Origin of the sequence: Brevibacillus gelatini (genome assembly GCF_050920745.1) — a bacterium.
Taxonomy (GTDB): domain Bacteria; phylum Bacillota; class Bacilli; order Brevibacillales; family Brevibacillaceae; genus Brevibacillus; species Brevibacillus gelatini.
In genome coordinates this window covers 2,284,018-2,399,360 of sequence record NZ_CP154342.1, presented here as the reverse complement: position 1 = coordinate 2,399,360, position 115,343 = coordinate 2,284,018, and the positions used below count along the sequence as shown (strand labels likewise).

The window sequence follows — 115,343 nt, the reverse complement described above, 5'->3', positions numbered from 1 at the left end:
AAGAAGACGTCTTTTTGCAAGCATCGACCGTATCGTTTGACGCGGCTACTTTTGAAATCTGGGGAGCGCTGCTGAACGGAGCGAAGCTTGTGCTGATGCCGCCGCATCTGCCTTCGCTCGATGAGCTGGGCGAAGCGATTCAAAAACACAACGTGACGACACTGTGGCTGACAGCCGGGCTGTTTTCCATCCTGGTCGACCACAAAGCCGAATATTTGCGCGGCGTGCGGCAGTTGCTCGTCGGCGGTGACGTCGTCTCCGTCCCGCATGTGCGCAAGGTGCTGGCCATGGGCGGCATCACCGTCATCAACGGCTATGGCCCGACGGAAAACACGACGTTTACGTGCTGCCATCCGGTCACGGAGCTTGCAGACGAGATCACCTCGTTCTCGATTGGCCGTCCGATCAGCAATACGACGGTGTACGTTCTGGACAAAAACAGACAGCCTGTTCCGATTGGTGTTGCAGGCGAACTATACATAGGGGGAGACGGCCTCGCTCTGGGCTATTTGAACAATCCAGAGCTGACCGCAGAGCGGTTCGTGGACAATCCGTTCGACCCGCAAAAAGGTTCACGCCTGTACCGGACAGGCGATCTGGTCCGCTATTTGCCGGACGGCACGCTTGACTTTATCGGGCGGATCGACAACCAGGTCAAGATTCGCGGTTTCCGCATCGAATTGGGCGAGGTGGAAGCAGCGCTCTCGTTGCATCCGGCTGTGAGCGAAATCGTGGTGCTGGCCCGCGAAAACAAGCAGGGCGAGAAGCACTTGACAGCGTATGTGACCACATCAGAAGAGGGATCGCTCCATGTGTCCGACTTGCAGGCATGGGCAAAAGCAAAGCTGCCTGAGTTCATGGTGCCGACTTTTTACGTATTCCTCGATGCCATGCCGTTAACGGCGAACGGCAAGATCGACCGCAGACGACTGCCGGAGCCGGAATGGGACACTTCCGCTCTTTCTAGGGAATACATAGGACCGCGCAATCAGGCAGAAGAGCTCATTGCCAACATCTGGTCGCAGGTGCTTGGAGTCGAACAAGTAGGGATTTACGACAACTTTTTCGAGCTTGGCGGACATTCGTTGCTGGCAACACGGGTCGTTTCCAGGATGCGCGAAGCGTTTGGCGCAGAGCTGTCTGTGCGTTCCATTTTTGAGCATCCGACGATTGCCGCATGGAGTGAGCAAGCCGCTGCCCTCCTGGTGGGCGAAAAAGAGGCGGACGGTACCACGATTCAGCCTGTGCCGCGAGAGGGCAAGCTGCCGTTGTCTTTTGCCCAGCAGCGGCTGTGGTTCCTCGATCAGCTCATGCCGGACAATCCGATGTACAACATTCCGTTTGCGCTTCGCATGCAGGGAGAGCTGGACGTAGCGGCCTGGGAAAAAAGTTTGCAGACGATCATTTCGCGCCATGAAAGCTTGCGTACAACGTTCACGGACGAAGATGGACAAGCCGTGCAGGTAATCCATCCGCAGCTGGACTGGCAGCTTGCTGTGCTGGACTTGCGCGAGCTTGACGCGGATGCGCGGGAACGGGAAGTAGGCCGACTGGCTGTTGCCGAAGCGGCCCATCCGTTCAACCTGAGACAAGGGCCGCTGCTGCGCGCGTCGATGATCCGAATGGACAACCAAGAGTATGTCTTTTTCCTCAACATGCACCACATTATCTCTGACGGCTGGTCGATGGGCGTCTTCCTGCGCGAATTATTGGCCTATTACGAAGCTTTCCGCAAAGGCGAGGTGCCAACGCTAGAAGAGATGCCGATTCAGTACGCGGACTTTGCCGCCTGGCAGCGTAAATGGCTGGCTGGCGAGGTATTGGAGCAGCAGGTTGCCTACTGGAAAGAGAAACTGAGCGGAGCGGAACCGCTTTTGGCTCTGCCGACAGACCGTCCGCGCCCTGCTGTCCAAAGCTACGCGGGGGCAGTCTATACCACCACTTTCTCGCGGGATTTGCTCGGCAAGCTGAAAGCCCTTAGCAAGGAAGCGAATGCTACCTTGTTTATGACGCTGCTCGCGGCTTTCCAAACCCTTCTGTACCGCTACAGCGGTCAGGAAGACATCGTGGTGGGCAGCCCGGTTGCTGGCCGCAATCGCCAGGAAACGGAGAAACTGATCGGGTTTTTCGTCAACACGCTGGCGCTGCGAACACAGCTATCCGGCGAGCTTACCTTTACCGAATTGCTGGCACGGGTTCGGGAAACAGCCCTGGCAGCCTACGCGCATCAGGATGTGCCTTTTGAAAAACTGGTCGATGAGCTGCAACTGGAGCGCAGCCTGAGCTACTCGCCGCTGTTCCAGGTCATGTTCGTCCTGCAAAACTTCCCACTCGAGGAAGCGGAATCGTCGAAGATCCAGCTGACGCTGCTCGATACGGAGCGCCACTTGACGACCTCCAAGTTCGACCTGACGCTGACGATGAGAGAGCAGGCGGACAGGCTCATTGCCTCGTTTGAGTACAGCACGGATTTGTTCGACCGCGCGACCATCGAGCGTATGGCGGAACATTTGCAAAATCTGCTGGAGGCTGTCGTCGCCGAACCGGAAGTGCCGATTGGCCAGCTTGCGTACTTGAGCGAGAGCGAACGGCACAAGCTGATCGTCGAGTGGAACGATACAGCCACCGACTATCCGCGTGAGAAAACTGTGGCGCAACTGTTTGCAGAAACAGCAGCCAAGCACCCGGAACGCATCGCCGTCGTCGCGGACGACCAGCAGTTGACCTATGCCGAGCTGGAGGCGAAAGCGAACCAGCTTGCTCACTACTTGCAAAAGCAAGGAGTGGAGACAGGTACTTTTGTCGGGATATGCGTGGAGCGCTCGCTGGACATGCTCATCGGTCTGCTTGCGATTCTCAAGGCAGGCGGGGCGTACGTGCCGCTCGACCCGGCGTATCCAAAAGAGCGTCTCGACTTCATGCTGGCGGATGCCAACGTGTCCGTCTTGCTGACCCAAAAGCATCTGGCGAAGATGTGGAAAAGCGGAAAGCACCGCGTTGTCTGCCTCGACCGCGACAGCAAGAACTGGGCGGAGGAAAGTACGCTTGCGCCAGTCGTGGATACGACCAAAGACAGTCTCGCCTACGTCATCTACACGTCAGGCTCTACGGGTACACCAAAAGGAGTTCTCGTCCCGCATCGCGGAATTGTCCGTCTGGTCAAGGAAACGAATTACGTCACGATCAGCGAAGAAGACGTCTTTTTGCAAGCATCGACCGTATCGTTTGACGCGGCTACTTTTGAAATCTGGGGAGCGCTGCTGAATGGAGCAAAGCTTGTGCTGATGCCGCCGCATCTGCCTTCGCTGGATGAGCTGGGCGAAGCGATCCAAAAGCACAAGGTGACGACGCTGTGGCTGACAGCCGGGCTGTTTTCCATCCTGGTCGATCACAAAGCCGAATATTTGCGCGGCGTGCGGCAGTTGCTCGTCGGCGGTGACGTCGTCTCCGTCCCGCATGTGCGCAAGGTGCTGGCCATGGGCGGAATCACCGTCATCAACGGCTATGGCCCGACGGAAAACACGACGTTTACGTGCTGCCATCCGGTCACGGAGCTTGCAGACGAGATCACCTCGTTCTCGATTGGCCGTCCAATCAGCAACACGACGGTGTACGTTCTGGACAAAAACAGACAGCCTGTTCCGCTGGGAGTAGCAGGTGAATTGTATATCAGCGGAGATGGTCTGGCTCTTGGCTATTTGAACAATCCGGAGCTGACCGTAGAGCGGTTCGTGGACAACCCGTTTGACCCGCAAAAAGGTTCACGCCTGTACCGGACAGGCGATCTGGTTCGCTATTTGCCGGACGGCACGCTTGACTTTATCGGGCGGATCGACAACCAGGTCAAAATACGCGGCTTCCGCATCGAATTGGGCGAGATCGAGACAGCGCTCGCGAGCCACCCGGCTGTGCAAGACGCGTTCCTCCTGGTGCGAGAGGATACGCCTGGCGACAAGCGGCTTTGCGCCTACCTTGTTTTTGCAGAAGGCGAAGCGGTTGAACCTGTCGAGATGCGCTCGTATCTCAAAACCAAGCTGCCGGAGTACATGATTCCGTCCGCTTTCGTGAAAATGGACAGCCTCCCGCTGACGCCGAACGGAAAAGTGGACCGCCGGGCACTGCCAACACCGGAATATGTGGGCGGCGAGGCAACTGACCGTTATGTGGCGCCTGTGACAGAACTGGAAGTAACGCTTGCTAACATTTGGAAAAGTGTGCTCGGTGTAGCGAGTGTCGGCATCCACGACAACTTTTTTGAACTGGGCGGGGACTCCATTCTCAGCATCCAGATCGTGGCCCGCGCGAACCAGGCAGGCATTCGGTTCACACCGAAGCAGTTGTTCGAAAATCAGACAATCGCCGAATTGCTGCGCGTCGTGACAGACGCGAGCCAGACGACAGGCGCGAAATGGGAAAACGAGCAGGGAATCGTCACCGGGAACGTGCCGCTTACCCCGATCCAGAAATGGTTTTTTGAAGCTGAGCAACCTCCCCTGCATCACTGGAACCAGTCGTTGCTGCTTACTGTACAGCAGCCGGTTGACACTGCCGTTCTGGAACGGGCGATCGCAAGCTTGCTCTCTCACCACGATGCGCTGCGCATGCGTTTTACGCGACAGGACGGCACGTGGAAGCAACAGATGGATGGGCTCGGCGATCATGTCCCATTCCGCAGCCTAGACTTGTCGAATCTCCCGCGGGAAGAACAGGCAGCCCGGCTGGAGGAAATCGCCTGCGAGGTACAAGCGAGCCTGAACATTACGGAAGGCCCGGTCGTACAGGCCGTGTACGTGAACCTGGGGGAAAACGAAGCGGGCAGACTGCTGCTCGTCATTCACCACCTGGTCGTCGACGGTGTATCGTGGCGGATTTTGCTGGAAGATTTGCAGCATGCCTATGAGCAACTGGCAGACGGTCAAGACGTGCAATTCCCGGCGAAGACCACTTCGTTCAAGATGTGGGCAGAGCAATTGGCCAACTATGCCAACTCGGATGAGTTGAACCAGGAAAAAGCGTACTGGCTCCGCCAAGGCAGCGGGGTGAGTCCGCTCCCGGTCGACCATCCGTTTGAGCCTGGCCAAAACACGGAAGCGTCAGCGCGACAAGTGACGTTTTCGCTGAGCAAAGCGGAAACGCGCGCCTTGCTGCAGGAAACACTATCCGCCTACCGCCTGCAAATCAACGATGTGCTGCTCGCCGCCCTGGCCAAAGCGCTGAACCGCTGGACAGGAAAAGAGACGCTGTACGTCCATCTGGAAGGACACGGCCGCGAGGAGATTATGGAAGGCGCCGATCTGTCCCGTACCGTTGGATGGTTCACAAGCATGTATCCGGTGCAGCTTGCGATTGACCAGACGATGCCGTGGGGCAGCCTGCTGAAAACGGTCAAGGAGCAGCTTCGCCACATTCCGCGAAAAGGAATGGGCTACGGCATCCTGTACTACCTGAGCGATGACGACGCGTGGAGAGAGCAGGTGAAGGTGCAGGCAAAGCCGGAAATCAGCTTCAACTACCTTGGGCAGTTCGACCAGGTGGTGTCGACCGATTCGAAGTTCGGCATCGCGGATGAAGCGAGAGGCGCAAATATCTCCCCTGATTCCATTCGTGCGCATTTGCTGGATGTGAACAGCGTCATTTCAGGTGAACAACTGCACATCACCTGGATGTACAGCAAAAACATCCACAACGAAAGCACGATTGAAGCAGTGGCCCGTGATTACATGGCGGCCTTGCGCGAGATCATGGCCCATTGCCGCTCCGAAGAGGCAGGAGGCTACACCCCTTCCGACTTCCCGCTGTCCCGTCTGGATCAGCGTGCGCTCGACCAATACGTGGGCAAGGAGCGTTCCGTTGAAAACGTCTATCCGCTGACTCCGCTGCAGGAAGGAATGCTTTTCCATTCCTTGTATGAGCAGACGGGCGGAGACTATGTGGTGCAATTTTCCATGACGATGCACCATTTGCAGGTTGACGTTTTCCAGCAGGCGTGGCAAAAGGTCGTGGACCGTCACCCGATTTTGCGCAGCTCCTTTATTTGGGACGGGGTGGTAAAACCGCATCAGATTGTCCGCAAGCATGTTCCGGTAACAATTGTGGAAAAAGATGTGCGCCATCTGCCCGCCGATCAGCAAAAAGCGGAGTGGGACGCGTTTTTGGAGGCGGATCGCAGACGCAGCTTCGCGATTACCGAACCGCCGCTGATGCGCTGGACGCTGTTTCGGATCAGCGACGAAGCGTACCGCTTCATCTGGAGCTTCCACCACGTCTTGCTTGACGGCTGGAGCGTACCGCTCGTCATGAAAGACTGGTTTGCCGCTTATCTGGCTCTGGCCGACGGAAAAGACATTCAGCTTGGCGCTGTGCAGCCGTTTTCCCACTATGTCGCGTGGCTGCAACGCCAGGATTTGCAAGCGGCCGAGCGCTTCTGGCGCAGCCATTTGAAAGGCATTTACGCTCCGACCCAGCTGAAGATGGGAAAAGCAGCGCAACCTGGCGCGGTTCGGAAAGCGTACGACGAGCGCTCCATTCGCTTCTCGGCGCAGTGGACACAGCAATTGCAAGCTTTTGCCCGTCAGCATCAGGTGACGATGAATACATTGGTGCAGAGCGCATGGGCATTAATCCTTGGCGCTTACAGCAACGAAGCGGATGTTGTTTTCGGGGTAACGGGTTCCGGACGTCCGGCCGATTTGCCTGGCGTGGAAAACATGGTCGGTCTGTTCATCAACACACTGCCGATTCGCGTGGCGCTGGACCCGCGCAAAACGATTCGGGAATGGCTGCGCGAATTGCAGGAGCTGCAGGTGGAGATTCGCCAGTACGAGTACACGTCACTGGTTGACATCCAGAGCTGGAGCGAAATCGAGCGTAACGCTTCCTTGTTCGAGAGCATTTTTATCTTTGAAAACTACCCGATTGACGAGTCTGTCAAAGAAGTGGATCACAGCTTCCGAATCGCAGATGTGGACTCGGTGGAGCAAACGAACTATCCGCTGACGGTCGTTTGCGGCCCTGGCGAAGAGTTTCTCGTCAAAATCAAGTTCGATCAGAGTCGCTTCGACGGTGGAGGAATCGAGCGCGTCCTGGAGCAGATGACGCTTCTGCTGCAGTCCATGACAGCCAACCCGGACCAACTGCTTGCTGACGTCAGCATGATGAGTGAACGCGAGCAGCAGCAGGTGCTTGTCGAGTGGAACGAGACGAAGGTGGAGTATCCGACAGGGCTGTGCGTTCATCAAGCGTTTGAAGAGCAGGCGGCAAAGACACCGGATCACGTCGCACTCGTGTACAAAGAGCAGGAGCTGACGTATGCCGAGCTGAATCAACGGGCGAACCAACTGGCACATCAACTGCTTGCGCAAGGAGTGAAGCCGGATACGCTTGTCGGGATTTGCGTCGAGCGCTCGCCGGAAATGATAATCGGCATTCTCGGTGTGCTGAAAGCGGGAGCCGCCTACGTGCCGATCGATCCGGCACTGCCGCAAGAGCGGATTGCCTACATGCTCGAAGATTCACAGGCTGGCGTCTTGCTGACGCAGCAATCACTCGTCGATATGTTGCCAGTGACGAACGCTCGCGTGATTTGCCTCGATGGCAATACACGGGCAAATGAGCCTGTGACCAATCCAGAAAGCGGGGCTACGGAGCAAAATCTTGCCTACGTCATGTACACGTCAGGCTCTACCGGGTTGCCAAAAGGGGTGATGGTCGAGCACCACAGCGTGATGAATATGGCCTATGCCTTGATCGAAGCGTTCCGGATTCAGCCATCCAGCCGCGTCCTGCAGTTTACATCGTTCAGCTTTGACGTGTCTGTCTCCGAGATCGTCATGGCTTTGCTCGCCGGAGCGACACTGGTGATCGAGGATCGGGAATCGCTTTTGCCGGGTCCTGAACTCATCACGGTACTGCGAGAAAAACGCATCACGACCGTCTCGATGGTGTCTTCCGTACTCGCGGCATTGCCAAGTGCTGATTTGCCTGACTTGCAAACGTTGATTGTCGGCGGAGAGGCACCAAGCGATGAGCTTGTCGCCCGCTATGCGGCAGGTCGCCAGTTTTTCAACTGCTACGGACCGACCGAGGCAACGGTATGCTCCACCATGATGCTGTGCCAGCCGGACATGAAACATGCGCCAATCGGCCGTCCGATCGCCAATGCGACCTTGTACGTGCTGGATGCGCACATGAAGCCGGTTCCGGCAGGAGTACCCGGTGAACTGTACATCGGGGGGAAAGGCTTGGCCCGTGGATACTGGAATCGTCCAGAACTGACGTCCGAGCGCTTTATTGCGCATCCGTTCGGAGCAGAGGGAGAGCGGCTTTATCGCACAGGCGACCTCGTCCGCTATTTGCCAGACGGCAACCTTGAATTCCTTGGACGAATCGATACGCAGGTGAAAATACGCGGTTATCGCATCGAGCTGGGAGAAATCGAGAATGCGCTAAGCCGACATGCTGCGGTACAGGAAGCCGTAGTCGTTGCGTTCGATCAGCGTTTGGTGGCGTATCTGGTGGCTGCAGGCGAAGACAAGCCGGCAGCAGAGGAGCTTAGCCGCTATCTGAAAGAAACATTGCCCGACTATATGATTCCATCCGGTTTTGTCTGGATGGAGGCGATTCCGCTCACGGTCAACGGAAAAGTAGATCGCCGCGCACTGCCTGCACCGGACTGGGGACAACGGACCAGCCAGCGGGAGTATGTCGCGCCGCGTACGCCGACGGAAGAAATGGTAGCCAACATCTGGGCACAGGTGCTGTCCGTCGAGCAGATCGGAATCCATGACGATTTCTTCGAACGGGGCGGTCATTCGCTTTTGGCTACCCAGGCCGTTTCCCGCATGCGTCAGGCTTTTGGCGTGGAGCTGCCGCTTCGCACGCTGTTTGACTATCCGACAACCGCTGCGATCAGCGAGCAAATCACCGCCCTTTTGCAGGGAGAAAACCGTATGGACAGCACGCCGATCACACCCGTGTCGCGTGACAAACAACTGCCGCTTTCGTTTGCGCAGCAACGACTGTGGTATTTGGACAGGCTGATGCCGGACAGTTCCGTGTACAACATCCCGTCGGCTGCCCGTCTGTACGGGGAGCTGGACGTCGAAGCGTGGGAGCGCAGTCTCCAGCTGATGATTCAGCGCCATGAGAGTTTGCGGACGACTTTCTCCGACATCGACGGGGAAGCCGTGCAAATCATTCATCCTGACATCGCGTGGAAGCTGGAACGAATCGATTTGCGGGACGCAGACAATCGCGAAACAGAGGCATTGCGTCTCGCGGCAGAAGATGCCAAACAGCCGTTTGACTTGCAGCGAGGCCCGCTGCTTCGCGCAAGCCTGATTATCCTGGGAGAGCAAGAGTACGTCTTTTTGCTGAACATCCACCATATCGTCGCGGACGGTTGGTCGATGAGCGTATTCATGGACGAGCTGGCAGCGATCTACGAAGCGCTTCGCAAGGGAGAAACGCCGCAGCTTGCCGCAATGCCGCTGCAATATGCCGACTATGCCGCATGGCAGCGCCAGTGGCTGCAAGGAAGCGTATTGGAGCAACAGGTAACATACTGGAAACAGAAACTGGGCGGTGCCGAACCACTTCTGGCCCTGCCGACAGATCGTCCGCGTTCTGCCGTGCAAAGCCACAATGGGGCGATGCATACCATTACACTTTCGGCAGAGTTGCTCACCGCGTTGAAGGCGCTCAGCCGTGAAGAAGGCTCGACGTTGTTCATGACGTTGCTCGCTGCCTTCCAGACCTTGCTCTACCGCTACAGCGGTCAGCACGACATCATCGTCGGCAGCCCTGTTGCCGGACGTAACAGACAGGAAACGGAGTCGCTCATCGGCTTCTTCGTCAATACACTGGCGATGCGCACCGACATGTCCGGGGACCCGACGTTCCGCGACTTGCTCGGAAAGGTGCGGGAGACCGCGCTGGAAGCGTATGCACACCAGGACCTGCCGTTTGAAAAGCTGGTGGATGAGCTTGCACTTGAACGCAGTCTCAGCTACTCGCCGCTGTTCCAGGTGATGTTCGTCCTGCAAAATATTCCGCTGGGCGTCCAGACGCTGTCTGACATCCGTATCGAGCCGTTTGACAGAGGGCATGAAGGGGTAAGCGCCAAGTTTGACATCACCCTGACTGCTGTAGAGCTGCCGGACGGACTGATGGCAACCTTCGAGTACAATACCGATCTGTTCGATCCGGCAACGATCGAGCGGATGGCGGGTCATTTTGCCAACCTGCTGGAAGCGATCTCGGCAAATCCGTTGCAAAAGATTACGGCGATTCCGCTCATCAGCGATCAGGAACGGGAGCAGGTTCTCGTGCACTGGAATGACACGCGTGTACCGTTTGAACGGGAAATGTGCGTGCACGAATTGGTTGCCCGGATCGCCCGGGAGATGCCGAATCAGCTTGCGGTCGTCTCCGCAGACGGACAGATCACCTATGCCGAACTGGATGCCAGAGCGAATCAGGTGGCGAACTGGCTGCGAAATCAGGGAATCACTTCCGAGACACTCGTCGGCATTTGCGTACAGCGTTCCATCGACATGCTCGTCGGTCAACTGGCGATCTGGAAGGCGGGCGGTGCGTACGTCCCGATGGACCCTGATTACCCGCAAGAGCGTCTCGCGTTCATGATGGCAGATGCCGCCATGCCCGTTGTCCTCACTCAGGAGCACTTGCTTGCGCGACTGCCGCAAGAGACGGCTGCGTTGCTCTTCTGCCTGGACCACGACTGGAATGTTTTGGAAAAGGAGAGCGGCGAAGCTCCGGTGACAGAGACGACGACAGCAAGTCTCGCCTATGTGATCTACACGTCTGGTTCTACCGGAACGCCAAAAGGGGTAGAGATCGAGCATGCTGCCTTGCTGAACCTCGTCTCCTGGCACCAACGGGCATACAACGTGCAGGCAGAAGACCGAGCGACACAAATCGCGGGTACAGCCTTTGACGCTTCGGTCTGGGAAATCTGGCCATACCTGACGAAAGGCGCGACGCTGTACCTTCCATCCGAAGAAATCCGTCTTGTGCCAGAAAAATTGCGGGATTGGCTTGTTGCGTCGGAGATTACCATCAGCTTTTTGCCAACGCCGCTTGCCGAGAGGATGCTTGCGCTGGAATGGCCTGCACACACCAGCTTGCGCTACATGCTGACAGGGGGAGACAAGCTGCACGACTACCCGCCGGCAACCTTGCCGTTTACCCTGGTGAATCAGTACGGACCAACGGAAAACGCGGTTGTGGCTACAGCAGGCATCGTTCCGCCAGAGGCGGGGCAAGGGTCCGCGCCATCCATCGGACGTCCGATTGACAACGTGCAGTTGTACATCCTCGATGAAAAGCTGCAGCCTGTGCCGATTGGCGTAGCGGGCGAGCTGTACATTGCCGGAGACAGCCTGGCCCGCGGCTATCTGAACCGCCCCGAACTGACCAAGGAACGGTTCGTGGCCAATCCTTTCTCTGAAAAACCGGGCACGCGCATGTACCGGACGGGGGACCTGGTGCGCTACTTGCCGGATGGCAACATCGAGTTCATCGGGCGGGCTGACGATCAGGTGAGCATCCGCGGCTTCCGTATCGAGCTGGGCGAGATCGAAACGGCACTGTACAGCCACGCGGCGGTAAAAGAAACGGTCGTCGTCGTTCGGGAGGATACGCCGGGAGTGAAGCGACTCATTGCCTATGTCGTGCCAAAAGAAGGACTAGAGGTGCGGACAGGCGATTTGCGCAGCTCTCTCAAGGAAACGCTGCCTGAGTACATGGTGCCAGCCGCCTTTGTTCTCATGAATGCCTTGCCGCTGACGCCAAACGGCAAGGTAGATCGCAGAGCGCTCCCCGCCCCTGACTTGTCCCGCAGCGAGGCAGCAGGCACTTTTGCCGCTCCGACAACCGAACTGGAAGCCAAGCTGGCAGACATCTGGAAAAGTGTGCTGGGCGTTGCCGAAGTCGGCATCCACGACAACTTTTTTGAGCTCGGCGGCGACTCCATCCTGAGTATCCAGGTTGTCTCCCGAGCCAATCAGGCCGGAATTCGCCTGACGCCGAAGCAGCTTCTGGGCAATCAGACAATTGCGGAACTGGCGGGCGTCGCAATCGTAACGGACGACACCCCAGCAGCGAAACTGTCCGCCGAGCAAGGCATCGTGACAGGGGACGTGCCGCTCACGCCGATTCAGTCGTGGTTTTTTGCCTCCGGGCAGCCGTCAGTCCATCATTGGAACCAATCCTTGCTGCTCACGGTTCAACAGCCTGTTGATCTGAGCGTCCTGGAGCGGACCATTGAGGTGTTGCTCGCTCATCACGACGCCTTGCGCATGCGTTATGCCAAGACGGAGCAAGGCTGGACACAGCGGATCGAAGGGGGAGCGGAGTCGGCGCCATTTTACAGTGTTAACCTTGCTGAGTTGCCTGCCGAACAGCAAGTGGCTCGGCTGGAGGAAATCGCAAACGAAGTGCAAGCAAGCCTGCATCTGATGGAGGGGCCTGTTGTTCAAGCGGTTTACTTCCATCTCGGGGCCGATCAGCCTGGCCGTCTGTTGCTCGTCGCCCATCACCTTGTGGTAGACGGCGTGTCGTGGCGTATTTTGCTGGAGGACCTGCAAACCGCCTACGGACAACTGGCATCCGGTCAATCCGTGCAACTCCCGGCCAAGACAACCTCCTTTAAAACGTGGGCCGAACAGCTGCAAAAATATGCCGCTTCCGAAGCCATCGAGCAGGAAAAAGCATATTGGCTGAGCCAAAGCAGCGAGGTGAGCCGACTGCCGATTGACCACGCGTTCGATCCAGGTCAAAACACGGAAGTGACCGTCAAGCAAGTCACCCTTTCCCTGACAGCGGAAGAAACCCGCGCGTTGCTGCAGGATGCACTGGCGCCATACCGCCTGCAAATCAACGACGTGCTGCTAGCCGCTCTCGCCAAAGCCTTGCATGGCTGGACGGGCGAAAAGACAATGGCTGTCCATCTCGAAGGGCACGGACGCGAAGAACTGATCGAGGGTGCAGACTTGTCCCGCACTGTTGGCTGGTTCACGAGCATGTACCCGGTACAGCTTGCCATTGAGCCGACGAAGCCGTGGGGCGAGTTGCTGAAGGCAGTCAAGGAACAGCTTCGCCGCATTCCGAACAAAGGGGTCGGCTACGGCATCCTGCGTTATTTGAGTCCGGATGAGGAACTGCGGACAAGACTCGGCGAGAAGGCGCAGGCCGAGATCAGTTTCAACTACCTTGGCCAGTTCGATCAGGCAGTTTCGCCCGCGTCGAAATTTGGCATGGCCCAGGAATCGAGAGGAGCCCATCTCGGGGAAAATGCGCTACGTCAGCATTTGCTGGATGTCAACAGCGTCATTACGGGAGAGCAGCTCCATGTCACGTGGATGTACAACGAAAACATTCACGAGGAAAGCACGATTCAAGCGCTCGCGGCAAGCTACATGGAAGCGTTGCGCGAGATTATCGCACACAGCCAGTCGGCAGAGGCAGGAGGCTATACGCCGTCCGACTTCCCGTTAGCACGCATGGATCAACGCGCTCTTGACAAGCATCTGGGACAAGATCGCCTGGTCGAAAACGTCTATCCGCTCAGCCCGCTGCAAGGCGGCATGCTGTTCCACTCCCTGTACGAACAGGAGGGGGGAGACTACGTCGTCCAATTGGCGATGACCATGGAAGGGCTGCATGTGGAAGCTTTTGAACAGGCGTGGCAAAAGGTCGTCGACCGCCATTCGATTTTGCGCACCGCGTTTATTTGGGAAGGTCTGGAGGAACCGCATCAGGTTGTCCGCAGACAAGTACAGGCGCGCGTGGAAAAAATCGATCTGCGCCATCTCTCTCCGGCAGAGCAAAAAGCGGAGCTGGCCCGCTATCTGGAGGCGGATCGCAGACGCAGTTTCGAAATCACGGTACCGCCGCTGATGCGCTGGACGCTGTTCCGCTTGAGCGAGGGAGCCTATCGCTTCGCGTGGAGCTTCCATCACGTCCTGCTGGATGGGTGGAGCATCCCGATTGTGCTGAAAGACTGGTTCACTGCGTACTTGTCCCTGGCAAATGGTACAGAAGCTACTTACAACCCGATCCAACCGTTCTCACACTATATCGAATGGGTTTTGCGCCAAGATTTGCAGGCAGCCCAGCAATTCTGGCGCGAGCAGCTAAAAGGCTTTTACGAGCCTACGCCATTGGCGATGGGCGATAGCGCGAGTGGTCTTGCTGAGACTGCAAAAGGATACGCGGAGCAAGAAATTCGTTTGCCGGAAGACGTGACAGCCCATTTGCAAGCTTTTGTCCGCTCGCATCAGTTGACGTTGAACACGCTGGTGCAAGGGGCGTGGGCGCTTGTCCTGAGCCGCTACAGCGGAGCAGATGACATCGTCTTCGGTGCGACAGGCTCCGGCCGTCCGGCTGAATTGCCCGGCGTAGAGGACATGGTTGGTCTGTTCATCAACACGCTGCCGATTCGCGTTTCAGTGGATGCAAGCAAAACGGTCCGGGAATGGCTGCATACCATGCAGAAGCAGCAAGTGGAGCTGCGCCAGTACGAATACACGCCGCTCGTCGACATTCAGGGCTGGAGTGACATGCCGCGCAACACGGCGCTGTTCGAAAGCATTTTCATCTTTGAAAACTACCCGCTTGGCGAGTCTGTGCAGGCAGAAGACCACCAGTTGCAATTGTCCGACGTGGAAACGATTGAGCAGACAAACTATCCGCTTACGGTCGTCTGCGGCCCAGGTCGGGAACTGATCCTGAAAATCAAGTACGACCAAAGCCGGTTCACTTCCGAGCGAATCGGGCGCGTGTTGCAGCAGATGTCCCGTTTGCTCCAGTCCATGGCAGCAAAACCGGAGCAGCGTCTCGCAGAAGTGTCGATGATGAGTGACCGCGAGCGCCAGCAGGTACTGGTTGAATGGAACGATACGAGCGTGGCATATCCAGAGCAGCTTTGCGTTCATCAGGCGTTTGAAAAACAGGCAGAAAAGTCACCAGATGCCGTGGCCCTCGTCTACAAGAATGTGGAGTGGACCTATGCCGAACTGAACCAGCGGGCTAACCAGTTGGCGCACAGACTGCTTGCATTGGGAGTACAACCGGATACGCTGGTGGGCATTTGCGTCGAACGATCACCGGAGATGATCGTCGCTTTTCTCGGCGTGCTGAAAGCCGGAGCTGCCTACGTGCCGATTGATCCGGCGCATCCGCAAGAACGGATCGCCTACATGATCGAGGATTCGCAGGCGAGCGTTTTGCTGACACAGCAATCGTTGCAGGACAGGCTGCCTGCCGTTTCCCGTCAGGTGATTTGCCTCGACAGCGGCGAACTGGCGAATGAGCCGACCACCAATGTGACAACAAGCGTCAGCGAACACAATCTGGCCTATGTCATCTACACGTCCGGCTCGACCGGATTGCCAAAAGGCGTCATGATCGAGCATCACAACGTCATGAACCTGGCGCATGAGTTGATTCAAACATTTGGGATCGACGCGACCAGCCGCGTTCTGCAATTCATCTCGTTCAGCTTCGACGTATCGGTGTCCGAGATCGTCATGACCTTGCTCGCCGGAGCGACCTTGGTTATCGAGGATCGCGAGTCGCTGCTGCCAGGGTCTGAGCTGATCCGGGTATTCCAGGAGCAGCGCATCACGGTGGTATCGATGGCTTCGTCTGCACTGGCCGCCTTGCCGGAAGCTGATTTGCCTGACCTGCAAACGATTATCGTCGGCGGAGAACCGGTCAGCCGTGAGCTTGTCGTCCGCTTTGCAAAAGGCCGCCGGTTGTTCAACTGCTACGGGCCGACCGAAACAACCGTCACGGCGACGCTCAAGCGTTGTCAGGATGATGGCAAAAATCCGCCAATCGGCCGACCGCTTGCCAATGTCACAACCTATGTGCTGGATGCACACGGGCAGCCTGTGCCAGTCGGCGTACCAGGCGAACTGTACATCGGCGGCAAAGGGGTGGCAAGAGGCTACTGGAACCGTCCCGAGCTTACGGCAGAGCGCTTTATCGCGCATCCGTTCGGCCGGGAAGGAGAACGGCTCTACCGGACGGGCGACCTCGTTCGCTATCTGGACAACGGCGAGCTCGAATTCCTGGGCAGGATCGACGACCAGGTCAAAATTCGCGGCTACCGCATCGAACTGGGCGAAATCGAAAATGCACTCAGACAACATCCCGCTGTGCAAAACGTCGTGGTTATCGCACGCCAGGATCGGTCCGAAGACAAGCGTCTGGCCGCTTATCTGGTCGCAGCCGATAGCCAGCAGCCGAGTGACGAAGAGCTTGTTCGCTATCTGAAAACGACCTTGCCGACATACATGATCCCCGCAGGCTACGTCTGGATGGAGAAAATTCCGCTTACGGTCAACGGAAAAGTAGACCGCCGCGCCCTTCCAGCACCGGATTATGAACGCGACATGCCGGCAGCGCAGTATGTGGCTCCGCGCAGTCCTGTCGAAGAAATCGTGGCGAACATCTGGGCGCAGGTACTGGCGGTGGAGCGAATCGGAATCCATGACGACTTTTTTGAGCGGGGAGGCCATTCCCTCTTGGCTACCCAGGCAGTTTCCCGCCTGAAAGAAGCATTCGCGGTCGATGTGCCGCTGCGCATGCTGTTCGAGCATCCTTCTGTAGCCGCGATCAGCGAAAAGCTTGCCGAACGGCTGGAGGTCAAATCGGGAGTCGCCAACGTTCCGATGCTCCCTGTGCCGCGCGAGCAGCATCTGCCACTCTCGTTTGCCCAGCAACGGCTGTGGTTCCTGGACCGCTTGCTTCCGGACAGCGCCTTGTACAACATTCCGTCCGCGATGCGCATAACAGGGCAGCTTAACATCCCGGCATGGGAACGCAGCTTGCAAATGATAATCGAGCGGCACGAGAGCTTGCGCACGACGTTCACAGACATCGACGGGGAAGCGGTGCAGGTCATTCATCCCGCGATCGAATGGCACCTCGCTCACATCGACTTGCGCGACTTGCCGCAAGAAGAGCGGGATGCTCGGGTACAGCACTTGGAAAAAGCAGAGGCTACCCAGCCATTCAATCTGCACACCGGACCGTTGATGCGGGCTACGCTCATCCAGACAGGCGACGAGCAGTTCGTCTTTTTGCTCAACATGCACCATATCGTTTCGGACGGCTGGTCCATGAGCATTTTTATGGGAGAGCTGGCTGCCATTTACGAAGCGCTGTGCAAGGGCGATGCTCCGCAGCTTGCCGAACTGCCGCTGCAATATGCAGACTTTGCCGCCTGGCAGCGTGAGTGGCTGCAAGGAGAGGTGCTTACGCAACAGCTCGCCTACTGGAAAGAAAAGCTGGATGGCGCCGAGCCGTTGCTGGCCTTGCCGACAGACCGTCCGCGTCCGGCTGTACAGACGCATCACGGTGCTTTGTACACGACGACATTTTCGCTGGAGCTTGCAGAAAAGCTGCATGCACTCAGCCGTCAGGAAGGCGCAACGCTGTTCATGACCTTGCTCGCAGCATTCCAAACGTTGCTCTATCGCTACAGCGGTCAGGACGACATCATCGTGGGAAGTCCGGTGGCTGGACGCAACCGACAGGAGACGGAGGGGTTGATCGGTTTCTTCATCAACACCCTGGCGATGAGGACAGATATGTCCGGCGCGCCGACGTTCCGCGAACTGCTGGCGCGAGTGCGCGAGACTGCGCTTGCGGCGTACACGCATCAAGACCTGCCCTTTGAAAAGTTGATAGACGAACTGGAGCTGGAGCGTAGTCTCAGCTACTCGCCGCTCTTCCAGGTCATGTTCGCGCTGCAAAACTTCCAGATGCAGACGCATGAATTTGAGGGCATCGAGATCGCGCCGTTTGAAAGCAAAAACGAAGCCGTCATGTCCAAATACGATATCAGCCTGACGATGGCAGAGACGCCAAACGGCCTGCTCGCTACGTTTGACTACAATACCGATTTGTTTGACCACAGCACAATCGTGCGCATGGTCAATCATTTCCAGCGTGTGCTGGAAGGCGTCGTCGCCCAGCCGGATCGGTCGATTACGACTTTGCCGCTCTTGGATGCAAAAGAGCGCAAGCAGCTTGTGATCGAGTGGAACGACACGGCGGTCGCCTATAGGTATGAAGAAACCGTGCACGAGCTGGTGGCGAAAATAGCCCGGAAGCTGCCGGAGCAACTGGCGGTCGTCTCCGCAGAAGGCTCGCTCACCTATGCTGAATTGGACAGAAGAGCGAATCAGCTCGCGAACTACTTGCAACAGCAAGGGGTTACAGCGGAAACGCCTGTCGGAATCTGCGTCGAACGCTCCCTAGAGATGATTGTCGGCCAGCTGGGGATTCTCAAAACAGGCGGAGCATTTGTTCCGATGGACCCATCCTATCCGCAAGAGCGCCTGGCATTCATGATGGAAGACACAAACATGCCAATCGTACTGACTCAGGAACGATTGCTTGCGACATTGCCAACAGGGGATGCAGCGTTCATTTGCCTTGATCTCGACTGGGAGCTGATTGCCGAAGAAAGCACAGAAGCGCCGGAAATCACCACAACCACGGACGAGCTTGCCTACGTCATCTACACGTCAGGCTCCACCGGAAAGCCAAAAGGCGTGGAAATCGAGCACCGCGCGCTGTTGAATCTCATTTTCTGGCACCAGCACGCCTACAAGGTCACGCCTGCTGATCGGGCATCGCAAATCGCGGGAACAGCCTTCGACGCTGCTGTCTGGGAAATCTGGCCGTATTTGACGGCAGGTGCGACGCTTTGCCTGCCGCAAGAAGAGATTCGTCTCGTTCCGGAAAAATTGCGCGATTGGCTCGTAGAGGAAGGGATCACGGTCAGCTTCCTGCCGACGCCGCTTGCCGAGAGCCTGCTGTCTGTGGAATGGCCGGCACACGTCAGCCTGCGCTACATGCTGACTGGCGGGGACAAGCTGCATCAGTACCCTGCGGAACATGTGCCATTCACGCTGGTAAACCAGTACGGACCCACGGAAAATGCGGTCGTAGCGACAGCAGGTATCGTTCCCGTACAAGCGGGTCAGGTAACGCCGCCTTCCATCGGCCGCCCGATTGACAACGTGCAAGTTTACATCCTGGACGATAACAGACAGCCAGTGCCGATTGGCGTTGCAGGCGAGCTGTACATTGCGGGCAGCAGCCTGGCCCGTGGCTACCACAAGCGTCCGGATTTGACCCAGGAACGTTTTGTCGAGAACCCGTTCAGCCCTGTGCGCGGCGAAAAAATGTACCGCACGGGCGATCTCGTCCGCTACCTGCCAGACGGCAACATCGAGTTTATCGGCCGTTCCGACGATCAGGTAAGCATCCGCGGCTTCCGCGTTGAGTTGGGCGAAATCGAGACGGCCCTGTACACGCATCCCGCCGTCAAGGAAGCGATTGTCCTCGCCCGCGAAGATATGCCGGGGGTCAAAAGACTGGCGGCGTACATCGTGCCAGCAGACGGAGCCGCTTACGAAGCGGGCGAGTTGCGCAGCTACCTGAAAGAAAAGCTGCCGGAATACATGGTGCCAGCCGCATTCGTCATGCTGGAAGCCCTGCCGCTGACGCCAAACGGCAAGGTAGACCGCCGGGCCTTGCCCGTGCCGGACTACACAGCAGACGGGGAATACGCTGCACCGGAGACGTTTGTCGAGCGAGTGCTGGCGGAGATATGGAAAGATGTCCTGGGGGTAGAGGAAGTCGGGATTCACGACAACTTCTTCGAACTCGGGGGAGACTCGATTCTGAGCATCCAGATCGTGGCCAGGGCAGCCCAATCCGGCATTCGCCTGACGCCGAAGCTGTTGTTTGAAAACCAGTCGATTGCCGAGTTGGCTCAAGCGATTGGCGAGTCAGTCAGCATCTGCGCGGAGCAGGGTCTCGTCACAGGCGACGTGCCGCTCCTGCCGATTCAGCACTGGTTCTTCGAGCAAAAGCTGGCGGATCGCAATCATTGGAACCAGTCGGTACTGTTGACTGTTCCGCCGATTGATCCGGACATCTTGCGACAAGCGTTCTACCATTTGCTCGGTCACCACGATGCTCTTCGCCTCCGTTTCTATCACGAGGATGGGAAGTGGAAACAGTGGGGCGCTGAATGGTCTGACATCGTTCCATTTAGCGCGGTGGATTTGGCAGATTTGCCTGCCGAGCACCAGGTGGAACGAATCGAGGAAATTTCCAGTGAAGCGCAGGCAAGCTTGCATCTGGCAGATGGTCCGTTGCTCCGTGCCGTTTACTTCGACCTCGGCCGCGAGCAGGAAGGCCGCTTGCTGATCGTCATTCACCACCTGGCTGTTGACGGGGTGTCGTGGCGCATTATCACGGAAGACTTGAACAAGCTGTGCAACCAGCTTTTGCAAGGCAAGCAGGTGCAACTGCCGCCGAAGACGACTTCCTACAAATATTGGGCAGAAAAATTGGCAGAGTACGCCCATTCCGACAGCCTCAGGGAAGAAGCAGCGTATTGGCTGAACAGCCTCGATGCAGAGGTGAACGCCCTGCCAAAAGATTACGAAAACGGCCAAAACCGCGAGCTTTCTGCCAAAACGGTTTCCGTCGCTCTGTCCAAGGAAGAGACGAAAGCACTCCTGCAGGAGCTGCCAGCCGTCTACCAAACCCAGATTAACGACGTCTTGCTGACTGCTTTGGCCGAAGCGATCTTCGTCTGGACCGGAAATCAGACGACGCTGGTCCATCTGGAAGGACATGGACGTGAAGACCTGTTTGACGACGTCGACCTGTCCCGTACAGTCGGCTGGTTCACAACGATGTACACCATCCTCCTGGATACGAGAGGCACAACCTCGCTCAAAGCAGCGCTGCAATCGACCAAAGAACGGTTGCGCAGCATTCCGAACAAAGGGATTGGCTACGGCATCCTCCGTTACCTGAATCAAGAGATGGCAGAGAAGTTCAAGGCTTTGCCAAAAGCAGAGATCAGCTTTAACTACTTGGGCCAGCTTGACCAGGCCATCCGCGACACAGATTCCTTGTTCGGCTATGCGAGCGAAGCGAGAGGCGACAACTTCAACCGCAACTCCGAGCGTCAGCACCTGCTTGACTTCGGTTGCTCTGTCGTCGGCGGCCAATTGGTCGTAACCATCGCCTTTAGCGAAGAAATGTACCGTTTCGAAACGATGGAAGCGTTGGCGGACTACTACGTGACCGCTCTGCGCCAATTGCTGGAACTGGCCGGGGACGAAAAAGCCGCAGAACCGGCAACAACCGCTGCGAGCGATTTGTCCGAATTTGGCTGGGATGACGAAGAGATCGCCGACTTGCTTGATCTCATCCAGGAAAAGTAATGGATCCAATCTGCCAAGAGGCGTCAAACGCCGGCGCCTCTTTTGGCAAATTTTAATGGGGGTGAACAGGACAAGATGAATAACATTGAAACGTATTATCCCGTTACTCCTTTGCAGCAGGGCCTCATTTTTCACAGTTTGCTGGAGCCGGAGTCCGGAGCCTACATCGTACAGATGGGGCTGAAGCTGCAAGGTCCTCTGAATGTTTCCTTGTTTGAACAGGCATGGCAGTGCCTGGTAGACAGACACGCCATTTTTCGCACCAGATTTGTTGGCGGCAAAGTAAAAGAATACGTCCAGGTCGTCCTGAAGGAACTGAAAATATCGCTGGTAGAACACGATCTCCTTCATCTTTCCTCCTCCGAACAAGAGGCTTTTTTACATACGTTTGCGAAAGAAGATCGCAAACGCGGCTTCAACGTCGAGCAAGCGCCGTTGATGCGATTGAACCTGTTTCATTTGGATAGCGATACCGTTCATTTTCTGTGGACGCTGCATCACGTACTGATCGACGGCTGGAGCATGCCGCTGGTCTTCGGCGAAGTATTTGCGGCCTACGACATGCTCAGCAAAGGCCAGCCGGTACAGCTCCCTCCGGTCAGAGCGTACCGCGACTACATTGTGTGGCTGAAAAAGCAGGACTTGAAGCAGGCGGAAGCGTTTTGGCGCCATTATTTGCAAGGCTTTGCGGAAGCGACGCCGCTTTCGTTCGGACGAGCCTACAAAAATCCGTACCTCGATCAAAAGCAGTACCGGGAACTGGATTTGACAGTCAGCGAGCCGATTTCCCGCGCGCTGCAAACGTTGGCACGTCAGCACCGTCTGACCGTCAACACCATTGTGCAAGGCGCATGGGCCTTGCTGCTAAGTCGCTACAGCGGTCAGGATGACATTGTGTTCGGCGCCACCGTCTCGGGACGTCCCGCCGATTTGCCCGGGGTCGAGACGATGATTGGCTTGTTTATCAATACCCTGCCCGTCCGGGTGCAGATCAGACAGGATGAGAGTGTCATCAGCTGGCTCAAATCTTTGCAGCAGCAGCAAGCCGAGTTTCGCCAGTACGAGTACACGCCGCTTGTGGAAATCCAGGGCTGGAGCGATGTACCGCGCGGACAATCGCTGTTTGAGAGCATTCTCGTTTTTGAAAATACGCCTGTCGGGCAATCAGGTGGCGGCGGTGGAGAAAGTACGATCTCGATTGTGGACGTACACTCGGAGGAGCAGACAAACTACCCGTTTACGCTCGTAGCAGCCTCCGGCAAGACGATCGACATCAAGGTCAAATTCGATGAAAGCCAGTTTGAGCTTTCTGCCATTGAGCGGGTTCTCGATCAGCTTCACTCGCTGCTGGTCTCGATTGCCAAAAACGCCAGACAACGGCTTGCCGATGTCTCTCTCATCAGCGAGAGCGAACGTCATCAAGTTCTCGTCGAGTGGAACCGGACGGCAGTGGAATACCCTACAGGGCTTTGTGTTCATCACGCGTTTGAGCGGCAAGTGGAAAAGACGCCGAATGCCGTGGCCGTTGCCTATCACGATGTCGAACTGACCTACGCGCAGTTGAACGAACGGGCGAACCAGTTGGCCCACCGCCTCGTCAGCGAAGGGGTGAAGCCGGATACGCTCGTCGGCATTTGCACAGAGCGTTCGCCTGAAATGATAATCGCCATCCTTGGGGCAATGAAATCCGGGGCTGCCTACGTACCGATTGACCCGGCCCACCCACGAGAGCGCATCGCCTACATGATCGCGGATTCGCAAGCGCGTGTGCTGCTGACCCAACAGTCGCTCATCGAGATGCTGCCTGAAACAGAGGCGAATGTCGTTTGCCTCGACAGCGATGAACTGGCCGATGAGCCTGTTGCAAATGTTGCGAGCGAGGCTATGGAGCGAAACCTTGCCTACGTGATCTACACCTCTGGCTCTACCGGACAGCCAAAAGGGGTCATGGTCGAGCACCACAGCGTAATGAACATGGCGCATGCCCTGATCGAAGCGTTTGACATTCAGCCGACAAGCCGTGTCCTGCAATTTACTTCGTTCAGCTTCGACGTGTCGATTTCCGAAATCGCAATGGCGTTACTCGCTGGTGCAACGCTGGTCATCGCCGATCGGGAGTCGCTCATGCCAGGTCCAGAGCTGATTCAGGTTTTGCGGGAACAGCGCATCACTGCCGTTTCCATGGTGTCTTCCGTGCTGGCAGCTCTGCCGGATGCCGAACTGCCTGACCTGCGCACGTTGATCGTCGGCGGGGAAGCGCCGAGCCGCGAGCTTGTGGCCCGCTACGCGCCCGGCCGCCAGTTTTTCAACTGCTACGGCCCGACGGAAGCGACCGTATGCTCCACGATGATGCTGTGTCAGCCCGGCATGGAAAACCCGCCGATCGGCCGTCCGATTGCCAACGCGACGATGTATGTACTGGATGCGAACCTCCAGCCTGTGCCTGTCGGAGTTCCCGGTGAGCTGTACATTGGCGGAAAAGGCTTGGCTCGCGGCTACTGGAATCGTCCCGAGCTTACAGCCGAGCGCTTTATCGCGCATCCGTTCGGCGCGGAAGGCGAGCGTCTTTACCGGACGGGCGACCTCGTTCGCTATCGGCAAGACGGCAATCTCGAATTTCTCGGACGCATCGACCATCAGGTAAAAATTCGCGGGTATCGCATCGAGCTGGGCGAGATTGAAAATGCCCTCAGACAGCACCCTGCCGTGCAGGAGGCACTGGTCATCGCCCGGGAAGAAAAAGCGGGTGACAAGCGCCTGGCAGCCTATCTGGTGGCAGCGACGAACGAAGAGAAGCCAGCTGTAGAGGAACTTGCCTTTTTCCTCAAGGAAACATTGCCGGATTACATGATTCCGGCAGGCTTTGTCTGGCTGGATGCGATTCCGCTTACCGTCAATGGAAAAGTGGATCGCCGCTCCTTGCCTGTGCCGGATTGGGGACAGCTGACCACACAGCGGGAGTATATCGCTCCGCGTACCCCGACAGAAGAAATCGTGGCGAACATCTGGTCACAAGTGCTTTCGGTGGAGCGGGTCGGCAGCTACGACGATTTCTTCGAGCTTGGCGGCCATTCACTTCTGGCAACTCAAACGGTCTCCCGCCTGAAGGAAGCGTTTGGCGTAGAGATACCGCTCCGCACTCTTTTCGAGTTTTCGACGGTGAACAAGCTCAGCGAATGGATTGCCTCGGTCAGTGAAAACAAATCGGGTCTGTCCGACATTCCGCTCGTCCCGGTTGCCCGCGACCGGAACTTGCCGCTTTCCTATGCGCAGCAACGCCTGTGGTTTTTTGACCGCTTGATGCCCAATCATGCGCTGTACAACATCCCGACCGCTGTCCAATTGCAGGGAAAACTTGACATCGACGCGTGGGAGCGCAGTCTCAAGCGGATAATCGACCGTCACGAGAGCTTGCGCACGACGTTTACGGATGAAAACGGAGAAGCCGTTCAGGTGATTCATCCAACGATTGACTGGCGACTGGAGCGAATCGATCTTCGCGCACTTCCGGACAATGTGCGTCACGCAGAAGGACAGCGTCTGGCAAAAGAAGAGGCGAACAAGCCGTTTGACCTCGTCACAGGCCCGCTGATTCGCGCGACGATCATCCAGACCGGGGAAGAAAATTTCATTTTCCTGCTGAACGTGCACCATATCATCGCCGACGGCTGGTCAGCGGGGATTTTGCTGCGCGAGCTGTTCACCTGCTATCAGGCTTTTGCCAAAGGGGAGACACCACAACTTGCCGAGCTGCCGATCCAGTATGCGGATTATGCGGTTTGGCAGCGCGAATGGCTCACGAGCGACGTGTTGGAAAAGCAACTGTCCTACTGGCGGGCAAAACTGGGCGGAGCAGAGCCGCTGCTTGCCTTGCCGACAGATCGGCCCCGACCTGCTGTGCAGTCGTACGAGGGCAGCAGCATCACCGTCATGTTTGACGAAGAGCTGAAAGCGAGTCTCTTTGCCCTGAGCAAAAGAGAAGGGACGACGCTTTTCATGACGCTGCTCGCCGCCTTCCAGGTGTTTTTGTACCGCTACACAGGGCAGGACGACATTCTCGTCGGCACGCCGGAAGCGGGACGCAGCCGTCAGGAGACGGAAGGGTTGATCGGCTTTTTCATCAACACGCTCGTCATGCGAACAGACTTGTCCGGCGAGCCGAGCTTTAAGGAAGTGCTGGCGCGCGTGCGGGAGACGGCCCTTGGAGCGTATGCTCATCAGGACCTGCCCTTTGAAAAGCTGGTGGACGAACTGCAACTGGAGCGCAGCCTGAGCTACTCCCCGCTGTTCCAGGTGATGTTTGTTCTGCAAAACATTCCGGTTCAGGCAGAAGCGCTGGAAGGGATTCACATCTTGCCGCTAGAGGGCGGTCAGCAGGTGGAGACTACCAAGTTTGACCTCACCTTGACGATGGCAGAAGCGCCGAACGGTTTGGCGGCTACGTTTGAGTACAACACAGCGCTGTTCGACCGAAGCACGGTGGAACGGATGATCGGGCACTTTGGCCGATTGCTCGAAGCCGTAGCAGCGGACGCCAACCAGGCGATCACCACCTTGCCGCTGATGAGCGAAGCGGAGCAGCAGCAAGTCGTGGCGGAGTGGAACAACACAGCCGTAGCGTACTCCACCGGGCATTGCGTGCATGAGCTGGTCGCCCAAATCGCCCGCGAACTGCCAGATCAGCCTGCTGTCGTCACAAAGCAGCAATCCGTGACCTACGCCGAACTGGAAGCGAAAGCGAATCAGCTTGCCCATTATTTGCAAAAGCAAGGTGTCGGCCGGGGAAGTCTCGTCGGCATTTGCGTCGAACGGTCGATCGAGATGGTCATTGGACAGCTGGCGATCATCAAGGCGGGCGGTGCCTACGTGCCGATGGACCCGGCGTATCCAAAGGATCGGCTCGCCTTCATGATGCAAGATGCAGGCATGGCGATTGTCCTGACGCAAGAACGTCTCACCGACAAACTGCCTGCAGGCGCGAGCCGCCTGATTTGCCTGGACGCAGACTGGGACGCGATCGCCAGGGAGCAGACGGCGGCTCCAGCGAGTGCGGCTTCCGTAAACGAACTGGCCTATGTCATCTACACGTCAGGTTCGACAGGCACGCCAAAAGGAGTCGAGATCGAGCACGCCGCTCTGCTCAACCTGATTTTCTGGCATCAGCGAGCCTATCAGGTCACAGCCAAAGATCGGGCTTCGCAAATTGCCGGGACCGCTTTTGATGCATCGGTATGGGAAATTTGGCCTTATTTGACAAAAGGAGCCACACTTTATTTGCCGGAGGAAGAAATTCGTCTCGTACCGGAAAAACTGCGCGACTGGCTGGTGGATTGCCGGATCACGATCAGCTTTTTGCCGACGCCCTTGACGGAGAGCATGCTCGCGCTTGATTGGCCGGACCATACCGCGCTGCGCTACATGCTGACGGGCGGCGACAAGCTGCATCACTACCCGTCGGACAAGCTGCCGTTTACGTTGGTGAACCAATACGGGCCGACAGAAAATACGGTCGTGGCAACAGCAGGCATCGTTCCGAAAGAGGCGGGACAAACAGCCGCCCCCACGATTGGCCGTCCGATTGACAATGTGCAGGTTTACGTACTCGATACCCACATGCAGCCTGTTCCTGTCGGAGTGTCCGGTGAGCTGTACATCGGCGGAAGCTCTCTGGCGCGCGGTTATCTGAATCGTCCCGAGCTGACACAAGAGCGCTTTGTCCCTCATCCATTTAGCGAAGCCGAAGGGGCGCGTCTCTACCGGACAGGCGACCTGGTGCGCTACCTGCCGGATGGCAGCCTTGAGTTCATCGGTCGTACCGACGATCAGACGAGCATTCGCGGCTTCCGCGTCGAGTTGGGAGAAGTGGAGACGGCGATTGTCGCTCACCCTGCGGTAAAGGAAGCAGTCGTGACCGTTTGCACGGACAAGCAGGGAACGAAGCGGCTGGCTGCCTACCTCGTTTTGGAGGAAGGAACGGCGCTTGCCACCAACGACATCCGCAAAGCGCTCAAGGAAGCGTTGCCTGACTACATGGTTCCGGCGTTTTTCATCGAGATGCCGTATTTGCCGCTCACGCCAAACGGCAAGGTAGATCGCAAAAGCTTGCCCGCCCCTGATTTCCAGCGACCAGAGCTTGCGGGAGAGTTTGTTCCGCCGTCTACGGAAAAAGAGCAGCGGCTTGCCGCCATTTGGAAAGACGTGCTCGGCATCGAGCAAGTCGGGATTCACGACAATTTCTTCGAGCTGGGCGGGGACTCGATTCTCAGCATCCAGATCGTGTCCCGTGCGAACCAGGCAGGACTCACGCTTACGCCAAAGCAATTGTTCGAATACCAGACCATTGCCGAACTGGCGCAGGTCGTGGAGGAAAAAGCTGCAGGACAAGCGGAGCAAGGGCCGATCACAGGCGAAGTGCCGCTTTTGCCGATTCAGAAATGGTTCTTTGCGCTTCCATTGGAAAATCGGGATCACTGGAACCAGTCCGTCTTGCTTTCCATCCGGGCTGGCATCGACCAGGAGGCGCTCAGACAAGCTGTTGGCCAACTGCTCTCCCATCATGATGCACTCCGCATGCGCTATACCCAGACAGAACATGGCTGGCAGCAGCAAATGGACGCGCCGAGCGAGACGATTCCGTTCCGTGTCGAAGATTTGTCCCAGCTTGCGCAAAAGGAACAAGCAAGAGTCGTTGAAGCCATTGCCAACCAGACGCAGGCCAATCTGAGCCTGGCAGAAGGGCGAGTGGTTCAGACCGTTTACTTCCATCTGGGGAAAGACGTGCCGGGCCGCCTGCTGATCGTCGCCCATCATCTGGCAGTAGACGGGGTATCGTGGCGCATCATCCTCGAAGACTTGCAAAACGCCTACGGGCAAATCGCCGCAGGCAGGGAAGCAAAGCTGCCAGCGAAAACCACGTCCTACAAACAATGGGCGCATGAGCTTGTACGCTACGCGCAGTCAGATGCCCTGGAACAAGAGAAAAGGTACTGGCTGTCCAAGTCCTCTGTCGATTCGGCCCGGCTGCCTGTGGATGCGCCAGATGGCGGGGAGAACACAGAGGCGACTGCGAAGTCTGTCCAGCTGTCGTTGAGCGTGGAAGAAACAAAAGCGCTGCTGCAGCATGTGCCGCAAGTGTATCGTACACAGATCAATGATGTCTTGCTGACCGCTTTGGCGAAGGCACTTGGACGCTGGACAGGCAAACGTTCCGTGTTCGTCAACGTCGAAGGCCATGGTCGGGAAGAGCTGGCCGAGACAATCGACCTGTCGCGTACCGTCGGCTGGTTCACCAGCATGTATCCGGTACATCTGCAATGGGACGATACTTTTTCGGTGAAAAAAGCGCTTTTGACAACAAAAGAAGAGCTGCGCGCCATTCCGAACAAAGGGCTTGGCTACGGCGTGCTCCGCTACCTCCATGCGGATCGGGAGGTGGTCGAGGCGCTGGACCGCATGCAGGCAGAAGTGCTGTTCAACTACATGGGCAAGATCGACCAGATTGTCAGCGCCGATTCCCTGTTTGGCTCAGCACCGGAATCCAGCGGTGCGAATCTGAGTCCGCATGCCCAACGACACCATCTGATCGACGTAAACAGCGTCGTCGCAGGAGAGCAACTGCATGTGACCTGGCGATTCAGCGAGAAGCTTCATCGGGAGAGTACAATTGCCGCTGTTGCAGCAGACTTCATGGCTGCCCTGCGGGAGATTGTCGCCCATTGCGCCACAGAGGAAGCAGGGGGATACTCCCCGTCCGATTTCCCGCTCGCTGTACTGGATCAGAAGAGCATCGACAAGCACATTGGCTCGGATCGGCACATCGAGGATGTGTATACCCTTTCGCCGCTCCAGCAAGGCATGCTGTTCCACTCCTTGTACAGCCAGGACAGCGGCGATTACGTCGTCCAGTTTGCGGTCACGTTCCACAACCTGAATGTGTCCGTTCTGGAAAAAGCATGGCAAAAAGTGCTGGACCGCCATTCCATTTTGCGGACGTACTTCGTCTGGGAAGGGCTGAATCAGCCGCACCAGGTTGTGCGCAAAGACGTAAAAGCTGTGATCCGCGAAGAAGATTGGCGCCATTTGCCAGCAAATGCGCAGGACGAGATGTTTGCCGCTTTTCTTGCGGAAGATCGCAGACAAAGCTTCGACATCACGCAGGCCCCGCTGTCGCGCTGGGTAGTCTTCCGCACAGAAGATGCGGAATATCGCTTCGTCTGGAGCTTCCACCACGTTTTGCTGGATGGTTGGAGCGTTCCGATTGTGTTGAACGAACTGCTTGCCCACTACACTGCGATCAGCGAAGGACGGGAAGAAAAACGGAGACCTTCCCAGCCGTTCTCCCACTACATCGCCTGGTTGAAGCGACAGGACATGCAAAAAGCACAGCAGTTCTGGACGGAGCAACTGAAAGGCTTCCACGAGCCGACTGCGCTCGGAATGGGCAAAGCCGCCGTTGCTTCCACACAGAAGCAATACAGGGAAAAAAGCGTCCTCTTGTCGGAGGAAGCGAGCGAGCAGTTGCACAGCTTCGTACGCGAGCATCAGTTGACGCTGAACACGTTGGTGCAAGGCGCGTGGGGCTGGATTTTGGGCAGCTACAGTGGCGAGGAGGAAGTGCTGTTCGGGGCGACAGGCTCAGGGCGGCCGGCAGACCTTGCCGGGGTTGAGACGATGGTAGGCTCTTTCATCAATACACTGCCTGTACGGATTCCGCTGCAGACGGACGCGACCGTGCTCGCCTGGCTGAAAGACTTGCAACGCAGACAACTGGAGATCCGGGAGTACGAATATACACCGTTGTTCGACATCCAGAGCTGGAGCGAACTGCCGCGCGGGTCTGCCCTGTTTGAGTCGATTCTCGCCTTTGAAAACTATCCGACCGTGCAAGCGGCGAAACGGGAAGAGGGCAATCCGGACTCTGCTCTGTCGGGCGTTTCGCTGGAAATTCACGATGTAACGGCCGTGGAACAAACCAACTACCCGCTTACGCTGGTCGCAGCCCCAGGCAAGCAAGTAGCGATCAAGCTGAAATACGATCAGGATCGCTTCGATGACGCCATGATCGACCGGGTGCTGCAGCAGATGAGCCGGCTCATGATCCAGATGAGCGAAGCACCAAAGCTGCGTCTTGCCGACATCACGCTGATGGACGACGCCGAGCGCAAGCAGGTGCTCGGCGATTGGAACCGCACGGAAGCGGACTATCCGCGTGAGCTGTGCATCCATCAGGCATTTGAGCGGCAAGTCGAGAAAACGCCTGACCACGCAGCGCTCGAATATAAAGGGCAAACCTTGACCTATGCCGGGCTGAACCAGCGAGCCAACCAGCTCGCCCGCCTGCTGCTTGAAAAAGGCACAAAGCCTGACACGACTGTGGCGATTTGCACGGAGCGCTCCATGGAGATGATCGTGGGCATTCTCGGGGTGTTAAAAGCCGGAGCCGCCTATGTGCCGATTGATCCGGCCCATCCAGAAGAGCGGATCGCCTACATGCTGGCGGATTCACAAGCCGCTGTTGTGCTGACGCAAGAAGGACTTGCGGACAAGTTTTCCCAAACGGCGGCATCGGTTCTTTGCCTGGATGCCGAGTCGCTCTACACGGACATGCACAGTGAAAACGTTCATACCGATGTCCAATCGACCAATCTGGCCTATGTCATTTACACATCGGGCACTACCGGACAGCCCAAAGGGGTAGCCGTCGAGCATCGCAGCTTGATGAACATGGTGCACGCCTACATCGCGTATTTCGGCTTGAACGAATCCAGCCGTGTCCTGCAATTTACGTCATTCAGCTTTGATGTCTCGGTTTCCGAAATTTTCCAGACGTTGCTCTCAGGTGGAACGCTGGTCATCGAGGACCGCGAGTCGCTGTTGCCGGGTCCGGACCTCGTCCGCACCTTGCGCGAGCGGCGCATCAGCAAAGTATCGATGGCCTCCTCCGTGCTGGCTTCGCTTCCGGTTGCCGAATATCCGGATCTGACCGTGATCGAAGTCGGGGGAGATGCCTGCAGCCGCGAACTGGTTGCCCGTTATGCGGCCGGGCGGAAGTTTTTCAACTGCTACGGCCCGACGGAAGCGACGGTCGGTACGATTATCAAGCAGTTGAGTGATGCAGACGATGCGCCGACAATCGGCCGTCCGTTCCCGAATACGAAGCTGTATGTGCTGGACCGTCAGCTTCAACCAGTGCCTGTCGGCGTACCGGGTGAGCTGTACATTGGCGGCGAGTGCCTCGCTCGCGGCTATTGGAACCGTCCCGAACTGACGAAAGAGCGCTTCATTGCCAACCCGTTCGGTCAACCGGGCGAACGGCTTTATCGGACAGGCGACCTCGTGCGCTACTTGCCGGATGGCACGGTAGACTACCTTGGCCGTCTGGACGATCAGGTAAAAATTCGCGGCTATCGCATCGAGCTGGATGAAATCGCCGAAGCGCTCAGACAGCACCAAGCAGTCAAAGAAGCCGTCGTGCTCGCACGGGAAGCAAGACCTGGAGACAAGCGCCTGGCCGCTTATCTGACCAGCCATTCCGGGCAAGAGGTGTCGGCAGACGAAATCAAGCGCTGGCTGAAAGACAAACTGCCGGAGTACATGATCCCGGCGAGCTACACATGGCTTCCGGCGATCCCGCTTACGGTCAACGGAAAAGTGGATCGCAAAGCGCTGCCTGCTCCCGATTGGGGACAGCTTGCGAGCGAGTACGTCGCGCCGCGCAATCCGTTGGAGGAAATGGTTGCCAACGTTTTCGCAGAAGTTCTTGCCGCAGAAAAAGTGGGGATCAACGACAACTTTTTCGAATTGGGCGGCCACTCTCTGCTCGCGACGCAGACCGTCTCCCGTCTGCGCGAACTCGTCGGCGTGGAATTGCAGCTTCGCACCTTGTTTGAACACCCGACAGTTGCCGAGCTTGGCGAGCAGTTGGCGCTGCTTACCGCGCAAACATCCCGGGAACTCGCGCCACCAATCGTCCAGGTATCGCGCAAGGAGCCGCTTCCGCTGTCGTTTACCCAGCAGCGGCTGTGGTTTATGGAGCAGTTCACGCAAAACGGCTCGGTCAACAATATCCCGTCGTTTTTACGCATCCAGGGCGAGCTTGACGTCGCGGCATGGGAAGCGAGCTTTAGGGCGATCATCGAGCGCCACGAAAGCTTGCGGACCAACTTCGAGGTTCGCGACGGACGCCCCGTTCAGGTGGTTCGCGACCATGGCGAATGGGCGATGAACCGAATCGACCTGCGGGAGATGGAGCCTGCAGAGCGGGAAGCGGAAGTCAAGCGTCTTGCCGAACAGGCCATCCTCCAGCCGTTTGACCTGGCGAAAGGGCCGCTGCTTCGCGCCAGCCTCGTGCAGCAGGGAGAAAAAGACTTCGTGTTCCTGCTGGTGATGCACCATATCGTTTCTGACGGCTGGTCGATGGGAATTTTGCTCCGTGAACTTTTGGCCAACTACAAGGCGTTCAGCCAGGGAGAAGCATCCCCGCTTCCGCAGCTGCCGATCCAGTACGCCGATTTTGCCGTCTGGCAGCGGGAATGGCTGAGCGGAGAGGTACTGGCGGAACAGCTTCACTACTGGCGCGAAAAGCTCAAGGGCAGCGAGCCGCTCCTGCAACTGCCGACAGACCGTCCGCGCCCGCCGGTCCAGACGTACGAAGGGGAGAAGCTTTCTGTCCAGTTTGACGCAAAGCTTTTGGAGAAATTGCAAGCATTGAGCCGAAAAGAAGGCACAACGCTCTTCATGACGCTTTTGGCCGCCTTCCAGACGCTGCTTTACCGCTACACGAACCAGGAGGACATCCTGGTCGGAACACCGATTGCCGGACGTAACAAGCAGGAGACGGAGCAACTGATTGGCTACTTCATCAACACGCTCGTTATGCGCACGGATATGGCGGGGCAGCCAAGCTTCCGCGAGCTCCTGGCACGCGTGCGGGAAACGGCACTGGAAGCGTATGCGCACCAGGATGTGCCGTTTGAAAAACTGCTGGATGAGCTGCAATTGGAGCGCAGCATGAGCTACTCGCCGCTGTTCCAGGTGATGTTTATTTTGCAAAACATTCCGGTCGCGGTCGAGCCTGCCGGCGATATTCAACTGAGCAGCTTCGACATCGACATGGGGGCCGTCACTTCGAAGTTCGACCTGACGATGACGATGGTGGAAACCGCAGACGGACTGCTCGCTACCGTGGAGTACAACAAGGCGCTGTTTGACAAAGCCACAATCGCCCGTATGGTCAACCACTTCCACAAGCTGATGGAAGAGATCGTGGCGAACCCGGATCAGTCGATCACCTTGCTTCCGCTCATGCGCGAGGAAGAGGAGCAGCTTTTGATTACAGAGTGGAACCGCACCGAAGTACCGTACTCGCGGGAAAAATGCGTCCACGAAATGATCGAGGAGATGGTCGCGAAAGCGCCGGACAGCGTCGCCCTAATCGTGGGCGAGCAAAGGGTGACGTACAGCGAGTTGAACAAGCAGGCGAACAAGCTGGCCCATTATTTGCGCAAACAGGGTGTAGGCCCGGAAGTGCTCGTCGGCATTTGCGCAGAACGGACCGTCGAGATGATGATCGGACTGCTCGCCATCTTGAAGGCGGGCGGCGCCTATGTGCCTATCGACCCGGCGTATCCGGCAGAACGGATCGCCTACATCATCGAGCATTCCTGGATTCCGCTTCTATTGACGCAAGAAAAGCTGCTGCCGACCTTGCCTGCGCATGAGGCCCAGGTCATTTGCCTGGACAGCGATTGGGAAGCCGTCGCGTACGAGTCTGAGCAAAATCCGGGCAAACTTGCGACTTCGGACAATCTGATCTACGTCATCTACACATCCGGTTCCACAGGCAATCCAAAAGGGGTGGCCCTTGAGCATCGCAGCGTCATCTACTTCCTCCGCTGGGCACACGATACATTCACGCCGGAGGAAATGAGCGGCGTCCTGTTCTCCACGTCGATCTGCTTTGACTTGTCTGTCTATGAAATGTTCGCCACGCTGACGATGGGCGGCAAAGTCATCATGGCGGAAAATGCGCTGCACCTGCCAACCTTGCCGGCTGCCGACGAGGTGACGCTGATTAACACCGTGCCATCCGCAGCGGCCGAGCTTGTCCGGATGAAAGGCATTCCATCTTCGGTACGCGTTGTCAACCTGTGCGGCGAGCCGCTTTCCAACAAACTGGCACAGGAGCTGTACGCTTTTGCTCACGTGGAAAAAGTGGTGAATCTGTACGGGCCGACGGAGGACACCGTTTACTCCACCCACGCCATTGTGGAAAAAGGGGCGACGAGCGAGCCGCTGATCGGCAGACCGCAGTTCAACACCCAGGTATTCGTGTTGGACCGCCATCGCAAGCCAGTGCCAGTAGGGGTGCCGGGAGAACTGTACCTGAGCGGTTCCGGCCTGGCGCGCGGCTACTTGCACCGTCCCGACCTGACCGCAGAGCGTTTTGTGCAAAATCCGTTCCGCGAGCCGGGAGTGAAAATGTACCGGACAGGCGATCTCGTGCGCTACTTGCCGGACGGAAACCTGCAATTTGTAGGGCGCGTCGACTATCAGGTCAAAATCCGCGGCTATCGCATCGAGCTGGGCGAAATCGAATCCGTCCTGAACCGCTTCCCTGGCGTCAAGGAAGTCGTGCTGCTCGCGCGCGAAGACAGGGAAGGCGACAAGTGCCTGGTAGCGTACGTCGTGTTCGAAGCCGATTGCACGAGCAAGATTCACGACCTGAACCGCTTTTTGGCTGACAAGCTGCCAGCGTATATGCTCCCGCAGCATTACATGATCCTCGACAGCCTGCCAAGGACGCCAAACGGCAAGCTGGATCGCAAGGCGCTGCCGAAGCCGGAATATGACCGGGCGGAAGCGGATGTCGAATACGTAGCGCCGCAAACCCCGGTGGAAATCATGCTGCACGCGCACTGGGCGGCGGTACTGGAAATGGACAAAATCGGCGTACACGACAACTTTTTCGAAATTGGTGGTCACTCGCTGCTGGCTACCCAGCTCATCTTCCGAGTACGCGAGGAGCTTGCGCTGGAAGTACCGCTGCGCATCCTGTTCGAAAACCCGACGATTGCGGGTATGGCCAGGACGATTGAGGAAATCATCAAGCACGGTCTTTCTTCGGTTTCCAATGAAATCGACGCCAAGGATCTTCAGGACGAGGTTGTGCTCGATCCCGCGATCCAGGCCGAACAGCCGTACAAGGGCGATCCGGCCCAGTTCCAGGCAGCATTGCTGACGGGAGCTACCGGGTTTCTCGGGGCCTTCCTGCTGCGAGATTTGCTGCGGATGACAGACGCCGACATTTACTGCCTCGTGCGCGCTTTCAACGCAGAAGAAGCGATGGCCCGCCTGCGCAAAACGCTGGAGCAGTACGAGCTGTGGGACGAGCACCAGGCACAGCGGATCATTCCGGTAGTAGGTGATCTGGCCAAGCCGCGACTCGGACTTTCTGACGAGCAATTTGCCGAACTGGCTGAAAAAGTGGATGTCGTTTACCATAACGGCGCACTGGTCAACTTTGTCTATCCGTACGCCGCCTTGAAAAAGGCAAACGTCAAAGGAACGGAGGAAATTCTCCGCCTTGCTGCCACGAACAAGACGAAGCCTGTCCACTTCGTCTCGACGATTTTTACGTTCGCCGCAGAGGAAGGGGAGGAATCCGTAGCCGTTCGCGAGGAAGACATGCCGGAGAACAGCCGCATCCTCACTTCCGGCTATACGCAGAGCAAATGGGTGGCCGAGCATATCGTCAACCTCGCCCGAGAGCGCGGCATTCCAACGACGATTTACCGTTGCGGACGGATGACAGGCGACAGCGAGACAGGTGCGTGCCAAAAAGACGACCTGATGTGGAGAATGGCTGCTGGCATTATCGACTTGGGCAAAGCTCCCGACATGAGCGGCGATCTGGACATGATGCCTGTCGATTTCGCAAGCAAAGGCATCGTACACCTGTCCATGACCGAGCACAGCCAAAATGCGAACTTCCACCTGCTCAACCCGGATGCCACCGATTACGACGACCTGCTTGCAGCCATTGAGAACAAAGGCTTTACGCTGGAACGAGTCTCGATGGAGGAATGGGTCGAAGCGGTGCAGGAGGATGCGAAGAGCAAGGGAATGGAGGCGAACTCGGCCGCTCCACTCGGCAACCTGTTCTCAGACGGCCACAACAGCAGGGGCAGCGTCGTTTACGTCGGCAACAAAACGACCCGTCTCCTGCGCCAGGCCGATATCGAGTGCCCGGAAATTGACGAAGAGTTTTTCGACAAGGTTCTCGATTACTTCGTCAGAAGCGGACAATTGCAACTGCCAGAAAAAGCGATGTCTTGACAAAAGCAAAGTTCACCCACCCGCCACTCCCGTTCGCGGATGACGGGTGGGAAAAAACTTAAAAAAATGATAAACTTAAAAAAAATAGAAATAATTGGAGGTATTGCTAATGCCGGATATGCAGCTTATTGCCCCGCTCATTGCCATTCAATTGCTTCTGATGATTATCGCCTTGGTTGACTTGATTCGACGTGATGCAGCTAGAGTCGCTGGCGGAAAAAAATGGCCGTGGGCGCTCGGCATCATCTTTATCAACACCCTGGGACCCATCGTGTATTTCTTCGTAGGCAGAAAAGACTAACCCACGACACGAAGAAAGGGTTGACATTCTTTGCGAGTAATCGAATGCGAAAGTCTCACGAAGGAATATAAAGACCATAAAGCGCTGAAGGACGTTTCCTTTACCATCGACGGTATCGGTTGTGTCGGCTTTCTCGGAGGAAACGGCGCCGGAAAAACGACCACGATCCGCATCCTTACAGGTCTGGCGGCACCGACAGCGGGAAAGGTGAAAGTGGTCGGCTACGACGTTGTCACCGAGCGCAACAAAGTCACCAGCGAAGTCGGCTATTGCCCGCAAATTCCCGCCTTTTACAACTACATGACCGCGACAGAGTGGATGCACTGGGTAGGCAAATTGTACGGGCTGGACAAGCGTACGGTGGAAGAGCGAACCGACGAACTGCTTGAGCTTTGCGGTATCAGCGAGGCGAGGAACCGCCCGATCGGCGGCTACAGCGGTGGGATGAAGCAGCGCCTGGGAATTGCCCAGGCGCTCATCCACAACCCGAAGCTGCTCGTGTTGGACGAGCCTGTTTCGGCTCTTGATCCGATGGGCAGGCATGACGTCCTGCTGTTGATCGAAAAGCTGAAGCGGCACATGACTGTCTTCATGTCGACCCACATCCTCGACGACATCGAGAGGATCGCCGACCATATCATTATCATCAAGGATGGCACCGTGCTTTTGTCATCCAGTCTCGAAGAGTTGCGGGCCAGCCATGTCGAGCCGATCATCGAGTTCAAGCTCGACCAGGAGGACATCGACTTGACAGATGTACTGGACGGGCTTGCGTGGATCAGGGAGTGGAGCCGGGAAGGCGGCACTTACAAAGTTTTCGCGAGCGACTTGGAAACAGCCAAGGCAAGCTTGCCGCACATTCTTCTGGAGTCCGGCGGGTCGCTTGCCTACTACCGTCTGTCGACATTGTCACTTCAGGATATTTTCCTAAAGGTTGTGAACGGATGACTTCCTACCCAATGATACGAAAAGAATTTCAGGAATTGATGAAAACGTACAAAATTCTCATCGTTCCGATTGTGTTTATCGCGTTGATGATTACACAGCCGATTACGATGAAAATGCTGCCGGAAATTTTGGCCAATTCCACCGGACTGCCGAAAGGGACGGTTATCAACATTCCCATGCCGTCCGCTCCGGAAGTGCTCTCGACCGCGATCAGCAAATTCAGCTCGCTCGGCACGTTTGTGCTGATTCTCGTCGTCATGGGTACGATTGCCGGGGAAAAAGCGTCCGGGGTCGCATCCATGGTTTTTGTCAAGCCTGTCAGCCGGGCCAAGTATTATCTGGCCAAAGCCATTACCTACTACACCTTGACAATCGGAAGCATGTTGATCGGGATGGGGATCACCGCTTACTACACAGAACTGCTTTTCGGGAAACTCGATTGGACGCATGTGTGGCTCGGTACATGGATGTACATACCGAATCTGTTGCTTGTCGTCACCACGACCCTTTGTGCCTCCAGCTTCTTTAACAACGCTGTCGGGGCCGGGGGAGCTTCACTGGTATTCAATATCGTGGTCTTTACCGTCCCTCAATTTCTCGGCAAGTTTTTGGACATGGTCTCCCCAGGCGGTTTGACGAATGCCGCGATCATGATGATTCAGGAAAACTCGACACTGGCCGAAGCTGCCATTACAGGGCTGCCGGGGCTGGCGGGCGTCTTTGCACTCAACATCGTGTTTTTCTTCATGGGCTGGTACTTCCTGGAACGATCTGAAATCTAGGCGGGAGGCGTAGGTGTGGAACACTTTTGGCTCATCTGGCTGGTCAGTGTGCTTTGCGCCGCCTGCATCATTCCCGTTCAGTCCAGGACCATTCGCCGGCAAGTACAACGGCAAGCTGCCATGTATCCCGCTGCCAAAGTTCCGCCTGCCTCCGTCCTGGTTGCGCTCATGATGCTCCAGACCTGCATCTTTCTCGCTTTGGCGACTGCCGCAGGCTTGTGGCTGCTGCCTTCCACCGGACTTCGGCTTTGGTTCGTGGAATATTGGTCGCAAAAAGCGACGCTGCCTTTTTCCCTTCCGGCTTTTTGGGCTGTCTCCGTTGTCTCGGGAATTGTGGCAGGGGGCGTGGTCGCGCTCGTGGATCGTTCTTTTTTCCAGCCGCAAATGACTGTGCGGCGGAGGGAAGAACCGATTTCAAACCGACTCTTCGGTCTTCTTTCGTCGTTTTACGGAGGGGTTTGCGAGGAAGTGTTCATGCGACTCGGGGTGATGACGGTTGCCGTGTTTTTGGCGCAGAAGCTCGGACTGGCAGGCATTTCCTACTGGCTGGGTATCGCTGTCGCCGCCATCGCGTTCGCCTGCGCCCATCTTCCCGGGAATTACATGACATACGGAAAAAGCAGTGTCGTCACACGATGGACGCTGCTGCTGAACGGAATGCTGGGCATCCTGTTTGGCTGTCTCTTTTGGCAATACGGCTTGGAAGCCGCCATCATCAGTCATTTTTGCGCAGACATCGTACTGCATGTGATCTTGAATAAAAACAGAAAGTAGGGAAGCATATGCTCGTTGTGACTACAGAAAACATTCCAGGCTATCGGATCGTGGAAGTGAAAGGAACAACATTCGGGTTGATCGTCCGGGCGCGCGGAATCGGGGGAGACATCATGGCTGGCCTGCGTTCCGTTGTCGGTGGGGAAATCAAGGAATACACCGTTTTGCTGGAGGATGCGCGCAAACAGGCGCTCGACCGCATGATTAAAAACGCGAACGCCATGGGGGCAAACGCTGTCGTCATGTTCCGCTTCGACTCTGGAAGCATGGGGAACATGGGCGAAGTTGTCGCCTACGGAACAGCCGTGGTCGTCGAACCGGTATAATCGATGGTCTATTTTCTGATCTACATCGCTTTTCAGGTCGTGCTCCTGGCCGTTCTGTTGATCTTGTCCAAAATCAAGGACAGGCGACTGCACGAAGACCATGGAGAAAAAGTCCCGCCCGGATTCGAGCCGACAAATGAAGTGAACATCGACCCGGTCACGCAGGAAAGGCGGCGTGTTTACTACAATCCGGCGACAGGGGACCGCTACTACCGGATTGAAAAAGAATAGCGCTGAACGCCAAAAATCCCCTTCTTCCTTGTGGAGAGGGGGATTTTTGGCTATCACAATGTTTCTCCTTGCATCGCTTCCTGTCAGGTTTGAAACGTCAAGAAAGAGTACATGCAACAGTGATTCGCGTCTGTTACGAAACTTGTTTCTCCGAGATGATCGTTTCGCCGTCCTTGCCAAAAGCGGTAATGGAAAACAGCTTGCCTTGCTTGAGCGGAAGCTGTGCGTACCACAGGCGGAACGGGAACAGCTCGTTGTCGATAATCTCCGCCTGGAGTGTTTTTCCGGTCTTTTCGCTCACGACCTGGAGGCTGTCAATTTCAGGATCGAGAATGACGCCAAACAGCATCGGGAACGGGGAATCAAACGGGTTTTCCTTGCCGTTGGGAACGTATTTCGTGGAGAAGGCAGAATCATGCAGCGGGTGTTCGGATGCGAGGGGAATGCTGCCGCCGTTTCCCCACTTCCAGCCAAGAATGGTTCTCTTGGCGAATTCGGCGTCAATCATCTGGTCATCCTCGCGCACGAGGAAAAACAAAGTGCCTTTATCGGTGCTCGCTTCATGAAAAACGGTGCCGATGTCCTCCCGCATGCGTTCGATTGCCTCAAGCGCAGTGGGAGAGGAATCGTCGGTCAGAAAATAACTGAAGGTGAAAAGGGTGAGCAAACATAAAAAGAGGGCAATTCGTGTCATAGTGAACTCTCCTGTAAGTGTTTTTCCATGACAGAAAGCTGTTGCTACAGTATTATTTTACCAACAAAACATCATATAATCCATAGCTTATATATTGAATTTACTGTGAATGGAGTATGAGTAAAATGTTCGTGGGCAAACCGAAAAGAAATTTTTGAAGAAAAATCAGTTGGAGGGTATAGAAAAGGGCTTCTCTTCTTGGTAAAGTGTAAAGCGCCAAAACCAAACACACCAAGGAGGAGAAACCCTGTGAGCAAGTTTACCACGGAATTTCCCACAATGAAAGAGCTTGAAACGTTGTTGTTTCGAACGTTGCAGGAACAGTTCGCTGCCGGTATGGCTTATATTTTGGAAGCGTTGGACGAGTATCTGATGCATCAACGGGATCATTCACGCTTTCGGCTGAAGGACCAACGAGAAGTCCAGATCGACACGCTCTTTGGTACGGTTCGATTCAAACGGCGATTGTATCAGGATCGCGTGAAGGGTCAACATGTGTATTTGTTGGATCGTATGCTGGCCTTTGACGGGCGGGAGAAGCTAAGCCCGTTTTTGGAAGAGATAGCGATCGAATTTGCTAGCCAAGGCCCCTCGTACCGGGACAGCGCAAAACGCTTGGAAGCGTTACTGGGGTATCGGGTACTGAGCCATGAGGCCATTCGGGACAAACTAATCACGCGGGTTGAACAAGCATCAACCATCGTGTCGAAAGCGACCCGAAGGTCGGTTCGCGTATTGTTTGTGGAAGTGGATGGACTTTACACCTCATTGCAGAGGCAGCGCCAGCGGGGAATGGAAAATCGAATGGCGATTGTGCACGAAGGATGGGAACAAGAGGGGGACCGAGTGCGGCTTAGGTCGAAACGCCATTACCTGCATACGACGAAGGGAGAGTTCTGGGAAGGGTTTGGCGACTTTCTGGTTCGTCATTACGACATGGATGAAAACACATGGATCGTAGTCAATGGGGATGGGGCCAATTGGATTGGAGAATGCGAATCCTACTTTCACCGCTGTATTTACACACTGGATCGCTTTCATGTGGCGCGAGAATTGCGCCGATTCCTGGGTCAGTTGCCAGAGACGTGGCAGACGGTACGGCAGGCGTTGGTGGCCTTTGAAGCGGATATCTTGCTGGCGACAGTAGAGTCCGTACCGGAGGAAAAGATTCTGGAAGAGCACCGGAACGAATGGCGGAAATACGTGGCCTATTTACGGCGGCATCGAAGGCATCTTATCGACTATCGAAAGGTTCTGGGTGAAGCTGGTATCGACACGACGGGCATGCGTCCAATGGGGAGTGCGGAAGCGCAAATGCGGGTGATGGCAAAAAGGACCAAACGAGGCGGCTACAGTTGGAGTGTACGGGGAGTACAAGCGATGTTGCGAGCCATTATGGCACGACAAGAGGGAAGTCGTTTGAGCGGCCAGGCGATAGCGAAGAAGCAAGTGTTACAGCCCAACCCAATGGTCCGAGTGAAGGACTTGCTACGGGAAGTGAAAGAGCAGGCAAAAGGCTATATAAACGGGACGATCCGCCTGTTGCACGGGCCATATCAAAGCAGCCCTACCGGGCTGGCCTTAAAAGCCCTTCGCGGATGAGGCAAAAATCGAGTGGAAGAAAGGAATCATACAAAAATAAAGCGCTTTCAAGAAGAGGAAACCAGAAGTCTTATTTTGGAGACAAAAAAATCCTGCCCACTATGGCTTGACTCACACGTGAATGGATTTACGATTTCCTTTTCAGGCCAAACCGCTTTATAATAGAAAGGAATGCTTGTACGAGGGGAAGTTTTCATGGGACACGATCAAAAATCGAACAACAAATGGGTCATCATGGGCTTTGTCGGCTGTGTGCTGGCTTGTGCCATCTCCATGGTGATTTTCATTTACGTCATGAGAAGCTGACTTGCGCTGCACGCCAAAAACCGCTCCGACCTTGCGAGCGGTTTTTTTGGTTACGGCAAGCTTTTCAGCTTTTGCTCAATCTCTGCCCACGACAGTTGATGGAAGTCGGCAAAGCCGACACCTTGCAGGGCGATTGTTTTCCCTTGATAGATCGGGTACACGCCTTGCCACAATCCGGTGAGGCTGTGCAGCGAGGAACCCTTCACCTTGCGCAAAAACAAAAGGTAGTTTCCTTCTCCAAGCGGTCCCGGATACGTGAGGTTCAGCGGACTGGATGTCTCGGGGAGCGGCTCCACCCCTGTACTGAGCAAAGTCAGCAAGCGCGGCGATGCGCCCTTGAACACTTTTTTGACGTGCAAGGTTTGCGTGTAATTGACGATTTTGCCCTGGGGGATGCTTCGCCCCGTCGGGTATGCTTTATGCGCGCTGTCGATCCAGCCGATGACGATGTAGTCGCTTTGCCGGACAAGCTCTTTGGCGTTTTGGACAGAGGTGATTGGTACATGAAGACGGCCGATGTTCGTTTCGGCAAAAACAGGCAGCATGACGGCGCACAGCAGGATGGTGAGGATCAGCAGTCGGTAACGCATGGATGAGTATCCCCTCGCTCTCCGTTGTCATGCCGATAGTATGGGCGATAGAGCCAGGATTCATCCTCTGTTTCCTTTTAATCGGATTAGTCGGATGGTAATATTCCGAAAAGTCCAAATAGGTGCTATCATGGGGGCGTACTGTGGAATTTGCGCAAATCGTCAAGACTAGGACAAGGAGGGTAACATGAATCAGTTGCTTGTCTTTCGACGTGTCTGTATGTGCTTTCTGCTTTTTGCGCTTGTACTGCAATTCGCGGCGTCTCCGGCATTTGCGCGGGAAGACACCGCTGTCAGAAGCGCGCTTGCCGATTCCATCGAAAAATACTTGACGGATTTGCAGCGCGACGAGAACAGCATGGGATTGTATGCGGGAATTGCCGTCTACGACCTGACGGACAATTCGTACGCGTATCGGCACAATGCCGAACGCCACTTCATTCCCGCCTCGAACATGAAGCTGCTCACCACTGTTGCCGGACTGGATACGCTTGGGCCGGACTACCAGTGGAAGACAGAGCTTTACCTGCAAGGAAAAGTCGGTATGGACGGCGTTTTGCAGGGCGATCTGGTGTTGAAAGGCTACGGCGACCCAACTTTGACGCCAGCTGACTTGCAGCTGATGGCCAGCGCCTTGAAGCAGGCCGGAATCAAGCGGATCAGCGGCAATCTGCTGCTGGACGAGAGCTACTTTGATGATGCGCGCCTTGGCGTCGGCTGGATGTGGGATGATGAGCCGTATGGCTACAGCGCCCAGCTCAGTGCGCTTTCCGTGCATAAAAATACGGTGACGCTGACCGTTACACCGGGAAAGGCTGTACATGCTCCGCCGACACTGACGATGGAGCCGGCTACTACATACATAAAGGTAAACAACAAGGTGCAGACCGTGGCAGGCAGTGAAACCACTATCACGCTTGAGCGGCCGCGGGGAAAAAACGAGATCGTGCTGACGGGAACGATCGGGCTTGCCGCCAAGCCGTATGAGGAACACGTCACGCTGGAAGACCCGGCGCTGTTTGTCGGGGACGTCTGGAAGCAGCAACTGCTCGCACAAGGCATCGGGCTGAATTCGGGCGCAGCAGTGAAAAAGACGGTATTGCAATCCGGCGTGCCTTTTTATACCCATCTCTCCAAGCCGCTTGGCGAGGTCATCGTAGAGTTGAACAAGGAGAGCGACAACTTTTACGCCGAAATGCTGCTCAAGACGCTTGGCGCTGCGCAAAAAGGAGCGGGGAGCTTCGCAGCCGGAAGCGAAGCAGTAGCAGATGTCATGAAGCGAGCCGGCATCGAGAGCGGCTATCGCCAGGTCGACGGGTCGGGGCTGTCCCGTTTTAACCTGATTTCTCCCGAGCAGATGGTCAGGCTGTTGGCGTTTGCCCATGAGCAGAGCTACAGCGTGCAACTGGAAAAATCGTTGCCAGTGGCGGGCGTCGACGGCACATTGAAAAGCCGGATGCTGGGAACGGCCGCAGAGAAAAAGCTGATCGCCAAAACAGGCTCGATGAGCGGCGTCAACAGCCTGTCCGGCTATGTCACGGCGCAAAACGGCCATAAGCTGGCCTTTTCCATCCTGATAAACGGCATCTACAAGTCGAAGTACGCGCGCGACCTGCAAGACTACATCGGCACACTGCTCGCGACTTACCCAGAGATTGCCCCTGTGCAAGGGTATCAGCCGGAAAAGGAAAAAACATATGCGCTCTCTGCCCTGCTCGATCCGCTGTTTGAGCAGCCGCAGGCCGTGGGTGTGACCGCCGGGGTGCTCGTCAAGTCGCTGGACAAAACGGGAGACGAAGCCATTTTCTACGAAAAAAATGCAGATGCATTGCTCACGCCCGCGTCCAATCTCAAGCTGCTGACGACCGCAGCGGCGCTTATCCGGCTGGGAGAGGACTACACCTTCAAGACGGAGCTGTACGGAGATGCGCCCGTTGCCAAAAACGGTGTACAGCAGGGCAATCTGTATGTCAAAGGCTACGGCGATCCCTCCCTGCACACCGAGAACGCTCTCAAGGTGCAGGATGGCGTTTCCATCGAAAAAATTGCTGCCTGGATCAAGCAGCAAGGGATCAAGCGGATTCAGGGGAACCTGGTGCTCGACGAAAGCTACTTCGACACGCAGCGGCTCGGTCTGGGCTGGGCCTGGGATGACGAGAGCTACGATTACAATCCGACACTTGGCGCACTGGCCGTAAATCGCGGAACGGTCATGGTCGAGTACAAGCCTGCCGCGAAAGCCGGGGAGTCCGTTTCGTTCAACCTGCTGCCGAAAACCACATATGTGCAGATTGTCAACGAGTCGGAAACGGTAGAGGCTGGGCAGGAAAATACGTTTGCCATTGTGCGCGACCGCGGGACGAATACAATTCGCCTGACCGGAAACCTCCCGCTGGACCATCCCGGTGGCTACGAGCGTGTCCCTGTGGAAGAGCCAGCCAAGTACGTCGGAACAATCCTGAAAGAAGCGCTGGAGAGCGAGGGCGTCCAATTCGCCCCGGGGAGCCAGTTGCTCGTCCAGCCTGTGCCCGCTACGGCGGTCAAGTGGAAGGAATTTGCATCGGAGCCGCTTGCCGAGATCGTTCCGTACGTGAACAAGAAAAGCGATAACTTTTACGCCGAAATGCTGTTAAAAACGTTGGGCGCCGTGGAAAAAGGCGAAGGCAGTGCAGCGGCAGGAGCGCAGGTCGTCCAGGAAGCCGTAGCTGCGCTGGGCGGCAAGACGAATTTTGACATGGTGGACGGATCCGGTCTGACGCGCTACAACCTCATCTCGGTGCGCCACATCGCGGCTGTGCTGGAGGGCATGGCGAAGCAGCCGACTTTTTCAACGTACGAGGCGTCACTGCCTGTTGCAGGCGTGGACGGTACGCTGAAAAATCGCCTGGCGAAAACGGCCGCCGCTTCCCGCCTGCACGCCAAGACCGGGTCGATGACCGGAGTGAACAGCCTGTCTGGCTATCTCACGACGGAACGCGGTGAAAAGCTGGTCGTCTCGATCATCTTCAATGGCTTCGTCGAGGACGAGGACTTTTTTGTCAAGCTTCAGGATCAGATCGTTTCCCTGATCGCGACATACGAATAAGCAGCCAGTTACAAAAAGGGAGTTCTTTTTGCCGCAAAAGCAAAAGGGCTCCTCTTTTTTTGTTTGTCCCTGTGTCTGTGACTGCACTCCGTGGCTAACGGGTCAATGCCTGTGACGGTCGCTCAGAGGGCGACATATTTATATCCAGATGCAGAGCGATAAAACGAAACGAAAAGTTCGGGGAGGGGGAAGCCAGGTTGAACCCTACACGCTTTCATTGGCAAGGGTTGGAGCAGGTCGCAGCACAAGTGCTTTCTTGCGCGGGTGCCCGAAGAGAAGACGCGCAGCTTGTGGCCCAGTCGCTCGTCCATGCGGATTTGCGCGGAGTCGAATCCCACGGCTTGTCGCGACTGCCGATCTACGTGAAGCGGATCGAGGCGGGCCTGATCGAGCTGTCGTTGCGGCCAGCGCTCATTGTTCGGCAAGGCGCGACCGCCCTTATCGACGGCAAAAATCAGTTCGGAGCTGTCGTCGGAGTAGCGGCACTGGACGAGGCGAAGCAACTCGCACGCCAAAACGGCATCGGATTTGTCGGGGTGCGGCACTCCAACCACTTTGGCTCCTGCTCGTACTACGCGGAGCAGGCTGTAGCGGAGGGGTTGATTTTACTCGTCTTGTCAAATGCTCCTGCTTCGATGGCGCCAACAGGAGGAATCGAGCCGTTTTTCGGTACGAATCCGATCGCGGTCGGCATTCCTGCCGGGGAAGAGACGCCGTTTTTGCTGGACATGGCTACGAGCGTAGCTGCGCGGGGAAAAATCGCGCTGGCAGCGAAACAAGGAACGCCGATCCCCGGCGATTGGGCGATTGACGCCGACGGCTTGCCCACTCGTGATCCGACGAAAGCCTTGCTCGGCTCGCTACTGCCGATCGGGGGAGCGAAAGGCTACGGACTTGCCATGTTCATTGATATTTTTTGCGGACTGCTCACGGGCGCGGCAGTTGGCCCCGGCGTAAAAAGCTTGTACGACAACTGGCAACACCCGCAAGACATCGGGCACGTCTTTTTGTGTATAGACGTGCAGCGTTTTTTGCCGCTTGAAACATTCAGGAAAAGCATGGATGAATACATTCGCCAAATCAAAAGCGTCCCGACCGCTTCCGGTGTCGCGGAAATTTTGATTCCGGGAGAGATTGAGCAACGGACGATGACAGCCCGCAAGAAAGATGGCATTCCTTTGCCGCAAACGGTAGTGGAGGAACTGACCAAGCTATGCTCCGCCTATGGAACCGATCTGTCACAGGCCGTCTGTACGGAATAAGCGGCACCTTGGGCTGTCCGCGGTTTCCCGGACATTCTTTTGCACATAGACTGCTGGTAGCGGTTTGAAAAGGAGGCAATATCCGATGCAACGCCACATGTGCAAGGGCAAAATCCACAGGGCGACGGTGACGCAGGCCGAGCTGGACTACGTCGGAAGCATTACGATTGATCTGGCCCTGATGAAAGCAGCCAATATCAAGCCCTACGAGATTGTGCAAATTACCAGCCTGCGCAATGCGACGCGCTGGAAAACATACGCCCTCCCGGCAGCGGAAGGAAGCGGGAAAATTTGTCTGAACGGTCCACCTGCCCATCTTTTTTCCCCAGGTGATTTGGTCATTATTTTAAGCATGGGCATGTACGACGAGAGCGAATGCGACCGATTGGTGCCCAAGGTCGTGTTTGTGGATGAGCACAATCGCATTACCAAAATCGAAGAGCATCATCTCATTACGAATGGGGAGACACTGCCATAAAAGCGCCAAACGTAGGGAAATGGGGCAAGCATCAGCACATGGTCAAGGATGAGCTGCTGCGGGAGCACCTGCCCAAAACCCGGTTGTTTTCTCCAGAAACGCTGTGGGAGTATGCGGAAAGCTACAAACGCGTGATCCTCAAGCCGTCAGGAGGCGGCGGCGGAGCAGGAATTATCCAGCTGACCGACCTGGGGGAAGATCGCTATCTCGTCCATAGCGGCGTTGTGCGGCGGACAATCGAAGGCAAGGAAAAAACCGTGGAGTACGTTCGATCGTTGTTTCGTCCCAAAATATACCTGCTCCAGCCGCGTATTCCGCTCGGTAGAATCAACGGAAAGCCTTTTGACGTGCGCGTCATGCTGCAGCGCCGCGGCAAAGGCGCGCCCTGGCTCATAACGGGCTGGGTGGCAAAACTGGCTGGACCAGGCTACGTCGTCACGAACGTGGCGCGCAGCAGGGGAAAAGTGCTGCCGCTGCGCACGGCCATTCGCCAATCCAACGTCGCGGCCGGACCAGGCTTGCTGCGCGAGATCAGAAGCATATCGCTCGCGGTAGGCCATTGCCTGGGCAAGGCGTACCCGACGCTTCGGGAGATCGGCTTGGACATGGGAATCGACATTCACGGGAAGCCGTGGATTATCGAAGCGAATTTTCGCCCATCGCTGTCCTTGTTTAAAAAGCTTCCGGACCAGACTTTTTACAGACGCATCCTGTCCATGCGAAAAGGATGAGCGGATAACCACTTGTCGAGCGCTCTTGCCAATAGCGACAGGTGGTTATCCTATCCCTTTTTTGCTGGACAAGCAAATCCCCGGTTTTACAGTGTCTGTGCAAGCTGTCGCAATGCATTTGCTATTGCGAAAAAAAGAGAAGCTCTGGCATGTTCGTACAAAAGTTGGTAGAATGCCTCTCATTATGAAGGGAGGTTGGATGTTCGAACATGTCATCAATGTCTAAAAAAGAATGGATGCTCATCAGCTTCATGCTCTTTTCCATGTTTTTTGGAGCAGGCAACCTGATTTTTCCGCCTTTTCTCGGACAGGAAGCAGGCTCGCTTGTGTGGTCTTCGTTGCTCGGCTTTGTACTTTCGGCCGTCGGCTTGCCGATCCTTGGGGTAGTGGCGGTTGCCAAAGCTGGCAGTTTTCACAGCCTGGCGAGTCGGGTCCACCCCGCGTTTGCTCTTATTTTTCCGTTTTTGATTTACGTCTCGATTGGACCTGCGCTCGCGATTCCGCGTGCCGGCAGCCTTGCCTTCGAGATGGGGCTGGCTCCGTTTTTGCCGGAACAGCTGGTTGCCTCCAAACTCAGCCTGTTCGTGTACACGGTCGTTTTTTTTCTGATCGTCTTCTGGCTGAGCCTGTCTCCTTCCAAGTTGGTTGATCGCTTCGGAAAGCTGCTGACACCTGCTTTGCTTGCGCTGATCGCCCTGATTTTTGTGAAAAGTCTGGTGACGCCGCTTGGCCCGATGGGAGCACCAACGGGGAGATACGAAACGAATCCGGTCGTGCAAGGGTTTTTGGACGGGTATTTGACGATGGATGCGCTGGCTGCCCTTGTGTTTGGCATCGTCATCGCCAATACGCTGCGCGCCAAAGGGATTACCGACACGAAGAAGCTGTCGTCGAGCATGATTCGCGCCGGGATTGGAGCAGGGCTGTTGCTGAAGGCGATCTACGTCATTTTGGGGGTCATGGGGGCTTCCGCCGCTTCGCTGGGCAAAGCGGAAAACGGCGCTCAGTTGCTCGCGACCATGATGAATCAACTGTTCGGCCCGAGCGGAACATTGATTCTCGGCGTTATTTTTACCGTCGCTTGCCTGTGTGTGTCGATTGGTCTCGTAACCTCGTGCAGCCAATATTTTCACGGGCTGTTCGGCGGCTTGTCGTACAAAGGATGGGTAACTGTCCTCAGCGTCCTGAGCATGATCGTGGCGAACATGGGGCTGACGCAAATTTTGACCGTATCCGTACCTGTTCTGGGCGCGATTTACCCGGTTGCGATCATGCTCATTTTGCTGGCACTTGCAGAACGGTTCATACCGGCTACTTCGCTGGTTTACATTACAGCCGTGGGGGTCGTCGCTCTGTTTGGACTCGCCGATCTGGTCAATGTTTTGTTCCTCGACCGAAAGTGGGATGACATGCTCACTGCCTTGCCGTTTTACAAGGAGGGCGCTGGCTGGCTCCTGCCTGCCATGATCGCGGTCATGATCGGCCTGGTCTTGGATTTGATGAAAAAAGCGTTGCGTGTACGCGGGAAAAGAGCTTCCCAACCCGAATAGCATAGGAGGCTATCCTTGTCGTGCTTGTGCTGACGACGTACCAAAACGTCCGGTTGATCCGGGCGTTTTTTCTTTTTTTCGCGCGAACGGCTTTGACCAGATGTCTGCAACCACACAGGATAAAAGTGGTATGAATGGGGCAAAATTCCCTTATGCCAGTTCAAAGCCTGGTCAAGACCGGCTGCTCATAAGTCAGGAGGTGGGGATGTGAACCGGAACGCGCGAAAATGGTGGAGAGCGCACAAACAAAGAGTACAGCAGCAGGCGGTGCCTTCCCATACGCCTTTGCACAAGGAGCTTGCCGAAAACGAACAGCAACTGCGCGCTCTTTATGACAACTGCTCGGATGTGGTTTTTCGCTCTTTTCGCATCGGCGGATCGACGCGGGCGCTTGTGGTCTACATTGATGGCTTGACGAACACAGAGGAGCTGGAGCGCAACGTCCTGTCCGTGCTGATGAAGACGAAGATGCCGAAGGATTCCGCGATTGGCAAACTGCTGGACAACGTTGTGTCTGTGTCGCAAACAAACGAGCTGGCTACCTTCGAGGACTGTCTGGAATCTGTCGCAAACGGCTTTCCGACCCTGTTGATCGATCAGCAGGAGTGCGCTCTTTCCTTTGGCCTGGCGAAATGGGAAAAAAGGCCGGTCGAAGAGCCGATGGCCGAAGGAGTCGTCCGCGGCCCGCGCGAGGGGTTCACCGAATCGATTCAGGTCAATATGGCACTGCTTCGGCGGATCATCAAGACACCGGCATTGAAAATGGAGCAGATGCAGATTGGCGGGTACACGAAAACAAAAGTCGTGCTTGCGTATATTGACGGGATCGTGGACATGGATTTGGTCAAAGAAGCCCGCGCGAGGTTAAACCGGATCGACATCGACGGTGTGCTGGAGAGCGGGTATATCGAGGAGCTGATCGAAGACAATCCTACCTCGCCATTTCCGCAAATTTTGTCCACAGAGCGTCCGGATGTCACATGCGGCAACCTGCTGGAAGGGAGGATTGCGATCATCGTGGACGGCACGCCGTTTGTGATGGTTGCCCCGGCGACGCTGTTCTCCCTGCTGCAATCCAGCGAAGACTACTACCAACGCTCCATTGTCAGTTCTGCGATTCGCTGGCTGCGCTTTCTGTTCACGGGAATTTCCTTTTTGTTGCCTTCGCTATACGTTGCCCTGATTACGTTTCACCAGGAAATGGTGCCCACGTCTCTTTTAATCAGCATGGCGGCGTCTCGCGAAGCTGTGCCTTTTCCCGCCCTGGTCGAAGCGCTCTTGATGGAGATTACGTTTGAAGCGCTGCGGGAAGCAGGCGTCCGGCTGCCCAAGCAGATCGGTGCCGCAATCAGTATCGTGGGGGCGCTCGTCATCGGTCAGGCTTCCGTACAGGCAGGGCTGGTTTCCGCGCCGATGGTCATTGTCGTCGCCATTACCGGGATCGCTTCCTTTATGATCCCGCACTACATCGCAGGGATTGCGATTCGGCTGTTGCGTATTCCCATGATGTTTCTCGCGGGCTCGCTCGGACTGCTGGGGATTATGCTCGGCATCATCGTCACCGTCATTCATTTAAGTACGATTCGCTCTTTGGGCGTTCCTTACTTGACGCCAATCGGGCCGATGAAGTTCGGGGAGTGGAAAGACACTCTCGTTCGCGCACCGTGGTGGATGATGAACACACGACCGCATCTGACTGGCGATTATCAAAAAATAAGGGAAGGGGCCAATCAGAAGCCAGGTCCGGAACAAGGGGGAGATCCTGCTTGAAATGGATCCAGATTGTCGTGATGAGCGTCTTAGTCTGTATCCTGTTCGCGCTGGAATGGCCGCGTCTTTCGGGCTTGCCAAAGCGGGACAAGGCGGCCTTCATTACGCTATTGTTCGTGGCCTGGGTTTTGTCCATGCTGGATTTGCCGAATCTGCCGGGGCCGACAACCTTTATCAATGCGCTTTTCAGGCCATTGGGTCAATATCTGGAGTGAAAAAGGGTGGGGCGATTGCTGGAACAGGGAAAAATTTCTTCCTCGCAAATGGGCAAAATGTTGTTTTTGGTCATCGTGGCCTCAACTGTGATTTCAGTTCCGAGCCTTACGGGCAAGTACGCGCAAAACGACTTGTGGCTATCGCCCATACTGGCATCATTGATCGGATTTTTGACAGTGTTTATCGTCTTTTCATTAAACAGGCTGTATCCGCAGCAAACGGTTATCCAATACAGCCCAGACATCATTGGCAAGGTTCCGGGAAAAATTTTCGGACTGCTTCTGCTGTTTTTTTACCTTCACATCACGGGCCTCATCGTCCGCAATTATGCCGAGTTCATCATGGGAAACTTTTTGCCGCAGACGCCGATCAGCATCGTGATTTTCACGATGATCGCTGTGTGCGCATATGGAGTAAAAGCGGGGATTGAGACGATTGGGCGGACAGCACAGGTCTTTTTCTTTTTCTTCCTGTTTCCGTTGATCCTGATGCCGTTTTTGCTGCGCGACATGCACCCCGATTTCGTTTTCCCCATGTTTGAGCACGGCTTGCTGCCGGCGTTGAAGGGGGCGATAATCCCCCAAGCCTACTTTAGCGAGATGTTCCTGATGTCGTTTTTGCTCCCGTATGTAACCGATCCCGAAAAAGGCATGCGCGCAGGAATGCTCGCCACCCTTGGGGTCGCTGTGGTACTGACCGGTGTCAATATTTTTATCCTGCTCGTCTTCGGGAGACAGTCCTCGGATTACCTGTACCCTGTCATGGCTGCCTTTCGCTACATCAGCATAGCGGATTTCATTGAAAATCTGGACTCGGTGGTCATGACGGTCTGGATTTTGGGGATGTACGTCAAAATCAGCGTGTTTTACTACGCCACTGTACTGGGGACGAGCCAGTGGCTGGAGCTGTCTGACTATCGCCCGCTTGTCATTCCGATCGGGATGCTTATTGCGGCGATCAGCTTCTGGTCGATGCCGAATATCAACGCGCCAGGCCGCTTTGAAATTATCTCGTTCCCGTTTTACAGCCCGCTCATGCAGACGATTTGCCCGTTGCTGCTGCTTGGTGTCGCCTATTTGCGCAAAAAAGGCAAGCGGCAAAGCCAAGCCCAAACCGCCGCTGCGTCTGGCAGTGTCCATTCAGAAAAGCAAGAAGGATGAGGAACCATGCTCGAAACGGGAAAAATATCAGCCTTGCAGATTGGGATGTTGATCTATCCAGTCGTCATGTCCACAGCGATGCTTAGCGGACCAAGCCTCATGGCACAGCAAGCGCAAAACGACTTGTGGCTGTCTCCGCTATGGGCTTCTCTCGGCGGTTTTTTCAGTGTATGGATCGCGATCCAACTCAACAAGCGTTTTCCCGGCATGTCCATTATCGAGCTTGCGCGAGAAATCACCGGAAAAGCTCCTGCTGCTGTCCTGGGCTTCTTGTACTTGTACGTCTTGCTGCAAGCAAACGCCGTCATCGTGCGGGAGTATGCGGATTTTATCGCTTATTTCTTGCAGGAAACCCCGCTTGTCCTCATTATGGGCGCCCTGATCCTCGTCTGTTCGCTTGCGGTAAAAGGGGGCATCGAGGTGATGGGAAGGACGGCGCAAGTGTTTTTCCCGGCGTTTATTTTGCCGCTGCTCATGATGATCGGGCTTGTTTTCCCTGCGCTGGACCCCGGCAATCTTCTTCCGATTTTGGACAAAGGGCTGCTGCCGTCCGTAAAAGGAGCGTACATACCACTGGGCTGGTTTAGCGAGATGTTTCTGATTTCCTACTTGCTGCCTTCCCTGTCCGACCGCAAGTATGCCGCGACGTCGGCCTTTTTCGCAGTAGTCGGAGCCATGCTGACGATGGTGATCGTGAACATGGTTACGCTGTTTTTGATGGGGGACGCGCTCGACAACGTCTTGTTTCCGATTATGGATACGGCCCGGTATGTGAACGTTGCCGATTTTTTTGAGAATATGGATTCTGCCGTCATGGCGGTTTGGGTGATTGGCGTCTACGTCAAAGTCTCGATGTTTTACTATGCGACAGTGCTCGGCACCGCACAATGGCTGAATCTGACATCTTACCAGCCGCTTATTTTGCCGGTCGGCATGTTGATTTTGCTATTCTGCTTTTGGGGAGTCCCAAGCGTCTACATCGTGAAGGAAGCTGAAGCAGTAGCGATTCCGGCCTTGTTCGTGCTGTTCTTTTGTTTCATTCCGGCAGGGCTTTTGCTCTGGGCGATCGTGCGCGGGAAGCGTAACCGCACAGAGGAGGCAGAATCAGGGTGAGAACGTGGGGGAGCGTTTTGATTCTTGTTGTCTGTGCGCTGCTGCTTGGCGGATGCTGGGACCGAACGGAAATCAACGACCTCGCGATTATTACCGCGGCTGCTGTGGACAAGGCGGAAGAGAGCGAGATTGTGTTGAGCATCCAGGTGTTCATCCCGAGGGCGGTGGGGGGACCTGGGCTGGGTGGACCGACAGGGAGCTCGGATCGCGCGCTTACGACCGTCCTGAGTGGAAAGGGGGAAAATATTGCCGATGCGATGTCCAAGGTCCAGAGCAAGCTTCCCCGAAAAATTTTTTGGGGGCATTGCAAAGTTTACTTGTTTGGAGAAGCAGTGGCAAAGGACGGAATTGCCGGGCATATCGATTTTCTCGTACGCCATCCAGAGCCGCGCAACCGCGCCTACTTGTACGTTTCCAAAGGAAAAGCAGGGGAGCATCTCGGAAACAATAGCCTCCTGGAGCGTTCCACGGCGGAAGCGCTGCGGGAATTGGCGAGCCTGCATCTTGGCATGGCAGTTACCTTGATTGATTTTCGAAACATGCTCAATGGAGAATCCCGGGCAGTCGTTCTTCCTTATATTGAGGCAGGAAGCAAGCTGGAAAAGCCGGAGCAATTTCAGGAAAACACGCTGCTATTGGGAAGTGCGATCTTTCGCAAGGATAAAATGATTGGCGTTCTGTCGACAAAGGCAACAAGAGGCTTGCTCTGGCTGCGAGACGAGATTATCCGCGCTTCCATCAACGTGCAGATTCCAGAAGGGCAAGGACGGGTATCCGTCATGCCGATTCGGGGTAAGACGAAGCTGATACCGGCAATTGAGGACGGAAAGTGGTCCATTCTGGTCAAAATCGAGGCAGAGGGAGACATCGTCGAAAACGGCACGAAGCTTGATATGATGGAGATGAGCAGCAACGCTCTTGTGCAAAAAGCAGTGGAAGACGACGTCCGCTCCCGCATCGAGCTGGCCTTGTATCATTTGCAAAAGGAACTGAATGCGGATGTGACCAACTTTGCCGCCGCTTTTCACCGGAAGTATCCGCAAAAATGGCATGAAGCCAAGCAAAATTGGGACAAAATTTATCCACAGATCGAGGTCAGTACGCAGATTCATATCACAGTCCGTCGTCCGGGACTGGTCACGGATTCGGTTGGACACCCGGGAAGCCACGACAAAAGGAAGTAGCGCACGACCAGCTATGCTTGTATGAACCAAAAGAGACGGGATCAGCAAGGCGCAGGAGGTGGATGAAATGAATGGGAGATGGATGGATTTTTTAATAGGCTCCTTTGTGGGAACGCTTGTTGCAGGCATCCTGTTTGTGCTATTGGCGTTTTTCACGTTTCGTCCCATGCTGCAGTGGATGCTCGGTCGCTTCATGAAACGCTTGATGTCGGACCGCTATCCGGAAAATATTTTCGAGATGGTGTCGGCTTTGACCAAGGTGAGTCCGCGCTATGTGTTGGAGAACAGCTTGCGGGTGACGACGGGGCAGGCCATTGAACGGCCATTTGGCAGTCCGCGCAAATTTCTCAACTTCGACGGGCTGATCTTTTCTCCGGCCCAACTGGCGGTGCTGCCAGCAAACGAGGACGCCGAGGTGGATATGAAGATCACGATTGGCCCTATGGCAAAACGGCCGCTGATCCTCGATATTCCTCTCATGCCTGGGGCGATGGGCTTCGGGATTGGCATCAGTGAGCCTGTCAAGATCGCGATGGCAAAAGGGGCGGCTGCTGCGGGCACCCTGAGCAATACGGGTGAAGGGCCGCTTTTGCCGGAGGAAAGAAAATACGCCAAGCATCTCATCATTCAGTACAATTCGGGAACGTGGTCCAAGGATGAGGAAACGCTGCGGCAGGCAGACGCGATAGAAATTCATTTCGGGCAGGGGGCGACAGCGGCAGCAGCCAGCTTTATCCCTTCTGAATTCATTACGGGCAAGGCAAGCCAGCTCATGGGCGTGGAGGGTGAGGAAATGGTTGTCATACCGTCGCGCCATGCAGAGGTCAACAGCCCGGAAGATTTGCGCAAGCTGGTGGACAAGCTGCGCACGATCACAGACGGCGTTCCGATTGGCGTGAAAATATGTGCAAGCGCCATACTGGAGCAGGATTTGGAAATTGCCATCCAGGCTGGCGTTGATTTCATCAGCATCGACGGCGGACAGGCCGGTACGAAGGGCGGCCCGCCTATCTTGGAGGACGATTTCGGCTTGCCGACGATTTACGCCTTGTGCCGTGCCGTCCAGTATTTGAAGGAGAGAGGGGTCAAGGAGCGCATCACGCTATTGTCTGGCGGCGGCTATACGACTCCCGGCGAGTGTCTCAAGGCGATTGCTCTGGGCGCAGACGGCATTTTTATGGGAACGGCCCTCCTGTGGGCAATGACCCACGATCAGGTGACAAAGGCGATCCCATGGGAGCCGCCGACAGAGCTGACGAATTACCCTGGGAAGTTGAAGGACAAATTTGACGCCGAACGGGCTGCCAAGCACTTGACGAATTTTTTCCTCTCGTTTGTAGACGAAATGGAGATTGCCATCCTTGCTTTGGGAAAAACTTCACTGCGTGATGTGACAGCAGACGATCTCGTAGCCCTTGATGAGTTGACGAGCAAAGTGACGAAAGTACCGCTTGCCTTCCAGTCTTCTGAGGGAAGCTGAACAAAACCGACGGCGGGCGACATTGGGGAGGGATTCGAATGAATCAGGGAATCATTCCGATACAGGAAAAACGACAATACAAAGGCTGGAGGATGACGCAGACGTGGGAACATTTGCTGTTCGCGCACTGGGCCGTTTCGCCCAAGGCACTGCGCGGACTGATTCCGGCAGGGCTGGAACTCGATACGCATGATGGGTTTGCCTGGATCAGCGTCATTCCGTTTCTGCTCACCAGAGTCCGTCTCCGTCACCTGTTTCCGGTCCCGTATGTCACGACCTTCCCCGAAATCAATGTACGAACCTATGTAAAGGCAGGTTCGACACGAGGCGTCTACTTTTTGTCATTGGATACCTCTCATTTGCTCGTGACGGGCATAGCTAAATATTGGTATCGCCTACCCTATTATCATGCGAGGATGGATTTTCGGCCCCACGCGACCCGCATCGATTTTCAATCGGAGCGACGGCCGGAAAAGACGCCTGCGTTTTGCGGCAGCTACTGGCCGGTGTCCGAGCCTGCTCTTGCCGGCGAAAACACGTTGGAGCACTGGCTGACCGAACGCTATACCCTTTTTTGTCAATGCAAGAAAACAAAAAGACTTTACTATGCCAACGTCTACCATGAGCCGTGGATGCTGCAGAGAGCCGATGCGCATATCCAGGCAAACTCCATGCTGTCACCGTTATCCCTGACTGTCAGTGAGAAGCCTGACCTGATGGTGTACGCTCGCGGGGTAGAAAGCTACATCTGGCCGCTGGAAAGACTCTCCCTGCCTGAAGGGGAACGGAGCCAATGAAGTGGCTTGTATGCTTGCTTTGCCTGTGCGCGTGCTTGCTTGGCGGGTGTTGGGACCGCGTTGAAATCAACGATATTGCACTCGTGACCGCAGCCGCCATCGACTTGTCTACACCCGACGTCATCGAGCTGTCTGTTCAGGTGTTTATCCCGCGTTCAGTCAGTGAAGGAAATGGTTCCGAGGAAGCGATGACGATCATTCGTACGGAAAAAGGCGACAATATTGCCGATGCGATGTCAAAAGTGCAGCTGAATGTGCCAAGGAAAGTGTTTTGGGGCCATTGCAGGGTGTATATTTACGGAGAAGCGCTGGCCAGGCACGGCTTGAACGATTTCGTCGACTTTTTTGCGCGTCACCCTGAGCCGCGCAACCGCGCCTATGTATTTGTGAGCAAAGGGAAAGCGCGCGATATTCTGCAGGTAATGCCGCCACTCGAACGATACCCCGCCGAAGTCGTTCGCAAGCTGTCGGACATGCATGTCGGGATTAACGTCACGCTGTTGGATCTGCAAAAAATGTTTGCTGCAGGCACAGATTCCATCGCCTTGCCGATGGTGGAGCTCATGAAGCCGCCCAATGAAGAGCGGCCCATGGAAACAAACCCGTATTTATCGGGGACGGCTGTCTTCCGGAACGGCAAAATGATTGGCACCCTGTCCGCCCAGACGACGAAAGGGCTTATCTGGCTGAGGGACGAAGCCTTCCGCATGACCGTGACAGGCAAGATCACGCAGGAACGGGGCTTAGTGACGTTCAGGTCGATTCGGGAAAAGACCAGGCTGAAGCCCCGGATCGAAGACGGCAGATGGAAGATGCTCGTCGAAATCGACACCGTGGGATCCATCGAGCAAAACGGAACGAGACTGACCTTGGACACACCCGAACAGATCGCGAAGACCGAAGCGGGCGTGAGCAAAGAAATCGAATCAGAAGTCCGGCTCGCGCTCCAAGAGGTGCAAAAGGAGTTAAAGGTAGATGTACTGAATTTCGCCCGACAGTTTCATCGAAACTACCCGAAAGAGTTTGCCGCAGTACGAGAGCACTGGAATCAGGTGTTTTCCGAAATCGAAGTGGACCTCAATGTGAAGGTCAACGTCAGGCAGACGGGCCTGATTGCTGTGCCCGCTGGCTTGCCCAACTCCGATGTAAAGCGTTGATGCGGAAGCGAGCCAACAGAAAAAGCAAAGAAGACAGGCTGATGCGCGGCTCATGGCATCAGTCTTTTTGGCATGCAGACTTGCCTGCTGCGGGACGGATCGGTAAGATAGGAGAATGACACTTTTTCGATAAAACAGGGAGGATATGGTATTTGTTATGGGGCGAAAAGAACGAATAGCAGAGCTCGACCTCATTCGTGCCTTTGCCTTTCTCGCGGTCGTCTATCAGCATGTGATCGGCGTCTTTATCAGAGAGAAGGGCTTGAGTGAACAAACTGCTATCGTATACGGAATGTTGTTTCATTTGTTAAAATTCGCCGTTCCGGCATTTATTTTCATTACCGGACTGGTCTTGTTTTACAACTATTACGAAAAAGTCAACTACCTTGCTTTCATGCGCAAGCGGGTGAGGGAAATTCTGATTCCATACGGGATCTGGTCGGCCATCTACATGTCGTTGCAGACGAAGCCGCTGGGCGAGGGCAGCGCCTTTTTGTGGACAGTCGCCAAAAACCTCGTGACGGGAACGGCGTCCTATCACTTGTGGTTTGTCGTAATGATCTTCCAGTTTTATTTGCTATATCCACTGTGGCAAAAGCTGTTTCGATGTTTGTATCGCCTGGTCACGAGCCGCATCCGCTTTCTTGTGCTCGGTGCAGTTGCTGCGTGCGTGTATGCGGGTCTGATGTGGTTTTCCGCCCGCTATATTCCGGCGCACCCTGGCCATTTTGACGGGGGCTGGTTGGAAGCGTACTTTATCAAGTACCGCGACCGCAACAGCTTCTATTACTTCTTCTACTTTTTGCTCGGCGGTGTGGCTGCCGTCGCCCTGCCGGCTTTCAGGGACAGCCTGCGCAAGCGCTGGCCGCTGATCGTGACGGCGTTTTGCCTGTTGTACGTCTGGATCGGCTACGAGCTGTTCCGCGACTCCAAGAGCGGCACGATCAATTTGAATGTCGCGACCTCCCTGAAGCCGTCCATGTTTTTCTACACCGTCGCTTCGCTTTTGGGCGTGTACGGCCTGGCGCTTTGGCTCGGGAAAAAGAAAGCGGCTTGGACACACTTGCTCGGGCTTGTCGGAAAGTATTCGTACGGCGCGTATTTGCTGCACGCATTGATTCTCACCTATTTGATGAAGGGGCTGCGCGCCGTTGAGCTGTTTCACACCGGGTTCGTCGGCAGCCTGGTCGTTTTTGTCCTTTGTGCGGCTGTCTCGTTTTTGCTGTCGTACGGGCTGGGCAAGCTGCCATTTGGCGCTCTGCTCGTGGGCGCAGCCGAGAAAAAACGGGTAAGCGCGCCTGCGCCAAAGCAACTGCAAAACGCCGGGTAACGTAAAAAAGGGAAGCTGTTTTGCGGTTCGCTGCCAGCCGTTTTCGCGCTTTGACGGAAAACGGGCGAGAGATTTTATCGCAGAAAAAGGAATTGGGGCGTGGCGGATGGAAAAAAGTAGGAGAAAGAAGGGAGGATAAGATCACGCATGCTCTTCGCCTACATTCAGTTGGCCCTATCAATGGCATTGGTAGGCATGAACATTTCCATCGGGAAGGAAATTGTTTCACACGTCCCCGTCTTTTTGTTTTCCGAACTGCGCTTTTTAATCGCGATCATCATTTTGCTGCCGCTTTTGGCCTTGCGCGGCGAGTGGAAGACGTCGTGGAAAAAGAAGAGGGAAGCGTTTTGTTCTGGCAGTCGTTTTTCGGGGTGTTTCTGTTCAGTATTTGCATGCTGTACGGCGTCCAATGGACTACCGCGACGGCAGCAGGGATCATTACCAGCACGGTTCCGGCCTGCATTGCGCTTTTTTCCTTTTGGCTTTTGAAGGAAAAGCTACAGGTGAACAATGTCGCAGCAATCGTCCTCTCGGTATGCGGCATCGCCCTGATTACATTTACGGGTGGATCAGGCGTACAGACGCTTGCGAGCATGTTCGGCAACCTGCTTGTCTTTTTGGCTGTAGTGAGTGAAGCGCTGTTCACGATTTTCGCCAAGCGGTTGTCGGGCAAAATCACGCCGTTCCAAATGACCGCCGCGATCAATGTCATCAGCTTCGTCATGTTTTTGCCGTTTGCCGCCTGGGAGGGGATTCGCTTTGACTGGGGACTGGTTCCCGCCCATATTTGGTGGCTGCTCGTCTACTATGCCGTGACGGCCAGCGTCCTGTCCTTCTTTTTATGGTACAACGGAGTCGCCAAGGTCGAGGCGTCCAAGGCCGGCTTGTTTACCGGGATGATGCCGATCAGCGCGGCGCTCGTCGCTGTGCTGTTTTTAGACGAAGCGTTCACCTGGCTGCACGGCATCGGCATGCTGCTCGTGCTTGCCTCCATTTTCATCGGTACACAGCAGCCAAGGCCAAAAGGGATCACCTTGGAACGGTAATCGCCACACCATGTACCTGCGGGTTTGGTCACGCTCTTTGGAAATAAGGAGCACCAACATGTCCATAGCAAAAAAGCGCTTTGGCTTCGGGGCCAAAACGCTTTTTTCTTACGCAAATTTTTTATTTCGCCAGGGCTTTTTCCAAATCTTTCACACCGCTGTAGATCAAATCGAACAGGTCGTCGATGTTGCCTTCCTCGATGCAAGAGAAGGCGATGCGCAGATCGGTCTGGCCGAGGGCGATTGTGCCTACGCCGTATTGATCCAAAAGATGCTGTCGGAGTGTTTCCGCATCGACGGTTTTCAGCTTGAGGCACATGAAGTAGCCGGAGTTGAACGGATAGTAGCTCCAGGCGTCGTCGTACTTTCCGCTGTCGAGCAGTTTTTTCACGCGGTTGGCGCGGCTTTTCATGATTTCGTACTTTTCCTGCTTCTGCGCCTTGAACTCCGGAGAGGTGAGGGCATGCAGAACGAATGTTTGCGATGGGTGCGCTCCGCTGGAGATGGTAGCGCGGATGACGCCCAACGTTTTTTGCTCCAGGGCGGCCAACAGGTCGCTGGAAGGAGCAGCGTAAGTGATGAAGCCTACGCGGAAGCCCCAGACGTACTCTTCCTTGGTCGCTCCGTCGACCTTTACAGGGAGGATGCGCGGATGCACGTTGTAGAGGCTTGGGAACAGCGACTCGTGCAAAGAGTCCTCGAAGAACAGGCCAAAGTACGCATCGTCTGTCACCGCAACGATGTTGATGCCAGCTTCTGCGCCTTCCTTGAGCGCTGCGACGATTTGACGGCCTTCTTCCGCGCCCGGCGTGTAGCCTGTCGGGTTGTTCGGGAAGTTCAGGACGACAATCGCTTTTCCTTTATCTTTTTGCGCCAGGATCGCATCGCGCAATCCGGTGGCATTAAATTTCATCTCGTCGTTATACAATGGATAGTAGACCATTTCGGCACCACGGCGGATGGAGAAGGTCAGTTCGTAGTTTTCCCAGTTTTTGTCCGGGATAATCACGCTGTCGCCGCTGTCAGCAAACAGGTCGGCCACGATGCTGAGCCCGTGTGTCAGAGCATTGGTGACGATCGGGTTGCTGAAGGAATAGTTTGCCAGAGCAGGTTGTTCCTCAATCATTTTTTGCCGCCATGCTGCGCGAAGCTCAGGTTTTCCGGCAGGAGGAGCGTATTCATACAAATCTTTCGGCTGGTAGGCAGACAGTTTGTCTTGAATGACCTTCAGATGCATAGGTTGTCCGTTTTCCAGCGCGATGCCGATGGTGGCGTTGTATTTTTTCGCTTTTGCTTTCGCTTCAGCCGATTGGCTCAGGATGCCCTCTTTTGGAAAGTAAATCAGCTTGCCGATGTTGGACAGCATGTCAAAAACGTGTGGATTTTCCCGCTGAATCGTGTCATTCAGCTGTGATGCCAGTGAATGCATGGTAGCCTCCCTCTTCCTTTGGAACATCTGTTTAACTTCATCTAACTTCATCAATAAAGATAGCGCATCTACATGCATTTGTCATCTAGCAGGCGGGGATTTTTCAGATTTTTACGGATGGCTTTGACAAGGAACGAAAACCTTTGCTACGGTGGAAGCACATAAAGGGGCAGGGGGGAATTACGATGGCAGAACGGACAATCGTACGACTTGGCGATCCGATTTTGCGCGAAAGGTCAAAACGAATTTCATCCATGACTCCTCATATGGAAATGATCGCGGAAGACATGAAGCATACGCTTTACGCGAAAAAAGGGCGGGCCGGACTGTCGGCCGTTCAGATCGGCGTACCGCTGAGACTGGTCGTCATTGATGACGGCAACGGCCTGATCGAGCTGATTAACCCGGAAATAGTGGAAATGAGCGGCATGCAGGTCGGCCCGGAGGCTTGCCTGTCCATCCCCGGGGTAGTAGGGATCGTCAGCCGCTCGCGCTATGTAAAAGTGAAGGCGCAAAACCGCAGGGGCGAGTTCTTCGTTTTGGAAGCGGAAGATTTTCTTGCCCGCTGTGTGCAGCACGAGATCGACCATCTCGAAGGCATTTTGTTCATCGACCACGTCGAAGCGCTGTACTCTGCCAAAACCGGAAAGCCGCTCAGGCAAAAGGAAGCCAATGCCATTTTGGCCTACAAAAGAGAGACGTACCGCAAAGCATAAAAATCGAAATCGTTTGGCGACAGCAAGGAGAATGACGAATGAAGCGTTGGAACATCGTACTGACAGGATTCGGAACAGTAGGCAAGCAAATTGTGCGGCTTCTCGCACAACGCCAGGACAGGTATCGCAAGCTGTACCAGGCAGACGTCCGGCTGGTCGGAGTGGCCAGATCCAATGGGGCGATTTACAATCCCGATGGCCTTGCAGAAGAACAGCTGGAAGCGCTTGCGAAGTCCAGTCTGCCAAAGCTGCGGGACTGGGACGGGGAAAAGTGGCTGTCGAGCGTAGAAGCGGATGTGCTGATTGAGGCCGGACCGTCTGATGCAAAGACAGGGGGACCTGGCCTTCGCTACATCCGTCAGGCGCTTGCGGGCGGCATGCACGCGATTGCTGTGTCCAAGGGCGCGCTTGTCGTCGACTACAGAGGCTTGTCGGCCCTGGCGCAAGCAAACGGCGTACAGTTGAAAATCAGCGGCGCAACAGCCGCTGCATTGCCGACGATCGACTTGTTCACCTACAATCTGGCGGGCTGTGAAATCAAGCACGTTGAGGGCATTTTTACGGGAACGACCAACTTTGTGTTAACGAGCGTCATGGAGGAAGGTATCACGAGCGAGGAAGCGATTCGCCGGGCGCAAAAAATGGGCATCGCCGAACCGGACCCGACCTACGACATCGACGGCTGGGATACCGCATCAAAAATCGCCATTTTGGCCAACGCCGTATTTGACGCAAAAGTCAACCTATCCGACATTCCGCGAGCGAGCGTGCGCGACTTGTCCCCGGAACAGATCGCGGGGTGGAAACGCGCTGGTCAAGTACCAAAACTGATTGGCACGATCAGACGGACAGCAGACGGCGTAAAGGCAGCAGTTGAGCTTGTCGCAGTTGAGGCCACGCACCCTTTTGCCAGGGTAAACCAAACGACAAAAGCCATCCGGGTAGAAACAGACGTCATGGGCGAATTGCTGGTAGTGGGAGGAAAGTCGGACCCTGTTGCAGCAGCGGCAGCAGCGTTGAAAGACCTGGAGCATTTGCTAGGCAGATAGCAGGGATGTTTGCACCGCCATCTGCCGCTTCCAGCGATCGGCAGGCATGATTCGGCTTTGTTTTCGCGCATACTAGAAACGTGCCACGCACAAATAGCAGCGAGGGGGACTATACGGATGAAGCAATCGTCTGATGTCAATGCCGAACTGCAACAAGTCTCTGCCTATCCAACCAAGCAGGAGATGAACCAAAAGGACGTCGCTCTGTTTGAGGAGCAGAAAGACTGCGGCTGTACCCTCAAAGCGAAAAACGCGGCAAATACGGAGCAAGGATAGCTCCACACGAAAAAGCCGGGCCTCTTTTTCGAAAAGAGATACCCGGCTTTCGTGTACGAGGCTACGCGATGCTTGGCGCAGCCATGTTTTTATCCGATGAATTCCTGAACCCAGTAACCGTTCGTGTAGCCGACACCAATCTTGGTGAATGCCGGGTTCATGATATTTTTGCGGTGGCCTTCACTGTTCATCCACTGGGTCATCACTTCTTGCGGAGTACGCTGACCCATGGCAATATTTTCTCCTGCTGTCATGAAGGAAATGCCGAATTGCTTCATCATGTCAAACGGAGAGCCGTACGTTGGGCTGTTGTGGTCAAAGTAGTTGTTGTTTGCCATGTCCGCTGCCTTGGCGAGCGCTACTTTGGACAGGGCCGCATCCATTGTCACAGGCGCAAGTCCTGCTTTGGCGCGTTCCTGGTTCACCAGATCAGCAACCTGCTTGGCGAAGTCGCCAGCTTGTACCTGTCCTGTCTGGTTCGCTGGAACAGTCGGCGTGACGTTCTGGGCCGGTTTGGCCGGAGCTTGCGGTGTTGGTTGCGCTTGTTTTTGCACTGGCTGCTTTTGCACAGGTGCAGGATTCACGGGTGAAACAGGCTGTTGTTGCTGCGCATTTGGTGCAAAAGGAAGCTGACCCATATATGGAATCCATTGATATTGGAATTGGTATTGCGTGCCAGTTGCTGGTACCGGGCAATTTGCCGCAGCGGATGCAGATGGGGTAAATCCAGTCAAAGCCAAGCCCAATCCCAGAGTCATCGCGATGGCAGCAGCTCCAATACGTTTCATATTCACATCGTCTCCTTTTTTTGGCCTACGAGGTTAGTTGTCGGATTCGGATTGAGGAAACAACCCTACGCTCCTTCGAGCGATTCACCCCTCAGTGGGCACGTGACCCACAAAAAGATCCCCCGCACTTCCATTCGCAGGAAGTTTCGGCTTGTTGGTTTGGCATGAACCAGAATATCAGACAATCCCGCCCGAAATAAAGGAGTAATATCTGCCAAACCGCTGGAAACGCTGGAACTACTAGGCTTATTCGTCCTCGTTCTCAGGCTCGTTCCACGCTGTCAATCCACCGAGCAGCGCTTTTGCTTCATATCCATGCTGGCGCAAAAGAGCAGCCGCTTTTTGTGCCTTGTTTCCCGACGTACAGATGGTAATGATCTGCGCGTTTTTCGCGACAGAATCTGTTTCTTCATCTAAGGGCTTGTCTTGTTCAAGCATGTGCACATAAGGAACGTTTTTGGTTGCGGCAAATTCGCTTGTGAGAGTGCCTGCCTGGAATTTTGCCTCGTCGCGGACGTCAAGGATGAGCACGGGTGTACGTTTTTCCAATAGCTCGATTACTTCTTGTTTCGTCCAGGTGTCTTTTTGCATTTGTCATCCCTCCCGCTTGTATTGTAGCAGTTCCTTTTCTCGTAGAGTAGCAGGGAATGGTTGATTTTTACGCTCTGGATATGTTATAGTGAAATTGCTACTTGAGTAATGGAGCCTTATCCTTCGAGGTGAATGCTGATGGATCACGCTTTTGAATTCCCGATTCACACTGGCGCGGTCATCGGAGCCGCAAGGATGGAAGAGAGGAAGGGCTTTCGTCGTTTTAGGTTTTCAAAACGTTTTGGTTTTTACACGGCAGTTCCGTCTTGTGATATTTTCATTTTTTCGAAGTAGATCAACTTCACATATCATCAAGGCATATCGCGCTTTGCCATGGGGTATTTCTTCATGATATGTGAACTTTATTTGCTTCGGTAAATATGACTAGCATATTCAAATTGAATTTTGGAGGTTTTCTCATGCAAGTGATCGGAACAGTAAAATGGTTTAACGCAGAAAAAGGTTACGGTTTCATTCAAGTAGAAGGCGGAGACGATGTATTCGTACATTACAGCGCAATCCAAGGTGAAGGTTTCAAAACTTTGGAAGAAGGCCAACGCGTTGAGTTCAACATTGTAACTGGCAACCGTGGTCCTCAAGCGGAGAACGTAGTAAAACTGTAAGTCTCCTTAAGAAAAAGAAACTGTCCGTCAGCGGGCAGTTTTTTTCTTTTCTCCACATTGTTTTAACCGAAACGGATGGGTAACTGGTCGTGAACCAAGATGATTGGGCTTCGGGTTGACGCGCGGAGCTTGTCATTGACGGCAACTGGACTGTCCGCTAAAATTTTGTAGACGTCGGAAAATTTTTCCTGGCGTCTTTTTTTCTACTGGATGCTGTTTACATCAAATAGAGCGGAGGAGTGAACGAGGTGGAAGAGTGGTTGCTGACATTACAGCAAACGGTTCCGTTGTTGCAACAAGCCGAACGAGTCGTCGAAATCAGAAAAGGACTTTCAACGGATCGGAAGTATCGCGTCGACTTGGCGGAAGGCGGTTCGGTTGTCCTGCGAATGGCCCGTTACGAGCAGGCGGAGCAAAAAGAAAAGGAGTTTGCTGTATTGCAGTCCATGCAGTCTTTTGGGGTCAGAGCTTCCAAGCCGCTTGACTTTGGCGTGCGCAAACAACTGGGGATTTGCTACATGATCGTCTCGTACATCGAAGGCGAGGAAGCGCGGGAGGTATTGCCGACTCTCACAGACAGCGAGCAGCAAGAGATCGGTTTCCAGGCGGGGCGTGATTTGGCCCGGATGCACCAGCTCGCAGCGCCTGCGACAATATCGGCTTGGGCTTCGCGTTGTGTGGAGAAACATCGAAGGTATGTGGAAGCATACAGGTCCTCTGCTGTGCAGTTCAAAGATGACGAACGCATTTTGGCATTCATTGAACGGCACTTGTCAGAGCTCGCGGGACGGCCGAACGGCTTTTTGCATGACGATTTTCACGTTGGAAACCTGATCGTTCACAACCACAGCTACGCGGCCGTGATCGACTTTAATCGCTACGACTGGGGCGACCCGGTGCATGAGTTCGTCAAGCTCGCTTTTTACAGCAAAGAAGCAAGTATTCCGTTTTGCAATGGGCAACTGGCAGGCTATTGGAATCAGCAAGAGATTCCCGACTCTTTCTGGACGCTTTACAACGTGTACACGGCGATGGCTATATTTTCCTCGCTCATCTGGACAGAGCGGACAATCCCCGAGCTGTTGCCGGACATGATGAAGCGGATTGAGACTATTGTTGAAGAACACGATGCGTTTACGAGACTTATCCCGCGCTGGTATAGCTGGATAAAATAAAAAAAGAACTATGGAAGCGAATCCATAGTTCTTTGTAGAGGGGAAACGAGAATTACAGACAGCCGTCGATTTCTACAGTGAGCAGCTGGCTGGGCAGAACAGACAGACCGTTGACTTGACCACCGCCGATGGAAGTACGGCCGTATGTGGTCAGCAGTACATTTTCACGGTTGCCGTTGCGGCCGACAATCAGGCGCACTTCGTAGTGGTTCGACGCAGTAACTGCTGCATTGAGTGCAGTCCGTGTGTTGGCGGCGAGAGTTTGGGTGACGTCAAGCAGTGTACCGAGCGGGTTTGTTTGTGTAACGGCTGTGCCCCAGTTCAGGACCTGCACACGCACTTCAACCGGTTCGTCATTGAGGTTGACCAAATCGATGTGCGCAGTGAGAGTAGTGTTAAGGTTGTTTTGCAGGATACCGGTAGTGCGGACGGTCGTTCTTCTTGGTCGTTCTCCCCCGAAATTGTTGGTGCTTTCGAACTCCATTTCAGACATCCCAGATCACTCCATTTCTTGTTGTTTAAATAGTGGGACAATACTACAATATTGAGTCTCGTCTCCATTTGAAACGGCGAACGTAATGGGACGAGGAACCATTTCTGATAGAAAGCGGTGAAATCGGATAAGCGAGGCTTCTACGACGGATTAAGCGGCTACCAGCTATCCTGCGAAGCGCAAATGGCGGTCGCCATATTCCGGGCGGCCAACGAGCAGCTTGCTGCCGTCCTCGCGGAATGCGGCTCTGGACGCGAGCTTGCTGCAAGCGGGTATCCGCAGGATGTTCAGATCGCAGCCGAATGAAACGGTAGCCAGACCGTTCCGCTCCTGGGTGATGGTGAACTCCGGTGCAGATGCGGTCATGTTCATTGTTCCTCCTTTTTGCTCATGGACTTGCAGGGCAATTTCAGTACATGCTCGTAAGTTGAGCACATCACATACGACTACTATGTTTTATTTCCCGGTCTACACTTTTTTTCTGGTTTAAAGCTTATTGAAACAGAGCATGAAGGTAGTCAGAACGGCAGCTTGCCCAAAAAGAGTTGAATTGTTTGGAATATTGTAACAATCTTGGACAGCTTATGGCTAATGATGAAAGGGAAATGTTGAAACATGTCGAATGTGTAAACATGACAACTTGGCATGAGTCCAAAATTTTTGGTTCAGGCAGCAAAGGAGTTTAGTGGAATGGATCATTTCTCTCATCTTTCGCAGAACGATTGCCATTCATGCAGCAAATCTTCGATTCCACAAAACGATGATTCTCCCGGCATCTCTTTGAAAGGAAATCCAGAAGTTTTGGCTCAAATGAACATGATTAATTTGACGCAAAAAGACCTGGAGCTGATTGCAGAGCTTCGTCCGGTGGTAGTGGCACAAATTGAGCAGATCACAGCGTCGTTCTATGAATCGATTCTGCATGTGGATTCGTTAAAGGAAATTATTACGAGCCATACAACGGTCAACCACCTGCGCCAAACATTGTCCCACCACCTCATGGAAATGTTCAACGGGCGCATCGATGAAGCTTTTATCGAAAAACGGATGCGCATTGCCACGGTGCACAAAAAGATCGGGTTGCCCTCGAAGTGGTACATGGGCGCGTTTCAAAACTTGCTGTGCACGCTGCTTCGCATCGTCGACGGATTGCAAGGCATTCGCCCGGATTGCTCCGCGCTTGCCCAGGCTGTCACCAAGCTGCTCAGCCTGGAACAGCAGTTGGTGCTGGAAGCCTACGAGATTCAGACGCGGATGGAGGAGCAACGATCGAAAGCGATTATTGAATATTACGCGCTTCACGATGACCTGACTGGCTTGCCAAACCGGAGGATGCTGCATCAGACGCTGCAGAAGACGATTGAACAGAGCGGGGAGGATGATTCCCGTTTTGCTGTGCTCGTGGTGGACATTGATCGGTTCAAACTGATTAACGATTCGCTTGGACACACGTACGGAGATCGTTTTTTGCAAGAGGTCAGCAACCGCATTCGCAAAAGCACGGAAGGCTTTGACGTCACGATTGCGCGAATGGGCGGGGACGAGTTTACGCTGATTTGCAAAAACGTGTCCTCCGACCGGGATTTTACGGAACTGGCAGAGCAAGCCGTCAAGGAGATTGAGATTCCGTACCGTCTGCAGAGCATCGATTACTATGTCTCAGCCAGCATCGGTATTGCCATTTATCCCGATCACGGCACAACTGTCGAAGAATTGCTGAAAAATGCCGACGCAGCCATGTACGAGGTGAAGAAAAACGGCAAGAACGGCTACCAGCTGTTCTCCAACGAGCTGGACAATCAACTGCTGCTGCGCTTCGAGATGGAAAGCGACTTGCGCAAGGCGATCAAGGAGAATGAGCTTACGCTGCATTACCAGCCGCAGGTGCAGGCCCTCAGCAATGAAGTAATCGGCGTGGAAGCACTTGTTCGCTGGAATCACCCGACAAAAGGGATGCTTTCGCCCGGCCTTTTTATTCCGCTGGCGGAGGAAACCGGGCTGATCTACGACATCGGAACATGGGCACTGCGGGAAGCGTGCCGGCAGATGAAAGAATGGCACGATGCAGGCGGCCCGCTCATTCCAGTATCTGTCAACTTGTCCTCGCGACAGTTCCACCAGGCGAATCTGGTTGAATCCATTCGCGACATCCTGGAGGAAACCGGGCTGGAAGCGAAATATCTGGAACTGGAAATTACCGAGAGCATGATGATGGACCCGGACCTGTCCACGGAAATTCTCAACAAGCTGAACGATTTTGGGGTAAGAATCAGTCTCGACGATTTTGGGACCGGATACAGTTCTTTGAGCTATCTCAAGCAACTGCCCATTCACAGGCTGAAAATTGATCGCTCCTTCATCACCGATATTACGCAAAATGCGAGCGACCAGGCGATTGTGGCGACCATCATCGCCATGGCGAAGCATCTGAATATGGAGGTGATCGCGGAAGGAATCGAAACACAGGGGCAGCTCGATTTCTTGACAGAAAACGCCTGCAAGGAAATTCAGGGCTATTATTTCAGCCGACCGCTGCCAGCAACAGAAGTAGAAGAGACTTTTTTTGTCCCGTACAGACAGTCCCGATCTTTTCTGCGAGAGTGAGAGCGGATGTATGGAATGGAATCATTTTGCAATTCCTGATACAATAAAGAGAGTCCCTTCGGGGGCTTATTTTTCTAAGGAGGTATTTTCATTGGAAAACAAGGCGTTCATCAAACTCGTCCATGAAAAACAACTGGGGGGTGACATTTATTATGAACCATAGTGTTTTGCAAGGGACGAGAAAGCATCTGATTAACCAGCTTGTATTTTTTGATGAGCAATATTCGCTCTTTTTCGATCATTATGTCCGCGATTATGGAAGAGAAAAACAAACGATTGATGAAATGATCCAGCGCTACAAGCAGACGTTGGAACAGTTGCTCGCCCAAGACGACAGCGCGTTGTTTGCGTCGCTGAAAGCAGTGACTTTGCTTGGCAGCAGCGTGAAGGTGCGATTTGAAGAGGATGGCTTTGAGGAATCATTCACGGTGGTGTACCCCACTGATATTGATCCGGATAACAACAGAATTTCATTCTTGTCGCCCATCGGCAGACAACTGCTGCTGACTGCTCCGAACGATTTGCTTGATCTGGAGAGTCCGGTCGGCAGGCAGCAGGTGCAGGTACGGGAGATAAGCTTTACATATATGGGCGATTTTTCAATGTAATCGTCATGGGGAAGGGAAAAGGTGCTAACAGTCCGGTTAGTGCCTTTTCTTTTTCCAAAAAAAACAGAGGACATCATCCTCTGTCTACTTGGCATTTTGCCCATCGCCGCAATTGAATTGCCACTCAATGCCGAACTTGTCGACGAGGCTACCGTAGGCTTTGCTCCAGAATGTTTCTTGCAACTCCATGCGGACCGTCCCGCCTTCTTTCAGTTTGTCAAAGTAGCCTTTCAACTCGTTGTGATTGTCGCTTATGACCGCCAGGCTGAAATTCGTTCCTGCTGCATACGGCATTCCCGGAAACGCATCGGAAAACATGACCGGGCTGCCGCTGATGAGAAGCCGCGTGTGCATGACGAGATTTTTCGCTTCTTCCGGCAGCGGATAATTCGGGTCTTGCGGCGCCTCGCCATAGGTCATGATCTGCGGTGCTTCCGTCTGGAATACTTGCGCGTAAAACTGTACCGCTTCCAGGCAATTGCCGTTGAAGGTGAGGTAGGCGTGGACAGGCATGTACGGTCCTCCTTGTCGGTGATGTTTTTTCAATCTCTCCTATGATGGAAATATTTCCTGGTAAATATACGTGACGGGCTATGGAATGAGGTTGCCAGCCGCTTTGTAGATGCGGTACCATTCCTCACGGGTCAAGGTCAGGTCGGCCCCTTTGCAAGCGTCCTTGAGCCGTTGCACATTGGTCGTTCCGAGCACCACCTGAATATTCGCCGGATGGCGGGTGATCCAGGCGACGGCGATGGCGGTGCTTGTTACCTCGTATTTTTCTGCGATGCTGTCGATCACCTTGTTCAGCTCAGGGAAATGGATCAGATCGCCGAGAAACGGGCCTTTGAACACGCCGTGCTGGAATGGCGACCACGCTTGCAGCGTGATGTCGTGCAAGCGGCAGTATTCCAGAACGCTGCTGTCGCGGTTGAGCGATTGGTCTGTTTTCATGTTCAGCGTGATGCCGGAATCGATCACGGGTGTGTGCACGATACTGAACTGGATTTGATTGATGACAAGCTTTTGCGGCAGGAACTTTTGCAGCAGCGCAATTTGCGCCGGGTTATGGTTGGACACTCCGAAATAGTTGACCTTGCCCTGTTCTTGCAACTTCTGAAAAGCCTCCGCGACTTCCTCCGGCTCCATCAACGGATCAGGGCGATGGAGCAGCAGAATATCCAAATATTCTGTTTTCAACCGTTTCAAAATCCCGTCGACCGAGGCGAGAATATGCTCCTTGGAAAAATCGTAGTAGTTTTCCTTGGCGCGAATGCCGCACTTGCTCTGCAAAATCATTTTCTCGCGAATCGCAGGGCTCATTTGGATGGCTGCGGCAAAGTGCTCCTCACAGCGGCCATCCCCGTAAATATCTGCATGGTCAAACAGATTGATTCCTTCTTCAAGCGCCGTGCGAATCAATTTTTCCGCTTCCGTCAGGGAAAGCTGGGTGAGGCGCATGTTGCCCATAATCATGTTGGAAGCATGTAGTTCAGTGTTTTTGATCGAAAAATACTTCACGTCCATTCCTCCATCCACTTATTGCTCCATGAATGTTTCGGCAATCGTGATCGTTCTCCCTGCCGCTATTTGATTCCAAGCCCGCGTTTTTTGCGCACGAGCGTCGAGATATTGACGCCGAGCTTGTCAGCACATTCCTGCATCGTGCTTGTTTCTTTCAGTACGCGCTGAATGTACTCCCGCTCGAACCTTTCGACCGCTTCCTTGAGCGAGATCGGCTGCTCCAGCTTGGCCAGGTGAAGCGGAAGTGAGCTGTGCTGCGAGCTGCGAATCGAGGCGGGAAGCTGGTCGTACGTGATGCGGCCATTTTCGCACATGTGATAGGACCGTTCCACGACGTTTTTCAGCTCGCGGACGTTTCCCGGCCAGTCGTAGTCGACGAGTGCTTCGAGCGCGTCGGTTTCGAGCCGCATTTCCTGCTGGTATTTCCACTCCAGCTTTTTTAAATAGTAGAAAATGAGCGCGGGAATATCCTCGCGCCGTTCGCGCAGCGGCGGGATGGTCAGCGACAGCACGTTCAGCCGGTAATACAAGTCCTGACGAAACTGTTTTTGCTCGACCATCGCCTCCAGGTTGCTGTTGGTGGCGGCGATGATGCGCATATTGACCTGGCGCGACGTTTTTCCGCCCAGCCGTCTGATTTTTCCGTCCTGCAAAACATTCAGGAGCTTGACCTGCAAGGGAAACGGTAAATCTCCGATCTCGTCGAGAAAGATCGTGCCGCTGTGCGCCAACTCAAACAAACCCTCTTTTGCCTGGCTCGCTCCGGTGAACGCGCCTTTTTCGTAGCCGAACAGCTCCGATTCCAGCAGATGGTCGGGGATGGCCCCGCAGTTGATCTTGATAAACTCGCCCGAGCGCCCGCTCTGTGCGTGAATGTAATTCGCCAAAACGTCCTTGCCGACCCCGGACTCGCCGAGCAGCAAAATCGGGGAATCGTTGGCCGCAAAGCGATTGGCCAGCGAGACGATTCGGTGCATCAGGCTGCTGCGATAGATGATCTGACCGCCCGAGTCGATGTCGTTTTGAATCTGCTCCAGGGCGCGTTGGAAGGTCGAATTGATCTGCCGCGTTTCCTCCAGCTCCTGCTGCAGCTTGTTCAGCTCGGTAATATCGCGGACATTGCCGACGACAAACAGCAGTTCCCCGTTTTGGTCGAGCAGGGGGGTTGCCGTATTGATCGCCGTCCGGCCGTTGGCGTAATGGATCACGACGCTGTGCGTCTGCTTGGTCGCGATCGCTCTTGCGGCAGAGGAGTCGGGAACGATGTGCATTTCTTTTTGTTCAATATAGCTGAAGTTGTTCAGAATATCAGCAGGAATTCCGGTAATGCTCAAATAGGCGTCGTTGTACAGGAGTACATAGCCGTTGCGATCACAGATCGCCAGGCCGTCGTGGGAGGTTTTGAAGATGGTCATAATCAGCTGGACGAGCTCCGTGTTGTCGCTTCCTTGAAAAAACCTGGTCTGATACATGGTGTACCCCCTTGTTGCTTGTTTGCAAAATAATCAGAATTGAGCATCAATGCGCAAAAATGCATATGCAAAAATAATCAACGACAGCATCCGATATGAAGAAACCGCTTTCAAGCGATTGGCACGAAGTTTGCTAATACTTATGGATAACGATGCGAAAAAGCGAGGGATGTTACATGTCTTCATTATATCAGGTATTGACTCCTGCGGGAGAGTTGACAGAGCCGATCGACGGGCGACTGGACGAATCTGTGATGATAAACATGTATGAACATATGGTGCGGGTACGCCTGTTTGACCGCAAGTCGATTCATTTGCAGCGCCAGGGCCGGATGGGAACGTACGCTCCTTTCGAAGGACAGGAGGCTTCGCAGGTCGGCAGCGCGATGGCACTCAAGCCTGGTGACTGGCTGTTCCCGACTTACCGCGATCATGCAGCGGCGATTGTGCACGGACAATCCATGGCCCGCGTATTTTTGTACTGGATGGGCCATATGGAAGGGAGCATCAGCCCGGAAGGATTGAATATCATGCCGCCATGCGTACCGATTGCGACACAAATGGTGCATGCAGTGGGCACAGCGTGGGCGAGCAAGCTGCAAAACGAGCAGCATGTCAGCCTGGCCTACTTCGGCGACGGGGCGACGTCAGAGGGCGACTTCCACGAAGCGCTCAACTTCGCCGGGGTGTTCCAGACGCCGACAATCTTCTTCTGTCAAAACAACGGCTATGCGATTAGCGTGCCTTTTTCCCAGCAATCTGCTTCGAAAACGATTGCACAACGTGCGATTGCCTATGACATTCCGGGCGTGCGCATCGACGGCAACGATGTGTTCGCGGTCTGGCTAACCGTGAAAGAAGCGGTGGAACGGGCGTTGAACGGCCAGGGGCCAACCTTGATTGAAGCGGTGACATACCGGTACGGTGCTCATACGACCGCAGACGATCCGAAAAAGTACCGCGATCAGGAAAAACTGGCGGAAGAGTGGAGAAGCGAGCGCGATCCGATCCAGCGTCTGCACACATTCCTCGTCCGTCGCGGGCTGTGGAACGAGGCCAAGGAAGCGGAGCTGATCGCCCGGGCAAATGAACAGATCGATGCAGCACTGGTAGAAGCGGAGAGCTATCCGAAGTCCCGTCCGGAAGACATGTTCAAGCATGTGTACGAAGAGCCTGTCTGGATGGCAGTGGAGCAGGAAGGCGAGCTTGCAAAACCAGCGAAGAAGGAGGACATCCCGGCATGAGTCGCAAACTGACGATGATTCAGGCAATTACGGAAGCAATGGACCAAAAGATGGCAGAAGATTCGCGCGTCATGCTGCTCGGCGAGGACGTCGGTGTGAACGGAGGGGTTTTTCGCGCGACCGAGGATTTGATTCACAAATACGGGGCAAATCGCGTCGTCGATACGCCGCTGTCCGAGGCGGGCATCATCGGGGCAGCCATCGGGCTTGCCATGAACGGGCTGATTCCGGTCGTCGAGATTCAGTTTCTGGCCTTTATTTATCCCGGTTTTGAACAGATTGTGTCCCATGCAGCGCGGATGCGCTACCGGACGCGCGGCCAGTATCATGTACCGATGGTCATTCGCACGCCATACGGGGCTGGCATTCGCGGGCCGGAGCTGCACTCCGAGAGCGTCGAGACGTTTTTTGCCCACGTGCCAGGGCTGAAGGTAGTCGCTCCGGGCACGCCGTATGATGCCAAAGGCTTGCTGATCGCGGCCATGGAAGATCCCGACCCGGTCATCTTTTTGGAGCCGACCAAGCTGTACCGGGCGTTCAAGGAAGAAGTTCCCGAAGAAATGTATCGCGTCCCCATCGGGAAAGCAAAAGTGGTACGGGAAGGAACGGATATTTCCATTTTTGCCTGGGGAGCCATGCTGCGCGTAGCTGAGGAAGCGGCAAAGCAGATGGAGCGTGAGCAGGGAGCGAGCTGTGAAGTCGTGGACTTGCGGACGATTTACCCGCTCGATCGCGACACGATTGTCCAATCGATCAAAAAGACCGGGCGTGCTGTTGTCGTCCACGAGGCGCACAAGACAGCAGGCATCGGAGCGGAAATCATCTCGATCATCAACGATGAGGCGCTGATTTACTTGAAAGCCCCCGTGAAACGGATTACAGGCTTTGACGTGCCTGTTCCGCAGTTTAGCATCGAGGACGATTATTTGCCGACGCCGGCACGCGTCAAGAGCGGCATTTTGGAAACGCTTACGTTTTAGCGCAAAGGAGCGAGGAACATGGTGGAGTTCAAACTCCCCGATGTGGGAGAAGGCATGCATGAAGGGGAAATCCTCAAAGTGCTGGTTCGCCCTGGCGAACGAGTCGTCCAGGACCAGCCAGTCATTGAGGTCCAGACCGACAAAGTCAACGCAGAGCTGTCCGCTCCGGCAACCGGGGTCGTCCAGGAAATCCGCATCGCCGAGGGCGACACGGTCGAGGTGGGCACGGTACTTTTGGTGATCGACACAGGGGCAGCAAGCGGAGAGGGAGCGGAAGCGAAGCCGGCTTTTACACCTGCACCTGTGCCGGAAAAGCAATCGACCACTGCGGTACCGACTCGGCACGGCGCGCGCCGGGCCTTGGCGACGCCGTACGTGCGGCAGTTGGCGCGCGAAATGAAAATCGACATTGAACAGGTAAGCGGCACGGGGCCAGCCGGACGCGTCACGGAAGAAGATTTGCACAAGTTTGCCAGTGGTGGACAAAAGCGTGCGCTGCAAGAAGTATCAGCGACGGCTTTTGCTGCGGCTCCCGTGACCGAGCCTGCGGGTCCCGTAACGTCAGCAGCCGAACGCAAGACGGCAGAACCGGAAAAGCCAGGGCAAAAGCAAGCATCGTCCATGCCAGTAAGCGGGGGCGATCAGCTGATCGAGCGTCTGCCGCTGAAAGGCATCCGCAAAAAAATCGCGGAGCACATGGTCAAATCCGTAACGATCATCCCGCATGTTACCTCCGTCGACGAAATCGAAATGGATCAGCTTGTGGCCCTGCGGGAACAGTTGAAGCCGCATGCCGAGAAGAAGCAGGTCAAGCTGACGTTTTTGCCGTTTTTCATCAAGGCGCTGGTCATCGCCTTAAAGGAATATCCGGTCATGAACGCTTCCATCGACGATGCCAGCAACGAAATTTTGCTGAAGCGCTTCTATCATATCGGGATCGCAACCGATACGCCGGACGGGTTGATCGTGCCCGTCATCAAGGATGCCGACCGCAAATCGATTTTTCAACTGGCAGCAGAGATCAAGCAGCTGTCGGAGCTTGCGCGCGAAGGCAAGCTGACACTCGATCAGATTACAGGCGGGACGTTCACGATCAGCAATGTCGGACCGATCGGCGGCCTGCAAGCGACACCCATCATCAACCATCCGGAGGTTGCAATTTTGGCCCTGCACAAAATGGAAAAGCGCTGGGTCGTGCGCGAAGACGTAGGCGTCATCCGGCAAATGATGAACATATCGCTGTCCTTTGACCACCGCCTGATCGACGGCGTGACGGCAGTGCGCTTTACCAACCGGATCAAGGAACTGCTCGAAGATCCGAATCTATTGTTCGCGGAGATGGTCTAAATGGTAGTCGGAGAAATCGCAATCGAAACAGATGTTGTCGTCATCGGAGGCGGCCCCGGCGGATATGCAGCGGCCATTCGCCTTGGGCAGTTGGGCCAATCGGTCGTCCTCGTGGAAAAAGAGGCGCTGGGCGGCGTGTGTCTCAACCGGGGCTGCATCCCCTCCAAAGCGTTGATTCATGCCGCAGGCGAGTATGAGAAGCTCGCTGGCCTTGGCAAGCTGGGCATCAGGCTTCCTGAGGGAAGCGCGGCGTTTCACATGCCAGACTGGCAGGCGTGGAAAACATCCGTCGTTACGCAATTGAGCCAGGGGGTGGAGCAGCTTTGCAAGGCAAATGGCGTGACAGTGGTCAAAGGCTCTGCCACGTTTCTGTCCGCAGACCGGATCGGTGTCGAGACGGGCGGCGATTTTGAAACGTACAAGTTCCGCCAGGCGATCATTGCCACTGGCTCCCGCCCTTTTGCACCGAAAGCTTTGGCGCCGAACCATGAGCGTATTCTGGATTCCACGGACGTGCTGAACCTGCACGAGCTGCCGGAGTCGCTTGCGATCATCGGCGGTGGTTATATCGGGATGGAGCTGGGCATGGCGTTTGCCAAACTGGGAACGAGCGTGACTGTCGTGGAAGCAGCCCCAGGCATTCTGCCGCAGACAGCGCCACACTTGACGCAGGAAGTGCGCAAGCAGGCGAAAAAGCTGGGAATGACCATAAAAACGGCGACAAAAGTAGAGGAAATCTCGCACAACGCTGACCAGGTGGTACTGACCGTCCTCTCCGAGCCGCACGGACGCGAAGAGATCGCGGTAGACAAAGCATTGGTGACGATTGGCCGCGTGCCGAACACGGGCGACATCGGTCTGGGGCAGGCAGGCGTTGTGATCGATGAAAAAGGCTATATTCCCGTCGATGCCGAGTGCCGCACCAACCAGCCGCACATTTTTGCCATCGGGGATGTCACGCCCGGTCCTGCACTGGCGCATCGCGCAGCGAAGCAGGGCATCGTGGCCGCCGAAGTCATCGCGGGCTTGCCAAGCAGCGTGGACTCGCCGTATGTGCCGTACGTCATTTTTACCGATCCGCCGATTGCTGGTGTCGGCCTGACGCGGGAAGAAGCGGAAGCGCAGGGGTATCGGGTCATGGCGGCGTCGTTCCCGTACCGGGCAAACGGCAAGGCACTTGCCATCGACGAACGGGAAGGCTTTGCAGAAGTGATCGTCGAAGAGGAAACCCATCTCCTGCTTGGCATGCACGTAGTCGGTGCAGATGCGCCGAACCTCATCGGCGAAGGCGTACTGGCTCTGGAGCTTGCGGCCAGAGTCGAAGATTTGGCTCTTACCATCCACCCACACCCGACCTTGAGCGAGGTGTGGCTGGAAGCAGCGGAAGCCGCACTTGGACACGCCATCCACATCGTCAACAAAAAATGAGCGAAAACCTCCTTGCTCGCGACTGGAACGCGAAAGGAGGTTTTTCTTGTCTGTCCGAAAGTATATCTTTTCCAGCATGAAAGCAAACTAACTGGAAATGGCACGTTCGGCTGCAACAAAGGAGAGGGCACGGTGGGAGACTGGGTGACGATCTGGATCGGAGCGACTATCGGGACATTTCTGGCAATCGTGTTGCTTGCGACCGTAGCGTTTTGCTTTTCACGCGGATTCGTGCGCTGGGCGGTCGGCCACTTCGTCAAAATCGTGATGAACGACCGCTATCCGGAAAACATAGGGGAAATCGTCTCGGCACTGACGCGCGTCTCACCGCAAAAGGTGCTGGAAAACAGCTTGCGCTCTGCGGAGGGCATCGCAATTGACAGGCCGTTTGGCAGCCCGCGAAAATTTTTGGATTACGACAGCCTGCTGTTTTCCCCCGCCCAATTGGCGGTGCTTCCTGCACCGGAAAGCGCGAAGGTTGAGATGCGCCTCACCATCGGTCCGATGGCAAAAAAACCGTTGACCCTGGAGATTCCGCTGTTGGCTGGCGCGATCGGTTTTTGGCGTGGGTGTGACGGAAAAAGCCAAGATCGCCATTGCCAAAGGGACGGCTGCGGTCGGCACTGCCACGAATACGGGGGAAGGCGGCTTCTTGCGCGAAGAAAGAGAGAACGCAAAATATTTGATCTATCAATATCATTCCGCAGCATGGACAAAAAGCCCGGAAATTCTCAAGCAAGCCGATGCGATTGAAATCCGGATGGGCCAAGGCGCTACCGCCGGAACTGCGACGTTTATCCCGCATCAGGAGCTTTGCGGCAAGGCCAGCCAAGTCATGAATGTGCCAGACCAGGAGTACATCGTCATCCCGGCCAGGCATAAGGAAGTCCAGCAGCCGGACGATCTGCGCAAGCTCGTCGACCAGCTCCGCGAGTTGACAGAGGGCGTGCCGATTGGCGTCAAGATGTGCGCCAGTGCGAAACTGGAAGCCGATCTGGAAGTGGCGATCATGGCTGGCGTCGATTTTATCAGTCTGGACGGAGGACAAGGCGGTTACAAAGGCAGCGCACCAATCCTGCAGGACGACTTCGGTTTGCCAACGATCTATGCCGTGTCAAGAGCGGTGCGCTATTTGCAAAAGCGCGGAGTCAAGGAAAAAATTACGCTGCTGAGCGGAGGAGGGTACTATACGCCAGGCCATTGCCTGAAAGCGCTGGCGCTGGGCGCGGATGGCGTCTATCTGGGTACAGCCATGCTCTGGGCGATGGCGCACGATCAGGTGACGAAGGCCATTCCGTGGGAGCCGCCCACCCAAATCCTGTTTTATAACGGACTCTTCACAAAAGAGTTTGACGAGCAGGAGGCAGCCAAGTGTTTGGAGCATTTTTTTCGTGCGTTCGTCCATGAAATGCGGATCGCTACGCTCGCCTTGGGAAAGACATCCATTCGCCAGGTCGGCGTCGCCGATTTGATCGCCACAGACAGCATGACCAGCAAGGTAACAAACATCCCGCTTGCTTACACCCCGCACATTCCGAAACGTCAGTCATGAGGACAAAAAGCCGAATCGTAAACCAGCAGGATCGAGAAGCGAAGCTGATGTCGTGGTCTGTGAAAAAACGTTGAGACTGGAAGGACATCAGGCAATTACCTACCGAATTTAGCAGGTAAAAAATGGTGCATATCGAATTGGAAATAGGAAAGAGAGTGCGGATGGCGAGCGCTTGGCCGGATTACATGATCCCATATCCTTTCATCATCGTGGACAACAGCTGCTTATGTCCAATGACAAATAGCCGGCTCGCAACCAGAAATGGGTGCGGAGCCAGCAAGAAGGAGGAACTCTGAAAGTGACGAAAGCCGAACGGCTGCAATTCTATTCAACGTTTACTCCCAACACCGATCCCGGTGCATACGGCTATCTCTTTCAAGAGTTACCCCAAAACTTGCCGGAGCTGTGCCGATTAATCAAGTGCCAGCTCATTCACCCTGCGATGATAAAAAAAGGGAGGCATTTGCTGAGCGACTACACGCGAAATGAGGACGAAACCTTTTACAAGATCACCGACATGCTGGAGGCGCTGGTCGAACGCAACGCGGACGGCCTCACCTACGACCGCCTGCCAAGCGAGCGGCTGCTTCTTTCCTGCCGCTTCCATTCGCTGCTGCTGATCTCCATGCTCCGGTCCCAGGGTATCCCGGTGCGCAGCCGGGTCGGCTTTGCCAGCTATTTGTCCGAGAACGGCCGGAAATATATCGATCACTGGATTTGCGAAGTGTGGGAAGAAGCCGGAAAGCGGTGGATCAGGGTCGATCCTGATCGGGAGATCGTGGATATTCAGGGCGATGCGTTCCTGATGGCAGGGGATGCGTGGCTGATGGCTCGCGACAACGAGATCAACCCGCAGTTGTTCGGCGTCAAAAAATCGTGGGGCATGCACTATATCCGCAACAACTTGTGCTTTGACCTGAATGCCGTTCTCGGTAACGAACTGGGATACCGGGACTTTCCGCCGCTTTGCCAAAAAGCGATGGACGAGCTGGACGCAGAAGAATGGCAACTACTCGATGAGATCGCCATTTATTTGCAGGACCCGGATGAACATTACGCGCAACTGCAAGCGCTGTTTTCCGGGCATGACTTCCTGCAATTCAAAAGGATAGAACAGTGAAAAAAATCGGGCAGTTGTACGATAAAACGCGAAGCGGTCATACGAAGATGGACCAGTACGTCAAGGAGCAGCGAACAGCGATCAGCAGGAAGGAATGGAGAACGGGTGCACATTGAAGTCTACAATGCCAAGCTTCACAATCTGAAAAACATTACAACGAAGATTCCCAAGCATCAGTTTATTGTGGTTACGGGAGTCAGCGGCTCGGGAAAGTCGAGCTTTATTTTCGATACCTTGCATCAGGAGGGACAGCGGATCTATTTGGAGGCGCTGGGGATTGCGCACGATGTCCAGCATTACGACTCGTTTGACATGATTTTGGGCCTGAGTCCGACGATTGCCGTACAGCAGCGCACCGTCAGCAATCTGAATCCACGCTCGGTCGTCGGCTCCGTCACCCGCATCCTGAACCTGCTGGCGATCATTTACGCCCAGGAGGGACAGCGGGCAGGGGAAAGCCAGCATCAACCGGACGAGTATGTACCGGGGCTGTTCATGTTCAACTCTCCACATGGTTCGTGCCCTGCTTGCGGGGGCAGGGGAAGTGTGGTCGAAGTGAACGTTGCAAAAATTTTGCCGCCGCCCAGTGAAACGATTGAACACTGGCATCAGTTCGCCTACCAATTCCCGCACGCGAAAAATGAGGAAAAAGAGTACGTGCACAAGCGTCTGGATAATTTTGTAAAACACTTTCAGGTGAGCACGGAAACGCCTTTTGCCGCATTGCCAGAGGAAGCCAGGGAAGCGTTTCTGAATTATCGGCCCAGGCGGACGCAGAGCAAAGGCCACCTGATTTTTTACGGTGTCCATGTCGTCATTGAGGAAAAGCTGAAAAAGCTGAATGTACAGCAATTCCCCGATCTCCTGACGACGCGGCTGTGCGCGCGATGTCAAGGGTTTCGTCTCGGTCCGGAAGCGCTTTCGATCACAATCGGCGACAAGCATATCGGCCAGCTTTGCCAGATGAATGTAAGCGGATTGGCGGCGTTTCTCCGCCATTACCAGACTGCGCGGCCGCACACCCCGTTTGTCGCCCATTTGCTCGCCGAGATTTTGCGCAAGCTGGACTGCCTTGAAACAGTAGGGTTGTCCTATTTGAATCTGTATCGCGAAATCCCGACGCTGAGCGGAGGGGAGACGCAGCGGCTGCACATCATGTCGCATTTGTCGGCAAAGGTAGATTCAATCATCTACATATTCGACGAGCCGACGGCCGGATTGCACGAACAGGAAAAAGAAAAAATCATTGAAAGCTTCCATCGGCTCAAGCAGCAAGGGAATACGGTGATTGTCGTGGAGCATGATGAAAGCGTCATTCGGCATGCCGATACCATCATGGACTTTGGCCCATTGGCTGGGCAGTTCGGCGGTTCCATCGTCTACCAGGGGAGCAACGCCGACTTTCTTACATCCCGCGAGTCGATCACGGCCCGGTATTTGCGCGAGAAAAAACACCCGCCAAAAGAATACGCAAACAGGATGGGTGCGTCTTTTCCCAAGCTGTCGCTCCGAAACGCGCGAACCCATCATTTGAAAAATATCGACGTCGATATTCCGCTTGGGGCCATCGTCGGGATCTGCGGGCTGTCTGGCAGCGGCAAAAGCTCGCTGGTAATCGATACGCTCATTCCCAAGCTCCAGTCATCGTTCAAGGCCAAAGCGGGCAAGCAAAGGCTGCTTGTCGAAGAGGAAGAAGAGCGCGAAGGCGATTCTGCCTATACACAAGCCGATGCCAGGCTGGAAGGCGCAGAAAACATTGACGGCTGTGTCGTCGTCACGCAAAAGCTGGCCCGACGCCATGAAAACTCGTGCGTCGCCACATTTTTGGGCGTATGGGACCATATCCGGCACATTTTTTCCATGCAGGAAGAGGCCATTGCCCTGCAGTTTACGCGCAGCTCTTTTTCTTTCAACTCGACAGGCTCGTGCCCGGCTTGCAACGGAAACGGACACATCAAAAGATGGCTGGGCCAGCAGACGTTTTACGACCCGTGCCCTTCCTGCCAAGGCAAGCGATTCAAGCGGGAGGTCCTGCAGGTTCGCTACAAGGAGCGTACGATCTCCGACGTTCTGGAGATGGCGGTCACGGAAGCGTGTGAATTTTTCCGCGATCACGGCAAAATCAGCAAGCTGCTGGGCACAATCGAAGAATTGGGCATGGGCTACATCCTTCTCGGACAAAGCCTCACGACATTGAGCGGCGGAGAAGCCCAGCGGCTGAAACTGGCGCGCGAGCTGGGGAAAAACACAAAAGGGAGCTATCTGTACATATTGGATGAGCCGACTGTCGGGCTCAGCTACTATGACACCGAAAAATTGCTGATATTACTCGGCAAGCTGATCGCAAGCGGACACTCCGTCCTGCTCATTGAACACGACCCGTATGTGCTCGCCTATTGCGACTATTTAATTGAGCTTGGGCCAGGCGCGGGTGACAAAGGCGGAGAGGTCATCGCCAAAGGAACGCCGGAAGAGATCAAGCAACTGGCTTGCTCGCTGACCGGACCATTTTTGCCGTAAACGACAGTGCTTGACTGGAAAATTTGTCATAGCGCGAGTAGCTGCTCCGGCTGGAAAAGCAAACTCGCACAGGAAAGGAACGGGAGAATGGATAGCAGCGCTCTGTTTCAGGAGTTTCCGGTATTGAAATCGGACGAATTGATCCTGCGGGAGATCGAAGAGTGTCACCTGCATGATTTGTATGAAATTTACAGCAACGAAAACGTTTTTACGTATTGCGGCATCATTCCCAGACAGAAGAAGGATACGGTCTTGAAGATGATCGGACATTTCAAACGGGATTACCTGAAAAAATCGAGAGTAAAGTGGGGCATTTTTCCCGCTCACAAGCACGAGAGCGACACATTAGTCGGCATCATCGAAGCCTTCGATTTTCATCAACGGGTGAACATGGCAACCATCGGCTACTTTTTGGCCGAAGCCCACTGGGGAAAAGGAATTGCTTCCAAGGCGGTCAATATGGTCGTCCGCTTCTTGATGGAAGAAGTCAAGCTCAACAGGATTCAGGCAGAAGTCATGCCGTCAAATGAAGCGTCCAAGCAAGTATTGCGCAAAAATGGCTTTATGATGGAAGGAACGCTCCGACAGGCCGCGCTCTGGACAGGCAAAGGAATTGTCGATCTGGAGATTTACGGTCTGTTGCAGGAAGACTATCAAAAGCTGATGAGATAACCGCCTTGTCCAACAGCCAGACGTCCCGCTGGCAACAGTTGAACAAAAAGGTTTCATCCCGGAAGCAAGCAGGGGATGAAACCTTTTTGTTGTCCTTATGCCCAATCAATTGCTGTGAAAATACGCAATCAAGGAATCCAGCGGTACGACCTCCACCTTTTCGCCGAACGACTCTGTTTGGGCACAAGCCGTCAGTGCGTAATCGTCATCCAGCGCGTACGTCTTGAAAAACCAATCCCCTTGTTCATATTCGCGCCATCCCTCGACGCCGCCCTCTTTGACAGTGGAGAAGCTGTCCAGCGGGAGGAACAGCCCCTTGCCGATTGCTTTGATATAGCTTTCCTTGGCTGTCCAAACATGGAAAAAGCGTTCCAGTCGTCGCTTGCTATCCGCTTCTTCCTCGATAAACGCGCATTCCTCTTTCGCGAAAAACTGGCTGGCAATTTGCAAATCTATCGCCTGTTTTTTTTCAATATCAATGCCGACAGGATGCTCGGCGGTGATGCAGACCACCCAGCTGCCTGCGTGGGAAAGATTGAAGTGCAAACGACTGCATGGGTCAAGCAGCGACGGTTTGCCATAGGCATTCGTGCCAAACAGGATGCTTTTTGCGGGAACCGCGAACGTTTCTGCGGCGATTTTCCGAATCAACAGATCGGCCAACAGGCCGCGGACGAGATCGTCACGGTGATAGAATGCCAAAAGCCGCTGTTTCTTTTCGGCGGTCACAATAGACAACAGGCGGGGAACGGTTTCCTCAGGAAAATCGGTGATCGAGACCGCGTAAATATGCACCATGTTGAACCTCCATTCTCGTAGTCGACAAGCTTTGCGTAGACTGGCGCAAGCGATCTTGTCCATGCGCGGGCATCGGCTGACGGCACACCCGGCGCAATCCATTCAGTTCCAGACATCAGTATGTATAGTAAAAAATTACCTGTTTATCCAGTATAAATCATGAATGGCCTGGTGAACATAGCAAAATTCTCTGTTTGAAAAATTTTAACAACAAACCGTTTCGCTGTGAAAATGGTGCGTTTGCCAACGAACGGCGATCCCCTTTATTTTGGAAAAAAGCCTTGTCCGTAAAGAGGCTGTAAAGAGCCACCACGAATTTTTTAACAAAATGTCCCTATTTTTTTACCAATTTCCAATTTTTCTCTGCTATAATGATCTTCAACGTCAACAACCTAGTGCTTTTAGCCTGTCAATTGCTGTCGCTGGCGTTTTCCCAAAGGGTGAGGGAGAAGGGGCGCACACAGGTCAAACGAACTTTTGGCAAACGGCAAGCAGACCGATCCGCGCTGCAGCGCCTGTGTTTCCTTGTCGAATCATGATTGGTAACGTGACTTTTTTCCCAAAATCATCTCCCATAAACAGGAAATTTTCCTGATTGTTAAATTTCCCCAAATGAAGGAGAATGATGATCTGGGAATGGAGTCATCCAATCGTTTTGTGAAATGGTTTATTATTACAGTAGAGGTATCATCATCCTATTTATTCATTACATTCGGCCCTTTCTCAGCGCAAGGTATGTTCTGCACCGACGAAAATTCGTCTTTATTCGATCCTCATTCTAACTGCCCAGCACATTGACGTAGCTGTCACTTGTTGGCCACGGTTTTGACACACTTCATGATGGGCAACAGCAATTTCGTTATCGGAGGGGACACATGTTAGCAAATCAGGCCAATCTTATCGACATCGAGTGGGAAATGAAGCACCGTCCGCAGGTTCCTTTTGCACAGGATAAGACGATTCATCAATTGTTCGAGGAGCAGGCAGAGGCTTTTTCGGACCATGTTGCTCTTGTCTATGAAAACAAAAGGCTCACTTACCGGGAACTGAACCGAAAAGCCAATCAGTTGGCGAGAGTCTTGCTGGAAAAAGGCGTGCAAACAGACAGCATCATCGGTGTGATGATGGAAAAATCCATCGAGAACATCGTCGCGATTTTGGCCGTTCTCAAAGCAGGCGGGGCGTATGTGCCCATCGACATCGAATATCCCCGCGATCGCATCCAGTACATTTTGCAGGACAGTCAAACCAAAATCGTGCTCACCCAAAAAAGCGTCAGCCAGCTCGTTCACGACGTCGGCTACAGCGGGCTCGTGGTTGCCGTTGACGAACAAAACCTGGACGCTTACGAAGATACCAATCTGCACCGCCCAAGCAAGCCGACGGATCTTGCCTATGTCATTTACACCTCGGGGACGACGGGCAAACCGAAAGGCACCATGCTGGAGCATAAAGGCATCGCCAACTTGCAATCGTTTTTCAAAAACGCGTTTGGCGTCACGGAGCAAGACCGGATCGGCCTTTTTGCCAGCATGTCGTTTGACGCCTCCGTCTGGGAAATGTTCATGGCGTTGCTGAACGGCGCGAGCCTTTACATTCTTTCCCGGCAAACGATTCATGATTTCGTTACGTTTGAAAACTATTTGCGTGAAAATGAATTATCGGTCATCACGTTGCCGCCGACCTATTTGACACATCTTACTCCCGAACGCATTACTTCCCTGCGCATCATGATAACGGCAGGTTCCGCTGCCTCTGCCCCTTTGGTAAACAAATGGAAAAACAAACTCAGGTACATAAATGCTTACGGCCCCACGGAAACGAGTATTTGCGCGACGATCTGGGAAGCGCCGTCTGACCAGCTCCCCGTGCAGACGGTTCCGATTGGCAAGCCGATTCAAAATACACACGTTTACATTGTCGATGAAAATTTGCAACTGTTGCCGCCCGGCAGCGAAGGCGAACTGTGCATAGGCGGGGTCGGTCTGGCAAGAGGCTATTGGAATCGCCCTGATTTGACCGCAGAAAAATTTGTCGATAACCCGTTTGTGCCCGGCGAAAAAATGTACCGGACAGGCGACTTGGCGAAATGGTTGCAGGATGGAACCATCGAGTTTCTCGGCAGAATCGACCATCAGGTGAAAATCAGAGGCCATCGGATTGAGCTTGGCGAAATCGAGTCCGTTTTGTTGTCACATGAACAGGTCAAAGAGGCTGTCGTCATGGCCAGAGAAGACAACCAGGGCGGGCAGTACCTGTGCGCCTATTATATTTCTAGCGGCGAAGTAAATCCTGCGCAGCTCAGAGACTACGCTGCACAAAAGCTTCCGGCCTACATGCTGCCTTCCTATTTCGTCAAGTTGGACAAAATGCCGCTTACACCCAATGACAAGATCGACCGCAAAGCATTGCCGGAGCCTGATTTTTCGGCGAACGCAAACCGCGATTCCTACCTTCCGCCGAGAAACGAGACAGAGTCGATTCTCGCATCGATCTGGCAGGATGTGCTGGGAATTGAGAGAATCGGGATTCGCGACAATTTTTATGCACTCGGTGGCGATTCGATCCAGGCCATCCAGGTCGTCGCGCGTCTGCATGCCTATCAGCGCAAGCTAGAGACGAAAGATTTGCTGAATTACCCGACAATCGAGCAGGTCGCTCCCTATGTGAAACATACCACCAGAAAAAGCGATCAGGGCATCGTCGAGGGGAACGTGCCGCTTACGCCCATTCAAAAATGGTTTTTTGAGAAAAACTTCACGAATATGGAGCATTGGAACCAATCGTATATGCTCTATCGTCCGGAAGGATTCGACCGCGCTGCCCTTCAACGTGCCATGGACAAAATCGTGGAGCACCACGACGCGCTTCGCATGGTCTATTCGCACGAGAACGGGAATGTGCTGCAACACAACCGCAGTTTGGGTGGCAACTTATACGACTTTTTCTTCTATGATCTGACAGCGCAGGCAGATGTCGAGCAGACAATCGAAGCCGAAACGCAGCGTTTGCACAGCAGCATGAATTTGCAGGAAGGGCCGCTGGTGAAAGTCGCGTTGTTCCATACGCTGCAAGGCGATCATTTGTTTTTGGTCATTCATCATCTGGTCATGGATGGAATTTCCTGGCGGATTTTGTTTGAGGACCTGTCCACCGCCTATGCGCAGGCAATGGCCGGGCAAGAGATTCGTCTGCCGGAAAAAACGGATTCTTTCAAAAAGTGGTCAGAATGGTTGAGTGAATACGCGAACCAGGAAGATTTGCTTGGCGAGATTCCGTATTGGGAGAGCCTCGAGTCCAAAGCGGCAAACGTATCCCTGCCCAAAGACGATGAAACGGCAGGCTGCAAACAAAAGTCTGTGCGGCATATGCGGATACGGCTGGGGGCGCAAGAGACGGAGCAGTTGTTGAAGCAAGCCAATCAAGCCTATCAAACGGAAATTAACGATTTGCTGCTGGCGGCGCTTGGCTTGGCTTTTGCCGAGTGGCGCAAGCTGGAGCAGCTCGCCATCAATCTGGAAGGACACGGGCGCGAAGAGATTATCGAGCAGGCGAACGTGGCCAGAACAGTCGGATGGTTTACGTCCCAGTATCCGGTCTTGCTCGATTTGCGACAGACGGCGCATTTGTCCGACTATATCAAACGCACAAAAGAAGATTTGCGGAAAATCCCGAATAAAGGCATCGGTTACGACATCCTAAAGCATCTGACTCTTCCCGGAAAACGCGGTTCCTTGACCTTCAGCGTGCAGCCGGAAGTGACGTTCAATTACCTGGGGCAGTTTGATGCCGATTTGAAAACGGAGCTGTTTACCCGTTCGCCGTACAGTGGCGGCAACACACTTGGCGCAGATGGCAAAAACAATCTCAGTCCTGAATCGGAAGTGTACACCGCTTTGAATATAACCGGATTGATCGAAGACGGGGAGCTTGTCTTCACATTCTCCTACAGCACGGAGCAGTTCAAAGAAGAGTCTATTCAACAGTTGAGCCAAAACTATCAACAGCAGTTGCAACAGATTATCACGCATTGCATCGGAAAAAAAGAAGTAGAACGGACTCCGAGCGATTTTAGCGTCAAAGGCCTTGAGTTGGAGGAAATGGACGATATCTTCGAAATACTGGAAAATACACTGACGTAAAGCAGCTGTTGCCGACGATTTGCCGGGTCAGCGCGCTTATCATTCCCATTTTCCTACAGATAAAACAAATACTGATAGTTTGAGGTGCCGCAATGAGCGTATTTAGCAAAGAACAGATCCAGGATATGTACGTTTTAACACCGATGCAAGAGGGAATGCTGTTTCACGCCTTGCTCGACCAGGAACAAAACTCGCATCTCGTACAGATGTCCATTTCGCTGCAAGGTAAGCTTGACGTCGGTTTGTTTGCCGATAGCCTGCGTGTGCTGGTAGAGAGATATGATGTATTCCGCACGTTGTTTCTCTATGAAAAGCTGAAGCAGCCATTGCAGGTCGTATTGAAGGGACGTCCGATCCCTATCGAATTTCACGACTTGTCTGCCTGCGACGATTCCGAGAAGCATGCCCGCTACATGCAATACAAACGGGCCGATCAGGAAAAAACCTTCCATCTGGCCAAAGACCCATTGATGCGAGTGGCCATTTTTCAAATGTCCCCGCAAGACTATCAGGTCATCTGGAGCTTTCATCACATTCTTATGGACGGCTGGTGCTTCAGCATCATTTTTGATGACCTGCTTGCCATCTATTTATCTTTGCAAAACAAGACGCCGCTCTCGCTTGAGCCGGTTCAGCCGTACAGCCGCTTTATCAAATGGCTGGAAAAACAGGATAAACAGGCCGCGCTCCGCTATTGGAAAGACTATCTGGATCACTATGAACAAAAGACAGCCTTGCCGAAAAAGCAAAAGCCTGCTGCGAACGCTTTTCAGCCAACCCAATATCGCTTTGCTTTCGACCGTACCCTGACCCAACAGCTCGGGGCGATCGCCAGTCAAAATCAGGTGACGTTATCGACGGTAATTCAAACGATCTGGGGGATTCTTCTGCAAAAGTACAACGCTGCCGATGATGTGCTGTTCGGCTCCGTTGTGTCCGGACGCCCGACAGAGATCGTCGGAATCGACAAAATGGTCGGTCTGTTTATCAATACGATTCCATTCCGCGTGCAAGCGCAAGCCGACCAGACTTTTTCCGGCCTGCTGCAGGATGTGCACAAAAAGACGCTGCAATCCCGGCCGTACGAGCACGTGCCTTTGTACGACATTCAAAACTTGACGGATTTGAAGCAAGAGCTGATCGACCATCTTATGGTCATTGAAAACTATCCGCTGGTCGAGGCGCTGCAGCAAAAAGCGCAAACGCAGCCGATTGGCTTCACCATTACTGACGTTGAAATGTTCGAGCCTACCAATTACGACCTGACCGTCATGGTAATGCCGAAGGAAGAAATCGCCTTCCGCTTTGACTACAATGCGGCCTTGTTTGAGGAAGCAGTCGTGCAAAGAATGGCAGGACACTTCCAGCAGATTGCCTCTTGCGTAGCGGCCAATCCGAATGTCGAGCTTCGCCAAATTTCGATGCTGACAGAAGCGGAAACGGTGCAGCTTTTGGCCAAACGGACGGAAACAGCGGCTGACTATCCTGCGGCGACCATTCACGAGCTTTTCGCCCGGCAGGCAGAAAAAACGCCCGAACAAGTCGCCGTTGTTTTCGGCGACCAGCACCTGACGTATCGGGAACTGGATGAAAAATCCAACCAGCTCGCCCGCTTTTTACGCCAAAAAGGCATTGGCGCAGACTCCCTTGTCGGCACGATGCTGGATCGGTCACTGGAGATGATCGTCGGAATCCTGGGCGTCCTGAAAGCAGGCGGCGCATTTGTGCCGATTGACCCGGAGCTGCCTGCGGAACGAATCGCCTACATGCTCACGCATAGCGGCGTGCGATTGGTCGTGACGCAGGAACATTTAATGGAAAAAGTGACGACGCCAACGGCAAAACTTGACATCCGCACCTCTGCAATCTGGCAAGAGAGCAGCGCCCCAGTCGAGTCGGTCAACCAGCCGCATGACTTGTTTTACATCATCTATACATCCGGCACGACAGGCAAACCGAAAGGCGTCATGCTGGAACACCGGAACATGGCGAACCTGCTGCAATTTACTTTTGACAAAACGAATATCGCTTTTCAGGAAAACGTGTTGCAGTACACGACATGCAGCTTTGATGTTTGCTACCAGGAAATTTTCTCCACGCTGCTGGCAGGGGGACAGCTTTACCTCATCACGAACGAGCTGAGAAGACATGTGGAAAAGCTGTTTGCGTTCATCCAGGAAAAACAGATCAGCATTTTGTCTCTGCCCGTGTCTTTCCTGAAATTTATTTTTAACGAAAAAGACTACGCGCAAAGCTTCCCGCGTTGCGTCAAGCATATCATCACCGCTGGGGAACAGCTCGTCGTCACACACGAGCTGCAAAAATACCTGCGCGACCATCACGTATTTTTGCACAATCACTACGGACCGTCGGAAACGCATGTCGTGACGACCTGCACGATGGACCCGCGCAAGGAGATACCTGAGCTGCCGCCAATCGGCAGACCGATCAGCAATACGGGCATTTACATTTTGGATGAAGGGCTGCAGTTGAAGCCGGAGGGGATCGTCGGGGAGTTGTACATTTCCGGGGCAAACGTCGGAAGAGGGTACTTGCACCAGCCGGAGTTGACGGCGGAGAAGTTTCTGGAAAATCCGTACCAGCCAGGCGAACGGATGTATCGAACGGGTGATCTGGCCCGCTGGTTGCCGGATGGTCAGCTCGAATTTTTGGGGCGGATCGACCATCAGGTAAAAATCAGAGGACACCGCATCGAGCTGGGCGAGATCGAATCGCGCCTGCTCAACCATCCGGCGATCAAGGAAGCAGTGGTCATCGACATCGCAGACGAGACAGGTGGAAAGTCCTTGTGCGCCTACGTCGTTTTGCAAAGCGAAATCAGCGACGAAGACATGCGGACATACTTGGCGCGCGCCCTGCCTGAGTATATGATCCCTTCCTTTTTCGTGAAGCTGGAGCGGATTCCGGTTACACCGAACGGAAAAACAGACCGGAGAGCATTGCCAAAGCCGGAGGGGCGTGCAGTGACGGGAGCGGAGTACGTCGCTCCGACAACCGAGCTGGAGCAAAAGCTGGTCGCAATCTGGGAGCAAATCCTTGGCGTGACGCCGATCGGTATTCAGGATGATTTTTTCACGCTGGGAGGCCATTCGCTAAAGGCGATTCAGCTTGTTTCCCGCATGCAAAAGGAATGCAAGGCAGATGTACCGCTGCGCGTGCTGTTTGACAAGCCGACGATTCAAGCGCTCGCCGCGTATGTGGACGGGGGAGCGGAAAGCGAGTATCAGGCGATTCCACAGGCTGAGCCGCAGGCGTATTATCCTGTATCCTCTGCGCAAAAGCGGATGCTCATTTTAAATCAGCTCGACCCGGACAGCACCGTTTACAACCTGCCAGTGGTCATGATTCTCGACGGAAAGCTCGATCAGGCGCGATTGGAGCAAGCCATTTCGGGTCTGGTGGCACGCCATGAGTCGATGCGCACATCGTTTCACACGATAAACGGCGAGCCGGTTCAGCGTATCCATGCCCATTGCGAGCTGCCGATTGCCTACTTGGAAGCGGCAGAAGAGCAATTGAACGAAGTGATCCTGTCGTTCATGCGTCCGTTTGATCTGGAAAAAGCACCGCTATGCCGGGTGGGACTGGTTAAGCTCCAGGAGAGCCGACATGTGCTCGTTATCGACATGCACCACATCATCTCGGACGGCGTATCCACGCAGCTTATCCTGAATGACTTTGCCCGTCTGTATCAGCACGAAGCCTTGCCAGAGCTGCGCATTCAGTATAAAGACTTCGCCGTTTGGGAAAAAGCGCGGACACAAACGAGCGAGTACGCCAAACAGGAAGCGTATTGGCTTGCGCGATTCGCAGGCGAAATCCCGGTTCTGAACCTGCCGCTCGATTACCCGCGCCCATCTGTGCAAAGTTTCGAGGGCGAACGTTATTCTTTCCGGACGGAAAAACAACTGCTGGATCGCTTGCAGCGCGCAGCGAAAGACACGGGCGCGACGCTGTACATGGTTCTTTTGGCCGCCTATCATGTGCTGCTCAGCAAATACTCCGGGCAGGACGACATGGTGATCGGCACCGTGACCGCCGGCAGAGCGCACCCTGATACGGAGAAGATTACGGGGATGTTCGTCAACACGCTGGCGATGCGCAACCAGTCTGCGCCGACAAAAACGTTCAAGCAATTTTTGCTGGAGGTAAAAGACAATACACTCGCCGCTTTCGAGCATGGGGAGTATCCGTTCGAGGAGCTGGTTGAAAAGCTGGCGATTTCCCGGAACCGGAGCCGTAACCCGCTGTTCGTCACGTTGTTCATTTTGCAAAACATGGATGCCGGTCTGATCGAGCTGGACGGCGTGTCCGTGACCCCGTACGTGCCAGATGGGAACATGGCCAAATTCGACCTGTCGCTGGAAGCAAGCGAAAGCGAAGCGGGACTTTCCTTCTGCTTCGAATATGGCACGAAGCTGTTCAAGCGCGAGACGATTGAGCGCATGTCGCTTCATTACTTGCAAATCCTGCAGGCAATCAGCGAAAACATGGAGCAGCAACTGGCGAAAATCGAGATGCTGACCGCCCAGGAGAAGCAGCAGTTGCTTGCCGACTTCAACGACACCGCTACGGTGAATCTGTCTGAAAGCACGCTCTCGGAATTGTTTGAAGAGCAAGTGCGTAAAACGCCCGAACAGACAGCAATCGTGCTGGGCGACAAACGATTGACGTATCGCGAGCTGAACGAGCGGGCCAATCAGCTCGCGCACACCTTGCGGGAAAAAGGTGTGCAGGCCGAGCAAAGCGTAGCGATTATGGCGCAAAGGTCGCTCGAAATGATCGTCGGGATCATCGCCGTTCTGAAAGCGGGCGGAGCGTATGTACCGATTGATCCGGATTATCCGGCGGAGCGCATCGCGTATATGCTGGAAGATTGCGAAGCCCGGCTGGTGCTTGCACAAAAGCATTTGCGCGAAAAGCTGACCGCAAATGTGGAGCTTTTGGATCTGGATGACGAGCAAGCCTACTCGCCGCATGCGGAAAACCTGGAGCCGATGCACACGGCGTCCGATCTCGCTTACATCATCTACACGTCCGGTACGACAGGCAAGCCAAAAGGCGTCATGGTGGAGCATCGGGGGATCGTCAACAGCGTGCTTTGGAACAGGGACGAATTTGCCCTTTCTGAGAAGGACAGGGGGACACTGTCTCTCTCCTTTGCCTTTGATGCTTTTGCCCTTACCTTCTTTACCTTGATTATATCCGGCTCCACCGTCGTCCTGATGCCAGACGAGGAAGCCAAAGACCCGATTGCGCTGCGCAACCTGATTGCCACCTGGGAATGCAGCTACGTTGTTTTCGTGCCGAGCATGTTCCAGGCGATATTGGAGTGCAGCCGTCCGGCGGACATCCGTTCCATTCAGGCGGTCATGCTCGGCGGCGAAAAGCTGTCGCCGAAGCTCGTGCAAATGTGCAAAGAGATGCACCCGCAAATGCTGGTCATCAACGCATACGGCCCGACGGAATGCAGCGTCATCGCCACCTACCTGCGAGATACCTGGCCGGATAAACCGATCACCATCGGCCGTCCGGTTTCCAACACCAGCATTTACATCGTCGATCAGAACCATCAGCTGCTGCCTGTCGGCGTCGTCGGAGAAATATGCATCGGCGGCCGCGGCTTGGCACGGGGTTACTGGAAAAAGCCAGAGCTTACAGCAGAAAAATTTGTGGAAAATCCTGCTGTTCCGGGAGAACGCATGTACAAAACGGGAGATCTGGGCAGATGGCTTCCGGACGGAACGATTGATTTTGTAGGGCGGATCGACGAGCAGATCAAGGTGAGAGGATACCGGATTGAAATCGGGGAGATTGAAGCGGTTCTGCTTGCCCATGAAAAGACGAATGAAGCGGTCGTCGTCGCCTATCAGGACGAGCGCGGCGATTCCTACCTGGCTGCGTATTTCACGGGAAAAGCGCCGATGGAAGAATCCGAACTTCGCGCACATCTGTCCCGGGAGCTTCCGGCTTACATGGTCCCGGCCTACCTCATCCAACTGGACGCTCTTCCGCTTACGCCAAACGGGAAGGTAGACCGCAAAGCACTGCCCAAGCCGGATGGCAAGCCTGCGACTGCAGGAGCGGAGTATATCGCACCGGCTACAGAAGTGGAAGCGAAGCTGGCCGCGATCTGGGAAAACGTACTCGGCATTTCCGGCGTCGGCGTGATGGATAACTTTTTTGAGCTCGGCGGCCATTCCTTGAAAGCAATGGCAGTTGTGGCGCACGTGCATCGGGAGTTTCAAACCGATCTTTTGCTAAAACAGTTCTTCGCCGAGCCGACCATCCGGGGACTGTCCCGCCTGATCGAAAACACCGAACATGCAGTCGTTGCCGCGATTCAACCGGCAGCGCCGCAAGCGTACTATCCGGTATCGTCCGCGCAGCAGCGAATGTACTTGCTCCACCAGCTCGAAGGGGCCGGAATCAGCTACAACACACCGGGCATGATTATGCTGGAAGGCAAGCTGGACCGCGAGCAATTGGCGAATGCGCTGCAAGCACTGGTGGATCGTCACGACATCTTCCGGACTTCCTTTGAGATGGTGGGAGATGAGCTGGTGCAAAAGATTCATGAGCACGTGACCGTCGACTTGCCGTATGTGACGGCAGAGGAACAGCAGATCGACGAGCTTTTCCACTCGTTTGTCCGTCCGTTCGATCTGTCGGTCCCGCCGCTTTTGCGCATGAGTCTGGTGCAGCTTGCAGATGAGCGTCACCTGTTGCTGTACGACATGCACCATATCGCTGCCGATGCGGCATCCGTCACCATCGTGTTTGATGAACTGGCCGAATTGTACCAGGGCAAACAGTTGCCGCAGATGCGTATTCAGTACAAAGATTTTGCGGTCTGGCAAAAAGCGTTGTTCCAGTCGGATGTGTTCCAGAAGCAAGAAGCGTATTGGCTCGACACATTCGCCGGAAACATTGCCGCTGTCGATCTGCCGACAGATTTTCCGCGTCCAGCCGTGAAAAGCTTTGAAGGCGGGCAAGTCAGCCTGTCCATGGACCAGCAGCTTCTCGATGCGTTGCGCGAACTGGCCGCGAAAACGAACACGACGTTGTTCATGGTCTTGCTCGCCGCGTACAACGTACTGCTTGCGAAATACTCAGGACAGGATGACATCATCGTCGGAACGCCGATCTCCGGCAGACAGCGCGCCGAGCTTGCCCCTGTCGTCGGGATGTTTGTCAATACGCTTGCGATCCGCAACAAACCGACTGCACAGAAGAGCTTCACGCAATTTTTGCAGGAGGTCAAACAAAACGCGCTGGACGCTTACGATCACCAGGACTACCCGTTTGAAACATTGGTAGAAAAGCTGGGCATTCCGCGCGATCCGGGCCGCAATCCGCTGTTTGATACGATGTTTATTTTGCAAAAGGACGACCTGTCTGAAAAAGCGCTGGATCAGCTCGTCTATCGCCATTACGAATCTGCAAGCGCGCTTCCTGTCGCGAAATTCGACTTGTCTTTCCACCTGACAGAGCGGGAATCCGGCCTGTTCTTGCGCCTTGAATACGGCACGAAGCTGTTCAAGCAAGAAACGGTAGAGCGCATGGCCGGGCACTTCATGCAAATTTTGCGAGCGATCACGGCAAATCCAGACAGCGAGCTGCAAGAGATCGAGATGCTGACAGAGGCAGAAAAGCACATGCTTTTGGTGACATTCAATGATACAGACGGCGAATACCGGGCAGAGCAAACGATCCAACAGCTCTTTGAAGAACGGGTACAAGCAACGCCCGAGCAAACCGCCCTCGTATTTGAAGAGAAGCGAATGTCGTACCGGGAGCTGAATGAACGAGCGAACCAACTCGCAGCCGTATTGCGCGAAAAAGGTGTAGGGCCAGACAGCATTGTCGCCTTGCTCACAGAACGCTCCGCGGAGATGGTCATCGCCACGCTTGCCACGTTGAAGGCTGGCGGCGCGTTTTTGCCCGTCGATCCTGATTATCCCGAAGAACGAATCAGCTACATGTTGGCGGACAGTCAGGCAAAGCTTGTGCTGACGCATGCGCACCTGCTGCACAAAGTGAGCAGTCAGGTCGAAATCGTCGATGTGGACGACTGCAACCATTATGCGCCGCAGACAGAAAACCTGCCTTGCGTAAACAAGCCGTCCGATCTGGCTTATATCATCTACACGTCCGGAACAACCGGCAAGCCAAAAGGGGTCATGCTGGAACACAAAGGGGTAGCCAATCTGCAAAGCGTATTTGCCAATCAGCTTGGCATCACTCCGCAAGACCGGGTAGGGCACTTTGCCAGCATTTCGTTTGACGCATCGGTGTGGGAAATGTTTATGGCCTTGCTGACAGGCGCGACTTTGTACGTCTTGTCCCGAGACATCATCAACGATTTTCAGCAATTTGCCAAATACGTTCGCCAAAACGCGATCACCGTTCTCACCTTGCCGCCGACGTATGCCATTTATCTTGAGCCGGAGCAACTGTCGACTTTGCGCGTACTGATAACAGCCGGATCAGCTTCCTCTGCCGCACTGGTGGACAAATGGAAAGAAAAAGTGACCTATATCAACGGATACGGCCCGACAGAAAGCACCATTTGCGCGACGCTTTGGAAAGCCGCCCCGGATGAACAAACCGAGACGATTCCGATTGGCAAACCGATTCAAAACAGCAAGCTGTACATCGTGGATGAACAATTGCGTTTGAAAGCGCCCGGTCAGATCGGCGAATTGTGCATCGGCGGCGTGTCGCTGGCAAGAGGCTACTGGAACCGTCCGGAGCTGACCGCTGAGAAATTTGTCGACAATCCGTTTGTGCCCGGAGAAAAAATGTACCGGACAGGTGATCTGGCAAGATGGCTGCCGGACGGAAATATCGAGTATGTGGGCCGAATCGACCACCAGGTGAAAATTCGTGGCCACCGGGTGGAGCTGGGCGAAGTAGAGAGTGTGCTCTTGCGGTATGAAACGGTCAAAGAAGCAGCCGTTATCACGCATACGGATGACCGCGGCCAGGCTTACTTGTGCGCTTACTACGTCGCAGACGGGGAAGTCACGCCTGCACAGCTTCGCGCGCATCTGGAAAAAGAGTTGCCGCAATACATGGTTCCTGCCTTCTTCATCCAGCTGGAGAAGATGCCGCTGACACCAAATGACAAGATTGACCGGAAAGCACTGCCGAAGCCAAGCAAGGACGAGAAGCGGGAGGAATATACCGCGCCGCAAACCGAGCTGGAACAACTGCTGGCTGACATTTGGGCAGACGTTTTGGGCGTCGGGCAAGTAGGAACAAAAGACAACTTCTTCGAGTTGGGCGGCGATTCCATCAAAGCGATCCAGGTATCCACACGCCTGAATGCAGCAGGGTGGACGCTTGCGATGAAAGAGCTGTTCCAATACCCGACCATCGAAGAAGTCGCCGTTCACGTCGTCCCGAACATGAGAGAGAGCGAACAGGGCGTTGTAGAAGGCGAGATTGCCCTGACACCGATCCAGCGATGGTTCTTCGAGCGCAATTTCACGGATCGCCATCACTGGAATCAGGCTGTCATGCTGTACAGCGCGGATGGTTTTGAGGAAAAACTTGTCCGGCAAGCGTTCCAAAAAATCGTCGAGCATCACGATGCGCTGCGCATGGTTTACAGGCAAGAGAACGGGACGATCAAGCAAATCAATCGCGGACTGATCGAGGAGGGCTTCCGCTTCTATTCCTACGATTTGCAGCAGCATGAAAACAGCGAGGCGCACATCCTCGAGCTGGCTGACCGCATCCAAAGCAGCATCGACCTGGAACAGGGCCCACTCGTCCATCTGGCTCTTTTCTCTACAAAAGAAGGCGATCATTTGCTGATTGCGATCCACCATCTGGTCGTGGATGGCGTCTCCTGGCGCATATTGTTCGAAGACTTTGCATCGGCCTATGCCCAGGCGCAAAAGCAGCAGGAAATCGTCTTGCCGAAAAAGACGGATTCCTTCAAGGACTGGGCAGCTCAATTGCAAAGGTACGCGGACAGCGACGAGCTGCTTCGGGAAGTGCCGTACTGGCACAACCTGGAAACGACAACCGCGCCTGCGGCATTGCCAACTGACTTTGACACCGCAGATCGCAAGCAAAAACATACGCGCTTGTGGTCGTTTGAACTGACAGACTTGCAGACGGAAAACCTGTTGCGCCATGTCCACCACGCCTACCACACCGAGATGAACGACCTGTTGCTTGCAGCCCTTGGCTTGGCCGTAAAAGACTGGGCGGATACGAACAGCGTCGTCATCAATCTGGAAGGCCACGGGCGCGAAGACATCCAGAACGAGATGAACGTCACACGGACGGTTGGCTGGTTCACTTCGCAATATCCAGTGGTGCTCGACATGGAAAAGGCCGAGGACTTGTCCTACCAGATCAAGCAAGTCAAAGAAAGCTTGCGCCGGATCCCGAAAAAAGGGATCGGCTACGAGATTTTGCGCACGATGACGACACGCGAGATCCAGCCGCCACTTTCGTTTGCGCTGCGGCCGGAAATCAGCTTTAACTACCTGGGCCAATTCGAGTCGGAGGGCAAGACCGGGGGATACACGTTCTCGCCGATTGGCACGGGCCAGTTGTTCAGCCCTGAATCGGAAAGAGTGTTCCTGCTGGATATTTCCGGCCTGATCGAGGACGGCAAGCTGCGCATCAGCATCGGTTACAACAGCCTCCAGTACAAGGAAGAGACCATGGCAAGCCTGGCAGACCGCTATCGAAATCACTTGCTTGGCATCATCGAGCATTGCATGGCAAAAGAGGATAGCGAGTACACCCCGAGCGATCTGGGAGATGACGAACTGTCCATGGAAGAACTGGAGAACATCCTGGAACTGATTTGACCAGGCGACAGAAGAAGTGCTTTTTTCCTCCAATAAAAGCGGGCACGCTGCGCTTTTATTGGAGGTCCCCCTCTTCAAACCGATAATTCACACAGTCGAGGTGCAAAATGAAAAAGCAGGAAAACATCGCAAAAATTTACCCGCTTACCCCATTGCAAGAGGGGATGTTGTTTCACGCAGTCAAAGACACAGGCTCAAGCGCCTATTGCCTCCAGATGTCGGCGACCATCCAGGGCGATTTTCACCTGCCTCTTTTTGAACAGAGCCTAAACAAGCTCGTGGAAAACTACGAGGTACTGCGCACGGTGTTTGTGTACCAAAACTTGCAGCGTCCTCGGCAGGTTGTTTTCAAAGAAAGAAAGGTGACTGTTCCTTTCGAGAACATTTCTCATTTGCCAACGAAGGAGCAGGACGAGTACATAAAAGCGTACACGGATCAACACCATACGTTTGATCTGACAAAAGGCAGCCTGATGAAAGCCGCGATTTTTCAAACAGGCGAGAACAAGTACCGATTTGTCTGGGCGTTTCACCACATCATCGTGGACGGTTGGTCACTCGGCGTATTGCTCCACAAGCTTTTGACCTATTACGCAGCGCTGCGAAAAGGCGAACCGCTTCCACGGGAAGCGACGAAGCCGTACAGCGATTATATCAAATGGCTGGATAAACAAAACAAGGACGAAGCGCTCACCTACTGGCAGAACTATCTGGCAGGGTACGATCATCAGGCGGATTTTCCAAAACGGAAACATCTGGCCGAATCCAGCCGCTACGAACACATCGAAAACATGTTCACCATCTCGTCTGAAAAGACGCAGCAGCTCATGCAAATCGCCAATCAACACCAGGCTACGATGAGCAGCGTGTTCCAGGCGCTCTGGGGCATTTTGGCCAGCAAGTACAAAAATACGGAGGACGTCGTTTTCGGCTCGGTCGTATCTGGCCGACCGCCGCAAATCCAGGGAATCGAGAGCATGGTTGGTTTGTTCATCAACACGATTCCCACTCGCGTGCAGACCAACAAGCAGCAAACGTTCAGCGAGCTGCTCCAAGCGGTGCAAAAGCAAGCCTTGGCTTCGGCTGCCTATGATTATGCACCGCTGTACGAGATTCAAAGCACGAACGTACTGAAACAGGAATTGATCGATCATTTGGTCACGTTTGAAAATTACCCGGACAACTCGATGAAGCATCTGGAAGAGGCATTAGGGTTCCAATTCACCGTCGAAAGCGGGGAAGAACAAACCTCCTATGATTTCAACGTGGTCGTGGCACTCGCTCCGTCGAACGAGCTGTATGTAAAGCTAAGCTATAATGCCGCCGTTTATGAGTCGTCGTTCGTAAACCGGGTGGAAGGCCATCTTCGCACCGTCATCGACCAGGTGATTGACAATCCGCAAGTGAAGCTATCCGAGATCGGCATCATCACCGAAGCGGAAAAGCAGCAATTGCTTGTCAACTACAACGACACCGCTGCCGATTATCCGCGGGACAAAACAATCGTGGAGCTGATCGCAGAGCAAGCGGCGCGGACACCGGAGAAAACAGCCGTTGTTTGCGGCGATGACAGCTTGACCTATCAGGAGCTGATGGAGCGCTCTGCCCAGCTTGCCAGAGCCTTGCGGGCGAGAGGCATTGCCAAAGGCAGCATCGTCTCGATTATGGCAGAGCATTCGCTGGAGCTGGTTGTGGCAATCATGGCTGTCCTGCAGTCGGGTGGCGCCTACTTGCCCATTGACCCGGAATATCCGCTGGATCGCATCCAGTATTTGCTCGATGACAGCCAGACTACGATCCTATTAACCCAGTCGCATTTGCAGCAAAGCATCCAGTTTTCCGGCAGCATTCTCGATCTGAACGATCCTGCCCTGTACACAGGCGACAGCTCGTACCTCGCTCCGGAATGCCAGCCGGATGATCTGGTCTACATGATCTATACTTCCGGCTCGACTGGCAATCCAAAAGGGGCCATGATTACCCATCAAGGTCTGGTCAACTACATTTGGTGGGCGAACAAGGTGTACGTCCAGGGGGAAGCGGTAGATTTTCCGCTGTACTCCTCCATTTCATTCGATTTGACAGTCACCTCGATCTTCACGCCGCTTTTGTCTGGCAACACCATCTATGTGTACAGAGGCGCAGACAAGGTGCAGCTCATTTTGGACATCATCAAGGAAAACAAAGTCGGCATCATCAAGCTGACACCAACACACCTGAAGCTGATCGAAGAAATCGACGGAAGAACCAGCAGCATCCGACGGTTTATCGTCGGCGGCGAGAACTTGCCGACGAAGCTGGCGCAGCGCATTTACGACAACTTCGGGCAGGACGTGCGGATTTTCAACGAATACGGACCAACGGAAACGGTTGTCGGCTGCATGATTTATTTGTACGATCCGCAAAAAACGACCCAGGAATCGGTGCCAATCGGGATACCGGCTGACAACGTGCAGATTTACTTGCTCGATGCTTCCATGCAGCCTGTGCCTGTCGGTTCAATTGGCGAAATGTACATTGCCGGAGACGGCGTAGCCAAAGGGTATTTCAACCGACCGGAGCTGACCGCAGAAAAGTTTATCGACAACCCGTTCCGTCCGGGAACCAAGATGTATCGAACAGGCGACCTGGCCAAATGGCTGTCGGACGGAAACATGGAATACGTGGGCAGAATTGACCACCAAGTCAAAATTCGCGGACACCGGATCGAGATGGGCGAAATCGAAACGCGCCTGACACAGCATGAATCGGTCAAGGAAGCGGTCGTGATCGCGGAAAAAGAAGAGAGCGGCCAAAATGTGCTGTACGCCTACTTCGTGTCCGAGCAGGAACTGCCTGTGGCGGAACTGAGAGCGTTTTTGGGCAGTACGCTTCCGTCTTACATGATCCCTTCCTACTTTATCCGTCTGGCAGAAATTCCGCTGACAGCAAATGGAAAAGTCGAGCGGAAGAAATTGCCGAAGCCGGACGGTGCAATCGTTACAGGAACCGCGTATGTCGCTCCGCAAAATGAAACCGAGGCGAAGCTGGCCGAGATTTGGCAGCAGGTGCTGGGCGTAAGCCGGGTCGGGGTTCACGACAATTTCTTTGACTTGGGCGGACACTCGTTGAAGGCGATGAGCGTCATTTTCCAAATCTCCAAAGCGCTGGAAGTGGACGTACCTGTCAAGACTCTGTTCGAGCATCCAACCGTATCGGAGCTGGCCCGATTCCTTACGCAGTCGGAGAAAAGCGAGTACAGCGCGATTAAACCGGTGGACGTGCAGGAGTATTATCCGGTTTCGTCCGCGCAAAAAAGAATGTACATCCTCCAACAGTTCGAAGGAGAGGGAATCGGCTACAACATCTCCGGTGCCATCCTGTTGGAAGGAGAGCTGGATTACGCCCGGTTTGCCAGCGCGATTCAAAAGCTGGCAGAACGACACGAAGCATTGCGCACGTCGTTTCACACCATCGACGGTGAGCCTGTGCAAAAAGTACACGACGAGGTAGAAGTGCCACTGTTCATGCTCGAGTCAAGCGAGGACCAGGCAGAAAAAATCATGCGCGAGTTTGTCCGACCCTTTGATCTTAGCGTCGCTCCACTCTTGCGAACAGGCTTGGTCAAGCTGGGGAACGAACGCCATTTGTTCCTGCTCGACATGCACCATATCATCGCGGACGGCGTTTCTTCGCAAATTTTGCTGCGCGAATTTGCTGAGTTGTACCAGGGAGCAGAGCTTTCGCCACTTCCGCTCCAGTACAAAGATTTCGCTGTTTGGCAAAATGAAATGTTCCAGACAGAAGCGTACAAAAAGCAGGAACAGCATTGGCTCGGCACGTTTGCCGATGAAATTCCGCTTTTGAACCTGCCGACCGACTATCCACGGCCGAGCCTGCAAAGCTTTGACGGCGATCTCGTCCTTTTTGACACCGGAAAAGAACTGCTGGAGCGGCTGCAGCAAGTGGCCCAAGAGACAGGCGCCACCTTGTACATGGTCTTGCTTGCCGCTTACCATGTGCTTTTGTCCAAGTACACCGGACAGGAAGACATCATTGTCGGTACCCCTGTCGCTGGACGTTCCCATGCGGATGTGCAGAACATCATGGGCATTTTCGTCAATACATTGGCGCTGCGCAACCAGCCAGTTGGCAGCAAAACGTTTGCGCAATTTTTGCAGGAAGTGAAGCAGAATGCGCTCGCAGCCTACGACCATCAGGATTACCCATTCGAGGAGCTTGTGGAAAAGCTTGCAATCCAGCGCGATATAAGTCGCAACCCGCTGTTTGACACGATGTTCTCTTTGGAAAGCGAGGGTCAGCAGTCGCTTGCGATTGGCGGGCTGAAAGTGTCGCCGTATGAGCTGTTCAACAAAATTTCCAAGTTCGATCTCGCTTTGAATGCGAGTGAATCGCCAGCCAACATTCAGTTCCAGCTCACCTTCGCAACGAAGCTGTTCAAAAAAGAGACTGTCGAGCGAATGGCCGGGCATTACCTGGAAATTTTGCGCACGATCAGTGAGCAGCCGACAGCCAGACTGGCGGACATCGACATGATGACGGAAACTGAAAAACGTTCCCTTCTCCTGAACGTCAACGATACGTTCGTCGAGCGCTCCGGTGCCATGGCGCTGCATCAACTGGTGGAGGAACAGGCAGCACGCACGCCGAATGAAGCAGCGGTTGTGTACGAGGGACAGGTGCTGACCTATCGCGAGCTGAACGCCCGGGCGAACCAACTGGCTCGCTTGCTGCGCAGTCGCGGCACCAAACCGGATACATTGATCGGGATTATGGTAGACCGTTCGCCGGGCATGGTCGTCGGGATGCTGGCCGTACTCAAGGCCGGTGGTGCATACGTGCCAATCGATCCAAGCTATCCGCAAGAACGGATTCAGTACATGCTCAGCGACAGCCAGGCTCCGATCTTGCTCACGCAGCGTCATCTGCAGGAGATCGCAGCGTATGCAGGGGAGATCATCGATGTGGAAGACGAAGCGATTTACACCGGAGACGACAGCAATCTGGACAGCATCTCCGGCAGCGACGACCTCGCCTACGTGATCTACACCTCGGGATCGACGGGAAATCCGAAAGGCGTCATGATCTCCCATCAGGCGATCTGCAATCACATGCTCTGGATGCGTGAGACGTTCCCGTTGACAACAGCGGATGCCGTCCTGCAAAAAACGCCGTTTAGCTTCGACGCATCTGTCTGGGAGTTTTACTTGCCGCTGATTACAGGCGGACGGCTGGTACTCGCCAAGCCAGACGGGCATCGTGACATCGCGTACATGACGCGCGTGATTCGCGAGCAAAAAATTACGACGTTGCAAATGGTTCCGTCCTTGCTCGATCTGACCATGACCGATCCGGGATGGAGCGCATGCACGAGCTTGCAGCGCGTGTTCTGCGGCGGAGAAGCATTGACGCCTGCACTTGTTTCGCGTTTTTACGCGACCCAACAAGCCCAGTTGATTAACCTGTACGGGCCTACCGAGACAACCATTGATGCAACCTACTGGATGTGCCCTCGCCAGCAGGAATACAGCGTCATTCCGATTGGCAAACCGATTGACAACATCCGTCTGTACGTCGTCAATGCGAACAACCAGCTCCAGCCAGTCGGCGTTGCAGGGGAGCTGTGCATTGCCGGAGATGGCTTGGCCCGCGGCTACTGGAATCGCGAGGAACTGACGCAGGCAAGCTTCGTCGAAAATCCGTTTGAGCCGGGCGGCAGAATGTACCGCACCGGAGATTTGGTCCGGTATTTGCCCGACGGCCATATCGAGTACCTGGGCCGCATCGACCATCAGGTGAAAATCCGGGGGCACCGCATCGAGCTGGGAGAAATAGAAGCGAGACTGTTGCAGCATGAAGCGATCACGGCAGCCGTTGTCACGGCCAGCCAGGATGGCAAAGGGCAAAACAGCCTGTATGCCTATGTCGTGACAAAGCAGGACGTTCAAGCATCCGATCTGCGAGCATACCTTGGCTCCACGTTGCCAGCGTACATGGTGCCATCCGCTTTTGTTTTCATGGATCAGTTGCCGCTTTCGGCAAATGGCAAAGTGGATCGCAAAGCCCTGCCAAAACCGGAGGCAACAGCTACAACCGCTGCCGCATATGTAGCGCCGCGCAACGAAGTAGAAGCAAAGCTCGCCGAGATTTGGCAAAGTGTGCTTGGCGTTGAACAGATTGGCGTATTCGACCATTTCTTCGAGCTTGGCGGACATTCCTTGAAGGCGATGAACGTCATTGCCTTGATCCAGCGAAGCTTCCAGGTGGAAGTGCCGTTGAAAGCGTTGTTTGAATCGCCGACCATCGCGGAGTTTGCGCCGCATGTTGTCGCTGCCCGTACAGGCAAGTACACCGCCATCCAGCCTGTCGAAAAACAGGAGTATTATCCGGTTTCTGCAGCGCAAAAGAGAATGTACATCCTCCAGCAAATGGAAGGGGCAGGCATCAGCTACAACATGCCAGGCTTCATGTATCTCGACGGCAAGCTGGATACAGAGCGGCTGAAACAGGCGCTAAACATCCTGGTGCAACGCCACGAATCGTTGCGCACCTCGTTCCACACCGTGCAAGGCGAGACTGTTCAGCGCGTCCACGAAGATGTCGAGCTGTCCATCTCCTTTGCCGAAGCGACAGAGGAAAAGGTCCAGCAAATAGCCGAGCAGTTTATCCAGCCGTTCGATCTGGGCACAGCCCCGCTGATGCGTGCCGGATTAATCAAGCTGGCGCCGGAACGCCACCTGTTCATGCTCGATATGCACCATATTGTCGTAGACGGCGTCTCCATCGGGCTTTTGATCGAGGAATTTGCCCGCTTCTATCAAGGGGATGAGCTGCCAGAGCTGCGCATTCAGTACAAAGATTTTGCCCACTGGCAAAATGAATGGCTCCAGACGGATGAGTTTGCACGGCAGGAAGCCTACTGGGTCAACGCCTTTACGGGAGAAATCCCCGTTCTGAACATGCCGACGGACTATCCAAGACCGTCTGTGAAAAGCTTCGAGGGCGACCGCTTTGTCTTTGACTCCGGTACCGCTTTGCCAGCCGCCTTGCATCAGCTCGCACAAGAGACGGGCGCGACGCTCTACATGGTGCTTTTGGCGGCGTACAATGTGCTGCTGGCCAAATACTCCGGCCAGGAAGACATCATCGTCGGTGCACCGACTGCCGGCAGGTCGCATGCCGAAACGGAGGCGATTGTCGGGATGTTTGTCAACACACTGGCTTTGCGCAACAAGCCAGCCGGGGACAAAACCTTCCATGACTTTTTGGCCGAATTGAAAAACAATACGTTGCAGGCGTTTGAGCATCAAGACTATCCACTCGATGAGCTCGTTGACAAGCTGAACATGCCGCGGGACCTGAGTCGCAATCCATTGTTTGACACGGTTTTCATTTTGCAAAATATGGAACAAAAGCCGTTTGAAATGGAGCAGTTGACCGTTACTCCTTATTTGGCTGAGGTGAAGCAGGCCAAGTTTGACCTGTCCCTGGAGGCGTACGAAGAAAACGGGCAGATCGTCTTTACCCTCGATTATTGCACCAAGCTGTTTGCACGGGAGACGATGGAAAGACTGGCGACTCATTTCATCCAGGTCTTGCGGGAAGTTGCAACAAACCCGCGCAAGAAGCTGTCTGAAATCAACATGCTTTCCGCAGAGGAAAAGCAGCGCTTGTTGGTTGCGTTCAACGATACGCGCAAAGATTTTCCAGAGGACAAAACGATTCAGGCGCTATTCGAGGAGCAAGTGGCCAAAACGCCGCAAGCGACCGTGATCGAAATCGGCGATCGGCATTTGTCCTATCAGGAGCTGAACGAGCGGGCCAACCAGCTTGCTGCTACGCTGCGAGAGCGGGGGGTCAAGCCTGACCAGACGGTAGGGATCATGGCAACCCGTTCTGCGGAGATGATTTTCGGGATCATGGCCATCCTGAAAGCAGGCGGAGCCTATGTGCCGATTGATCCGGAATATCCAACGGAACGTGTCGCCTACATGCTGGCGGATTGCGAAGCCCGTCTGGTGCTTACGCAAAAGCATCTGGCAGACAGACTTGGTTCCGGCGTGAGCGCACAATGCCTGTATCTGGATGATGAAAGCAACTATTCTGCGCATCGCGAAAATCTGGAGCCGGTTAATACATCCTCCAATCTGGCCTATGTCATCTATACATCAGGGACAACCGGCAAGCCGAAAGGGGTAATGGTTGAGCATCAGAGCATTGTCAACAGCCTGCTCTGGAAAAAAGAGGAGCATAGGCTAACTGTCGGCGACAGGAACATGCTGACTCTGTCCTTTGCCTTCGATGCTTTTGTACTGTCGTTCTTTTCGTCTGTTATTTCCGGCGGGACGGTCGTACTGGCTACAGACGGGGAAGCCAAGGACCCTGTCGCGATCAAGAAGCGGATCGCCGCTTCGCGTTGCACGATCATGACCAGTGTACCGAGCTTGTTCCAGGCCATCCTCGAATGCAGTACAAAAGCGGACATCCAGACGCTGCAGGTTGTCACGCTCGGGGGCGAAAAAACAACGCCGCAGCTCATCGCAAAGAGCAAGGAGCTGAATTCCGGCCTGCTTATCATCAACGAGTACGGCCCGACAGAAAGCAGTGTCGTCGTATCCTACTTGCGCATACCAGATCTTGATACAGCGATTACCATCGGACGACCGATTGCCAATACCAGCCTGTACATCGTAGACAAATTCCACCAGCTACAGCCAATCGGCGTAGTCGGGGAAATTTGCATCGGCGGTCGCGGTTTGGCACGGGGCTATTGGAACAAGCCTGCGCTTACAGCCGAGAAATTTGTTCCCCATCCATTTGTGCCTGGCGAACGCCTTTACAAAACTGGCGACCTTGGCAGATGGCTTCCGGACGGAACGATTGAGTTCATCGGGCGGATTGACGAGCAGGTTAAAGTACGCGGCTATCGGATTGAAATCGGCGAGATCGAGTCGGCGCTGCTCGCTTATGAAAAGCTGACCGCCGCTGTCGTGGTCGTCCATGAAGATGAGTTGGGTCAATCGTCTCTGTGCGCGTATTTCACGGGCGAAGAACAGCTTGATCTCGCCAAGCTGTGGTCGCATATGGCAAAAAGATTGCCGTCGTACATGATTCCGACGTACTTCGTGCAGCTTGAGCAGCTTCCGCTTACGCCAAATGGAAAAGTCGACAAAAAAGCGTTGCCGAAGCCGGAGGGCAAGCCTGTAACCGGAGCGGAATACGAAGCGCCTACGACCCCTGTGGAAAGAAAGCTGGTCGAAATCTGGGAGCGCGTGCTCGGTGTGAGCGGCATCGGCATCCTTGACAACTTTTTCCAGATTGGCGGTCATTCCCTGAAAGCGATGAATGTCGCGGCACAGGTGCATCGGGAATACCAGGTGGAGTTGCCGCTGCAAGTGCTCTTTTCCCAGCCAACCATCAAGGAGCTGGCCCAGTATGTTGCCACAAGCGGAAAAGATACGTATGTGCCGATCCAGCCTGCACCAATGCAAGCGTATTATCCGGTTTCCTCCGCACAGAAAAGAATGTACGTCTTGCGGCAGTTCACAGACACAGGCACTGTCTACAACATGCCGAGCGCGTTGTACATCGAAGGCGACCTGGACGTCGAGCGGTTTGAAGCTGCGATCCACAAGCTGATTCAGCGTCACGAATCGCTGCGGACCTCGTTCCATACGGTTCAGGGCGAGCCTGTGCAGCGCGTACACGAGCACGTCGAACTGAATGTGCGCTACGAGGAATTGACGGAAGACCAGGTGGAGTCTGCCATCGAGTCGTTCGTGCAACCGTTTGATCTGACGCAAGCTCCGCTTTTGCGGGTTGGACTTTTCAAGCTGGCAGCAAAACGTCACCTGTTCCTGATGGATATGCACCACATCATTTCGGACGGTGTGTCGGCGGGAATCATCATGGAAGAATTTTCGAAGCTGTATCGCAACGAGGAGTTGCCTGCGCTTGCCGTACAATACAAAGACTTCGCTGTCTGGCAGTCGGAGCTGTTCCAATCCGATGTTTATGCGAAGCAGGAAGCGTACTGGTTAGACGCGTTTTCCGGCGACATTCCGGTGCTGAACCTGCCAGCCGATTTTTCCCGACCACTGGTGCAAAGCTTTGACGGGGATTGCGTTTCGTTCCAGGCTGACAGAGCGCTGCTGGACGATCTATCCAAACTCGCCCAGGAGAACCAGGCGACGCTGTTCATGGTTCTGCTCGCCGCGTACAACGTGCTGCTTGCCAAATACAGCGGACAGGAGGACATCGTCGTAGGGACGCCGATTGCGGGCAGATCGCACGCTGACGTCGAGAAAGTGCTGGGGATGTTTGTCAATACGCTCGCGTTGCGAAACTACCCGGCCAAAGCGAAACCGTTCCAGGCGTTTTTGGAAGAGGTCAAGCAAAATACGCTGCAGGCATACACCCATCAGGATTATCCGTTTGAAGCGCTGGTCGAAAAGCTGGAAATCAAGCGCGATCTTAGCCGCAACCCGCTGTTCGACACAATGTTCATTTTGCAAAACCTGGACAAAAAAGCGTATGAGCTGGATGGGCTGAAGCTGGAAGCATACCCTGCACAGGCTGGCAACGCCAAGTTTGATCTCACCCTGGAAGCAACAGAGGACGAAAGCGGCATTCATTTCGCACTCGTCTACTCCACGAAACTGTTCCGCAGAGAAACCATTGAGAGAATGGCGGGGCATTTCCTGCAAGTGTTGCGGGCAATTACAAAGAACCAGGCAGCAGCTCTGCAAGAAATCAGCCTGTTGAGCGAGGAAGAAAGACATCTGGTGACGGTTGCGTTCAACAATACCTTTGGTGAATATCCGCGCAATCGCACCATTGTGGAACTGTTTGAGGAACAGGCAGCAAAAACACCTGAGCATACAGCTGTCGTGATGGATGGACGGAGCCTGACGTATCGGGAGCTGAATGAGAAAGCGAACCAAATCGCCCATGCCCTGCGCAAAAACGGCATCGGAAAAGACAGCATCGTAGGCTTGCTCGCAGACCGTTCGCTGGAAATGATCTCTGGCATCATGGGGATTCTCAAAGCGGGAGGCGCCTACCTGGGGCTCGACCCGGAACATCCGTCCGAACGCCGCTCCTACATGCTCGAAGACGGCGACGTAAAAGTTGTTCTCGTGCAAAAGCATTTGCTGCCGCTCGTCAGCGAAGACCTGAAAACAATCGTGCTGGACGGTGACAGTCTGCACGTGGAAAATTCCGCAAATCCGGCGCTTGTCAACGGTCCGCACGACCTGGCTTACGTGATGTACACCTCAGGCTCCACTGGCAAGCCAAAAGGAGTCATGGTCGAGCATCGCAACGTCATCCGTCTGGTGAAGAATACGAATTACGTGCAAGTACGCGAGACAGACCGGATGATCCAAACAGGCGCAATTGGCTTTGACGCCATGACATTTGAGATTTTCGGTGCGCTACTGCACGGTGCCAGCCTGTACTTGGTGAGCAAGGATGTGCTGCTGGATGCCGAGAAGCTGGGCAGCTTCCTGCGGACGAATCAGATTACGACCATGTGGCTGACCTCGCCGCTCTTTAACCAGCTTTCCCAAGACAACCCGGCGATGTTTGCCAGCTTGCGCGCCTTGATCGTCGGCGGCGAAGCGCTGTCGCCGAAGCACATCAACAAGGTAAGAAACGCGCTACCTGAACTGGAAATCTGGAACGGGTACGGCCCAACGGAAAACACGACTTTCTCGACATGCTATTTGATCGACAAGCATTTCGAAGAGCAGATTCCGATTGGCAAACCGATTGCCAACTCCACCGCGTATATTTTGGATGCCAACAATCAGCCGCAGCCGATTGGCGTACCGGGAGAATTGTGCGTCGGCGGCGACGGGGTTGCCAGAGGATATTTGAACAAGCCGGACTTGACCGCCGAGAAGTTTGTGCCTAATCCGTTCGTGCCGGGCGAAATGATGTATCGCACCGGAGATTTGGCGAGATGGCTGGCGGATGGAACGATTGAATATTTGGGACGGATTGACCAGCAAGTGAAAATCCGCGGCTACCGGATTGAGCTTGGCGAAATCGAGTCCGTTTTGGCCCATCTGGAACATGTAAAAGAGGCCGTCGTTGCCGTGATCGAGGAAGCGAACGGACAAAATGCTCTTTGCGCGTACTTTGTTTCCGAGCAGGAAGTAGACGTTGCCGAGCTGAGAGAAGCCGTATTCAGACAATTGCCTGTTTATATGGTCCCTGCCTACTACATGCAGATGGAAAAACTGCCGTTGACCGCAAATGGCAAGGTCGACCGCCGTGCATTGCCGCAGCCATCCGGCGAACGGACGACAGGAAGCACCTATGTCGCGCCGCAAACCGAAACCGAAGCGAAGCTGGCCCAGATTTGGCAGGATGTTTTGGGGATACCGGCGATTGGCATCCACGACAATTTCTTTGAAATCGGCGGACATTCCTTAAAAGCGATGAACGTCATCACACAGGTGCACAAGACCTTCCAGGTGGAGTTGCCGTTAAAAGTGCTGTTTGCGTCTCCGACGATCCAGGAAATGGCCGCCTATATCGCCAAGAGTGCGCACGAGCAGTTCGAGACGATTCAGCCTGTCGAGCCAGCCGAGTATTATCCGGTGTCGTTTGCGCAAAAACGAATGTACATCCTGCATCAGTTCGAAGGAAGCGGAGTCAGCTACAACGTGCCGAACGTGCTGGTGCTGGAAGGCAAGCTGGATTACGACCGCTTTGCCGATGCCATCCAGACGGTAGTGAAGCGACACGAAGCTTTGCGCACGTCGTTCCATTCGGTAAACGGCGAGCCGCAGCAACGTGTACATGCCGATGTCGAGCTGCCAATCAACATCATCGAGGCGACAGAAGAGCAGGCAGAAGCGCTCATTCAGCAGCTGATCCAGCCATTTGATCTGGAAACTGCGCCGTTGTTCAGGGCGAACCTGATAAAGCTTGGCGAAGAGCGACACTTGTTCTTCATGGATATGCACCACATCATTTCCGATGGTGTATCGCTTGCGGTCATCCTCGAGGAAATCACGAATTTATATGAAGGCAAACAGCTTGCTGACCTGCGCATCCAGTACAAAGATTTTGCCGTGTGGCAGGCTGGCATGGCCCAGTCTGAACGTTTCCGGAAGCAGGAGGATTTTTGGACGCAGACGTTTGCCGGCGAGATTCCGTTGCTGAATCTGCCTACGGACTACTCAAGACCGTCCGTGCAGAGCTTCGACGGTGACGTGGTCGCAATGGGCACCGGACGTGAGCTGCTGGAACAACTGCAAAAGCTCGCTGCCGATACAGGCACGACCTTGTTCATGGTGCTGCTGGCTGCCTACCATGTGCTGCTTTCCAAGTATGCAGGGCAGGAAGAGATCGTCATCGGCACACCGATTGCAGGTCGCTCACACGCAGATGTAGAGCGCATCGTCGGGATGTTCGTCAACACGCTCGCCTTGAAAAACACAGCGTCTGGCAACCTGAGCTTCCGCGCGTTTTTGCAAGAGGTGAAGCAAAATGCGCTGAGTGCCTTTGAGCATCAGGACTATCCGTTCGAGCAGCTGGTCGAGAAGCTGGAAGTACGGCGCGATCTGAGCAGAAACCCGCTGTTCGATACGATGTTCAGCTTGGGACTTGCCGAATCGGCCGGAGGCGAAATGGCAGGAGTTACGCTGTCGCCATATCCGGTGAACGGCAACATCGCGAAATTCGATCTTACGTTGGATGCGATGGAAAAACAGGACGAACTGCTGGTCCAATTCAGCTATTGCACGAAGCTGTTTGCCAAAGAAACGATGAACCGTCTGGCAG

The 115,343-nt window shown here is 54.6% G+C and carries 51 protein-coding genes, 2 pseudogenes and 1 riboswitch (2 of these 54 only partly in view); of the genes and pseudogenes, 42 read left to right on the top strand and 11 right to left on the bottom strand.

Annotated features, from left to right (window positions below):
• From AAFJ72_RS11520 to AAFJ72_RS11485, 8 genes are all read left to right on the top strand, one after another.
• Window positions 1-21,290: the 3' portion of a non-ribosomal peptide synthase/polyketide synthase gene (locus AAFJ72_RS11520; protein WP_432774077.1), read on the top strand. Its footprint begins 1,930 nt before the window's first position; 21,290 of the gene's 23,220 nt are visible here — the last part of the coding sequence; the start codon falls outside the window, past its left edge; the stop codon is at window positions 21,288-21,290.
• A 75-nt stretch (window positions 21,291-21,365) separates the two neighbouring features.
• Window positions 21,366-36,626 carry a non-ribosomal peptide synthase/polyketide synthase gene (locus AAFJ72_RS11515; protein WP_432774076.1) on the top strand — a complete coding sequence of 5,087 codons (15,261 nt, stop codon included), beginning with the start codon at window positions 21,366-21,368 and terminating at the stop codon, window positions 36,624-36,626.
• Between the two features lie 109 nt (window positions 36,627-36,735).
• The gene (locus AAFJ72_RS11510) at window positions 36,736-36,927 is read left to right on the top strand and encodes a PLD nuclease N-terminal domain-containing protein (RefSeq protein WP_122903769.1); all 192 of its coding nucleotides are present in this window, start codon (window positions 36,736-36,738) and stop codon (window positions 36,925-36,927) included.
• A gap of 30 nt (window positions 36,928-36,957) precedes the next feature.
• Window positions 36,958-37,875: an ATP-binding cassette domain-containing protein gene (locus AAFJ72_RS11505; RefSeq protein ID WP_432774075.1), complete on the top strand. Its 918-nt coding sequence runs from the start codon at window positions 36,958-36,960 to the stop codon at window positions 37,873-37,875.
• Entirely contained in the window at window positions 37,872-38,657 is a 786-nt protein-coding gene (locus AAFJ72_RS11500; RefSeq protein WP_432774074.1) for an ABC transporter permease, read from the top strand. The genes AAFJ72_RS11505 and AAFJ72_RS11500 overlap by 4 nt, the downstream gene beginning before the upstream one ends.
• Window positions 38,658-38,672: 15 nt before the next feature.
• A complete protein-coding gene (locus tag AAFJ72_RS11495) occupies window positions 38,673-39,431 on the top strand; it encodes a CPBP family glutamic-type intramembrane protease (RefSeq protein WP_432774073.1) in 759 nt (252 codons plus the stop codon).
• Window positions 39,432-39,439: 8 nt separating this feature from the next.
• A complete protein-coding gene (locus AAFJ72_RS11490) occupies window positions 39,440-39,757 on the top strand; it encodes a heavy metal-binding domain-containing protein (protein WP_122903773.1) in 318 nt (105 codons plus the stop codon).
• Window positions 39,758-39,760: 3 nt separating this feature from the next.
• Complete coding sequence (locus AAFJ72_RS11485; protein WP_122903774.1) at window positions 39,761-39,988, top strand: hypothetical protein; 228 nt, start codon at window positions 39,761-39,763, stop codon at window positions 39,986-39,988.
• A 133-nt stretch (window positions 39,989-40,121) separates the two neighbouring features.
• Here AAFJ72_RS11485 and AAFJ72_RS11480 read toward each other — a convergent pair whose 3' ends face one another.
• Window positions 40,122-40,682, bottom strand: coding sequence for a hypothetical protein (locus AAFJ72_RS11480; RefSeq protein ID WP_122903775.1), 561 nt, complete (start codon window positions 40,680-40,682; stop codon window positions 40,122-40,124).
• Window positions 40,683-40,931: 249 nt separating this feature from the next.
• Here AAFJ72_RS11480 and AAFJ72_RS11475 point away from each other — a divergent pair, with 249 nt between their 5' ends.
• A complete protein-coding gene (locus AAFJ72_RS11475; RefSeq protein ID WP_122906863.1) occupies window positions 40,932-42,284 on the top strand; it encodes an ISLre2 family transposase in 1,353 nt (450 codons plus the stop codon).
• Between the two features lie 356 nt (window positions 42,285-42,640).
• On the opposite strand, the gene AAFJ72_RS11470 is transcribed toward AAFJ72_RS11475, so the two are convergent.
• Entirely contained in the window at window positions 42,641-43,180 is a 540-nt protein-coding gene (locus AAFJ72_RS11470) for a hypothetical protein (protein WP_122903776.1), read from the bottom strand.
• A gap of 187 nt (window positions 43,181-43,367) precedes the next feature.
• On the opposite strand from AAFJ72_RS11470, the gene dacB reads away from it, so the two are divergent.
• The 15 genes and pseudogenes from dacB to AAFJ72_RS11395 all read left to right on the top strand — a co-directional run bounded on the left by dacB (window position 43,368) and on the right by AAFJ72_RS11395 (window position 61,539).
• Window positions 43,368-46,265 carry a D-alanyl-D-alanine carboxypeptidase/D-alanyl-D-alanine endopeptidase gene (dacB, locus tag AAFJ72_RS11465; RefSeq protein WP_432774072.1) on the top strand — a complete coding sequence of 966 codons (2,898 nt, stop codon included), beginning with the start codon at window positions 43,368-43,370 and terminating at the stop codon, window positions 46,263-46,265.
• 197 nt (window positions 46,266-46,462) lie between these two features.
• Window positions 46,463-47,527 (top strand): Ldh family oxidoreductase, encoded by a 1,065-nt coding sequence (locus tag AAFJ72_RS11460; RefSeq protein ID WP_432774071.1) that lies wholly within the window; start codon window positions 46,463-46,465, stop codon window positions 47,525-47,527.
• Between the two features lie 85 nt (window positions 47,528-47,612).
• The gene (gene panD, locus AAFJ72_RS11455; protein WP_122903779.1) at window positions 47,613-48,005 is read left to right on the top strand and encodes an aspartate 1-decarboxylase; all 393 of its coding nucleotides are present in this window, start codon (window positions 47,613-47,615) and stop codon (window positions 48,003-48,005) included.
• The gene (locus tag AAFJ72_RS11450; protein ID WP_432777177.1) at window positions 48,002-48,736 is read left to right on the top strand and encodes a YheC/YheD family protein; all 735 of its coding nucleotides are present in this window, start codon (window positions 48,002-48,004) and stop codon (window positions 48,734-48,736) included. Before panD ends, AAFJ72_RS11450 begins: the two co-directional genes overlap by 4 nt.
• A gap of 209 nt (window positions 48,737-48,945) precedes the next feature.
• Window positions 48,946-50,286, top strand: coding sequence for a branched-chain amino acid transport system II carrier protein (gene brnQ / locus AAFJ72_RS11445; protein ID WP_432774070.1), 1,341 nt, complete (start codon window positions 48,946-48,948; stop codon window positions 50,284-50,286).
• A 207-nt stretch (window positions 50,287-50,493) separates the two neighbouring features.
• Window positions 50,494-52,056 (top strand): spore germination protein, encoded by a 1,563-nt coding sequence (locus AAFJ72_RS11440; protein WP_432774069.1) that lies wholly within the window; start codon window positions 50,494-50,496, stop codon window positions 52,054-52,056.
• Window positions 52,053-52,271, top strand: a complete 219-nt coding sequence (locus tag AAFJ72_RS11435; protein ID WP_432774068.1) for a hypothetical protein — start codon at window positions 52,053-52,055, stop codon at window positions 52,269-52,271. Before AAFJ72_RS11440 ends, AAFJ72_RS11435 begins: the two co-directional genes overlap by 4 nt.
• A 6-nt stretch (window positions 52,272-52,277) precedes the next feature.
• Window positions 52,278-53,432, top strand: a complete 1,155-nt coding sequence (locus tag AAFJ72_RS11430; RefSeq protein WP_432774067.1) for a GerAB/ArcD/ProY family transporter — start codon at window positions 52,278-52,280, stop codon at window positions 53,430-53,432.
• A 6-nt stretch (window positions 53,433-53,438) separates the two neighbouring features.
• A complete protein-coding gene (locus tag AAFJ72_RS11425) occupies window positions 53,439-54,545 on the top strand; it encodes a GerAB/ArcD/ProY family transporter (RefSeq protein WP_432774066.1) in 1,107 nt (368 codons plus the stop codon).
• Entirely contained in the window at window positions 54,542-55,729 is a 1,188-nt protein-coding gene (locus AAFJ72_RS11420; protein ID WP_432774065.1) for a Ger(x)C family spore germination protein, read from the top strand. Before AAFJ72_RS11425 ends, AAFJ72_RS11420 begins: the two co-directional genes overlap by 4 nt.
• Before the next feature lie 67 nt (window positions 55,730-55,796).
• A complete protein-coding gene (locus AAFJ72_RS11415; RefSeq protein WP_122903787.1) occupies window positions 55,797-57,209 on the top strand; it encodes an FMN-binding glutamate synthase family protein in 1,413 nt (470 codons plus the stop codon).
• A gap of 38 nt (window positions 57,210-57,247) precedes the next feature.
• Window positions 57,248-58,006 carry a YqjF family protein gene (locus AAFJ72_RS11410; protein ID WP_122903788.1) on the top strand — a complete coding sequence of 253 codons (759 nt, stop codon included), beginning with the start codon at window positions 57,248-57,250 and terminating at the stop codon, window positions 58,004-58,006.
• Window positions 58,003-59,163 carry a Ger(x)C family spore germination protein gene (locus AAFJ72_RS11405; protein WP_432774064.1) on the top strand — a complete coding sequence of 387 codons (1,161 nt, stop codon included), beginning with the start codon at window positions 58,003-58,005 and terminating at the stop codon, window positions 59,161-59,163. Before AAFJ72_RS11410 ends, AAFJ72_RS11405 begins: the two co-directional genes overlap by 4 nt.
• 145 nt (window positions 59,164-59,308) lie before the next feature.
• Window positions 59,309-60,493, top strand: a complete 1,185-nt coding sequence (locus AAFJ72_RS11400) for an acyltransferase (RefSeq protein ID WP_432774063.1) — start codon at window positions 59,309-59,311, stop codon at window positions 60,491-60,493.
• A 147-nt stretch (window positions 60,494-60,640) separates the two neighbouring features.
• Window positions 60,641-61,539, top strand: a pseudogene (locus tag AAFJ72_RS11395) (DMT family transporter).
• Window positions 61,540-61,660: 121 nt separating this feature from the next.
• Here AAFJ72_RS11395 and AAFJ72_RS11390 read toward each other — a convergent pair.
• Window positions 61,661-62,968 carry an aminotransferase class I/II-fold pyridoxal phosphate-dependent enzyme gene (locus AAFJ72_RS11390; RefSeq protein WP_432774062.1) on the bottom strand — a complete coding sequence of 436 codons (1,308 nt, stop codon included), beginning with the start codon at window positions 62,966-62,968 and terminating at the stop codon, window positions 61,661-61,663.
• Between the two features lie 185 nt (window positions 62,969-63,153).
• Here AAFJ72_RS11390 and def point away from each other — a divergent pair, with 185 nt between their 5' ends.
• The 3 genes from def to AAFJ72_RS11375 all read left to right on the top strand — a co-directional run bounded on the left by def (window position 63,154) and on the right by AAFJ72_RS11375 (window position 65,009).
• Window positions 63,154-63,684: a peptide deformylase gene (gene def, locus AAFJ72_RS11385; RefSeq protein WP_432774061.1), complete on the top strand. Its 531-nt coding sequence runs from the start codon at window positions 63,154-63,156 to the stop codon at window positions 63,682-63,684.
• 38 nt (window positions 63,685-63,722) lie between these two features.
• Complete coding sequence (locus AAFJ72_RS11380; RefSeq protein ID WP_432774060.1) at window positions 63,723-64,733, top strand: homoserine dehydrogenase; 1,011 nt, start codon at window positions 63,723-63,725, stop codon at window positions 64,731-64,733.
• Window positions 64,734-64,850: 117 nt separating this feature from the next.
• A complete protein-coding gene (locus tag AAFJ72_RS11375) occupies window positions 64,851-65,009 on the top strand; it encodes a hypothetical protein (RefSeq protein ID WP_170163397.1) in 159 nt (52 codons plus the stop codon).
• 89 nt (window positions 65,010-65,098) lie between these two features.
• On the opposite strand, the gene AAFJ72_RS11370 is transcribed toward AAFJ72_RS11375, so the two are convergent.
• Window positions 65,099-65,797 (bottom strand): CAP domain-containing protein, encoded by a 699-nt coding sequence (locus AAFJ72_RS11370; protein WP_122903795.1) that lies wholly within the window; start codon window positions 65,795-65,797, stop codon window positions 65,099-65,101.
• 7 nt (window positions 65,798-65,804) lie between these two features.
• A riboswitch (cyclic di-AMP (ydaO/yuaA leader) is annotated at window positions 65,805-65,959 on the bottom strand.
• A gap of 84 nt (window positions 65,960-66,043) precedes the next feature.
• Complete coding sequence (locus AAFJ72_RS11365) at window positions 66,044-66,388, bottom strand: rhodanese-like domain-containing protein (RefSeq protein ID WP_432774059.1); 345 nt, start codon at window positions 66,386-66,388, stop codon at window positions 66,044-66,046.
• A 419-nt stretch (window positions 66,389-66,807) separates the two neighbouring features.
• On the opposite strand from AAFJ72_RS11365, the gene AAFJ72_RS11360 reads away from it, so the two are divergent.
• On the top strand, window positions 66,808-67,011 hold the full coding sequence (locus AAFJ72_RS11360) for a cold-shock protein (protein WP_122903797.1): 204 nt from the start codon (window positions 66,808-66,810) through the stop codon (window positions 67,009-67,011).
• A 248-nt stretch (window positions 67,012-67,259) separates the two neighbouring features.
• Complete coding sequence (locus AAFJ72_RS11355; RefSeq protein ID WP_432774058.1) at window positions 67,260-68,186, top strand: phosphotransferase family protein; 927 nt, start codon at window positions 67,260-67,262, stop codon at window positions 68,184-68,186.
• A gap of 52 nt (window positions 68,187-68,238) precedes the next feature.
• Here the strand turns inward: AAFJ72_RS11355 and AAFJ72_RS11350 are convergent, their stop codons facing one another.
• A complete protein-coding gene (locus tag AAFJ72_RS11350) occupies window positions 68,239-68,679 on the bottom strand; it encodes a hypothetical protein (protein WP_432774057.1) in 441 nt (146 codons plus the stop codon).
• A 165-nt stretch (window positions 68,680-68,844) separates the two neighbouring features.
• Entirely contained in the window at window positions 68,845-69,045 is a 201-nt protein-coding gene (locus AAFJ72_RS11345) for a hypothetical protein (protein WP_432774056.1), read from the bottom strand.
• A 324-nt stretch (window positions 69,046-69,369) separates the two neighbouring features.
• Between AAFJ72_RS11345 and AAFJ72_RS11340 the strand changes: the two genes are divergently transcribed.
• Window positions 69,370-71,283 carry an EAL domain-containing protein gene (locus AAFJ72_RS11340; protein ID WP_432774055.1) on the top strand — a complete coding sequence of 638 codons (1,914 nt, stop codon included), beginning with the start codon at window positions 69,370-69,372 and terminating at the stop codon, window positions 71,281-71,283.
• Between the two features lie 152 nt (window positions 71,284-71,435).
• The gene (locus AAFJ72_RS11335; RefSeq protein ID WP_432774054.1) at window positions 71,436-71,891 is read left to right on the top strand and encodes a GreA/GreB family elongation factor; all 456 of its coding nucleotides are present in this window, start codon (window positions 71,436-71,438) and stop codon (window positions 71,889-71,891) included.
• Between the two features lie 84 nt (window positions 71,892-71,975).
• Here the strand turns inward: AAFJ72_RS11335 and AAFJ72_RS11330 are convergent, their stop codons facing one another.
• The 3 genes from AAFJ72_RS11330 to AAFJ72_RS11320 form a co-directional block, all read right to left on the bottom strand.
• Window positions 71,976-72,404: a VOC family protein gene (locus AAFJ72_RS11330; protein WP_432774053.1), complete on the bottom strand. Its 429-nt coding sequence runs from the start codon at window positions 72,402-72,404 to the stop codon at window positions 71,976-71,978.
• Window positions 72,405-72,482: 78 nt separating this feature from the next.
• Complete coding sequence (locus tag AAFJ72_RS11325; protein WP_432774052.1) at window positions 72,483-73,409, bottom strand: aldo/keto reductase; 927 nt, start codon at window positions 73,407-73,409, stop codon at window positions 72,483-72,485.
• Window positions 73,410-73,474: 65 nt separating this feature from the next.
• The gene (locus tag AAFJ72_RS11320) at window positions 73,475-74,884 is read right to left on the bottom strand and encodes a sigma-54 interaction domain-containing protein (RefSeq protein WP_432774051.1); all 1,410 of its coding nucleotides are present in this window, start codon (window positions 74,882-74,884) and stop codon (window positions 73,475-73,477) included.
• A gap of 176 nt (window positions 74,885-75,060) precedes the next feature.
• Between AAFJ72_RS11320 and pdhA the strand changes: the two genes are divergently transcribed.
• From pdhA to AAFJ72_RS11280, 8 genes and pseudogenes are all read left to right on the top strand, one after another.
• On the top strand, window positions 75,061-76,128 hold the full coding sequence (gene pdhA, locus AAFJ72_RS11315) for a pyruvate dehydrogenase (acetyl-transferring) E1 component subunit alpha (RefSeq protein ID WP_432774050.1): 1,068 nt from the start codon (window positions 75,061-75,063) through the stop codon (window positions 76,126-76,128).
• Window positions 76,125-77,108, top strand: coding sequence for an alpha-ketoacid dehydrogenase subunit beta (locus AAFJ72_RS11310; RefSeq protein ID WP_122903805.1), 984 nt, complete (start codon window positions 76,125-76,127; stop codon window positions 77,106-77,108). Before pdhA ends, AAFJ72_RS11310 begins: the two co-directional genes overlap by 4 nt.
• A gap of 18 nt (window positions 77,109-77,126) precedes the next feature.
• Window positions 77,127-78,455, top strand: a complete 1,329-nt coding sequence (locus tag AAFJ72_RS11305; RefSeq protein ID WP_432774049.1) for a dihydrolipoamide acetyltransferase family protein — start codon at window positions 77,127-77,129, stop codon at window positions 78,453-78,455.
• Window positions 78,456-79,883 carry a dihydrolipoyl dehydrogenase gene (gene lpdA, locus AAFJ72_RS11300; protein ID WP_432774048.1) on the top strand — a complete coding sequence of 476 codons (1,428 nt, stop codon included), beginning with the start codon at window positions 78,456-78,458 and terminating at the stop codon, window positions 79,881-79,883. It abuts the gene before it with no gap.
• Window positions 79,884-80,015: 132 nt separating this feature from the next.
• Window positions 80,016-81,435 (top strand): annotated as a pseudogene (locus AAFJ72_RS11295) (FMN-binding glutamate synthase family protein).
• 298 nt (window positions 81,436-81,733) lie between these two features.
• Window positions 81,734-82,555 (top strand): transglutaminase domain-containing protein, encoded by an 822-nt coding sequence (locus AAFJ72_RS11290; RefSeq protein WP_432774047.1) that lies wholly within the window; start codon window positions 81,734-81,736, stop codon window positions 82,553-82,555.
• Window positions 82,556-82,660: 105 nt separating this feature from the next.
• Complete coding sequence (locus AAFJ72_RS11285; protein ID WP_432774046.1) at window positions 82,661-85,075, top strand: excinuclease ABC subunit A; 2,415 nt, start codon at window positions 82,661-82,663, stop codon at window positions 85,073-85,075.
• Between the two features lie 87 nt (window positions 85,076-85,162).
• Entirely contained in the window at window positions 85,163-85,747 is a 585-nt protein-coding gene (locus tag AAFJ72_RS11280; RefSeq protein ID WP_432774045.1) for a GNAT family N-acetyltransferase, read from the top strand.
• Between the two features lie 105 nt (window positions 85,748-85,852).
• Here the strand turns inward: AAFJ72_RS11280 and AAFJ72_RS11275 are convergent, their stop codons facing one another.
• Window positions 85,853-86,545, bottom strand: a complete 693-nt coding sequence (locus AAFJ72_RS11275) for a 4'-phosphopantetheinyl transferase family protein (protein ID WP_432774044.1) — start codon at window positions 86,543-86,545, stop codon at window positions 85,853-85,855.
• Between the two features lie 875 nt (window positions 86,546-87,420).
• On the opposite strand from AAFJ72_RS11275, the gene AAFJ72_RS11270 reads away from it, so the two are divergent.
• The 3 genes from AAFJ72_RS11270 to AAFJ72_RS11260 all read left to right on the top strand — a co-directional run.
• The gene (locus AAFJ72_RS11270; protein WP_432774043.1) at window positions 87,421-90,687 is read left to right on the top strand and encodes an amino acid adenylation domain-containing protein; all 3,267 of its coding nucleotides are present in this window, start codon (window positions 87,421-87,423) and stop codon (window positions 90,685-90,687) included.
• 92 nt (window positions 90,688-90,779) lie between these two features.
• Window positions 90,780-101,546 (top strand): amino acid adenylation domain-containing protein, encoded by a 10,767-nt coding sequence (locus tag AAFJ72_RS11265; protein ID WP_432774042.1) that lies wholly within the window; start codon window positions 90,780-90,782, stop codon window positions 101,544-101,546.
• Between the two features lie 107 nt (window positions 101,547-101,653).
• On the top strand, window positions 101,654-115,343 hold the 5' portion of the coding sequence (locus AAFJ72_RS11260; protein ID WP_432774041.1) for a non-ribosomal peptide synthase/polyketide synthase. Its footprint extends 5,771 nt past the window's final position; the window shows 13,690 of its 19,461 coding nt (coding positions 1-13,690); it begins with the start codon at window positions 101,654-101,656; its stop codon lies beyond the right edge, outside the window.

Excerpts from the sequence above, each read along its gene's own strand:
- AAFJ72_RS11515 (WP_432774076.1), top strand. The coding sequence starts at position 21,366 with ATGAATAACATTGAAACGTATTATCCCGTTACTCCTTTGCAGCAGGGC.
- AAFJ72_RS11510 (WP_122903769.1), top strand. The coding sequence starts at position 36,736 with ATGCCGGATATGCAGCTTATTGCCCCGCTCATTGCCATTCAATTGCTT.
- AAFJ72_RS11500 (WP_432774074.1), top strand. The coding sequence starts at position 37,872 with ATGACTTCCTACCCAATGATACGAAAAGAATTTCAGGAATTGATGAAA.
- AAFJ72_RS11490 (WP_122903773.1), top strand. The coding sequence starts at position 39,440 with ATGCTCGTTGTGACTACAGAAAACATTCCAGGCTATCGGATCGTGGAA.
- AAFJ72_RS11485 (WP_122903774.1), top strand. The coding sequence starts at position 39,761 with ATGGTCTATTTTCTGATCTACATCGCTTTTCAGGTCGTGCTCCTGGCC.
- AAFJ72_RS11480 (WP_122903775.1), bottom strand. The coding sequence starts at position 40,682 with ATGACACGAATTGCCCTCTTTTTATGTTTGCTCACCCTTTTCACCTTC.
- AAFJ72_RS11470 (WP_122903776.1), bottom strand. The coding sequence starts at position 43,180 with ATGCGTTACCGACTGCTGATCCTCACCATCCTGCTGTGCGCCGTCATG.
- dacB (WP_432774072.1), top strand. The coding sequence starts at position 43,368 with ATGAATCAGTTGCTTGTCTTTCGACGTGTCTGTATGTGCTTTCTGCTT.
- panD (WP_122903779.1), top strand. The coding sequence starts at position 47,613 with ATGCAACGCCACATGTGCAAGGGCAAAATCCACAGGGCGACGGTGACG.
- brnQ (WP_432774070.1), top strand. The coding sequence starts at position 48,946 with ATGTCATCAATGTCTAAAAAAGAATGGATGCTCATCAGCTTCATGCTC.
- AAFJ72_RS11425 (WP_432774066.1), top strand. The coding sequence starts at position 53,439 with ATGCTCGAAACGGGAAAAATATCAGCCTTGCAGATTGGGATGTTGATC.
- AAFJ72_RS11415 (WP_122903787.1), top strand. The coding sequence starts at position 55,797 with ATGAATGGGAGATGGATGGATTTTTTAATAGGCTCCTTTGTGGGAACG.
- AAFJ72_RS11410 (WP_122903788.1), top strand. The coding sequence starts at position 57,248 with ATGAATCAGGGAATCATTCCGATACAGGAAAAACGACAATACAAAGGC.
- AAFJ72_RS11405 (WP_432774064.1), top strand. The coding sequence starts at position 58,003 with ATGAAGTGGCTTGTATGCTTGCTTTGCCTGTGCGCGTGCTTGCTTGGC.
- AAFJ72_RS11400 (WP_432774063.1), top strand. The coding sequence starts at position 59,309 with ATGGTATTTGTTATGGGGCGAAAAGAACGAATAGCAGAGCTCGACCTC.
- AAFJ72_RS11390 (WP_432774062.1), bottom strand. The coding sequence starts at position 62,968 with ATGCATTCACTGGCATCACAGCTGAATGACACGATTCAGCGGGAAAAT.
- def (WP_432774061.1), top strand. The coding sequence starts at position 63,154 with ATGGCAGAACGGACAATCGTACGACTTGGCGATCCGATTTTGCGCGAA.
- AAFJ72_RS11380 (WP_432774060.1), top strand. The coding sequence starts at position 63,723 with ATGAAGCGTTGGAACATCGTACTGACAGGATTCGGAACAGTAGGCAAG.
- AAFJ72_RS11375 (WP_170163397.1), top strand. The coding sequence starts at position 64,851 with ATGAAGCAATCGTCTGATGTCAATGCCGAACTGCAACAAGTCTCTGCC.
- AAFJ72_RS11370 (WP_122903795.1), bottom strand. The coding sequence starts at position 65,797 with ATGAAACGTATTGGAGCTGCTGCCATCGCGATGACTCTGGGATTGGGC.
- AAFJ72_RS11365 (WP_432774059.1), bottom strand. The coding sequence starts at position 66,388 with ATGCAAAAAGACACCTGGACGAAACAAGAAGTAATCGAGCTATTGGAA.
- AAFJ72_RS11360 (WP_122903797.1), top strand. The coding sequence starts at position 66,808 with ATGCAAGTGATCGGAACAGTAAAATGGTTTAACGCAGAAAAAGGTTAC.
- AAFJ72_RS11350 (WP_432774057.1), bottom strand. The coding sequence starts at position 68,679 with ATGTCTGAAATGGAGTTCGAAAGCACCAACAATTTCGGGGGAGAACGA.
- AAFJ72_RS11345 (WP_432774056.1), bottom strand. The coding sequence starts at position 69,045 with ATGACCGCATCTGCACCGGAGTTCACCATCACCCAGGAGCGGAACGGT.
- AAFJ72_RS11340 (WP_432774055.1), top strand. The coding sequence starts at position 69,370 with ATGGATCATTTCTCTCATCTTTCGCAGAACGATTGCCATTCATGCAGC.
- AAFJ72_RS11335 (WP_432774054.1), top strand. The coding sequence starts at position 71,436 with ATGAACCATAGTGTTTTGCAAGGGACGAGAAAGCATCTGATTAACCAG.
- AAFJ72_RS11330 (WP_432774053.1), bottom strand. The coding sequence starts at position 72,404 with ATGCCTGTCCACGCCTACCTCACCTTCAACGGCAATTGCCTGGAAGCG.
- AAFJ72_RS11320 (WP_432774051.1), bottom strand. The coding sequence starts at position 74,884 with ATGTATCAGACCAGGTTTTTTCAAGGAAGCGACAACACGGAGCTCGTC.
- pdhA (WP_432774050.1), top strand. The coding sequence starts at position 75,061 with ATGTCTTCATTATATCAGGTATTGACTCCTGCGGGAGAGTTGACAGAG.
- AAFJ72_RS11310 (WP_122903805.1), top strand. The coding sequence starts at position 76,125 with ATGAGTCGCAAACTGACGATGATTCAGGCAATTACGGAAGCAATGGAC.
- AAFJ72_RS11305 (WP_432774049.1), top strand. The coding sequence starts at position 77,127 with ATGGTGGAGTTCAAACTCCCCGATGTGGGAGAAGGCATGCATGAAGGG.
- lpdA (WP_432774048.1), top strand. The coding sequence starts at position 78,456 with ATGGTAGTCGGAGAAATCGCAATCGAAACAGATGTTGTCGTCATCGGA.
- AAFJ72_RS11280 (WP_432774045.1), top strand. The coding sequence starts at position 85,163 with ATGGATAGCAGCGCTCTGTTTCAGGAGTTTCCGGTATTGAAATCGGAC.
- AAFJ72_RS11275 (WP_432774044.1), bottom strand. The coding sequence starts at position 86,545 with ATGGTGCATATTTACGCGGTCTCGATCACCGATTTTCCTGAGGAAACC.
- AAFJ72_RS11270 (WP_432774043.1), top strand. The coding sequence starts at position 87,421 with ATGTTAGCAAATCAGGCCAATCTTATCGACATCGAGTGGGAAATGAAG.
- AAFJ72_RS11265 (WP_432774042.1), top strand. The coding sequence starts at position 90,780 with ATGAGCGTATTTAGCAAAGAACAGATCCAGGATATGTACGTTTTAACA.